The sequence below is a fragment of the Streptomyces sp. 891-h genome (assembly GCF_022760275.1).
GTDB classification, from domain to species: Bacteria; Actinomycetota; Actinomycetes; order Streptomycetales; family Streptomycetaceae; genus Streptomyces; species Streptomyces spirodelae.
Genome location: NZ_CP050693.1, coordinates 915,206 through 1,028,750, shown reverse-complemented (window position 1 = coordinate 1,028,750; position 113,545 = coordinate 915,206). Strand labels below are relative to the sequence as shown.

Below are 113,545 nucleotides of genomic sequence, written 5' to 3'. Positions count from 1 at the left end.
AACCGTCTCGCGGCCGGGCTCTACGGGCGCAAGTCCCGGCGGGGCTTCTACGCGTACGGCGAGGGAGAGGCGGGGCCCTCGCTCCCGGAACCCCTGATCGAGGGCGGCGACCCCGCGCGTGCCGTACGGGTCACGGGCTCCGAACTGGCGGCGCCGGCCACGCCGCACGAGCCCGGTGACGACGCGCTGGTCCTGGTGCCGACCTGGGGCACCTCGGTCGCGGCCGCCGTCGCCGAGCAGGGGCTGCCCGCCGAACGCACCCTGGGGGTCGACCCGCTGTCGCTGGACACCCCGCGCCGGGTGCTGGCCATCACCCCCGCGACAGGCGAGGACGCCGTACGGGACGCCGTGGCCGTGCTCGCCCGGGACGGGCACGCGGTCACCGTCGTACGGGACACCGCGGGCTCGGTCGCGCAGCGGCTGCTCGCCTCCATCGTGAACGTCGCCACCGGTATCGCCGAGCGCGGTATCGCGGAGCCGGCCGACATCGATGCAGCCGTCACCCTCGGCCTCGGCTATCCGCGCGGGCCGCTGGCCTGGGGTGACGAGGTGGGTGCCGCGCGCATGCTCAGCCTGCTGCGGGCCCTCCACACGGAGACGGGCGACCCGCGCTACCGGCCCACCCCGTGGCTCGCCCACCGCGCGTGCCTGGGCCTGCCGCTGAGCACACCGATGCCGCGCCTGCCGGAATGAGGAGCGCTTTCCGGAAGGGGAGCCGAGAAGAGGAGAGGGAGCAGATGGACCAGCGCGACTTCGGGCTCAGCGAGACCCAGCGGGACTTCCGTGCCGTGGCGCGGGACTTCACCGAGCGTGAGGTCGTCCCGTACGCCAGGGACTGGGACCGCGCGGAAGCGGTGGACCCCGCGATACCCGGGCGGCTGGGGGAGCTCGGGTTCCTCGGTCTGACGCTGCCGGAGGAGTACGGCGGCACACCCGCCGACATGCTCTCCTACACGGTGGTCACCGAGGAGCTGGGCCGCGGCGACTCCTCGGTCCGCGGCATCGTCTCCGTCTCGCTCGGGCTGGTCGCGAAGACGATCGCCGCGCACGGCACCGAGGAGCAGCAGCGTGAGTGGCTGCCGCGGCTCGCCGGCGGTGAGTCGCTGGGCTGCTTCGGGCTCACCGAGCCCGGGACCGGCTCCGACGCCGGCTCGCTCCGTACCAGGGCCCGGCGGGACGGCGGGGACTGGATTCTCGACGGCGCCAAGACGTTCATCACCAACGGCACCGTCGCCGATGTGGCCCTCACCTTCGCCCGCACGAGCGAGGACGGCATCACCGCGTTCCTGGTACCGACCGAGGCGCCGGGCTTCACCGCGACCGGCATCCACGGCAAGCTCGGCCTGCGCGGGCAGGCCACCGCCGAACTGACCTACGACGGCGTGCGGGTGCCGGACTCGGCGCGCCTCGGCGGGACAGGTAAGGGTCTCGGTATCGCGCTGGGCGCGCTCTCCCGCGGCCGGATCTCGGTGGCGGCCGGCTCGGTGGGGCTCGCGCAGGGGGCGCTCGACGCGGCCGTGCGCTATGCCACCGAGCGCGAGCAGTTCGGCAGGCCGGTCGCCTCCTTCCAGCTGGTGCAGGAGTTGCTGGCGGAGTCGGAGGTGGACATCCGCGCGGCGCGGCTGCTGACGTACCAGGTCGCGCGGATGGCGGACGCGGGCGCCACGCCGAGGCAGTACGCCACCGAGGCCTCGGTCGCCAAGTACCACGCGAGCGAGACGGCCGTGAAGGTCAGCAACAACTGTCTGCAGACCTTCGGCGGCTACGGCTTCATCGACGAGTACCCGGCGGGCAAGTACCTGCGGGACGCCCGCGTGCTCACCCTCTACGAGGGCACCAGCCAGGTGCAGAAGCTGATCATCGGCCGGGCACTGACCGGGATCGACGCCATGACCTGAGCGGTGCCGCGGTGGTCACCGGGGCTGCTGCTCGCTGTAGAGGGCCTCGATCTCCTGCGCGTACGCCTCGGCCACCGCCTTCCGCTTCACCTTCAGCGACGGCGTCAGCAGGCCGTTCTCCTCGGTGAACTCGCCGTCGACGATTCGGAAGCGGCGGATGGACTCGGCCGTCGAGACCGACTCGTTGGCGTAGTCGACGGCCCGCTGCACCGCGGCGACCAGCTCCGGGTCCTCGCACAGCTCGGCGAGCGGTGTGCCGGCGGGCCGCTTGCGCACCCGCAGCCAGTGCGCGACCGCCTCCGGGTCCAGGGTGACCAGCGCTGCCACGTACCGGCGGCCGTCGCCGACCACCATGCACTGCGCCACCGGTGGCCGGCTGCGCAGCCGGTCCTCCAGTGGCGCGGGCGAGACGTTCTTGCCGCCGCTGGTGATGAGGATGTCCTTCTTCCGGCCGACGATGGTCAGATACCCGTCCTCGTCCAGCTCTCCCAGGTCGCCGGTGGCGAACCAGCCGTCGGACAGCGCCTCGGCGCTCTCCTCGGGCCGGTTCCAGTACGAGCCGAAGACGATGCCGCCCTTGACGAGCACCTCGCCGTCGTCCGCGATCCGCACCGCCGTGCCGGGCACCGGGCGGCCGACGGTGCCGGGGCGCGGACCCAGCGGCGGGGTGACGGTGGCGGCCGCGGTGGTCTCGGTGAGCCCGTAGCCCTCGTAGATGACGACGCCCGCGGCGTAGAAGAACAGGCTGAGCCGGCGGTCCAGCGGTGAACCGCCGCTGATGGCGTAGCGCAGTCTGCCGCCCAGCTCCTTGCGGATGCGCCGGTAGACCAGCAGGTCGTACAGGGCCCAGGCCAGATACAGGCCGGGCGAGGGGCCCTTGCCGCTGCCCAGGAACTTGTGCAGATACGCCTCGCCGAACCGCACCGCGATCCGGTCGGCGCGGTCGAAGGAGGAGCCGCGCCCCAGCTTCTCCGCCGTCTCCCGGCCGGTGTCGTGGATCTTCTCGAAGAGGTAGGGCACGCCGACGACGAACGTCGGCCGGTAGGAGCGCAGTTCGGGGCGGAGCTCGTCCGGTTTGATGCTGGGGCAGTGCCCGAACTCGATCCGCGCGAAGAGGCAGGCGATCTGAATGGTGCGGCCAAGGATGTGCGCCAGGGGCAGGAAGAGCAGCGTGGACGCTGTCTGGCCGGTGACCGCCTTGAAGACCGGGTGCAGCAGCTCGACGGTGTTGGCGGCCTCGGCGTGCAGATTGCCGTGGCTCAGCACGCAGCCCTTGGGCCTGCCAGTGGTGCCGGAGGTGTAGCAGAGGGTGGCCGTCGTGTCCGGGCCGAGCCCCGCGCGGCGCCGGGTGAGCTCCTCGTCGGGTATCTCTCTCCCGTCCTCGGCGAGTTGGGAGAGCGCGGGGCTGTCGCCGTCGACCGGGTCGATACGGAACAGCCGGGGCCGCTCGGGCTGTTCGGCCAGCGCGGGTTCGGCGGCGGCCGCGTGCTCGGCCGTCTCCACGAACAGGAAGGCGGCGCCCGAGTCGCGCAGTATCCACGCGATCTGCTCGCTGGAGGAGGTGGCGTAGAGGGGTACGGTCTGGCCGCCGGCCGCCCAGACGGCGAAGTCCACCACGCACCACTCGTAGCGCGTACGGCACATCAGCCCGACCCGGCCCCCGGGCCGCAGCCCCGCCGCGATCAGCCCCTTGGCGACGCTCGCGACCTGGCGGGCGAAGTCGGCGGCGGTCACCGGGAGCCACTGGTCCCCGCACTTCCGGCGGATGACGACCGTATCGGGTGCCTCGGCGGCGTTGGTGAAGGGGAGATCGGCGAGGCTTCCTGAGGTGGTGGGCGCGACCAGGGGCGCGGCATGGGCCTCGCGAACGGTGCCGCCCTCCTTGATCACCTTTACCGGGCCGCGTGCGTCGAGGTCGCCGCGGCGCTTCGCTGTCCTGAGGTCCTTCCAGACGCCCATCGGGAGGCTCCTGTTCGCGGGTGCGGGTGTGGTGCCTGGGGTGGTGCGCTTGGTGACAGGACTGTCAACTTACTCACGCGTAAGAAGAAATCAATGCCCCGGACGCGAGCAGCCGGCGGCCCGGTGGCCTCCCGGTACCCTCACGATCCCCTCGCGGCCACCGGACGACTGCTCAGGACCGGATGAAGAACGCCGCGCCATTGCGCGGGCACAGACAACAATTTCCGTCCTTTTCCCGGCCGTCGAAGAAATCAAGAAAGGGCTGTTGCGCGCCGGGTTACCCGCCCGTAACGTTCATTTTCACCGGGGCGCCGCCATTCCGTCGGCGTCATGGCTCGCGAGTCATATCCCTGGCCGCAGTACGCGGCCCGGACCCCGTGGCCCGTCCGTGTCGGCCGCGGGGTCCACTCATGCGCGTAAGTGCGTTCCTCGACATTCAGGAGCTGATATGAGACGCACGCAGTCCGCATCCCCGCGCCCTGGAGCCGCGCGCCGCGCGAGCGTGGCCGCCGCCGCGGCGCTCGGCTGTCTGGCCCCCGTCCTGGCGGCGGGTACCGCGCACGCGGAGTCGGACGCCGCCGCGGCACCGGTCCAGCTCGACTACCCGCTCAGCGGCACCACGCACCTCGCCGGTACCGGCAGCGACCTGGCCCTGGGCCCTGGCACGCTGAAGACCTCGACGGACATGACCACCGGAGCGCTCACCGCACGCACCCAACTCCCCGACGCGCCGGGCTCGTTCACCGCGCTGGGTATCCCCGTCACCGTCACCACCGAGTTCATCGAGGAGGAGCCGACCACCGGGACTCTCGATCTGAAGACCGGCGCTGTCAGCACCACCTCGCATCTGACCCTGCGGCTGAAACACCTCAAGATCGCCGGTATCCCCACCCCGGTCGGGCCCCACTGCAAGACGAGGACGCCGGCGGTCATCGACCTCGACTCCGAGCCCGGCTTCAACGTCTTCAAGGGCGGCAAACTGAGCGGGACCTACACGATCCCCAAGTTCGAGCACTGCCTGCTGGCCACCCCCGTCATCAACAGCATGGTGCCCGGCGAGGGCAACACCCTCACCCTCACGCTGGGCCAGGCGGCGCCGCCCACCACGCCCGCATCCTCCTGAGAGCTGCGGCGCGCGGCTCCCGGTGGGGCGTCAGTTCCCCTCGTGGTCCCGCGGCAGCTCCGGCTCCCGGCCCTGCGCGTGAGCGCCGGCCGGGGGCCGTCCGCTCGCGCGGCGCCGCAGATGCAGCGCCCGCAGCGCCAGCTCGGTGGCGAACCGCTGTTCCGGGTCGCCGAGTTGACCGCCCAGCACCCGCTTCAGCGCCCGCATCCGGTACCGCACCGTCTGCGGGTGCAGATGCAGCACCTCGGCCATCTGGGTCGCCGTCCCCCTGGTGGTCAGCCAGGTCCGCAGGGTGTCGACCAGACGCTCCCGCTGGCCCGGCGTCAGCCCCGCGAGCGGCGCCAGCTGCCGTACCGCGAGGTGCTCGGCGAGCGCAGGATCGCCCATCAGCCACAGGGCGACCAGGTGGTTCTCGCAACGGGTGAGCCGGGCTTGGGGGAGGACACCGGACTCCACCAGGGAGAGCGTCTGCCGCGCCCAGCGCAGCGAATCGGCGGCGCTGCCCAGCTCGACCGTCACCCCCAGTACCGCGCGGCGGCCGCCGAGCGCGGACTCCAGCATGGCCTCGCGCGCCTCGTCCACCTCGCCCGGCACCAGCAAGTGCGGCCGCTGGTCGCCCAGTTCGCTCAGTACGTCGTCGTCGAGCCGGCCCGGCAGGCGTAACCCGTTGCGGTCGGCATCCGGGGACAGCGCCACCATGGTGACCCGCTCCGGTATCCGCCAGCCCACGCGCCGGGCCAGCTCGGCCAGCGGCGAAGGCGGTGCGGGACCCGAGCCTGGCGCCGGTCCCGAGCCGGGCGCCGCGACCGCCGTGGCCGTCGCGTCGGCGGTGCCGCGGGTGCCGTGTCTGCCGCCCAGGTCGGCGACGCCGGCCAGGATCAGCCGTAAGAGCCGTCCGCGCTGCGATTCCCACGCCTCGTCCCCGCCGCCCCTGGCCGCCACATAGCCCTCGCGGCACAGCGACTCGATCACGTCCGTATAGGCGAACACCGCGTCGGCGAAGGCGACGATCATGGAAGCGGGCAGGTTGTAGCGGGTGCCCACGGTGGTCGCGCGGCGCAGCCCCACCCTGGCGCCGATGCGCAGCGCCGACTGCAGACAGTGCAGCCCGCGCCCCTCGTGCGCCTCGAACTCCCCCAGCCGGTGGCAGAGTTGGTCGCGCTCGGCGGTCGAGGCCGTGGGGTCTGCGACCAGTTCGACGAAGCTGGTGAGGTTCTGGCGCACGCAGTGCAGCATCACCGTCCGGTACGAGCCCTCCAGCAGGGGCCGGTACTCGGGTACCGCTCGGCCGATCTCGTGCACCATCTCCTCTGCGACCGTGGGGAGTTCGGGCCACATGACCGCGGCCAGTTCCTGGGGGAGCGGGCCCGGCGGCTGGGTGCGGGCCCGGGAAGCCGCTGCTGTCTGCACCATGGACGTACCTTCCACTGTCGGCCTCGGAGCAGGACGTGAGCCAACCGGTCAAGGTGGGGGACGAGTCCGGTGTACGCGCGGCCGGTGCGGCCGGGCGGGCTCCGGCGGAACGTTCACCGCCTTCCGGAGCCGCGTGGGGGCGTCGCCCGAGCCGGTGGGGGCAGGGCATCGGCGCTCGCGCACCGCAGACCATAGACCAGCCGACGCGTGGGCGCAGCCCCCGCGGAGCGCGGAAGGCCGGGGGGTGCACGCGGGAGTCACCACGCTGCCACCGCGCGCGGCGCACGTCATCCGGCGCGGCCAGGGATGCGCACCCTGTGATGAATTCAGCGCCCCCGGCATTGCCAGGACACTCTCTTGTTGACAAGAAAACCAGTCGCGCGCAAACGCCATCCCGCTTCTTGAACCCAGGTATTGCCCCTCCGCGTTACCCATGCGTAACGTCCTTTCTGCCAGCCGCCCGACAAGGGCATACGGAAATGGCGGGCGCAGCGTCACGTGCGACGAGCAGTGGCTGTGCTGAGAATGTCGCCCCGGTGCGGAGTACAGCTCTTCAAATCCCACATCCAACGGAGGGAATGTCACGTGCGCAAATTCACCAGACGGGCCGCTCTCGCGGCCGTCGCCGCAACCGCAGCGCTCGGTTTCTCCGCCGCCTCCGCCTCCGCTACCTCAGCGGTGACGTGGACGGTCACCCCCGGCGGTTCGTTCTCGGCCCACGCCGCCAACCCCACCCTGTCCGTGCCCAACGCCGACCTCTACTGCGACTCGTCCGACGCCTCGGGCACGCTCAAGACCGGCTCGGGCAACGCGGGCGCCGGCCTGGGCAGCATCGACACCCTGACGTTCTCGGGCTGCTCCCTGGCCGGAATCAGCTTCGACGTCACCGTCTCCAGCCCGCTGAGCATCAACGCCGAGTCCGTCGACCCGAACAACCCCGATCGGGTCGTCGGCTCCATCTCCGGCATCACCGCCGACATCTCGGACCCCGACGGCCTGTGCACGGCCTCCTTCGCCGGGCCCGGCGGCGGTCCCGCCACGGTGACCGGCTACTTCGACAACACCACCCACCAGCTGGTCGTCAACGGCGGCAACCTCGAAGCCACCGAGGCCAACTGCCTCGGCCTGATCAACACCGGTGACGCCGCGACGTTCGACGCCGCCTACGACACCGACCCGGCCCAGACCATCACCGCCGACTGACGACCCACACCGACGACCGGAAACCCCCGCTCGCCGCACCCGCCCCACCCCGTGCGTCCCCCCGCCGCGGGCGGGTGCGGCCCCCTCCGAGGAGAACAGTGAAACCCAGCGCGAGAACACGTCGCCGTACCGCGCGGGGCTCCGCCGTCGGCGCGCTCGCGCTGGTGGCGGGAGTCCTGCCCGGCGTCGGCTCACAGGCGCAGGAACAGCAGGCGCGGCTCACCGTCGCCTACGACTGCGCCCTCCCCGCCGACGCCCAGCCGGCAACGCGGCGGATCGAGGCCGAGGTCTCCGGCAGGTTCCCCGGCGCCGCCACCGCCGAGGAGCCCGTGCGGATCGGCGAGATCCGCCTCGACGCCGAGATCTCCCGCGAAACGCTGGAGGAACTGCTGCCCGCACACACCGAGTCCGTCACCTCCGAGGCCGAGCTCACCGTGCGGGTCGCACAGGCCGAAAGCTCGGCCGACGCGCGCTGGGGCGGGCTGGTGGCCCCCGCCACGCCGGTGCCCCAGGACGGGGACCTCTCCCTCGCCCACCGCGGCGACGTCCCGCCCGTCACGGTCGAACGCGAAGGACAGCTGACCTTCACCGCCGGGCAGCTCGCCCTGAACCTGACCCCCACGGTGCGCGGCGAGGAGGACGCCACGGCACCACCCGCGCCGGCACCGGCCGCCCTCGACTGCCGTCCGGCCCCCGGCCAGGACCTGCGGCTGGCCACCGTACGGATCGGCGGAGCCGACCACGGGCCCGGCGCCTCGGCTTCCCCCACGCCCTCGCCGTCGCCCGGCTCCACAGGGCCGGGGAAGGACCCGGACGCGGAGGACCGCTCCGCGCGCCGGGACGGGGACATCGACGTGGGCACTGCCCAACTGCCCCCCGCCAAGCCGTGCGAGACGGAACGGCCCACGAGCGACCTGGACCGCTCCAAGCTCCCGGAGCCGCCCCCCGGCATCCCCGTACGCGTGAGTCCGATCGGCGGCATCCACTGGTGCGCGGTGCCGGTCGCTGCGGCCAATGTGCTCAAGCTGAAGGGCGCCATGGCCATCAACGACCCGCGCGACGGTGCCGCCACGGTCAATCTGCTCATCCAGAAGGAGTGGGCGGTGGGGCCCGGCTACAACCAGACGCGTCACCTGGGCGAGCTCGACCTGCCGGACGCCACCGCGACCTTCCTCGACTTCGACTTCATGCCGGTCACCGCCAAGATCGAGTTCAAGAGCTCACCCATGACCATCGTCACCGTGCAGCGCGGCTCCTCCTCGCCGAACTACGCCACCATCCACCTCAGCCAGACCCTGCGGATGCACGACGTGACGGTGAACGGGGTGCCGCTGGAGGTCGGGCCGCACTGCCGCACCTCCCGGCCCCTCGAACTCGAACTCAAGGGCAAGCAGCCCGAATACGAGGTGCTCAAGGGCGGAGTCCTGCGGGCGAAGTTCACCATCCCGCCCTTCACCGGCTGCGGAACCGGCGGCGAGGACCTCGACCCGCTCTTCACCGGCAGCATCTCCGGGAGCGGCAACTACCTCAAGCTGATCCAGGGGGCGCCCTGCCTGATGCGGCCCGGCGGACAGGGCTGTGTGGTCCCGCCCGCGGTCCCGGAGCTGCCCAAGTGAGCCCGGCGAGCAGACCACAGCGGGAGGAGGGGGCGCCGACATGGGCATCGAGGTAGCGGTGCGGGGACTGACCAAGTCCTTCGGCCGCAAGAACATCTGGCAGGACATCACGCTCACCCTGCCCGCCGGAGAGGTCAGCGTGATGCTGGGCCCCTCCGGCACCGGCAAGACCGTCTTCCTCAAGTCGCTCATCGGGCTGGTCAAGCCGGAGCGGGGCAGCGTACTGGTGGACGGCGTCGACATGGTGCGCGGACGCGAGCGGGAGATCTACGAGGCTCGCAAAACCTTCGGGCTGATGTTCCAGGACGGCGCGCTGTTCGGCTCGATGAACCTCTTCGACAACATCGCCTTCCCGCTGCGCGAGCACACCAGGAAGAAGGAGTCTCAGATCCGCCGCATCGTCATGGAGCGGCTGGAGATGGTGGGCCTGGTCGGTGACGAGGAGAAGCTGCCCGGCGAGATATCCGGCGGCATGCGCAAACGCGCGGGGCTGGCCCGCGCCCTGGTGCTCGACCCGCAGATCATCCTGTGCGACGAGCCGGACTCCGGACTCGACCCGGTCCGCACCGCCTACACCTCGCAGCTGCTGATCGACCTGAACGCGCAGATCGACGCGACGATGCTGATCGTCACCCACAATCTCGACATCGCCGCCACCGTCCCCGACAACATGGGGATGCTCTTCCGCCGCCACCTGGTCACCTTCGGCCCCCGTGAAGCGCTGCTGACCAGCGACGAACCGGTGGTCGCCCAGTTCCTCAGCGGCAGCCGCAGCGGACCCATCGGCATGTCCGAGGAGAAGGACGCGGCCACCCTCGCCCGGGAGGCCGGCTCGGCACCCCTCGGCCCGCTGAACGCCGCACCCCGGGAGTTGGTCCCGCAGCTGGAGCCCACCCCGGGACTGCCCGAGCGGCAGGCGGTACGGCGCCGCAGGGAGCGGGTGCTGGGCATGCTCGACGAACTGCCGCCCGCGGCGCGCCGCGCCATCGAGGCGAGCCTGCCGGAGAACCTCGCCCCCCTGCCCCAGCGCACCAGCACCACCCGGCAGCGGCCCCTGGAGCGGCCATGACGGCGACCGAGCACACCCCGCAGCCGGCGGGCGGGGCCGACGAGTCGAGCCCCGGCGAGCCGAGGGCAGCGGGGGCGCACGCGGAGGCGGCGCACACGGCCAGGGGCCCCGTACCGGGCCTGGGCTTCCTGCGGGAACCCGGCAAGCTGTTCATCCTGGCGCTCACCGTGCTTCGCGCGGTCTTCCGGCGGCCCTTCCAGTTCCGGGAGTTCGTCGAGCAGTTCTGGTTCATCGCGAGCGTCACCATCCTGCCCGCCGCGCTGGTCTCCATCCCGTTCGGCGCCGTCATCGCCCTCCAGGTCGGCTCGCTGGCCGGCCAGATCAGCGCCCAGTCCTTCACCGGCGCAGCCAGCGTGCTCGTCAACATCCAGCAGGCCAGCCCGCTGATCGTCGCCCTGCTGATCTCCGGAGCCGCCGGCTCGGCGATCTGCGCCGACCTGGGGTCGCGCACCATCCGGGAGGAGCTGGACGCCATGGAGGTGATGGGCGTCTCGCCCATCCAGCGGCTGGTGGTGCCGCGGGTGCTGGCCACCGTCTGCGTCGCGGTCCTCCTCAACGGCATGGTCTCCGTCGTCGGCACCCTGGGCGGCTATTTCTTCAACGTCGTCCTCCAGGACGGCACACCGGGCGCCTACCTCGCCAGCTTCTCCGCGCTGGCGCAACTGCCCGACCTGTACATCAGCGAGATCAAGGCGGTCGTCTTCGGCTTCATCGCCGGCATCGTCGCCTCCTACCGGGGCCTCAACCCGCGCGGCGGGCCCAAGGGCGTCGGGGACGCCGTCAACCAGTCCGTCGTCATCACCTTCCTCCTCCTCTTCTTCGTCAACATGGTCCTCACCGGCATCTACCTCCAGCTCGTGCCGCCGAAGGGGGTCTGAGCCATGGCCCGCGCCTTCGCCCCCGGCCGGCTCTTCGGCTGGCTCGACAAGCCCGGCGACCAACTGCTGTTCTACGTCCGCGCGCTGCTGTGGGCGCCCAAGACCCTGCTGCGCTACCTGCGCGAGGTCCAGCGGCTGCTCGCCCAGGTGGCGTTCGGCAGCGGAGGGCTCGGCGTCATCGGCGGCACCGTCGGTGTGATGACCGCGATGACCCTGTTCACCGGCACCGTCGTCGGCCTCCAGGGCTACGCCGCGCTCAACCAGATCGGCACGGAAGCCTTCACCGGCTTCATCTCCGCCTACTTCAACACCCGCGAGATCGCCCCGCTGGTCGCCGGACTCGCGCTCTCCGCCACCCTCGGCGCGGGCTTCACCGCGCAGCTCGGTGCCATGCGCATCAACGAGGAGATCGACGCACTCGACAGCATGGGCATCCGCTCCATGCCCTACCTCGTCACCACCCGCATCATCGCCGGAGTCGTCGGCATCATCCCGCTCTACGGCATCGGCCTGCTCAGCTCCTACCTCTCCTCGCGGTTCATCACCGTCTTCTACAACGGCCAGTCGGCCGGCACCTACGACCACTACTTCGGGCTGTTCCTGTCGCCCACCGACGTGCTGCTGTCGTTCCTCAAGGTCTTCGTCTTCAGCGTCATGGTGATCCTCACCCACTGCTACTACGGCTACCGCGCCACCGGCGGCCCGGCGGGTGTCGGCATCGCCGTGGGCCGCTCCGTGCGGAACGCGATCGTGCTGATCAGCGTCACCGACTTCTTCCTCAGCCTCGCCCTGTGGGGGGCCACCACCACCGTGAAGGTGGCGGGATGAGCGCCGCGCTGCGCCGCAGGTCGGCGGGGATCGTCCTGCTGCTCGTACCGGCACTGCTGATCTGGCTCTCGGTCGCCGTCTACGACAAGCGGTTCACCGACGCGGCCGAGATCACCGTGCGCACCTCGCAGGCAGGCCACGAGATGCACGTCAACACGGATGTGAAGCTGCGCGGCGTGGTCGTCGGTCAGGTGCGCGAGATCACCTCGGACGGCAAGGGAGCCCGGCTGCGGGTCGCGCTCCAGCCGGACAAGCTCGCGCACATCCCGGCCGACGTACGCGCCCAGATGCTGCCCACCACCGTCTTCGGACAGCGCTACGTCGCGCTCGTCCCGCCCAAGGACCCGGCGCCCCGACCGATCAGAGCCGGGGCCACCATCCCGCAGGACCGCAGCCGCAACGCCATCGAACTCGAACAGGTCCTGGACCACCTGCTGCCCACCCTCACCGCGGTACAGCCCCAGAAGCTCGCGGCCACCCTCACAGCTGTGGCACAGGCACTGGAGGGGCGCGGCAGCAAGCTCGGTGACAACCTCGTCGCGCTCGACGCCTACCTGGCCGAGCTCAACCCCCGGCTCCCCGCCCTCAACCGGGACATCAAGGAGCTGGTGCGGGTCAGCCACCTGTACGCCGAGACCGCGCCTGACGTGCTCAGCGCGCTGTCCGACTTCGCCACCACCAGCCGCACTCTCGTCGAGAAGGCCGACGACCTGTCCACCGCATACGGCACCACCACCGGCACGGCGCAGGAGCTGACCGCGTTCCTGCGGGAGAACCGGCAGAACATCATCCGGCTCGCCCGCGCGAGCCGCCCCACTCTGCGGCTGCTGGCCGCCCACGCCCCCGCCTTCCCCTGCACCCTGCGCACCCTCGCCACCTTCGTCCCCGTCATGGACCAGGCGCTCGGCAAGGGCACCGACCGGCCCGGCCTGCACGTCGATCTGCGGGTCACCCCCTCCCGCGGCAAGTACCTGCCCGGCAAGGACACCCCCTCCTACCGGGGCGGCGGAGGCGGACCGCGCTGCTACTCCGTCCCCTACCTCGGGCCGGCCGACGGACGGAAGGCCGGGAGGACCAGCACCGCACCGGCGGCCGAGGGCGCCACCATCGCCGACGCCGGGGGCGGCACCGGGATGCCCAACTCGCCCCAGGAGAACCAGCTGATCAACGAGGTACTGGCACCGGCGGACAAGCGGCCGGGGAAGCTGCCCGGCTGGAGCAGCGTCCTGGTCGGCCCCACCCTGCGCGGCACGGAGGTGAGACTGCGGTGAAACGCGCCTCCCTCACCGGCCCGCTCGTCAAGTCGCTGATCTTCATCGTGACGACCTCGCTGGCCACCGCCGTGCTCGCGCTGAGCATCTCCAACACCGGAGTGGGCCCCACCGACACCTACCGCGCCCGGTTCACCGATGTGACCGGACTGGTCGAGGGCGACAGCGTACGCATCGCCGGGGTGCGGGTCGGCAAGGTGGAGGAGATCCGCGTCGTCGACCGCCGCATCGCCCAGGTGCGGTTCTCCGTCGAGAAGGGCCGCACCCTCCCCGCCTCGACCCACGCCTCGGTGAAGTACCTCAACATGGTCGGCCAGCGCTATGTGGACCTCCAGCGCGGCAGCGGGCCCCTGGGACGCACCCTCCCGGCGGGCGGCACGATTCCACTCAGCCGCACCACACCGGCGCTCGACCTGACCCAGCTGTTCAACGGCTTCAAGCCGCTCTTCCAGGGGCTCTCGCCCAAGGAGACCAACCAGCTCGCCGGGGAGATCATCAGCGTCCTCCAGGGCGAGGGCGGCACCGTCACCTCGCTGGTCGGCCACATCAGCTCACTGACCAGCACACTGGCCGGCCGGGACAAGGTCATCGGCTCGGTGATCAAGAACCTCAACTCCGTGCTGAAGACGGTCAACGTCCGGGAGAAGGGCTTCAACGACCTGGTCACCAGCCTGCGCGACCTGGTGTCCGGGTTCGCCGACGACCGCGAACCGCTCGGCAGGGCCGTCACCGCCATGGGCGGCCTCGCCACCACCACGGCCGGGCTGCTGGAGGACGGCCGCGCACCGCTGAAGAAGGACATCCGCGAACTGGGCCGGCTCTCCCGGCAACTCGGCGAAGGCACCCCCCAGATCGAGGAGTTCCTGCGCACCTCCCCGGAGAAGATGCGCACCCTGGGACGGCTCGCCTCCTACGGCTCCTGGTTCAACACCTATCTGTGCGAGGCCAGAACCAACGGGCTGACCATGGCCGACGGCAGCGAACCGCCCACCGGCATCGCCATCACCCAGCCGAGGTGCCGGTCATGAGCGGCCGCAGGCGACTCAGGATGCCGCGCCCCAAGCCGATGGCCGAGCGCAACCCGATAGCGGTCTGCCTCATCGGGTTCCTCCTCCTGGCCCTGCTGGGCACCGCCGTCCACCGCGCCGACGACCTGCCGTTCCTCGGTGGCGGAACCACCTACACCGCCGAGTTCACCGAGGCGGCCGGGCTGCGGGAGGGCAACGAGGTGCGGGTCGCCGGAGTGAAGGTCGGCGAGGTCTCCCGCATCGCCCTCGACGGCGCCAAGGTCGAGGTCGACTTCGAGGTCGAGAACACCTGGGTGGGCAACGCCAGCCGGGCCGCGATCAGCATCCGCACCCTGCTCGGTGAGAAGTTCCTCGCCCTGGACCCGCTCGGCACCGGCCCTCAGGACCCCGGCCGCCCCATCCCCACCAGCCGCACCACCTCTCCCTACGACGTCACGCAGGCGTTCACCGGACTCGGCCGTACCTTCGAGGAAATCGACTCCCGGAAGCTCGCCGAGAGCTTCAAGGCCGTCTCCGACACCTTCCGCAACACACCCGCCGACGTACGCGGCGCCGCCAAGGGACTGTCCGCGCTCTCCCGCACGATCTCCTCCCGCGACACCGAGCTGGCCGAGCTGCTGCGCGGCAGCAAGAAGCTCACCCGCACGCTCAAGGAGCGGCGCGCGGACTTCAGCACCCTGCTGCGCGACGGCAATCTGCTGCTCGCCGAGGTACGCGCCCGCCGGGGGGCCATCCACCGGCTGCTGACCGGCGCCCGCGACCTGGGCACGCAACTGACCGGGCTGGTGGACGACAACAACAAGCAGCTCGGCCCCACCCTGCGCGCACTGGACCGGGTCACCGACGTACTGATGAAGAACCGCAAGCGGCTCGACGCGGCGCTCGGGGTCGCCGGCCCCTACTACCGCCTCATCGGTAACACCCTCGGCAACGGTCGCTGGCTGGACAGCTATCTGTGCGGCCTCGTCCCCAAGCGCTACCTGCCGCCCGACACACCCCCCGAGGACGACTGCCGACCGCCGAAACCGGGAGGGAAGAGCCGATGAGACCGCCCAGCGACGGCAGGCGCTTCCCCTTCCGGAAGCGCGCCACCGGCCGCGAACGCGCCCCCTTCCGCAGACGCACCCTCGTCCTGGGCGCGGTCCTCACCCTGCTGATCGGCGTCGGGGCCGGGGGAGCGACGGTGCTCGGCGGCTCCGAAGGCACCCGCGTCACCGCCTGGTTCGACCGGGCCGTCGGCGTCTACGAGGGCTCCGACCTGCGGGTACTGGGCGTACGCGTCGGCCGGGTCGAGGCGGTCGAGCCGCACGGAAGACAGGTCGAGGTCACCCTGCTCATCGACGAGGGGGTCAAGGTCCCCGCGAACGCCCGCGCCGTGGTCATCGCCCCCAGCCTCGTCTCCGACCGCTACGTCCAGCTCACCCCCGCCTACACGAAAGGCCCCCGGCTCGCCGACGCCGCGGTCCTGCCGGCGGGCCGCAACGCCGTACCGCTGGAGGTCGACCAGCTGTACGCGAGCATCACCGAACTCAGCGAAGCGCTGGGGCCCGACGGCGCCAACGCCGACGGCGCCCTCTCCGACCTCCTCGACGTGGGAGCCGAGAACCTGGACGGCAACGGGAAGGCGCTCGGTGAGTCGGTCGAGGAGTTCGGGAAGGCCGCGCGGACCCTCGACGGCTCCAGCGGCGACCTCTTCACCACCGTCGGCTACCTGCGCTCCTTCACCGCCATGCTCAAACGCAACGACAAGAAGGTGCGCACCGCCGAGCGGCAACTGGGCGAGGTCACCACCTTCCTCGCCGAGGACAAGGAGAACCTCGCCCAGGCCCTCGCCCAACTTGGCACCGCGCTGGGCAAGGTGAAGAAGTTCATCAAGGACAACCGCGGCAGCCTCAAGAAGAACGTCGACAAGCTGGCGCCCCTCACCCAGACCCTCGTCGACCAGCGGGCCTCCCTCGCCGAGGCCCTGGACACCGCGCCCCTGGCCGCCGACAACTTCCTGCGGGCCTACAACCCCCGCCGGGGCACCCTGGACAACCGCGGCAACATCAACGAACTCAGCATGGGCGGGCCCCTCACCCCGGCGCCCGGAGCGGCCGCCGCGGGCACGGCGGGCCTCGTACCCGTCACACCCCGCGAGCGCAAGGCGCTGCCGGCCCTGCCGCTGCCGCCCGTCGGCACCGTCTACGGCACCCCGGACGGGGCGGCCGGTGAGCGACCTGGCACTTCGTCAAAGGGGGCCGGCGGATGAGCCCCACCCGCGCGGCGATCCGCTCCCGAGCGGCGATCCGGTCCCGTGCAGCACGGATCGGTACCAGCGTCACGGCAGCGGCCGTCACGATCGCGCTCGGCCTCACCCTGCTGGGCGGCGGCGTCCACCTGCCGCGCTTCACCGGCCTCGCGGATCTGCCGCTGCCCGGCGGCGCCGACCTGGGCGACCACCCCTACCAGGTGACCGCCGAGTTCGCCGACGTCCTCAGCCTCGTCCCGCAGTCCGCGGTGAAGGTCAACGACGTGACCGTCGGCAAGGTCACCAGGATCGCGCTGTCCCGGAAGGGCTGGACCGCCCGGGTCACCATGCGCGTCAACGGCGAGGTGCGGCTCCCCGAGCGGCCGTACGCGCGCATCGAGCAGTCGAGCCTGCTGGGCGAGAAGTATGTGCAGCTCCTCGCCCCGCCCAAGGGCGGCGGCGCGGGCGCCGCGCGGCCTGCCGCACAGCGTTCGGCACCCGCGCCCTCGTCCGGCCCCGGCACCCACATCCCGCTCTCCCGCACCAACCGCAACCCGGAGGTCGAAGAGGTCCTCGGCGCGCTCTCCATGCTGCTCAACGGCGGCGGAGTCAGCCAGCTCAAGACCATCACCACCGAACTGAACAAGGCGCTCGACGGCAACGAGGAAGAGGTCAGATCGGTGCTCGGCCGCGTCAACAAACTGGTGGGCAGCCTCGACCGGCACAAGGGCGACATCACCCGCGCCCTGGACGGCGTCAACCGGCTCTCGGCCACCCTCGCGGCCCGCAAGAAGAGCATCGGCACCGTCCTCACCGACGTCAGCCCCGGACTGGCCGGCCTGGAGGACCAGCGCGGCCAGCTGATGACCATGCTCCGCTCGCTCGACACCCTCTCCACGGTCGCAGTGCGGACCGTGAACCGGAGCAAGGAGGACATCGTCGCCGACCTCGAGGCCCTCGCCCCCACGCTGCGCGCCCTCGCCGACTCCGGCCAGGACCTGCCCGACTCGCTCCAGGTGCTGTTCACCTACCCGTTCACCGACGAGGTGCTGCGCGGCGTCAAGGGCGACTACCTCAACCTCTACCTCGATGTGACAGCGCCGCCCGGCACCACGCTCACCCCGCCGCTGAAGGAGGAACCGATCCCCGAGGACCCCGGCGCCTCCGGCACGGGCGGCCCCGCCGCGCTCCCGCTCCCCGCCGTCACCAGTACCCCGGGCCCAGGAGGTGACCGCTGATGCCGACCCGCGCCACCGTGTGGAAGAACCTCGCCTTCCTCGCCCTGGCCGCCGTCGTCCTCGGCGTCATCGGGGTGCGGTACGCGGATGTGGGCCGGTACATCGGCATCCGCGACTACTACACCGTCCGCGTCGAACTGGCCCGCACCGGCGGCCTGTACGAGCACGCCGACGTCACCTACCGAGGCGTGTCCGTCGGCCGCGTCGGCGCCCTCGACCTCACCGACGGCGGGGTGTCGGCCGAACTGAAGATCAAGAACTCGGCGCCGCGCATCCCCACCGACCTCAAGGCCCACGTCGCCAACCTCTCCGCCGTCGGAGAGCAGTACATCGACCTGCGACCCGACACGGCACACGGCCCCTTCCTGCGCGAGGGCTCCGTCATCCGGCAGTCCAGAACCAACCTGCCAGCACCGCCCACCACGGTGCTGGCCGGCGTGGACAAGCTCGTCGCCGACCTGCCGCGCGACTCCCTGCGCACCGTCATCGACGAACTGGGCGACACCTTCCAGGGCCGCGGCGACGACCTGGAGGTCCTGCTGGAGTCCGGCAGCGCGTTCCTGGACGCCGCCGACGCCGCGGCACCCGAGACCACCGGACTCATCGTCGACGCCGAGACCGTGCTGCGAACCCAGCGCGAAGAGGGCCGCGCACTGCGCGACTTCGCCGACGGAGCCGAGGAACTCCTCGGACAGCTCAAGAAATCCGACCCCGACCTGCGCCGCCTGATCACCGCGACCCCGGGCGCCGCCACCCAGCTGACCGGGCTGCTGCGCGACCTCGACCCCGGCCTCAGCGTGCTGCTCGCCAACCTCACCACCACCTCGGAACTTGCCGTCACCCGCGAGCGCGGCGTGGCCGAGCTCCTCGTGAAACTGCCCCGCGTGGCCGCCGCCGGCTCCACGGCCATCACCCGCGAGGGTGCCTCCTTCGGCATGGCCCTCACCTTCTTCGACCCGCTCCCCTGCACGGCTGGATACGGCAAGACCCGCTACCGAGGCGGCCTGGAGACCGGCAATGCCCCGCCCTTCAACGACCGCGCGCACTGTGCCTCGCCGCCCTCCAGCGGCAAGAACGTCCGCGGCTCCGCCAACGCGCCGACCGGCGGGCCGCTGCCGGCGCCCGCCAGCCCCGGCGCGGGCGGCCTGGCGGCCGGCTCCACCGCCACCCACTCCGGGCCCGACGGCTCGTCCCCCCGCACCCTGGCCGGCCTGCTCGCACTGGAGACCGACCGATGACCACCGACGCACCGGATGAGGCAGCACGTGAACCGTCAGGGGCGCGGGGAACACGCTCCGCCGCATGGCTCGCCGCGCTGCTCGCGGCCGCGGTGCTGTTCTGCGCGTTCTCCGGCTGGCTCTGCTGGACGGCGTACTCCGACGACGACCTCGCCTACTCCCGCGCCCGCGATCAGGCCCTGGCCGCCGGCCGCACGCATCTGGCCACGCTCAACTCGATCGACGCCGCGCACATCGACGCAGGACTGCGCGAGTGGCGCCGTACCGCCACCGGGCCGCTGAGCGACGAGCTGCGCCGTACGGAGAACAAGAGCGCGAAGGCTCTGCGCGAGCGCGGTACCAGCGCCCGTGCCGAGGTCACCGACGCGGCGCTGACCAGCCTGGACGACACAGCGGGCACCGCGAGGCTGATCGCGACCCTGCGGATCAGGACCACCACCAGGGCCGGAGCGCCCGCGACCGACCGCAAGCGGATGGAAGCCGGGCTGGAGCGCACCGGTGACGGGTGGAAGCTCACCTCGGTGCGGCCGGTGCCGGTGGGGGAGGAGAGCTGAGATGCGGGCGTTACGTGTACTGCGCGGGCTGACCCGGATACGCCGGCTGCTCGCCGTGCTGGAGGGGCGCCGGGCACGCTGGTGCGCGGTGGCGCTGCTCGTGCTGGCGCTCGCCGCCGGAGCCGGCTTCCTGGTGCGGGCCGGACAGTTGACCGGCAGCGCGGCGGCCAGGAACGCGGCCCTCACGGACCGCGCGGCGACCAGCAGGGTCTCCGGTGAGGTCCAGGACGCGCTCGCGCGGATCTTCTCCTACACCCCCGAGGGCCTGGCCGGCACCGAGCGGGCGGCCGACGAGCTGCTGGCGGGCAAGGCCGCGCGGCAGTACGAGACCCTCTTCGGCCAGGTCGAACAGCGGGCCAGGGAGCAGAAGCTGACGCTCGCGACCCGGGTGGTCAGCGTGGGGGTTTCCAAGCTGCGCGGGGACCGCGCACACCTTCTGGTCTTCCTCGACCAGACCACACACCGCGCCGGTCGCGAACCGGCGAATGCCGCAGCCCAGCTCTCGGTCACCGCGCAGCGGCGGAACGGCGACTGGCGGATCGTCGGCATCACGGCGCGGTGACCAACGAGTCGGCCACGAGCGACAGGGAGAGGCGAGACGTGGCAGAGGCGACGCGAGCGGAGAGCCGGTGGGCGCGGTGGTCCCCGGCGGGCGGTCCGGTGCGGGTGGCGGCCGTGGTCCTGGCGGCCGTGGCGCTGTGCGGCGCGGTCTGGGCGGGTACCTCCTGGTACGGCGCCGCACATGACGAGTCACTCGATTACGCCGCGACGCGGGACGAGGTGCGTGCGGCGGGCGAGCAGGCGGTGCAGAACCTCAACACGCTCGACCACCGCAAGCTGGAGAGCGGGCTGGACTCCTGGGAGGAGTCGACGACCGGCGAGCTGCGCGGTCAACTGCGAAAGGGCCGCAAGGAGTTCGAGAAGCAGATCCGCCGTGCCAGGACCGTCACCTCGGCCCGGATCCTCTCCAGCGCCGTCGCGGAGCTGGACGAACGGGCCGGCCGGGCCGGAGTGCTCGTCGCCGTACGGACCACGGTCAAGGCGCCGAAGGAGAAGCCCGCGACCAAGCAGACCAGGATGCGCGGCGAACTCACCCGCACCGGCCAGGGCTGGAAGCTCAGCGCCCTGGAACAGGTGCCCGTCGGCTACACCGCCACCGAGCCGGACGAGCGTGACTGACCGGAGAGCCGGAGGAACCCCATGTCGACCACCCGCCACCTCGTCAACCGCAGACGCCGCCTCGCCGCCCGGCCCCGTACCGGAACCACCACGTCCGCCACCGGGCGCGGCCTCGCACCGGCCACTTCACCGGCGACCGGGTCCGAGCGCAAGAGGCCCGGTTCCCCGGGCCCCGAACCCGCCGCCGCGTCCGCTGCGGAGTCCGCCGCCGAGCGGGCCGGGCGGTTCTTCCGGCGCTCCCGGCGGCTGCCCGCCGTCTGCGCAGTCGCGACCCTGGTCCTCGGCGGCTTCGCCGGCTGGGCGGCGAACAAGGCCGAGGCCCTGCGCGACACCGCCTCGGCCCACAACAGCGCACTGGCGGACGCCGCCCGCACCAGCGAGGTCAAGGGCGAGATCACCAGCGCGGTCAACGCCCTGTTCTCCTACGACCACGCCGACCCGGAGAAGAACGAGCGCGCCGCGCGCCGACTGCTGACCGGACGCGCCGTCGAACAGCACCGTCAACTCCTCGCGCGGGTCCGCGCACAGGACAGCCGCCAGAAGCTCCTCCTGACAACGACGGTCACCGACAGCGCGGTCACCACGCTGGAGGGAGACCGCGCCCGGGTGCTCCTCTTCGCCGACCAGCACAGCACCCGCACAGCGGGCAGCGCCAAGGACGGCAAGGACGGCAAGGACAAGGCCAAGAGCGAAACCGAGGACAAAGCCAAGGCCAAGGGCAAGGCGAAGAGCGGCAAGCGGGCCGAGGACGACAACGCCAGCTACGCGGGCGCCATGCTCGCCGTCAACGCCGTGCGCAAGGACGGCTCCTGGCGGATCAGCGCCATCGACACCCTCACCTGAGGCACCGCCACCCACCCACCTCGCAGGCCCGCCCGGGCACTGCCCGCCGGCCGCGCACGCACCGGGAGGACAGCACATGACGCAGCACCAGGCAGGCAGACGCCGGGGCGGCAGCCACACCGCTGCCGGCGCCCGGCGCGGCCCGGCGCGCCCCGCCGGCGGCAGACGTGTCCGGCTGCGGCGCCGCACCGCGGGCACCGCGCTCGCCGCGCTGGCCATCGCCGCGCTGACCGCGTCACAGGCACCCGGCGCGGTCGGCCCCAAGGAAGCCCGCAAGCCGTGGCACTCACCCGGCGCCGGAAGCCCGTACCCGTCCGGCGGCGCGGACGACGGCTCGTACCACATCGAACTCCCGCCACTGGCCGTCGCGGACGGCGGCCGCCCGGTACGCGACCCGCACCTCAGGCTCAGCGCACCGTCCGGCATCCCCGCCACGGTGCTGCTCGCCTACAAGAACGCGGAGAAGGCGGTGCGGGCCCAGGACCCCGGCTGCCGGCTGCGCTGGGAGTTGCTGGCGGCGCTGGGGAAGGTGGAGTCGGGGCAGGCGCGCGGCGGGGACGTCGGGCCGGACGGCACCACCCGCAGCCCGATCCTGGGCCCGGTGCTCGACGGCAACGGGTTCGCCCGTATCGAGGACTCCGACGGCGGGGCCTGGGACGGTGACACCCGGTTCGACCGGGCGGTCGGGCCGATGCAGTTCATCCCCACCACCTGGCAGCGGTGGGGAGCGGACGGCAACGGCGACGGCCGCGCCGATCCGCACAACGTCCACGACGCCGCGCTCGCCGCGGGCCGCTACCTGTGCGCGGGCGACCGGGATCTGGCCGAGGCGCCGCAGCTGCGTGCGGCGATCCTCAGCTACAACCACTCCACCGCCTATCTGCGCACGGTCCTCGCCTGGTTCGACTTCTACCGCAGGGGCGCTCACGCCGTACCGGACGGCAAGGGCGTGCTGCCCACCAGCCCCGGTGCGGGAAGCGCGGGCGAGAGCGACAAGGACAGGAACGCGCACCGGGCAGGCAAGGGCCCCGGTGGCGGGGGAGGGACGAGCGGCCCTGGGAGGAAGGACAAGGCTCCCTCCCGCGGGCCCTCCGGCTCCGGCGGCACGGGCCCGGGCGGTGGCTCCCCGGGCTCCGGAGAGCCGGGCCCCCGCCCCACCGGCCCGGGCTCTCCCGACGAGGACGGCTCCAGTGGTCCGGGCGGCCCCAGCACTCCCCCCGGCTGCCCGGACGACACCGGCTCGCCGTCCCCCGGTCCGACCGGCTCCGAGTCGCCGACGCCCGTGCCGAGTCCCACTGGGAGCGACGGCCCCTGCGAGAGCGGGACGCGAACCTGAGGCGGGTCACTCCCGTGCCCCTGCTGCCGAGTGCAGGCAACGGGAGCCGGGCCGCTGATGCCGCCCGCGGACCCCCCACAGGCCGCGGGCGGCTGCCCAGCGGTGGCACAGGCCCGGGCGCCTGACGGGGAGGCGCCCGGGGACTTCCCTCAGAGTGCCCCACCGCGGCTGCCCCCAGCAGGGGCCGAACGGCCCCTCTCCGCGCGGGACCCCTCTCCGCGCCGGACCCCTCTCCGCGCGGGACCCCTCTCCGCGCGGGACCTCTCTCCGCGCCGGACCCGGCGCGGGCCGGGCCCGGCCGGCCGCCGGGCGCTGGCGTCAGTGCGGGTGCGGCCCCTCGTGGTGCACGGGGCCGTGCGGCGCCTCGCAGTGGCCCGACGAGAGGCTGGACAGCGCGTGGGCGCCGGCCGGCATCCGGTCCGCGTGGTCGATCTGGAGGGTGGTGTGGGTCAGACCGTGCCGCTCGGCCAGCATCCGGTCCAGGTCGCGGCGGACGCGGTGACAGTCGCCGCCCGGTTCGACCAGGATGTGCGCCGACAGCGCGGGCTCGCCCGAGGTGATCGTCCAGATGTGCAGGTCGTGCACCTCGGTCACGGACTCCGCCGCGGCCAGTTCGTCGCCCACCTCGTCCGGGTCGAGGCCCACCGGCGCCGCCTCCAGGAAGATGCGGCCCGAGTCGCGCAGCAGCCCGTACCCGGCCTTGAGCATCAGCCCGACGACCAGCAGCGTGGCGATGGCGTCGGCCCGCGCGTAGCCGGTGACCAGGACGACGAGACCGGCGACAGCGGTGCCGATGAAGGCGAACAGGTCGTTGAGGATGTGCTGGTAGGCGCCCTCGACGTTGAGCGAGGAGCGGTTCGCGCGCGACAGGCACCAGGTGGCCAGGAGGTTCACCACGATGCCCACCAGCGCCGTGGTGACCACCATCCAGCCGGTGACCTCGGGCGGGTCCAGCAGTCGGCGTATCGCCTCGTAGGCCAGCCAGACGGCGGCCAGTATCAGTGTGAGCCCGTTGGCGTGCGCGGAGAGGATCTCGGCGCGCTTGAGGCCGAAGGTGTAGCCGCCGCGCGCGGGCCGTGCCGACAGCCGCATCGCGACCAGGGCCAGCACGATCGAGACCGCGTCGGTGAGCATGTGCGCCGCGTCCGACAGCAGCGCCAGGGAGCCCGCCAGCACGGCGACCGCCGTCTCGACGACGATGAACACGCTGATCAGCGCGAGCGCCATCGAAAGCCAGCGGTGGTCGGCCCCCGCGGTCACCCCGTGTGTGTGCCCGGCATGGCCGTTCCCATGGCTGTGCCCCGGCTGTCCCTGCCCGTGCTCGGCTCTCGCGCCCACGGTGTTCCTCTCCCTCGGTGCCCCTCCCTCGGCGGCCGGTGGCCGCCGCCCGGCGGTGCGGGCTGAGTGCAGTGAAACCCACCGCGCCCCGGGGGTGCAAAGGCTGCACCGGTGACCGTTGTCAAAACCGATAACACGGCGCTGACCTGCGCTTTCTTTATGATTTCCGTTGTCGGTCCGGCCCTGGCCCGGCGGAGGTGAGAAGCTGGCGGCAGCCAGTGATCGACTCAGCGGGACGAGCGGTGGGAGTGGGAGATGGACCGTAGCCCCCAGGAAGCCGCCGCCGAGGCCGCGCTCGCCGAGCTGGACCTGCCGGCGAAGGTGGCGCTGCTCGGGGGCACGGACATGTGGTCGGTCGGCCCGGACGGCGCGCTGTCCCCCGCCGGGTTCGGCAGGCTCGTCCTCTCCGACGGGCCGGCCGGGGTGCGCGGCGAGAACTGGTCGCCCGAGGACCCCAGCACCGCGCTGCCGTCCCCCACCGCGATCGGCGCCACCTGGGACCCGGAGGCGGCCCGTACCGCCGGGCTGCTGCTCGCCCAGGAGGCCCGCCGCAAGGGCGCGCACGTCGTGCTGGCCCCCACCGTCAATCTGCACCGCACCCCCTACAGCGGCCGGCACTTCGAGGCGTACTCCGAGGACCCGCAGCTGACGGGGGTGCTGGGCGCCGCGCTCGTCGCCGGTCTCCAGCGGGGCGGGGTCGCGGCGACGCCCAAGCACTTCGTGGGCAACGACGCGGAGACCGACCGCTACACCGTCGATGTACGCGCCGACGGCCGGACCCTGCGCGAGCTGTACCTCGAACCCTTCGAACGCATCGTGCGCACCGCACGCCCCTGGGTCGTCATGGCGGCGTACAACAGCGTCAACGGGGTGACGATGAGCGAGCACGACGTGCTCAACAACGGGGTGCTGCGCGGCGAATGGGGCTTCGACGGGGTACTGGTCTCCGACTGGACCGGCGCCCGCTCCACCCTCGGCTGCGTACGCGGCGGCCTGGACCTGGCCATGCCGGGCCCGGACACCGTCTACGGCGAACACCTGGTCGCCGCCGTCCGCGAGGGCCGGGTGGCTCCGGAGACGGTCGATGTGCTCGCCCGCCGGGTGCTGCTGCTCGCGGCCCGCGTCGGGGTTCTGGACGGCGTGCCGCCCGCCGTGCCCGCCGCCGAGCTGCCCGCGCCGCTCGATGGCGCCGCCACCGTACGCGGCCTCGCTGCGCGGTCCTTCGTCCTGCTGCGCAACGAGCCCGCCGCCGACCCGCTGCTCCCGCTCGCCGTCGCCGGGACCGAGCCCTCCGAGGCCGAGCCCTCCGAGGCCGAGCCCTCCGAGGCGGAGCCCTCCGGTGCGGAGCTCCCCGGAGGCACCGTGCGCCGGATCGCCGTCAGCGGACTGCACGCCTCAGCGCTGCGCTTCGGGGGCGGGGGCAGCTCCCAGGTCTTCCCCGAGCGCGTCCGCACCCCGCTGGAGGCGCTGCGCGCGGCGCTGCCGCCCGGTACCGAGGTGTCCTACGAGCCGGGACCCGACCCCCGCTCCCGGCTCGCCGCCGCGACCGAGGCCGACGGCTTCCGGCTGACCGCCGTCCTGCACGGCCTGGACGACGCCGAGCTGGCCCGGGTGGAACAGCGCGACGGCAGCGTGCGCTGGATGGGCAGCCTGCCCGGCGGGGTCTCCTTCGCCGATCTGGGCCGCGTTGAGCTGCTCGGCTCCTTCACACCGGGCGAGACGGGCACCCACCGGCTCGCGGTGCGCGGCGTCGGCCACTTCCGGCTGGAGGCGGGGGACCGGGTGCTCTACGACGCGGAGCTCCAGGCCGAGAGCGACGATCCGGCAGCCGCCTTCCTCAACCCGCCCCAGCGCACCTTCCTGCTGGACGCGGAGGCGGGCGAACCGCTGCCCGTCCGCCTCCTGCACTCCGTCCCCGCGTACGGCGTGGGCGGCCTGTTCGGGCTGATCTCCTTCGAACTCGGCTACGGTGCGCCCGCCGTCTCCGAGCAGGAGCTGACCGAGCGTGCGGTGCGCGCGGCGGCCGAGGCGGACTGTGCCGTGGTGTTCGTCGGCACCACGGACGAGTCCGAGGTCGAGGGCGTCGACCGCGAGAGCCTCGCCCTGCCGGGCGGCCAGGACGAACTGGTCTCCCAGGTGGCCAGGGCCAACCCCCGCACCGTTGTGGTGGTCAACGCGGGCGCGCCCGTGCTGATGCCGTGGCGCGAGGACGTCGCCGCCGTACTGCTGTGCTGGTTCCCTGGCGAGGCGGGCGGCGAGGCGCTGGCCGATGTGCTGCTGGGCGCCGCGGAGCCCGGCGGGCGGCTGCCGACGACCTGGCCCGACGCCGAGGACGACCCGCCGGTGCGCCAGGTCGTCCCCGACAGCGACGGCCGGCTCCCGTACGCGGAGGGGCCGTACATCGGCTACCGCGCCTGGCGGCACCGCTCGGCCGGCGGCCGGGGGAGGGGCGCCGCCGCGCCCGAGCCCGCCTACTGGTTCGGGCACGGGCTGGGCTACACCCGGTGGGAGTACGAGTCGCTGAACATCACCGCGCTGGACGGCGCCCGGGGTGACGACCCGTACGCGGCCGTAGCGCGGGTCACCGTCCGGGTCCGCAACAGCGGGAAGCGCACCGGCCGCGAGGTCGTCCAGCTGTATCTCGGCCCCGAGGGCCCGGAGCGCAGGCTGGCGGCCTTCACCGTGGTCGAAGCGGCCGCGGGCGAGGTGGCCGAAGCCCGGCTGGAGGTTCCGCTGCGCGCCGTACAGACCTGGGACGACGCCCGGCTGACCTGGCATCCGGCCGAGGACCCGCACACCTTCGCGGTGGGCCGCAGCGCGGTCGACATCCGGCTGGCGGCCGAGCTGGCGCTGTGGAAGTAGCCCCGGGGCCGGCTCAGCGGGCGCGCTCTCCCGCGTCCCGCAACTCGGCGCGGAAGGCGCCGGGGGTGGTGCCGGAGCGCTGGTGGAAGAACTTGGCGAAGTTGGTGGCGTCGGCGAAGCCGAGCGCGGCGGCGATCCGCGCCGCTGAGCGGTCGGTGTGTGCCAGGAGGCGCTTGGCCTCCAGGATGACGCGGCGGTCCACGAACTCCTTGGCGCCCAGTCCGGCCGCGGCGCGGGTGGCACGGGAGAGGGTGCGCGGCGAGTAGCCCAGCGCGTGCGCGTAGTCGGCGACGCGCCGGGTGCGGGCGAAGTCCTTCTCCACAGCGGCGCGGAACCGGCGGAACGTCTCCGAAGAGGCGACCGTGTCCAGGCCCTGCTCTTCCGCCCCCGCCAGCCGTACCAGCCGCAGCAGCAGGACCCCCAGCAGATGACGCAGTACCTCCGTGTGGGCGGCGCGGGCGGCCGGGGCGCGCCCGGCGGCGAACTCGAACCGCAGATGGTCCAGCGCGATACGCACCGCGCGCGCTTCCTCGTCGTAGGGGTGCCGGGACACCGCGCCGGTGGCCTCGTCCAGTCCGACGGCCGCTGCCGTCGCCGGGTCCGGAAAGGCGGGCTGGAAGAGGATCAGCGTGCCCTCGGCTTCCGCCACGTCCTCGTACTGCTGCACCTGCCCCGGGCGCACCCACAGCCAGGCGCCGGGCCCTGTGGTGTGCCCGGAGAAGTCGACCGACTGGCGCAGCGTTCCCGACTCCACGGCGAAGAGCTGGTGGAAGCCGGGCCGCTGGGGGTCGGCGAGCCGCTGGCCGCCGCGCGCCGCACGGTCGCGCAGTTCGGACAGCGTCATCACCTCGACGCCCGTGGTCGCGACGCCCGGCGGCGGGGCATACGGGAGCTCGGGGATCGCGGCCGACGCCGGTGCGGCTGGGTGTCCGTTTCTCACCATGGCTGGTCGTGACCTTACCTCGCGGCGCCGCCGCTGCCCGGTTAGCTTCGAGGTGTCGTCCTTCCCGCGCGGAGGACGCGGCCGCGAGCGTGGCGGAACATGCCACCCGGCCGACGCCCACCCCCACCCGTACGCAGCAACAGGAGTACCGCCATGGCGAACATCGCCGTCTTCGGGGCCAACGGCAACATCGGCAGCAGGATCGTGCGCGAGGCGCTCGACCGCGGACACCAGGTGGTCGCCGTCGTCCGCGACCCCAGCGGGTTCGTCGCCTCCCGGGAGGCGGTCACGGTCACCACCGGCGATGTGCTCTCGCCCGAGTCCGTCGCGGCTGTCGGCGGGAACGCCGACGTCGTCGTCAGCGCGGTCGGCGGCAAGGACGGCCCCGGCCACCTGGCGACCATCAGGCCCGCCGCCGAGTCGCTGGTGACCGGGCTGCGGTCGCTCGGCTCCGGGGCGCCCTCGCTGGTGTTCGTCGGCGGCGCGGGGTCGCTGCGCAAGCCCGACGGCTCCCAGGTGTGGGACACCGAGGGGCTTCCCGAAAGCATCCTGCAGATCATGCACGCGCACGGGGAAGCGCTGGAGTTCCTGCGCGGCGTCCATGACGTGCGCTGGACCAACATCAGCCCCGCGGCGATGATCGAGCCCGGTGAGCGCACGGGGACGTACCGCATGGGCAAGGACGACCTCGTGGTGGGCGAGAACGGCGAGAGCCACATCTCCATGGAGGACTACGCCGTAGCCGTGCTGGACGAGATCGAGAACCCGCGGCACGTGAGGGAGCGGTTCACCGTGGGCTACTGAGCCCGCGGCGAGTTCCCCGCGCCCCTCAGGGGCGGCGGGCTACGGCAGCCGCCGGTCCATCGCTGCCCGGCCTTCCGCAGCGAGCCGTTCGCGGGCCCACTGCAGGTTCTCCTCCGACAGGTCTCGGCCGGAGGCGAGGACCAGGTCCTCGGGTGTCGGTTCGCTCTCGGGGGCGGCGTGCAGGATGGCGTCCGGCGACGTCCCCTCGTAGCGCTGGCGGAACTTCGCGATCTGGCCTTCGGAGTCCACGACTCGCGCCTTTCCGGTGTAGAACGGGTGACTCTCCGAGGAGATCTCCACATCGACGACCGGGTACGTACGCCCGTCGTCCCACTCGATCGTGGTGTCGCTGGTGGCCGTCGAACGCGTCAGGAACGCGTAACCGGCCGCCCGGTCACGGAAGACCACCTCGCGGTAGTCGGGGTGAGTATCTGACTTCACAAGTCGCTCCTTCCCCCGCTTGCAGGGCGCCCCATCCAGGTTACGTCCGTACCCCCGGTGCGGCATCCCGCCTGGTGGGCCGCCCGCCCGGCCGGTTCCGACGTGCGGACCCGGGAGGGCGGCGGGATGCTGGAGTGCGCGGTCGTCGTCCCCTTCCGGAACGAGGTACGGATGCGCACCAACGACCTGACCAACGAGGTCCTCGCCACTCTGCGGAAGCCGCGCCCCTACCCCGCGGTCACCCTGGTGCTGCCCACCCACCGCACCAAGCCGGACAAGCTGCAGGACCCGGTGCGGCTGCGCAATCTCATCGCCGAGACCGGGCGGCGGCTCGCCGAGGACCCGCTGGTCCCGGCGTCGGCGCGGGCCGATGTGATCAAGCAGCTGGAGCAGGCCGAGAACGAGCTGGATCCGACGTACGCGCTCGACACGCTCGTCGTCTTCGCGGCGCAGGGCGAGCACCAGTTCTGGCACCTGCCCCGGCGCTCGGGCGCCGAACGCATCGTCATCAACGACACCTTCCTCACCCGCAATCTGGTCGCGGCCCGCGCCCAGAACCGCCCCTACTGGGTCCTCACCTTCGACGAGGAGAAGGCCAGGCTGTTCAGCGGCGTGGGCGAACAGCTCACCGAGGAGCAGCGGTTCGGCTTCCCCGTCGAGCACGAGACCGAGCTCTCCGAGCGCGAGCGGGCCTCCCGCACCGGGGACTTCACCACCGGCTACCGGGACGAGGCGGCACTTCAGCACCTGCGGGACGTGGACGCGGGCCTCTCCAAGGTGCTGGAGACGGAACCTCGTCCCCTGCTGATCGCGGGGCTCCAGCACGGGCTGACGGCGCTGGCCGACGTCGGGACGCACGCGGCACGCAACGCGCTGGCCACCGTCCCCAAGGGCGGTCTGGCCAACGCGCGGCCCTCGGTCGTCCACGAGGCCGTCGCACCCGCGCGGGCCGAACTCCTGCGGGCCAGGGCCGACGAGGCGCTCGCCCGGCTCGGTGAGGCGATCGGCCGCAAGGAGTTCGTGGTGGGGATCGACGAGGTGTGGCGGGCCGCCAAGGAGGGGCGGCTCTCGCTGCTGGTCGTCGAGGAGCCCTACCGGCAGAAGGTGCGGCTGACCGGCGGTCACCTCTCGCCGGCCGCCGACGACGCGGTGAGCGACGAGTCGGGCGAGGTGTTCGACGACATCGTGGACGAGACGGTGGAGTGGGCGCTGTCCACCGAGGCCGAGGTGGTCTTCGTGGCCGACGGCGCGCTGGCCGAGCACGACAGGATCGCGGGCGTCGTCCGCTACACATGGGCCGGCTAGGGGCCGCTGGGTGCGCGGGGGAGCGGACGGCCTAGGGTCGGCGGCCGTGACCGAGGACAACACCGACACCGCACACGACGACGGGCCACGGCGCGCGCTCCTGTGGTACGCGGCGGCGACCTTCGTCTTCGCCGTCGGTATGGCGGGCACCACGCTGCCGACCCCGCTGTACGGGCTCTACCGGCAGGAACTCGGCTTCGGTGAGCTGATGGTGACGGTCGTCTTCGCCGTCTACGCGGTCGGCGTGATCGTCGCCCTGCTGGTGGCCGGTGACTTCTCCGACAAACTGGGACGGCGGCCCGTGCTGTTCGCGGCTCTCGCCCTCTCGGCGGCCAGTGCCGGATGCTTTCTGCTGGAGGGCGGGCTGCCGCTGCTGTTCGCGGGGCGGCTGCTGTCCGGGTTCGCGGCCGGCCTGTTCAGCGGGGCCGCGACCGCGACCGTCCTGGAGCTGGCGCCCCGCGGCAGCCGGGGCTTCGCCGCCACCGCCGCGAACATGGGCGGACTGGGCTGTGGACCGCTGTTGGCCGGCCTCCTCGCGCAGTACGCGCCCCGCCCGCTGACTCTCCCCTTCGCCGCGCATCTGGCGCTGCTGGCCGTCGCCTCGGTGCTGACCTGGGCGCTTCCCGAGACGGTCAGGGCGCCCAGCCCCCGGCCCGCGCTGCGGCCGCGCGGGATGGAGGTGCCGCGTCAGGTGCGGCCGGTCTTCCTCCCCGCCGGGCTGGCGTGCTTCACGGGCTTCGCCGTCTTCGGCCTGTTCACCGCCGTCTCGCCGGGCTTCATGAGTGGGACGTTGCACATCGCGAATCTGGCGGCCTCCGGTGCTGTCGTCTTCTCCGTCTTCTGCGCCTCGCTGCTCGGACAGTCGCTCACCGGCCGGTTCGGCGCCGCGGTGGCGCTGCCGCTGGGCTGTCTGGGACTGGTCCTGGGGATGGCGCAGGTGGGCCTTTCGCTGCTGGTGAGTTCGCTCGCTCTGCTGGTGACGGGAGCGCTCACCGGAGGCATCGGGCAGGGCCTGGCGTTCCGTTCGGCCATGGCTGCGGTCAGCGCCAGGGCACCCGAGGAGCACCGGGGCGGCACCATCTCCGCGCTGTTCGTCGTCGCGTACCTGGGCATCTCACTGCCGGTCGTCGGGGTGGGAGCGCTCAGCACCGGGCTCGGACTGCGCAACGCGGGACTGGTCTTCTCCGGCTGCGTGGTGCTGCTCGCCTCCAGTGTCGGCGCCCAGTTGTGGCGGACCAGGAAGGCGGAGGCGGCGGCGCTCGCCACGACCGGCTGAGGCGACTCGCCACGACCGGCTGAGGCGACTCGCCACGACCGGCTGAGGCGGGGGAGGCGGTCCGGCTGCTCCCCGGCCGGTCAACTCGGCTGCGCCGGCGGCGGAATGAACCCTTGTCCCGGGCCGCTGAGCGCGTGTAGCGTCCCGCCACGTCAGGACATCCCATGTCCTACGTCTGATCTTTCCGGCGGCCGAGGGGCGCTCCGCGATGGCGGGACTGACGAGACGCGACGGCAGGACGCTCTTCGCCGCCTGGCTCGGATACCTCATGGACGGCTTCGACTTCGTCCTGATCACCCTGGTGCTGACGGAAGTTGCCGACACCTTCGAGCTGTCGACCGTGACGGCGGCGACGCTCGTCTCGGCCGCCTTCATCTCCCGCTGGTTCGGCGGCCTGGCCATCGGCGCCGTGGGCGACGGGTACGGCCGCAAACCCGCGATGATCCTCAGCATCGTGCTGTACTCGGTCGGCTCCCTGGCCTGCGGACTGTCCTGGGGCTACTGGTCGATGTTCGCCGCGCGGCTGCTGCTCGGCCTCGGCATGGCCGGAGAGTACTCTGCGAGCGCCACCTACGTGATCGAGAGCTGGCCCGCCGCCGCCCGTAACCGCGCCAGTTCACTGCTGATCTCCGGGTACGCGGTCGGCGCCATCGTCGCCGGGCAGCTCTACCGCTTCGTGGTGCCCGCCTGGGGCTGGCGGGCGATGTTCTTCCTCGGCGTCATCCCCATCGCACTCGCCCTGTGGATGCGGCGCGGGCTGAGGGAGTCCACGGACTGGGAGCAGGCCCGTGCCGCCGCCACCGGCCGCGGCACGGGGAACACGGCTGCCGCGCAGCCCGACTTCGTCTCCGTGCTCTACCGCGGTCGCCACGCACTGCTCAACCACGCCGTCACCCTCGCCGTTGGGCTGAGCCTGTTCCTGCTGTTCACCGAGCGGGCCGGGCGCCTCACCTGGCCGCTGGCCGCTCTCGCCGCCGCCGGATTCGTGTTGTTCGCCGCGCAGTTCGCCGGGCGCCGTACGCCGATGATGGTGACGCTGATGATCACCGTCTTCTGCGCGTTCCTGTACTCCTGGCCCATCCAGGCGCTGCTGCCCACCTACCTCAAGAAAGACCTGGACTTCTCGCCCGGCACCGTCAGCGACATGCTCTTCTTCGCCGGATTCGGGAACGTGGCCGGATGTGTGCTGGTGGGCTTCCTCGGCGACCGGTGGGGCACCCGGCGCACCTATGTGGCCTCGCTGTGCGTGTCGATGCTCTTCGTACTGCCGGTCTTCGCCATGGACAGCGGCCAGACGGTCTGGCTGGCCCTGCTGCTGTTCTTCCAGCAGATGTTCGCGCAGGGCATCTCCGGGCTGCTGCCCAAGCTGATCGGCGGCTACTTCCGCACCCCGGAGCGGGCGGCGGGGCTCGGCTTCACCTACAACGTCGGCTCCCTCGGCGGCGCGGTGGCGCCCGTGCTGGGCGCCTCCCTGGCGGGCGGACACAGCCTGGGCCCCTCACTCGCCTGGCTGACGTTCTCCCTCACCCTGGTGGTGATCGTGCTGATCGCCGTCGACGCGCCGCTGCGGGTGCAGCAGCTCTTCCGGGCGGACACGCCGGTCGCGGCCGTCGATTCTCCGCCGGTTCCCCGCAGCCGGGCTCCCCGCCGTCGCGGCGGGAAGAATGTCGCGGCGGAAGACGATTGGTTCGCCGCCGAACACGATTGACTCGCTGCCGAGCACGACTGAGGAGACACCGACCCGATGACCGTCCGCCCGCACTCCGGTCCCGCCACTCCCGGCCGTTCGGCTCTCAGCGGGGTGATTCCCCCGCTGTGCACCCCGCTGACCGAGGCCGGGGAGCTGGATGTGGCCTCGCTCCGGCGGCTGTGCGCGTTCCTGCTCGACGCCGGGGTCGACGGCCTCTTCGTCAACGGCTCGACCGGTGAACTCGCCTACCACACCGACGAGGTGCGGCTGGCGGCGCTGCGCACCGTACGCGAGGTGGCCGGCGGCACCGTCCCCGTCCTGGCCGGCGCCGTCGACATGACGACCAACCGGGTCGTCGCGCAGGCGCGCGCCGCGCGGGACGCGGGCGCGGACGCCGTGGTGGCCACCGTGCCCTTCTACTCGCCCACCCACCCGGGGGAGATGGCCGACCACTTCCGCGCGGCGCGGGACGCGGTCGGCCTGCCGCTGTGGGCGTACGACATCCCCGGGAACGTCCAGCGCAAGCTCCCCGCCGAGGTCGCGGCCGAGCTCGCAGCCGACGGAGTGCTGGCCGGTCTCAAGGACAGCAGCGGCGATCTCGACCAGCTGCGCACCCTCCTGGGCCTCACCGAGGCCAACGGCGCACGCGCCGACGGCTTCTCGGTGCTCACCGGCTCCGAGACGATGGCCGACACCGCCCTCGCGCTGGGCGCCGACGGCATCGTGCCCGGCCTGGGCAACGTCGACCCGCACGGCTATGTCGCCCTGTACCGGGCGATGCGGCGCGGCGACACCCTGGCGGCCGCAGCCGAACAGGAGCGGCTGCGCGGGCTGTTCGGGCTGACCCGGGTGGGCGATCCCGCCCGGCTGGGCAGCTACTCGGCGGCCATCGGCGCGTTCAAGGAGGCACTGTGCCGGCGTGGGATCATCGCCACGGCCACCACTCCGCTGCCGATGCGCCCCCTGGACGGCGAGGAGCGCGCCGCGGTGGCACGCTGCCTCGCCGAGGCGGAGCTGGGGCCGGTGTGACTCCTGGGCGTCGGCCCCGGGCCGGGCCCCGTGCTGAGCCCCGGGCGTAGTTCTGGCGGGTGGTCACCGCGCCGAATAGCCGCCGTCCACCAGGTGGTAGCTGCCCTGGATGAAGGAGGCGCGCTCGGACAGCAGGAACGCGGTCAGTTCGGCCACCTCGTCGGCCGTCCCCAGGCGGCCCTGCGGGTGCAGCGCGATCAGGCGTTCCCGCGTCGCCCGGTCCGTCCCGCGCAGCAGCGGGGTGTCGATGAAGCCGGGGCCGACGGCGTTGATCCGTACCCCCTGGTCGGCGTATTCGAGGGCCGCCGTCTTGGTGAGGCCGACGACGCCGTGCTCGGCGGCCGCACACGCGGGACTGCCCGCGAAGCCGTTGCCGCCCAGGACGGACGCCACGTTGACGATCGCGCCCCGGCCCGCCGCCGACATGACCGGGAGCTGGTACCGCAGCCCGTGGAAGACTCCGCCGAGATTGGTCGCGATGATCCGGTCCCAGGCCGTGACCTCGTACTCGCCGGTGGGCATCGAGGGCCCGGCCACCCCCGCGTTGTTCACCGCGAGGTCGAGCGAGCCGAAGGCCTCGGTGGTGAACCGCACGGCCTCCCGGACGGAGTCCGGCTCGGTGACGTCGACGACCAGCGCCTCCGCGCGCGCCCCCGCGGTCTCCAGCTCACCGGCGGCGAGCTGGGCGGCGTCCTCGTCGTAGTCGGCGACGACCACCGAGGCGCCCGCGTGCGCCAGCCGACGGGCCACGGCCAGCCCGATGCCGGAGGCGGCGCCGGTGATCAGTGCGGCCCTGCCCGCGAACTCGCCGCCCATCCGCTCGACCTTCCGCTCGGTGACCGCTGCGGCCACTCTCTCTCCCCGCGCCGTGGGCCGCACCGCCGCGGGCGTCATCCGGGTGAGCGCCCCGCCGGGGCACGGCCGTGCGCCGTACGGAGGGTTCCAGCTTGCGCGGTGCGCGTGGTACGCGTGACATGGCGGTGACGGCACCGCCGCCCCGCCCTCCGCCCGCCCGCACCCAAGGACCCGGTATGACACCTCTGCAACTGGTCTCCCGCCCGCTGCTCGGCGCTTTCTTCGTCAACGCGGGATGGGGGACGCTGAGCAAGCCCGAGCCTCCGGCCGAGATGGCGGCGCCCTTCCTGGACAAGCTGCGCGAGAGGGTCCCGCTGTCGGGTGACGATGTGACGCTCGTACGGGTGAACGCCGCCGTTCAGGTCGTGGCCGGCGCACTGCTCACCGCCGGGCGCCTCCCGAGGACCTCGGCGCTGGCGCTGGCCGCGTCGCTGCTGCCCACCACCTTGGCCGGGCACCCGTTCTGGGAGGAGGACGATCCGGGACAGCGGGCGTCCCAGCGCATTCACTTCGGCAAGAACGTCGCCATCATGGGCGGGCTGCTGTCCGTTGTCAGCGACGCCAACCATCAGGCGATGGCCCACGTGCTGCGGGCCCGCGCCAAGGCGCGCAAGCGCCTGAAAGGGAGCAAGGCGCCCTTGCCCCGCTGAGGGGGTGCCCCTCAGCCCTGTGCGGCCCTCAGTACGCGGTCCGCGGCGTGGACCGAGTCCACCAGCGGGTGGAGGGCCAGAGCCCTCAACGCGGCACGCGGCGAATGGTCGACGGCCGCCTCGATGGTGCTGCGCTCGACAGCCTTGAGCTGCAGCATCAGCCCGAGCTGGTCCGGCGCCACGGGCCCGGCCGCCAACGGCCGGGCACCCCCGGCGTCGACCAGACACGGCACCTCCACCACGGCATCGCCGTCAAGACCGGGCACGGCCCCCCGGTTGCGGACATTGAGAATGAGCGTCGTGCGCTCGTTCCGCGAGATGGCCCGCATCAGCGCCAGTGCGACGCGGTCGTAGCCGCCGCCGTCCAGATCGCAGCTGTCGCGCTGCCAGCCGCCGGACGCCTCGCGGCTCTCGGCCATATAGGTCTCCTCGCGTTCCCGGCGGGTGTCCTCCCAGGTCTGGAAGGCGCTCCCGCCGCCGTCGCCGTCGGCCAGCTTCGCGTAGAAGCCCTCCTGCTGCCGGGCGAGGAACTCGCCCCTGGTGGCGTCGGCCTCGCGGATCGCGGTGAGCGCCTCGCGGTGGTGGTAGTAGTAGTGCAGATATTCGTTGGGCAGGGCGCCCAGCGCGCCCAGCCACTCGGCGCCGAAGAGCTTGCCCTCCTCGAAGGACTCCAGGGCGGGAGCGTCGGCCAGCAGCGCGGGCAGCCGGTCGGTGCCGTTCACCACGATGCGGCGCAGCCAGCCGAGGTGGTTGAGGCCCACATAGTCGAACTCGGCACGGTCGGGGTCGGCGCCGACGGCCCGCGCGGCGCGGCGGCACAGCCCCACGGGGGAGTCGCAGATCCCGATGACGCGGTCGCCCAGCACGCGGCTCATCGCCTCGGTGACCATCCCGGCGGGGTTGGTGAAGTTGATGACCCAGGCGCGCGGGGCGAGTTCGGCGACGCGTTCCGCGATATGGGTGGCCACGGGTACGGTACGCAGCCCGTAGAGCACTCCGCCCGCGCCGACGGTCTCCTGGCCCAGCAGCCCCTCGGCCAGCGGGAGTTGCTCGTCGCGCACCCGCCCGGCGAGACCGCCGACGCGGATGGCGCTGAAGACGAAGTCGGCACCGGCCAGCGCCTCGTCGAGGTCCGTCGTGGTGCGCACGGCGGGCCTCGGCCCGGTGTGCCGGGCCGCCTGCTCGGCGAGGACCGCGCTGATGGCGTTCAGCCGGCCGGGGTCGGTGTCGTGGAGGACGAGTTCGGTGCAGCGCCCGGCCGCATCCGGGCCCTGTGCGTCGTCCAGCAGCGCACGGTGGACCAGCGGTACGCGGAACCCGCCGCCGCCGAGCACGGTGAGCCGCATTCCGGGAGCGCCCTCGGCGTCCGTCATTCCCGTCATACCTGAACTACCTCCACATCGGCCTCGCGGAACGTGGCGAGGGTGGCCGGGTCGGTCTCCTGGCCGGTGATCAGCATGTCGATGTCGGCGGCCTCGCAGACGCGGGCGCTGCCGGTGCCGGGGAACTTGCGCGCGGTGGCCAGCAGCACCGCCTGGCGGGCCGAACTCAGCATGGCCCGTTTGACGGGGACCTCCACCTCGGTGGTGTCCAGCACCCGGCCGTCGGCCAGGACCCCGCTGGTGCCGAGGAAGACCCGGTCGGCGTAGATCTCGCGAAGCGCGGCCCGGGTGAGCTGGCCGACCAGGGAGCGGTAGTTGCGCCGCACCTCGCCGCCGAGCAGCACGAGGCTCACCTCCGGGTCGGAGCGCAACTCCTCGTAGACGGCGAGGTTGGAGGTGACGACGGTGATCTTCCGGCCGTGCAGCAGGCGCGCCAGTTGCAGGGTGGTGGTGCCGATGTCGAGCAGCACCGTCTCGCCGTTCCGGATCAGCTCGGCGGCCCCGGCCGCGACGGCTTCCTTGGCCGGGAGGTCGTCCACCTCCTCCTCGGCGAAGGGGCGCTCGACGGGTTCGCGGGCGATGGCGCCGCCGTAGACCCGGCGCAGCCGGCCGGCCCCGGACAGGTCGGACACGTCGCGCCGTGCGGTGGCCTCGCTGACCTGGAGCCGCCGGGCGATCTCGACGACCGGCAGCACCCCCTCCTCGCTCAGGAGCCGCAGCAGCTTCTCGTGCCGGGTTTCGCGCAACATGCTCAGCACCCTAGCGCGACTGAGCGTCTTTGCGCGACTATGACCGACCTCTTGCAAGTAGCCGCGAAAGGGTGCAAGGTATCGCTCAAATCAGTCACGGAAAAGCTGAGTTCTGGCCATAGCTGAGAGGGGCGAGTGGCCTTGAGCACCACAACTGGGAGCGCCCTCCCCCAAGTTCTCGACTCCGCTCGAACAGGGGGGACCCCCATCGCACCGACCGGGAGCCGGTTGGACCCGCTGGCCGCCCTCCGCGCGGACGGCGGTCCTGAGACCGATGTCTTCCTCACCGGCACGGTCTTTCTCGACATCGTCTTCACCGGCCTCGACCACGCTCCCGTACGGGGCACCGAGACCTGGGCCCGCGGCATGGGCTCCAGCCCCGGCGGAGTCGCCAACATGGCCACCGCGCTGCGCAGACTCGGCCTGCGCACCGCGCTGGCGGCCGCCTTCGGCGACGACATGTACGGCGACTACTGCTGGGAGGCCCTCTCCGGCAGCGAGGGCATCGACCTGGCGCCCTCGCACCGGGCGAAGGGCTGGCACTCACCGGTCACCGTCTCCATGGCGTACGAGGGCGAGCGCACCATGGTCAGCCACGGCCACGAGGCGCCCAAACCGTGCGTCAGCGTCGCCGCCCGACCGCGCTCCCGGGCCTGCGTCACCTCGCTGTCCCCCGGCCGGGTGGGGGACTGGGTACGGCAGGCACACTCCGAAGGCAGTCTCATTTTCGCCGACACCGGCTGGGACGAGACCGGCGCCTGGGACCCGGACACCCTGGCCGATCTGTCGCTGTGCCACGCGTTCCTGCCGAACGCCACCGAGGCCCTCCACTACACCCGCACCGACACCCCGGAGGCGGCCGTACGGGCGCTGGCCGAACTGGTGCCCGTAGCCGTGGTGACCAAGGGGTCCGGCGGCGCGGTGGCGGTGGACGGGACCACCGGTGAGTACGCGGACGTGCCCGCGCTGGAGGTCGAAGCGCTCGACCCCACAGGAGCCGGGGACGTGTTCATGGCCGGATTCACCACCGCAACGCTGGCCGGCTGGCCGCTCGCCGACCGGCTCGCCTTCGCCAACCTGACCGCGGCGCTGTCCGTGCAGCACTTCGGCGGCTCCCTCTCGGCACCCGGCTGGAGCGAGGTGGCCGCCTGGTGGCAGTACGCGCGGCGGATCGGCGGCCAGAGCCAGGAGGTGATGCGGCGGTATTCCTTCCTGGACGATCTGTTGCCCGGCGGCAGCGGGGAGTGGCCGCTGCTGCGGGCCACGCCCACCATCGGCTTCCGCTCATGAGGGCGCGTGCACCCCTCGGGGGCGCGGGGCTGTGCTCGTTCATGCGGTTCCGCCGCGTGGGCGCGCCAAGCCGAAACGGACCCGCGGTCTGCGACGCGCAGCCAGGGGCAGCCCCTTCCCAGCAACAAGGAGGCGTACGACGATGAAAGCGCACCGGCACCACAGGAGAGGGCAACTTCGCCGCTCGTGCATCGCGCTGGGCGCCCTGCTGCTGGCAGCCGCATGCGTGCCCGGGACCGACGGGTCCGGCGCGGCGGGCTCCCAGGGCGCTGCCGCGACTGCCATACCCGACCCCGGCAAGGCCGGAAAGGTCACCCTCACGGTGTGGGACCAGCAGACCCGCGGCGGCGCGAACGCCCAGATCGAGCGGCTCAACAAGGAGTTCGAGCACAAGTACCCCAACGTCACCATCAAGCGGGTGGCACGCAGCTTCAACGATCTGAAGAAGACCCTCAAGCTCGCCCTGAGCGGCGACAACCCGCCCGATGTCGTCCAGGCCAACCAGGGCTACTCCGACATGGTGGCCTTCGCCCGCGCAGGCATGCTCACCCCGCTGGACAGCTACGCGGGCCTCTACAGCTGGAACACCCGCTTCCCGCAGACCCTGCTCAACCTCAACCGGGTCTCGCCCGACGGCAAGCAGTTCGGCACCGGCCAGCTGTACGGGATCTCCCAGGAGGGCGAGTACATCGGCGTCTACTACAACAAGAAGGTGCTGCGGAAGGCGGGCGTCAAGCCACCGCAGACCTGGCAGGACCTCACAGGAGCGCTGCCGAAGCTGAAGAAGGCCGGACAACTTCCCATCCAGTTCGGCAACCTCGACAAATACCCCGCCATCCACACCTTCGGCGTCCTCCAGGGCCAGGCGGCAGGCAGCGCCGAGCCGGTCCGCGAGACGGTGTTCGGCCGCGGCGGCGGCTTCGACACCGAGGCGACCCGCGAGGCGGCCCGCACCCTCGCCGACTGGGCGGACAAGGGCTACTTCCCCAAGGGCGCCAACGGCAAGGGGTACGACGACGCCGCCAAGCAGTTCGCCGACGGCAAGGGCGCCTTCCTGATCACCGGCACCTGGCAACTTGCCGACCTGCGCGAACCCATGGGCGACGACCTAGGCTTCATGCCGCCGCCCCCGGCCGAGGGGCGGCAGCCGGTCACCACCGGGGGCGAGGGCCTGCCCTGGTCCATCACCTCCAAGTCCGACCACCCCGAAGTCGCTGCCGCCTACCTGGACTTCCTCACCGACGCACACGCCTCGAAGGTGATGACCGAGGAGGGCGTGCTGCCCGTCGTCCCCGGCAAGGCCGCGAAGCAGCTCGACCCGGAAAAGGCCGACGGCCAGATGTTCGCGGGCTGGCAGGAACTGAACGCCGCCGACGGACTGGTGCCCTACCTCGACTACACCACCCCCACCTTCTACGACACCCTCTCCGCCGACCTCCAGGGCGTCCTCAGCGGCAAACTCAGCCCTGGCGATCTCGCCGCGCGGATGCAGAAGGAGTACGCGGAGTTCCGCGCCCAGCAGCGCGCCGACGGCGAGGACGCGAAATGAGCAAGGCGGTCCAGGAGAGGCCGGCGGCGCTGCGCCGCATCACCGCCCGCTACCGGCGCCAGGCACCCGGCGAGCCCCGAGCAGTCGGCTATCTGTACATCCTGCCCGCGCTCGCCGTCTTCGGGGTCTTCCTGCTGTGGCCGCTCGGCCAGACCGCCTGGCTCTCCCTGCTGCACTGGGACGGGCTCACCCGCGCGAGCTGGGCCGGCCTCGACAACTACCGGAACCTGCTCACCGACCCCGAGCTGCGCGCCCCCTTCGCGCACGCCGCGGTGCTTCTGCTGTTCTACGCCGTCCTGCCGGTGGCCATCGGCCTGCTGCTCACAGCGGCGCTGACCCGCTTCCGTATCCGCGGTATGACCTTCTTCCGCACCGTGCTGTTCCTGCCGCAGGTGCTGGCCATGGTCGTGGTCGGTGTCGCCTGGCGCGCGGTGCTGGCCCCCGAGGGGCTGCTGAACGACACCCTGGGCGCCGTCGGCCTGGGCGGCCTGACCCGGTCCTGGCTGGGCGACGACACCTGGGCGCTGCCCGCCGTCGGCACCGTGGGCACCTGGGTGGAGACGGGGCTGTGCCTCGTCCTCTTCCTCGCCGGGGCGCAGCGCATCCCACGGGAGCTGTACGAGGCCGCCCGTATCGACGGCGCCGGACCGGTACGGGAGTTCTTCACCGTCACCCTTCCGGGGCTGCGCGCGGAGGTCGCCGTCGCGCTCACCCTCACCCTGGTGGCGGCGCTGCGCAACTTCGACCTGATCTACATCACCACCAGCGGCGGCCCCGGCAACGCCACCTCAGTACCCGCCTACGAGGTCTACCGCCGGGCCTTCGAGAGCGGCGAGGTCGGCTCGGCCTCGGCCATGGGCATCACGCTCACCGCCGTGATCTTCGCGCTGACCATGGTGGTCACCAGGCTCGTGGAGGGCCGCAGACGATGAACATCTCCCGCACCGAACGCGGCGTCACCTACGGCATCCTGTGCCTGTTCGCGCTGATCGCCCTCGCTCCCGTCGCCGGAATCCTCTCCACCGCGCTGGCCCGCCAGTCCTCGCTGGAGACCGGCTTCGCCCTGCCGGACGGCCTGCACTGGGGCAACTTCGTCGACGCCTGGACCCGCGGCCACTTCGGCACCTACCTGTTCAGCTCCGTGCTGGTGGCCGTCGCCGTGGTGGCCGCCACCACGGTGCTGGCCACGCTCGCCGCCTACGCCTTCGGCACCATGCGCTTCCCCGGTTCCAACTGGCTGTTCTACCTGTTCGTCCTGGGGCTCACCCTCCCGCAGGAAGCAGTGATCGTCCCCCTCTACTTCGACCTGCGGCACTGGGGCCTGACCAACACCTACTGGGGGCTGATCCTGCCGCAGACCGCGCAGTCCCTCGCCTTCGGCGTCTTCTGGATGCGCACGTACTTCCGCAACACGCCGCGCTCCCTGCTGGAGGCGGCCCGCATCGACGGGGCGACCCACTTCTCGACGCTCACCCGCATCCTGGTGCCGATGGGACGGCCCGCCTTCTCCACGCTGACCGTCATCGTCTTCATGTGGACCTGGAACGAGTTCCTGATGGCCCTGGTGATGGTGAGCGACGAGGCCCACCGGACGGTACCGCTGGGCCTCGCGTTCTTCCAGGGCCAGCACGCGTCGGACGCTGCGCTGCTGGCCGCCGCCGCCACGCTGATCGCCCTGCCGGTCGTGCTGGTGTACCTGGTGCTGCAACGCCGCTTCATCCAGGGGATGCTGAGCGGCTCCGCGAAGGAGTGACGGGCGGCGGCCTGCCTTTGGACCCCTGGCAGAGTGGGCCGCTCCCGTTCGTGCGTGGGCAAGGCGAGCGCGAAGGTGGATCACTACTCTGCACGAGTGTTCTCATACGACGAGTTGACCTCACCGGAGCGTGAGTTGTGGGACGCGTTCCCGGCGGGACGCTGCGTGGACCTGCGCACGGGTGTGCCCGAGGAGGACCGTGCCGCCGAGGGTGGGCGTTGGGGCCCTGAACGGACGGTGCGGGCCGCGGTGATGGTGGCGCTCCTCCTGGGCGCGAACACCGGGCAGCCGGGCGCCGTGGCGTGTCTGAGGCTCACCGGGGCGCGGATATCCGGTCACCTCAATCTGGCCGGCGCGCAGGTCGCTTACGCCCTCTGGCTTGAGGACTGCTGGTTCGAGGAGTCGGTTGACCTGCTCGGAGCGTCGGCACAAACCGTCGTGATCACGGGCAGCCACGTACCTGGCATCGAAGCCTATGCGGCCTGCATCGAGGGAACGCTCGACTTGCGGCGCTCCGTGGTGGAAAGCCTCGCTTCCTCACCCTTCAACCACGTGAGCACCGCCCTGTCCCTGAGCGACGCCCGGGTGACTGGCGGCATGCTCCTCAACGGGGCTGAGATCAGCGCGCCCGGCGGGTGGGCCGTGGCCGCAGGCGGCCTGGTCATGGAAGGAGGTGTGACCTGCAGGGGCGGGTTCGTCGTGCGAGGTGAGGTACGGCTGCTGGGGGCGCAGTTGCCGGGCGGACTGTTCATGAAGGGTGCACAGCTGGTGAGCCCCGGCCCGCGCGGGGTGGCGCTCGCGCTGGACAACGCCGCTGCCTCGACGCTCGACTTCTCCGACGGGTTCATGGCGAACGGTACCGTACGGCTGCGGGGCGCCCGGATCTCGAACAACCTGACCTTTGAGGGAGCCGTCCTGAACGGGCCGCCCGACGGGCGCAGCCCGTCCTTGGTCGCGCCTTTGATGCAGGCCGTCGACTTCGACTTCACCCTCGCCCGGTCTCCGTCCGGCAGCGTGGACCTGCGAGGCGCACAGGTGTCCAACCTCCACGACAGCGATCACAGCTGGCCGGACGTGGTGGAGCTGGACGGCTTCGTCTACGGCTCCATCAAGGTGGAGGAGGGCGGCGAGCGCAGGGAAGCAGTGGGGCGGCGGGACTCCGTTGCGCGACGGGTGGCGTGGATTCGGCGAAGCCCCGGCTACAGCCCGCAGCCGTACGAGCAGTTGGCGAGCTGGTACCGGAAGGCCGGCCACGACGACGACGCCCGCCGCGTTCTCCTGGCCAAACAGCGCCATCGGCGCCGAACTCTGCCCTGGGCCGCGCGCATGTGGGGGCACCTGCTCGACGCGACTGTCGGCTACGGCTACCGCCCCTGGCTGGCCGGTGTCTGGCTCCTCGCACTGACCTTGCTGGGTACGCTGTCCTTCAGCGCTCACTCCCCCAGCCCGGTCAAACCAGGTGAAGGCGCCCCGTTCCAGCCCTTCGTCTACACACTCGACCTTCTGGTCCCCATCGGCGGTCTGGGCCAGCGCACGGCCTGGTACTGGCCGAACGACGGCCTCCAGTGGCTGGCTTACCTGCTGATCGCCTTCGGCTGGGTGCTGACGACCGCCGTCATCGCCGGTGTCACCCGCGCCCTGCAGAAGAATTAGATCAGTCATTCCGAAGAGGCGAAGTCATTGATTCGGATGCTGATCCGTCAACGCTTGATTGTTTTTGACGCACAGTCAGTGAGCCGTCATTACTCTGTGGGGCCACTGCTCGGTGTCACAGTTGCGTGATCAGCGCCTGGCGCGAGGGGTGACCCTCCAGGAAGCGGCCGACCAGCTTATGAGTGTCGCCCCGGATTCGATTCTGGAACGGGTGGAGGAACCGGGCAGATCCACCGGCGTGCACAAGTGCCGGCCCGGGACAGCACGGCTGACCGTCAGCTCTGCGTTCCGCCGCTTCCCGCCGGGGGCCGCCCAGAGGCGGTCAGGTGGGTGGGTCCTCGGTGATCTGGAGTTCGTTCGTCCAGTCCTGGGCCGATGGGAGATCGGGGGCCATACCGACCGGCTGGTAGGTGAAGCCGTTCCACTCCTCCAGGATGCGGGGCTCGTTGGCCCGGAGGTGGCCGGCGCCACCGTTCAGCGGGCTCCGGCGCCGGTAGACGTCCATGGGTGGCCGGCGGCGCTTGGTGTAGGGGGCGAGAGGGTCGTCGGGATCCACGCGCGGAGCGGTGCGGGAGGATTGGTTCGGGGGGCCGGGTCGGCGGTGCTTGCCCATTTCTCGATGGTCTCAGGGTGCTGGCACGGTGCGGGATCTGCTGCCAATGACCGAGGTTCCGTTCCCCGCCTACCGTACAGAGAGTGTCTCTTCCGGCACCCTTTGCATTCTTGAGTGCTGGTCGAAGCCCGAGTAGGCATCGACGCTGCTCAGACGGGGGTTGATCGGCTTCCATGTCACCGAGCAGGGAAAGGGAGCGCATGGCGACACCGACCACTCAGACGCCGTGGGCGATGCGGCTGGTCACCGACCGATTGCCGGCCGGCCCACCGTCGTACGCCGCGGTGGTGCTGGATGAGGCCACGCAGACCGCCCGCTACACCGATGCTGCAGGGCAAATGGTGGAGATGGGCAAGCACGGGTCATCGCGGACGTCCGGCACCGCGTCGTTCTCCGGAGGCGGGGACGGTCAGACCCCTCAGCCCCAGGTCCAGGACGACAACACCACCGACTACGAGTCGGACTGATTCGATGGGCTCCACCGTCCTGGTCGTCACCGCGCTGGAAGATGTCACCGCCGACCGGGTCATCTCTGCGCTGAACAGGCGTGACGTGCACGTTGCGCGCATCGACCCGGCCGACATCGGGCATGACTTGGCTTTCGGGTTCGGCATTGGGCAGGACCGCCCTATGTGGGGCGGGCTGTTGCGCACCGGAAGCCGGGAGGTGGAGCTGGGGGAGGTGGCGGCGGTCTACTACCGCCGCCCCACCCCGTATGCCGCCCGGTTCGCGAGCATGCCGGCCCAGCAGCGGGATTTCTGCGGCGCTGAAGCACGGCATGGGCTCGGCGGCGTTCTGAACCATCTCGACGGCGCGCTGTACGTCAACCATCCGGCCGCAGTGACGGCCGCGGATTTCAAGCCCGCCCAGTTGAAGCGGTTCGCCGAGCTGGGCTTGGCGATCCCTCCGACTTTGGTCACGAACGATGTAGAGGCCGCCCGGAAGTTCGCCGCCGACCATGAGCAGGTCGTCTACAAGACCTTCCGAGGTCTGCCCCGGGATGAGGACGGCCACACAGGTGCGATCTGGGCCCAGCGCGTCGACCCGGCAGAATTCGATGACTCGCTCGCGGTGACCGCGCACCTGTTCCAGGCCGAGATCCCCAAAACCGGCGACGTGCGGGTCACCGTGGTCGGCCGACGTGTGTTCGCCCAGCAGATCGCTGCTCCGGACGACGCGCTGGACTGGCGCTGCGGCGACTGGGACAAGCTGTCCCATACGCCGATCGCTCTGCCAGCGCCCGTCGAGGCCGCCCTGCATCGCTACCTCGCATCATTCGGTTTGGTCTTCGGCTGCTTCGACTTCGCGCTGACCGGTACGGGCGAGACCCCGGAGCACTGGGTGGCAATCGAGTGCAATCCGAATGGTCAGTGGGGCTGGCTCCCTGACGCCGAGCAGATCACCGAGGCTTTCGCCGATGTCCTCAGCAGGAAGGAGGCAGGCCATGACGATGCCCGCCGACTGTGAGGCCGACGCCGCCCGGCTGCGGAAGGCCCTGGCCCAGGCCCTCGCCGAGGACGGCCTGCTTGCCGAACCGGCCTGGCGAGCGGCAGTCGAGACCGTGCCGCGGCACCAGTTCGTGCCCGGCTTCTACCTCCCAGGCGAACGCGACGAGACCGGCCTGACCGCGTGGGAGCCAGTCACCGCCGAACTCGACTACGACCGGTGGCTGACCACTGCCTACTCCGACACCACCCTGATCACGCAGTTCGACGGCGAAGAGCCAGACTGGAAGAGCCCCGCCGAACGGCACGGCGGAGCCCCCAGTTCCTCCTCCACGCTGCCCTCGCTCGTGATGCGGATGTGGGCTGACGCCGAGATCGCCGCGGGTCACACGGTGCTCGAGATCGGCACGGGAACCGGCTACTCGACGGCACTGGCCTGCGAGCGGCTCGGCTCCGCCGGCGTCACCAGCATCGAAGTCGACGCCCATCGGCTTGAGACGGCCGCCGAGGCGCTGCACGGCTGCGGGTACACGCCCACCCTGGCAGTCGCGGACGGCCTGTACGGGTACTGGCCCGAGGCAGAGTTCGACCGGATTGTGGCTGCCTGCTCCTTCCGTGCCGTCCCTCCCGCGCTCATCGCCCAGACCCGGCCCTGCGGGAAGATGCTGCTCACACTTTCGGGCTGGCTCTACGGTTACGCCCGCGTCCTGCTCACCGTGGACAGCAACGGCACCGCCGAGGGACGGCTGCTGCCCGGCACCGTGTCCTTCATGTCCGCACGGACGCATGCGGCACCGGCCTTCGGCAACCCCGCCCACTGGGCAGCCAACCTGCCAAAGACGGGCCGCACGGCCCGGCATGCCCCGGAACGGATCACGGAGGCGACCGAGGAGGCGTTCCACCTACGGTTCCTTGCCCAAAGCGCCGTCACCAACGCTCAGATGACGACCGTCGGGCAGACGATGCACCTGGTCGACGTGGTCACCGGTTCCGCCGCCACCCTCGCCCCGGACCACGATGGCTGGCAGGTGCGCGAGGGCGGTCCAGTGCGGTTGTGGGAACGGATCGAGCGTGTCCTGGACGCATACGACGCGGCCGGAGCCCCAGGCCCGGAGACGTTCACGCTGCACGTGTCCGATGACGACCAGCACCTACAGCACCCGCAGATGCCCCTCCTGCCCCTGCCCACATAGCGGTGGTGAGTTGCCCTCGTGCGTCAGGATTCTTGCTTCACGGCGCTGACGAAGGTGGTCCAGGCGGTTGTTGAGAAGCGCAGCGGTGCTCGGTCGGTGTCCTTGCTGTCACGTACGGGAACCACACCGGTTGCTGCCGAAGCGGGCATCCACTCCAGGCAGTTGCCACCCTGCCCGCCGCTGTAGGTGCTCTTGTGCCACGGTCCGTTGGTCGTGGTCATCGGGTGCGATCTCCCATCACGCTCTTGATCAAGCTGAGTGACTGAGCTGGCGACAACGCGTCCGCACGCAGCCGGTCAAACATGTCTTGTGCGGTTCTTACGTGCTCCGGAGAGTCAATCACACGGCCGATTCCCTGACCCTCCGAGTACAGGACAGGGGGATGGTCGTCAGGGAATTTCAGCAGCGTGAATGGTGACTCCGCCGGAGGTGCACCCGACGCGAACGGCAGCACCTGAACCGTGACGGCCGGGTAGTCCGCAATAGCTGCCAGGTGACGAAGCTGATCACGCATCACTGCGTCTCCGCCTACCCTGCGCCGCAGGCACGCTTCGTCGAGCACCAGCCAAAGAAGCGGTGGGCGATCGTTCTCGTGCAGCTTGCGCCGTTCCATCCGCAGATCGACTTTGGCGGCCGTCTGCTCAGGAGTGTCGAGCGGCTGTCCGGAGCGCAGCAGCGCACGTGCGTACTCCCGGATCTGTACGCCGCCGAAGATCAGGTTCGTGCTGTAGTCGCAGATTTCGGACGCTGCTTTCTCCAGCTCGACGAAGGGTGCGAACCAGTCGGGGTGGTCGACATCCATGAGCCGCCGTAACTGTTCGGCGAACAAGTCACCGGTGCCGAACGCGACGTCGCAGCCCTTTGCGAACTTCATCGACGGAGTGATGGTGCCCTTTTCGACCTTGCTGACATAGCCCTCGCTGTAACCGGTGGCGGTGCCCAAGTGCTTCTGCAGTAGTCCGCGCGCCTGCCTCACGCGCTTGACGTCTTCCCCGAACGAGGTAGGCGCCACTGGGTTCAAGTCACTGACCCGATTCCGCTTCCTTGCCACCTACGACCAGCCTCTCGGTATCCAGAACGGTCAGGCGCACGTTGTCGTTCGCTTGCGTCCTTGCGTTCAAGTAAGCCAAGAATAGCGCCGGTTGTGTTGTTCTCACCACACAGCGCAACCAAGGAGGCGGGACTGTGCCCGACGAACGAGTAAGCATGAGCACGGTGATGAACGCCGGGTGCCAGGACTGCGAGTGGTTCCGGATGATGATCAGTCGGGCCCGAGGAGCGTGCGACGACAGGAGCGCCGCAGATTTGGAGGCGTTGCAGGGTGCGCACCTGCACCTGAAGCACAACCCTGACGCCCAACTCGGGCGGCGTGGCCTTCGGAGCGTGTGACATGTGGCAGGTCGGCGACACCGCGAGGGACGTGAAGAGTGGCCGCACCGGGGAGATCGTCCAGGTGACCGGACCGGCCCCGTACATCTACCGATTGCGGGTCGTTACGGGTCCGGACGAACCCCCGATCATGCTCTACCGCTATGCCCCCGAACTTCGCCGCGAGGCAAACCCCGTCTCCCGGCGCACTTGACTCAGTCAGTTCAAGGCGCGGCGGCCGGGGAGAGGGCCAGACGCTGCACCGTCTCCGCCTCCACGCGGGGGCGGGAGTAGACGAGAGGGAACGCCCCATCCGCGGCCCAGTCCTCGAAGAGGTCCGCATAGTGGGGGGAGCGGGGGTCGCCGGACTGGCCGGGGGAGTTCATGGCGAGGGAGTTGTCCCAGGCGCCGACGTCCACCACCATCCGGAAGCTGGCCCCGGCATTCTGGCGGAAGTCGGGCAAGTAGGCAGCGGCGCCCACCGTGTCGCCGCTGCCCCCGCGCGGCAGGGGACCGAGGCCGCACCAGTCGGGCGGCTCCGTCACACCCTGGCGGGCCAGCAGCCGGGCCACCGGGTGGCGGAGTTCGGCCCGGTGCAGGGCACCCCAGGACCAGCCGTCCGGGCCCTCGCCCAGCAGCTCGGTGACAGCCGACACCGCCTCACTGAGGCTGGCAATCAGCAACTCCGCACGCTCGCCGTCCGGATCGGGCTCACCCAGCAGCCGCAGCTCCACACGCGGGTCGCCCGAGTCACCCTCCACCGGCAACACCCGCGCCAGCGCCTCGTCCAGCCGCTCCGCCGGCACCAGCCCGCTCAGCGCCCGCCGCAGCAGCGCCCGCCGCAGCAGCGCCGGCCGCAGATGCCGCCGGAACCACACCTCGAACAGCGCGGCGGCGGCCGAGTCGGCGCGCAGCTCGCCGTCCCAGTCGCGCAGCAGCGCGAGGCCGGTCCGTACGCGGGGGTCCGTGCTCTCCAACCCGGACAGCAGCGGCAGCACGCGCCGCGCGGGCAGGCTGACGTAGTCGGTCTGGAGCCGTACGCAGTCCTCGGCGGTCCAGTCGTGCCGCGCCGCGAGGGCTTCGGCGCACCGCTGGTGGCGGAAGGGCGCGTACCAGTCGTGGGTGACGGGCCGCTTGGTGTGCGGGTAGTCGGGCGGCAGATTGTGCTGGTTGGCGGTGGCGAACCAGCCCTGTTCGGGGTCGCGTTCGGCCGGCAGCTCGTCGGCGTCCAGGAAGCCGTCCCACTCGTAGCGCCCGTCGCCGGGCACCGGCAGCGTGCCGTCCCAGCCGCGCCGCCGGGGGACGCGGCCGGCCGGGCGCCAGCCGATCGTGCCGTCGGGCGCCGCGTACACCTGGTTCTCACCCGGCGCGCCCCAGCGGCGCATGGCCGCGAGGAACGCGTCCGGGCTCTCGGCGCCCATGTAGCTCGCGCTGCCCAGATACGGCGCCATCCCGGGGCCCAGCCAGGCGGCGCGCACCGCGAACGCGGCCTGCCGCTCGGGGCGTTCGCAGATGACGGGACCGTGCCGGGTGAACCACATCCGGGCCCGCACCGGCTCCGCGTCCCGGACCGGGATGTCCTCGGTCACGCACGTCATCGGCTCCCAGCCGTCCCCGTAGGCGTAGGAGTGCGGGTCCTCCGGGTCGGTGCGGTAGACGTACAGGTCCTCCTGGTCGATCGGGAAGATCGTCAGTCCGAACGCGATTCGGCCGTTGTGCCCGATGGAGATGCCTGGCAGTGCCGGTTCACCGGCGCCGATCACGTCGAGACCCGGTGCGGACAGATGGGCGAGGTAGCGCAGCGAGGGCAGGGTGACGGCCCGGTGCGGGTCGTTGGCCAGCAGCGGCCGTCCGGTGGCGGTGCGGGAGGGTGCCAGCACCCAGTTGTTGCTGCCGTCCAGGCCCTGGCGGGGCGGGGCCTGGTCGGCCCAGGGCGGGGTGGTGGCCAGGTCGTAGACGCGGAGCACGTCGTCGGGGATGACCTCCAGGTCCAGGCCCTCGGGGACGCGGAGCCGGTGGTCGGCCGGCTCGCGGGCCTTGCGCAGCTCCTCCACCTCGGGTCTGAAGTCGCGGAGCGTGCGGGCACGGGCCACCTCCTCGCGCAGGTTGTAGAAGAGGCCGTGGGTGCGGATGCGGGCCAGGTCGTCGTGGTGCCAGTACGACGGCGTATGGCCGAGCGCGGCGAACTCCGGCGGAAGGGAACCAGCCGCGAGCGTGTGGGCCACATACGCGTTGAGCCCCGCGACGAAGGAGCGCGCCATCTCCTCGGTCCCGGGGCCGTACGCGACCCACTCCTCCGCCATCTCGCCCCGGTACAGGAACAGCCGGGCCGCCCGGTCGTGTTCGACGTACTGCTCGCCGAACACCTCGGCCAGCAGCCCCAGCCCGCGCCGCCGCCACAAATCCAGCTGGAAGAGCCGCTCGCGGGCCGCGTTGAAGCCCTGCGCCAGGAAGAGGTCGGCCCGGGAGGCGGCGTACAGATGCGGTACGCCCCACCTGTCCACCAGGATCTCGACGGGCTGCTCAAGACCGGGGACCTCGTACCTGGTCACGTCCACGCTCGTGCCTCCTCGGGGATCACGCCGGTTCCTGCTCCGGCGACGGGGTCTGCCGTGCCGGTGCCGTCACAGGCGCGGACGGCCGGGCGTAGGTGAGCGCGACGGCAACCAGCAGGTTGGCGGCCAGCCCCAGCAGGCCGCCGTTGATCCCGTGCCAGGGGTCGTTGTCCGTCCACCACAGCAGCAGTACCACGCCGAGCCCGGCCAGCATGCCCGCGACCCCGGCCACCGCGGTCAGCCGCCGCCAGAACAGCGAGAGCAGCGTCAGCGGCACGAGCTGCGCCAGCCCTTCGTAGGAGAGGACCGAGAGCTGCACCAGGGTGTTCGGGAAGAAGAGGGCGCCGAGCAGGGCGACGAGCCCGGCCACGAAGCACACCAGCTGGGAGAGGCGTTTGGTCCGTAGGTCGTCGGCGTCGCCGGGGCGCGACCCCCGCACACGGCTGCTGCGCGGGTCGGAGCCGTTGCCGCCGCCCAGCAGGGTCCGGCCGCACAGGGTGCCGATGGCCAGCATGAAGACGCTCATCGGCACGATGGCCGACAGCGCGCCCGCCACACCGATCACCGCGACGACGGGGGAGGGCAGCGAGTCGGTCACCAGCTGGAACAGCGCCAGGTCCGGGTTGTCCAGCGCGGGCAGCGCGAACAGCGCGACCGCGCCGACCATCATCGGGATGAACAGCAGCAGTTGGTACCAGGGCAGCAGCAGCGCGTTGCGGCGCAGCGCGTTGGGGCTCTTGGCGCTGAGGTAACCGGCCACGGTGGTGGGGAAGATGGAGATCGTCACGGCGTTCAGCAGCAGGGTGGAGACGAACCAGGTGCCGTTCAGCCCGCCCGACTCATGGCCGGGGAAGGTCAGCCACTCCGGCTTCTCCTCGACCATCCGCGTCATGAAGTCCCCGTACCCGTCCAGGTAGTGCAGCGGCACCCACACCGCGAGGAACACCACCGCCACGATGACGAGCACGTCCTTGAGCACGCTCACCCACGCCGAGCCGCGCAGCCCGGAGACGAGGATGAACGCCTCCGCGACGACGAAGGAGATCACGGCGGCGGCATGCAGATCGACGCTGCCGTACGTCATCGCGTTCACCACCACCCCCATGCCCTGGATCTGCACCTGCACATAGGGAACGATGAAAACGGTCGCCGTGACCGCCACCAATATCCCCACCGGACGGGAGCGGAAGCGGTGTTCGGCCATGTCGGCTATGGACAGCAGCCGGTGCCGGCTCGCGTACGTCCACAGCGCGGGCCCGACCACGTACGCCACCGCGAAGCCCGTCGTCAGATAGGCGACGAGGTAGAGGATCGGCACGCCCATCGAGTACGACCAGCCGGCCGTGCCCAGGAACGAGAAGCTGGTGTAGGTCTCGCCCGCCATCAGCAGCCAGATGAACAGCACGCCGAGGCCCCGGCTGGAGACCGACCACTCGGCCATGCCCTTGTCCCGCCCCCGGGCGCTGAGCACGCCGATGGCCAGGGTCGCCACCATGGCGAGACCGAAGATCGTGGTGGCGATCGCCGCTGATCCGTTCATCGCGCGCCCTCCTGGTCGTCGACGGGAAGAGGTTCGACGGCGCCCTCTTCGAAGGCGGGGTCGAGCCGCGAGACCAGCCAGATGACGAGCGGGCTGACGACCGTGGCGGCCACGATCCAGAAGAGGAGGAACGGCAGCCCCGCGATACGGGGCTCGATCCGGTTCGCGACCACGGGCGCCGCGCAGTACAGGACGGCGGGGACGAGCAGGAGCCACAGCGCCGGGCGCCTGGCTCCGATACGGGGGAGCCCGGCGAGGGGGTCGTCGTCCCCCTGCGGCGGGCGGTGGTGCTCGGACATTGCGGGATGCTCCTCGGGGGACGGTGGGTAACGGCATGGGAGTCACAGGGCGGGGTCGTACCGGCCGTCGACGGCGGTCCACCCGCCGTCGACCGTCAGTACGCTGCCCGTCACGAACGTGGCGGCGTCGGAGATCAGATACACCACGGCTCCGGCGATCTCGTCGGCCCGCGCCCACCGCTGCAGCGCGGAGGCCCGCGCGTAGGCGTCGTACCACTCGGCGTCGGCGGCGATCTGGTCGGTGAGCGGCGTGCGCACAACGCCGGGGGCCACGGCGTTGAACCGCACGCCCTGCGGCCCCCACTCGGCGGCGGCGGTGCGCAGCAGTTGGACGAGACCGGCCTTGGCTGCCGCGTACACACCCTGGCCGGGCTCCACCTGGAAGGCCCGCATGGAGGCGAGGGAGACGACCGAGCCCCGGCCGCGCTCCGCCATCGCCGGGGCGCAGGCCCGCACCAGCGAGAAGTGCGCGCGCAGATTGAGCGCGATCACCCGCTCGAACTCGGCCACCGTGTAGTCCGCGATCCGCTTGCGCACATTGACGCCGACCGTCACCACCAGCCCGTCCAGCGGGCCCCAGTCGGCGGCGGCGCGGGTCAGCGCCTCCTCGTCCAGTACATCGAGTGGGTACGGGGAGGCGCCGGACCCCGCGAGCCGTACGGTCTCCTCGGCGCCCGCCGCGTCCCGGTCGGCGACCACGACTCGGGCGCCGTGCGCGGCGAGGGCACGCACCGCCTCACGGCCGATGCCGCTGCCGCCGCCGACCACGGCCACCCGCTTGCCGTCCAGCCGGAAGAGCCGGCTGTAGTCGACCTCGGCGCCCCGGCCGCTGTCCGCGCTCACGGCTTGATCACCGCCATCTTCGTCACCGTCAGCTCCTCGATCGCGAACCGTGGTCCCTCCCGGCCGATGCCGGAGTCCTTGACGCCGCCGTAGGGCGCGACGTCACAGCGGTAGCCGGGCACCTCGTTGATCACCACGCCGCCGACGTCCAGCTCCTCCAGCGCGCGGAACGCGACGTCGAGACGGTGGGTGAAGACCGCCGCGTGCAGTCCGTAGCGGCTCGCGTCGACGGTGGCGAAGGCGGCGTCCAGATCGGGTACGGAGCGCAGACAGACGACCGGGCCGAAGATCTCCTCGTCCCAGGCCGGTTGGCCGTCCTCCACCTCGGCCAGCAGCGTGGGCATCAGACAGCGACCGGCCCGTTCGCCGCCCGCGACCAGCCGGGCGCCCGCCGCGCGGGCCTGCTCCACCCATGCCAGCACCCGCTCGGTCGCCGCCTCGTCGATCAGCGCCGCCACCCGGGTGCTCTCCTCGCGCGGATCGCCCACCGGCACCGACGCCAGCCGCTCGGCGATCCGCCGCTCCAACTCGGCGGCGACCGGCGCCTCGGCGATGACCCGCTGTACGGCGATGCACGCCTGCCCCGAGGCGTAGTAGCCGCCGCGCACCACCGCGTCGGCGGCCGCGTCCAGGTCGGCGTCGGCGGCGACGACCAGCGCCGCGTTGGAGCCCAGCTCCAGCACCACCTTGCGGGGCGCAGCGTCCTTGGCTATGCGGTGGCCCACGGCGGCCGAGCCGGTGAACGAGACCGCGGCGACCGCCTCGTGGGTGGTGAGCGTCCTGCCCACCTCCACATCGCCGGTCACCAGCTGCACCGCGCCGGGCGGTGCGCCCCGGGCGATCAGCTGTTCGCGCACCAGGTTCACCAGCCACAGCGTCGCCAGCGGCGTCGCCGGAGCCGGCTTGACGATCACCGGGCAGCCCGCGGCCAGCGCGGGGGCGATCTTGTGAGTGGCCAGCATCATCGGATAGTTGAATCCGGCGATCCCCACGACCACTCCGACAGGCCGGCGCGTCCAGAAGCCGGTCATTCCGTCGCCCGACGGCAGCCCGTCCAGCGGCACCGTCTCACCGTGGATGTGCACCACCTCGTCGGCCGCGGCCCGCCAGGTGGCCACGGCCCGGGTCACCTCCGTACGGCAGTCGACGCGCGGCTTGCCCGTCTCCAGGACCAGTAGGTCCTCCATGCCCGCCGCCACGCTCTCCAGCGCTTCGGCGACCCCGGCGAGGACGGCACGGCGGGTGCGGGTGGGGAGGGCCCCGACCGTGCGGCGCAGCGCGGTGGCGTGTTCGACCGCCTGCCGGGCGAGCTGGGTGTCACCGACCGGGGCGTGCGCGACGGGAGTTGAGTCGTACGGGAACGAGACGACCTGGTGGTCCGGTGCCGCGACCCAGCTGTCGCCGACCGGAAGCCCGTCGGGGAACTCCTTGCCCTGCCACAGGTTCACGCGGCTGCGCCTCCCCTGCCGGCGGTGAGGAAGTGATGCGCCGCCGCCGCGTACACCCGGGCGTACTCGCCGATCTCACGCACTTCCACGAACTCGTCCTTCTGATGTGCGATCCACTTGCCGCCCGGGCCGTAGACGACGGTGGGCAGTCCGGCGTCCCGGGTGAGGATCGTGCCGTCGGTGGTGCCGGGCACCGCGCCGAACGCCGGTGCGGAGCCGTGCACCTGGGTGTGCGCGGCGACCAGCCCGCGGACCACGGGATGGTCCTCGGCGATCTCGATGGCGGGCCGGTCGTCCACGACGGTCAGCCGCACCTCCACTCCGAAGGCTGCCGCCGCCTGCTCGGCCGTGGTCCGTACCCGCTCGGTCAGCTCGGTGTGGTCGGTGCCGGGGATGGTCCGTACGTCGACGCCGACGACGCCGTGCGCGGGGATGACGTTGAGCTGGTCCGGGTCGCCGCCGAGCAGCACGGTCGGGGTCACCGTCACCTCACCGGCGTGCGGATGGCTGCCGAACCGCACGGTGGCCCACTCCTGCACCGAGCCGAGCGCCTCAACGATCCTGGCTCCCGCCGCGATCGGGCTGCGCCCTTCCTGCGGCATGGCCCCGTGCGCCATCACGCCCGTCAGATCGAGGCGCAGCCGGATGCCGCCGCGCGCCGAGGTGCACACCTCGTACCCCTCCGGCTCGCAGACGACGACGCCGTCGACCTCGGCGGCGAGCGGGGAGGCGGCGAACGCCTTGGCGCCGAGCATCATGCCCTCCTCGTCGGCCATGACGCCCAGCACCACCCGGCCGGGGAAGGGTCCTGCCTGCTGGAGGGCGCGCACGCCGTAGATCATCGCCGCCACGCCGGACTTCATGTCGGCCGTGCCCCGGCCCCACATCTTCCCGTCGCGGATCTCGGCGCCGTACGGGTCCACACTCCAGTCGGCGGGATCGCCCTCGGTCACCACGTCCGTATGGCCCTCGAACATCAGCGTCGGCCCCGGGCCGCCGCCGCCCTCGATCACGGCGACCACGTTCGGGCGCCCCGGGGCCACCTCCGTGACCGTGTGCTCCCAACCGAACCGGGTGAACAGCTCCGAGACCAGGTCGGCGGCCGGTCTCTCCACGCTCTCGGCGCCCTCGGAGTTGACGGTGCGCAGCCGCACCAGTTGCTGGGTGAAGGCGACGGCCGCCTCGGTGTCGAGCAGGGAATCCCACGGCAGAGCGCCGGGACCGGAATGCATGGCTCCTCCACGTCCCTGTCCCAGTCGTCGGCCCACACTGTTAGGGCCAGGCGACTGGTCAGACCAGTTGATCGACCGTACTCTGCTGGTGGGCTGCCGCCACGGTCAAGGGGTCAGCACAGGATCGACACACCGAAGACCATGCGAAACACAGCACGAACACGAGGAAGGGCGCCGATGTCGGCCGAGTCGCCTGTTCGAATCGGATTCCAGCCGGTGCGCCCGGTGCGCGCCTACCAGCGTGTCGCCGAGCAGATCGAGGAGCGCATCCTCGCCGGCGAACTGCCGCCGGGCTCCCGGCTGCCCGCCGAGCGGGAGTTGGTGCGCCAGTTCGACGTGGGCCGCTCGACCATCCGTGAGGCGCTGCGGGTCCTCCAGTCCTCCGGACTGATCCGCTCCCGGCCCGGCGACCCGCTGGGCGCCGAGGTGCTGGGCGTCTCACCCGACACCCTCAGCCACGCCCTCGGCCGGCTCGCCCGCTCCCACCTGTCCTCACTGGCCGAGCTGATCCAGTTCCGGATGGTGCTGGACGCCGAGAGCTACCGGCTCGCGGCTCGGCTGCACACGGAGGAGGACCTGCGCCGGCTGACGGAGTTGGCCGACACGATGGGGGTTTGCGTTTCGCGTGACCCGCACGATCCGCACGCCTTCAGTGAGGCCGACGCCCAGTTCCACCGCGTCGTTGCCGAGGCCAGCGGGAACGCGCTGCTCGCGCTGTGCGCGCGGGCGGTCCACGACGCGGTCGTGGACGCGATCGAGGGAGAGCTGGTCCGCGCGGAGCGGGACGGGGATGCGGGGGAGTGGATGCGGCGTTCGGTTGTCCATCACCGCGAGATCCTCGCCGCCCTGCGGGCCTCGGACGGGGCCCGTGCGGCACGGTTGGGGCGGGAAGCTCTGTTCGAGCACTACGCCCCGCATCTTCCGGAGCGCGACCGCGAGCGGTTGAGGGCAGCGCTGGACTGACCCGCGACCGCCTCTGGGGAGGGGCTGCCCCTTGTTGTGCGTCGCAGTCTGCGGGTGCGTTGTGGTTGCGCGCGCAGTTCCCCGCGCCCCTTATTCGCCGCCCCGCAAATTCAGGAGCTCGCCAAGGTCCGCCAGGGTGCCCGCGCTCGCGTCGGCGAGCCAGGCGGCGGGGGTCGGCCCTCCCGTGTAGCCGAGGACCGGCATGTGCGCGGCGCGCGCTGCGCGGACGCCCGCCGGGCTGTCCTCGATCACCAGGCACTCCGCCGGCGGCGTACCGCAGACGGCAGCGGCATGCAGGAACAGATCGGGCGCCGGCTTGCCCTCGCGGACGTCCTCCGCGCTGAAGATCCGTCCCGTGAAGCGCTCCCACAGGCCGGTCGCCGTCAGTGAGTGGCGTATCCGCGCATGGCTGCCGCTGCTGGCGACGCAGTACGGGACGCCCCGCGCGTCCAGCGCGTCCAGCAACTCGGGGACGCCCGGCATCGTGTGCGGGGCCGCGTCGAACGCGGCGGCGACCCGGGAGCGGTACTCCACCAGCCAGCTCTCGTCCACCGGCACCTTCGCGTGGGCGCGCACCTGCGCCAGCAGATACGGCTCCGGGGTGCCCAGGAACTTCTCCAGCACGTCGGCCGGGGTCAGCGGCCAGCCCGCCTCGGTCGCCATGGCGGCGACGACCTCGGGTCCGATCCGCTCCGTGTCGACCAGGACCCCGTCGCAGTCGAAGATGACGAGTCGTGCCGCGGCCAGGGCCTGGCCGGGCGGAGGGTGGGGCGCGCTGTGCATGCGCCCCACCCCATCACGAGGCGGCGCCGGGGCTCAGCCCGGGTCGCTCAGCCTGGGTCGGTCAGCCGGTCGGTGACCCAGGTGTGGAAGTCACCGATGTGGTGTTCGCTGGGGACCAGGACGCCGCCGTGCCGGTAGGCGCGGGAGGCCATGGCGGGCTGGGTGCGTTCGCAGGCGTCGAAGTCCTGGAGGTTGACTCGGTGGAAGAGTTCCACCGAGTGCGAGATGTCGGCGCCCGCGGCGATCACCTCGGGCGCGTACAGCCAGTCGCACTCGATCACCGTGCGGTCCTCGGCCAGCGGGAACATCCGGTGGACGATCACATGGTCCGGCACCAGGTTGACGAACACCTGCGGCCGGATGGTGATGGCGTAGTAGCGGCGGTCGTGGGTGTCCGGGACGCCGGGCAGCCGGTCGAAGCCCGCGCTGCCGTCCACCGTGAAGCCTTCCGCCTCGGCGGCGAACTCGGGTCCGTGCCCCACGTAGTACTGCGCGGCGAAGCCGTCGGCGAACTCCGGCAGCACCTCGGTCAGTTCGGGGTGGATGGTGGCGCAGTGGTAGCACTCCATGAAGTTCTCGATGACGAGCTTCCAGTTGGCCGCCACGTCGTAGGTGTGGCGTCGGCCCAGGGCCAGCGACTCGATCGCGTAGTGCCCGATCACGTCGGTGCCGCCGAGCCGGTCGGCGACGTCCCCCATCACCGTCTGCTCGAACGACGGCGGCTCGGGCGACAGGCACACCCAGGCGTAGCCCAGCCACTCGCGCAGTGCCACGGTGTGCAGCCCGTACGAGGAACGGTCCACATCCGGCATCCGCGTCAGATTCGGGGCCGCGGTCAGCTTGCCGTCCAGGTCGTAGGTCCAGGCGTGGTACGGGCACTGGAGGCTGCGCCGCACCTCACCCGACTGCTCGGTGCACAGCCGTGCGCCGCGGTGCCGGCACACGTTGAGGAAGGCCCGCAGCTCACCCCGCCGGTTGCGGGTGATCAGCACGCCTTCCCGGCCCACCTGGACGGTGCGGTAGGCGCCGGGCTTGTCGAGGTCGGCCGAGCGGACCGCGCAGAACCACTCGGTCTCGAAGATGCGCTCCTGCTCGCGCCGGAAGTTCTCCGGATCGGTGTAGCGGTCTCCTGGCAGGGTCGCCAGCAGGCTGCCGACAGCGGTCGTCATGGCGTGGGTTCTCCCTCGGGAGTGGCGAACTGGCGGTGCGGGGCCTTCAGCGGCTCCCGGAGCGGGTCGAACAGCTCGATGGGGTGCTCGGTGGCGCCGTCGAGCGCCAGGTCGGCGACGATCTCGCCGACGACGGGCACGAACTTGAAGCCGTGCCCGGAGAATCCGCAGGCCACGGTCACCGCGTCGGGGTGCTCCGGGTGCCGGGCCAGCACGAAGTGCTCGTCGGAGGTGGTGGTGTACATACAGCTGACGGCCTTGCGCAGCCGCCCGGGCAGGTCCGGGAGGCGGGTGCGCAGGTGCGCCGCCATCGCCGCGGTCTCCGCCTCGGAGACGGTGCGGTCGATGGTCTCCGGATCGCAGAGCGCACCCTTACGGAAGAAGGCGGTCTTCGCGCCGCCCTCCGGGCCCTCGATCGCCGGGAACCCGTAGAACTGCACACCGTCCGTGTCCTCCCACACGTAGACGGGCTGGTGTTCGGGGGTGAACGCTGCGGTGCCGCCGCGCGGGTGGAACCAGTACATGACCTGCCGCTCGATGGCGAAGTCGACGCCGAGGTCGGCGAGCAGACGCGGCGCCCACGCGCCGGGGCAGACCACCAGATGGCCCGCCGTGTAGACGTCGTCGACGGTGTGCACCCGTACGCCTCTGCCGCCGGGCAGCACTTGCCAGCCGGTCACCGGCTCCTCGAACCGCAGGTCGGCACCGGCCTGCTGGGCGAGCTGCACATGGGCGGTCACGGTCGCCTCGGGGCGGACGAACCCGGCGCGCTCCTCGTACAGCGCCACCTCGTCGTCCGCGGGAGCAAGGGTCGGGAAGCGGCGGCGTATCTCCGCCGCTTCCAGCATCTCGTGGGGCAGGCCCCACCGCCGGGCCGAGCGGAGGCTGCCGGAGACGGCGTGGCTGTCCGGGCGGCCCACCATGACGCCGCCGCACAGGTTGGCGAGGGTGCGGCCGGTGTCGCGTTCCAGCTTCGCGAACAGGTCGTAGGAGCGCAGGAGCAGCGGGACGTAGGCGGGGTCCTCGAAGTAGGCCTGGCGGATGATGCGGGAGCCGCCGTGGCTGGAGCCGCGGTTGTGGGCCGGGCCGAACCGCTCGAGGCCCAGCACCCGGTGGCCGCGGGCCGCCAGGTGGTAGGCGGCGGCACTGCCCATACCGCCGAGACCGATGACGATGACATCGCGGGAGTGCGACATTGCGGGCCTCCTCGGGCTCAGCGGCGGATGCGGGCCATCTCGGGGTCGAACAGGGGCTCCGCCGCGACGGTCGCCGCGACCTTCTCGCCGAAGTACTCGACGGCGACCGGGGTCCCCGGCTCGGCAGCGGCGGCCGGCACCCATGCGTAGGCGACGCACCGTCCCACGCTGTAGCCGTAGGAGGCACTGGTCACATAGCCGGCGACGACCCCGTCCACCTGCACCGGCTCGCTGCCCATGACGACCGCTGCCGGATCGTCGAGGGTGAGGCACACCAGTCTCCTGGCGGGCACCTCGCGTGCGGCCAGCGCGTCCCGCCCGACGAAGTCGCCCTTGGCGGGGCGTACGGCGAAGCCCACGCCGGCCTCCTCGGGGGTGTGCTCGGTGGTCATGTCGGCGCCCCAGGCGCGGTACCCCTTCTCCAGCCGGAGGCTGTTGAAGGCGCTGCGTCCAGCCGCGATGACGCCGAGCCGCTGTCCGGCCTCCCAGAGGGTGTCCCACAGCCGCAGCCCCACGTCCGCTTCCGTGTACAGCTCCCAGCCCAGCTCGCCGACGTAGCTCACGCGCAGCGCGGTCACCGGGATGTGGCCCACATAGGTCTCGCGCGCCTTGAAGTAGCCGAAGGCCTCGTGCGAGAAGTCGGCGGGGGTCAGCGGCTGGACCAGCTCCCTGGCCAGCGGTCCCCACACCCCGATACAGCAGGTGCCGGAGGTGATGTCCCGGACCTGTACGTCGTCCGGCGCGTGCCGCACCAGCCACTCCAGGTCTGCCGGGCTGTTGGCGCCGAGCTGCCAGTGGTCGGGGCCCAGCCGCGCCGCGGTCAGGTCGCTGCGGATGCCGCCGTTCTCGTCCAGCAGCAGCGTGTAGGTGACCGAGCCGGGGCGCTTCTTGAGGTTGTTGCTGGTCATCCGCTGGAGGAAGGCGAGCGAGCCGGGCCCGGTGACCTCCAGCCGCCGCAGCGGCGTCATGTCGTACAGCGCGACCTTCTCGCGCGTCAGCTTCGCCTCGGCGGCGGCGATCGGCGACCAGTGCCGGGCCGACCAGCTGTCCCGCTCCGGCAGCCGCAGGCCGAGCTGGTCCACCAGCGGTGCGTTCGCCTCGTACCAGTGGGGCCGCTCCCAGCCGCCCGACTCCAGGAAGTGGGCGCCCAGCTCCTGCTGCCGGGGGTAGAAGGGGCTGGTGCGCAGGGGGCGGCCGGTGCCGGGCGGCTGCAGCGGGTGGATCACGTCGTAGACCTCGACGAAGCTGCGTTCGCCCCGCTCACGTACGTACGCGGGGGAGCGCTGCGCCTTCTCGAAGCGGTGCGGATCGCACTCGTGCACGTCCACCGTGGTGCGGCCGTCCGTCATCAGCTCCGCGACGGCCCGCGCTGCGCCGGCAGAGTGGGTGACCCAGACGGCCTCGGCCAGCCAGAAGCCGCGCACCGTGCTGGACTCGCCCAGCAGCGGCATCCCGTCCGGGGTGAAGGAGAAGACGCCGTTGAAGCCCTCCTCCACCTGGGAGTCGGCCAGCGTCGGCAGCAGCCTGCCGGTCTCCGTCCAACTGGGCGCGAAGTCGTCCGCTGTGAACGGCAGCGAGGACGGCATCTTGGGGGCTTGGTCGTAGGGCAGGACGGTGTACGGGTCGACGGGCAGTGGACGGTGTGCGTAGGTGCCGATGCCGATCTGGCCGGGGCCGCCCTCCGGGTCCAGGTGTTCGCGGTAGTACAGGTCCTGGTCCTGGTGGCGCAGGATGGGCCGGACGGCCTCGGCACCGTCGGCCCCGGCCCCCGCGAGCTGCGGCACCGGCGCCGTCTTCGCGTACTGGTGCGCGAGCGGCAGCAGCGGTACGTCCACGCCCGCCATGGCGCCGACCACCGGCCCCCAGAACCCGGCCGCCGAGACCACGTGGTCGGCCGGGAAGGTGCCCCGGCCGGTGACGACCCCGGTCACCCGGCCGCCCTCGCGCTCGACACCGGTGACGGTGTGCCGGTCCAGGAAACGCGCCCCGCGCCGCGAGGCACGCTCGATCTGGGCCAGGCAGGCGGCTGTGGCACGGGCCAGACCGTCGCCGGGGGTGTGGAAGCCGCCGAGCACGGTGTCCGGGTCGAGCATCGGGAACAGCTCGGCGCACCGCGCGGGCCCGACCAGCTCGCCCTCCACGCCCCAGGAGGCGGCGAGTCCGGCCTTGCGGTGCAGATCCCGCCAGCGGGCCTCGGTGGTGGCCACCTCCAGACCGCCCACCGGCAGGAAGCACGCCTGCCCCGCGTGGCGCAGCGAGCTGAACTTCTCCACGGTGTAGCGCGCGTAGTGGGTCAGCGCCCTGGAGGGGCTGGTGCGGAAGACGAGGCCGGGGGCGTGCGAGGTGGAGCCGCCGGGCGCCGCCAGCGGCCCCTGCTCGAGGACCGTGACATCGCGCCAGCCGCGCGCCGTCAGCTCGTCGGCCAGCGAGCAGCCGACGATCCCGGCGCCGACGATGACGACACGCGAGCTGTTCGTCTGCGGCCCGGGAGCCTCAGGAGCGTCGCTCACAGGACCACCACCGATCGCAGAACCTTGCCGCGCTGCATCCGCTCGAAGGCGACCTCGACCTCGTCCAGCGCGATCGTCTCGGTGACGAAGGCCCCCAGGTCGAGCTTGCCGCTGAGATAGAGGTCGATCAGGACCGGGAAGTCCCTGCTGGGCAGGCAGTCCCCGTACCAGGACGACTTGAGGGCACCGCCCCGCGAGAACAGTTCCTGGAACGGCAGCTCGATCGTCACGTCCGGCGCCGGGACCCCGGCCTGCACCAGCACGCCCGCCAGATCCCGCATGGCGAAGCCCTGCAGATAGGTTTCCGGGCGGCCGACCGCCTCGACGACGACGTCCACGCCGTGGCCGCCGGTCAGCTCGCGTACGGCCTCGACGGGGTCGGTGCCGAGCGAGTTGACGCTGTGCGTGGCCCCGAACTGGGTGGCCACATCCAGCTTGTTGTCATCGATGTCGACGGCGATGATCCGGCGCGCACCGGCCAGCGAGGCCGCCGCGATGGCCGCGTTGCCGACGCCGCCGCAGCCGATGACGGCGACGGTGTCCCCGCGGGAGACACCCCCGGTGTGCACGGCGGCGCCCCAGCCGGCCATCACACCGCAGCCGATGAGCCCGGCCGCCTCCGGCCGTGCGGCCGGGTCGACCTTGACGGCCTGGCCCGCGTCGACCAGCGTCTTGTCGGCGAAAGCGCCGATGCCGAGCGCCGGGGTCAGCGGGGTGCCGTCCAGCAGCGTCATCGGCTGCCGGGCGTTGCGCGAGTCGAAGCAGTACCAGGGCCGCCCCTTACGGCAGGAGCGGCAGCTTCCGCACGGTGCGCGCCAGGCGAGTACGACGAAGTCGCCGGAGCGCAGGTCGGTGACGCCGGGGCCCGTCTGCTCGACGACGCCCGCGGCCTCGTGGCCCAGGAGGAACGGGAAGTCGTCGCCGACGGCGCCTTCCCGGTAGTGCAGATCGGTGTGGCAGACACCGCATGCCTGGATCGAGACGAGGACTTCGCCCGGGCCGGGGTCCGGTACCAGGACCGTCTGCACCTCGGCTGGGGCGTCTTTCTTCATCGCGATGACAGCGCGGACCTCGTGTGGCATTCCCAGACCTCGCAGTTGTTGCGTAGTGCACGACTGGTTGCGCTATGGGAGACATAGTGAGAACGCCGGGGCTCGCCCGTCAAGAGATGTGGATCAGCGGTTGGTGACGGGGAGTCAGAAAGACGCGATGCGGGTCCGGCCGAGGCCGGACCCGCAGTTATGGGAGGTCGGGGCGGTGCCGTTGCTGACGCCCCTTCAGAATTTTGTAGTTTCCGACGGCTGTTTCGAGGTCGTTTCGGGGAGGGGGTGCCCCTGCCCGCTTCTTGCGGGGCGCGCTCCCTCTCAGTAGGCGTAGCCCATGCGGCGGGAGAGGTCCTGGGCGGCGGCCATGGTGCGTTTGGCGACCTCCTGGAGGCGTTCCTCCTCCAGCCGGTAGGAGGGTCCGGAGACGCTGATCGCGCCGATGACCTTTCCGTCGTGTGCCCGCACCGGGGCCGCCACCGCGTGCAGGCCGAGTTCCAGCTCGTCCCGTGCCGTCGCGAAACCGGTCTTGACCACCGTTTTCAACTCGGCGCGCAGCTCCGCGGGGGAGACCACCGTCGACTCCGTCAGCCGTGGCAGCTTCCGGGACAGCACGCTCTCCTGCACCGACTTCGGCTGGTGCGCCAGCAGCGCCTTGCCGCTGGAGGTGGCGTGCAGCGGTGTGCGCCTGCCCAGCCAGTTCTGCGCGGTGACCGAGGAGGCACCGCGCGCCTGCATGATGTTGACCGCCGCGTCGTCGTCCAGTACCGCGATGTTCGCCGTCTCCCCGGCGTCCTCGGCCAGCTCCCGGCACACGGGTGCGCCCTCCTGGGAGATGTCCAGCCTGGAAGCCGCGGCCCCGGCCAGCCTCAGTACGCCGGGGCCCAGGTAGTACTTGCCGCGGTCCTGCTCCTGCGAGACCAGCCCCCTGGCCTCCAGTACGCCCAGCAGACGGAACGCCGTCGATTTGTGGACGCCCAGCTCCTCGGCGATCTCCGTGACTCCCGCGTCGCTGTGCCGGGCCAGGATCTCCAGCACGCTCACCGCGCGGTCGACCGACTGGACCGAGGCAGCCGCGCCCCTGGCCTGCTTGCCAGTCCCTGTGTCCTCCGCTTTTTCACTCATCTGCTCAACGTCACCGCCTGCTGGCCTTGTTGTGGTTCCCGATTGCTCGTGTGCGGCCGCGTGCCGTCCTCCTCGAAGTATCCGCTGAGGTCGTCGGCGAGTGCTTGACGTGAAGCCTCCCCGCTTGGATTCTGTTGCGCATCACGCTCCATCGTGCGCGATGCGGAACTCAGATAGTAGTGAAGTGTCTTCCCCGCACCTTCCCCGGTCACCCGGCACCGGGGCCGGCTGCCCCTGCTCACTCGAACGTGCTCGCGAGGTGAATCACAGTGATCCCTGTCTGCCGCCTTGAGGACCTGCCCGAAGGCGAGTCCGTCCGTCTCGACCTCGAACCTCCCATCGCCGTGTTCAACGCCGACGGCGAGCTCTACGCGATCGACGACACCTGCACCCACCAGGACGCGTCCTTGTCCGAAGGCTGGCTCGAGGGCTGTCTGGTCGAATGCCCACTGCACGCCGCTTCATTCGACCTGCGTACCGGCCGTCCCACCTGCCTCCCCGCTCGCAAGGCGGTACGCACCCACCGGGTGAGCGTGCTCGACGGCACCGTATGGGTACACGTCGAGGCCGACCTGGCCGCACAGGCACCGCACACCGCCGCAGCCGGACAAGGGAGCGCCGCATGAAGACCATCACCGTGATCGGCGCCTCCCTGGCCGGACTCCACGCCGCACTGGCGCTGCGCGCCGAGGGTTACGACGGCAGGCTGGTGATCGTAGGGGAGGAACACCATCGCCCCTACGACCGCCCTCCCCTCTCCAAGGAGTTCCTGACCGGCGCGCTCACCGCCGAGCGGCTCTCCCTCGCCGACGCCGAGGAGATCGCCGAGCTCGACGCCGACTGGCTGCTGGGCACCCGCGCCGAGGGCCTGGACCCGCCCTCCCGTACGGTCACGCTCACGGACGGCCGCAGGCTGTCCACCGACGGTGTCGTCCTGGCCACCGGAGCGGTGCCGCGCACCCTGCCGGGCGAGCCGCTGGCGGGGGTGCACACGCTGCGCACGCTGGACGACGCCGCCGCGCTCCGCGAGGAGCTCAGCCGTGGTCAGGTGCGGGTCGTCGTGATCGGTGCCGGCTTCATCGGCGCCGAGGTCGCCTCCTCCTGCGCCACGCTCGGCCACAGCGTCACCGTCGTCGAGGCGGCAGCCCAGCCGCTGCTGCCCCAGCTCGGCGCCCGGATGGCCGCCTTCTGCGCCGATCTGCACACCGACCACGGCGTCACCCTGCTCACCGGCACCGGGGTGCGCGCGCTGCATCCGGACACGCGCGTGGCGGACGCGCACGTGCCGGGCGCGCCCGGCGCCGGGCACCGGCGGGTCGGCTGGGTGGAGCTGGCCGACGGCCGGTTCCTGCCCGCCGACGTGGTCGTCGTCGGAATCGGGGTCAGTCCCGCGACAGGCTGGCTGGAGGGCTCCGGCATCCCCCTGGACGACGGCGTGGTCTGCGACGCGGGCGGAGTCACCTCGGTGCCCGGCGTGGTGGCCGTCGGCGATGTGGCCCGCAGCGCCGGGCACCGGGCCGAACACTGGACCAGCGCCATGGAGGCCCCGTCCGTCGCGGCGCGCAATCTGCTGGCCGGAACGACGGTCGAGACCTACACGGCGCTGCCGTACTTCTGGTCCGACCAGTACGGCGTCCGGCTCCAGCTCGCGGGCACCAGGGCGGAGACCGACACCGTACGCGTGGTGGAGGGCTCACCTGAGGACCGCAGCTTCCTCGCGGTCTACGAACGGGAGGGTGTCACCACGGCAGTGCTCGCGGCCAATCGGCCGCGCCCCTTCATGCGGGCCCGGCGCGAGCTGGCTCGCGCCGGGATGGTGGCTGCCTGACCCTGTGCGGGGCTCCCTCTCCCGGTCCGGGGAGGGGGTGCCCCTTTGTGCGGTCTGCGGGCTGCGCGCGCCCCTTACGGGGCGGGAGCCACCGCAACCACAACGTCCGGCATCAGTTGCCGGCGGTTGAAGGCTGTTTCTCGCTGGGGCGGACGATGACGAAGCCCTCGCCGTCCAGTCTGAGCTGCACCGCCTCGCCCGAGCCACCGCGGATCATCGAACCGAAGCTCTGCGAGCGGTGCAGCGAGGTCTGCAGCTGGGCACTCCAGCCCACCACCGCGTCGGTGTCCACGAACACCGGCGCCTGCTGCGAGACCGGAATGACGATCGGCGTGCCCTCGCAGATGACGGCGAGCCTGCCCTGGCCGGAGAAGACGCTGTTGAACAGCCCCCCGCCGGCCATCCCGGCGCCCTTGACGATGCCGATCTCGTAGTGCAGCCCCGCGTCGAAGACCAGCACATTGCGGCCGTTGACGGTGAGCGAGTCGCCGGGCGCTATGTCGATGAGAAAGCAGTTCTCCGCCTCGTGCGCGAACCAGGCCTCGCCCTGCCCGCTGACCGACATCAGCGCCAGCCCCTCGCCGGTTACCTGACGCTTGAGGAAGTTGCCGACCCCCTGCCCCTTCTTCTCGAACCGAAGGTTCCCCCGCCAGGCCACCATCGATCCCTGCCGCGCGTAGCACTCCCCGTTGACGGCGTACTTCACGCACTTGTCGTTCTGCAGCTCCATTCCCGCTGTGGGGCTGGGCTGCGCCATGTTCTTCGTAGCGAAGAGCTCACTCTGCATGGCTGTATGTTCCCCCGGAACCCGCCGCTCAGCCAGGTGCTTTCCCGCGAGTCGCCGCACTCGGGCCGAGCCGCGTGCGCGTCTGCGATTTGAGACTTTCCCGTCCCGGAAACCCGATGGTCAGCGCTTCCTCGGTCACAAGTCCCAAAAAGGAGTTCAGTGAAAAAATGGAAGGTGCCAGAGGGCGAGGGCCCTCGGGGCGTGTGCCCCATGGCATCGGGACAGGAGACGGGACATGAAGTTCGTGCTGGAAGTCGACACCACCGAGATGCGCGGCGAGGGCGAGGCCGCGGCCGAGCTGGGACGGGTGCTGCGGTACTGGGGCGGCAACCTGCGCCACTACGCGCTGCAGCCCGGCGACGGCTCGCCCGTCTACGACTCGCAGTACCGTGAGGTCGGCAACTGGCGTATCACCGAGTCGTCCTGAGAGTGGACGAAGCGGTCGGCTGGGAGGAGACCGGATGACGGGCGCGGGCGTGGACCCTCATCAAATCGGACGGGAACTCGACGGTGCTGTCGTCACCGTCGACCCCGGCCTGCCCCCGGCGGTGCGCGAGGGGGTGCGGGAGCTGACCGGCCGGCCGGTGGGCACCGGCGCAGCGCCGGGCGGCCGGCCCCGCGTGCATGTGGGTCCCGCCGTGCCCGAACTCGCCGCGGGCGAGCGGCTGTTGTGGCTGCACAGCACCAACGCCGGAGTCGACGCGCTGCTCAGCTCGCTCTCGCCGTGGCCGTCCGGGACGCTGCTGACCCGGACGGTCGGCAGGATGGGCGAGCGGATCGGCCAGTACGTACTCGCCTGGGCGCTGGCCGAGTTGCAGGACATTCCGGGCTTCCTGCGCCAGCAGGCGTCCAGGACCTGGAACCGGCTGGAGACCGAGCCGGCCGACGGCACCCTCGCGGTCGTCTTCGGCACCGGCGGAATCGGCGCTGGGGTCGCCGCCGCACTCGGGCGCTGCGGCATCCGCACCGTCGGTGTGGCCCGCACCCCGCGCCGCGTCCCCGGCTTCGACCACGTGCTGCGGCTGGGCAGCCCGGCCGGTCCCGACGGTCCCTCCGCCGAGCTGACCGCGGCGCTGGCCGAGGCGCGCTGGGTCGTCGACGCGCTGCCGCTCACCCCCGAGACGGAGGGGCTCTTCGGCACCGGGCTCTTCGGGGCGATGTCCGGCGCGACCTTCTTCAACGTCGGCCGCGGCGCGACCGTCCGTACCGACGCGCTCGCGCACGCGCTGGAGGAAGGCCGGGTCGCACACGCGGTGCTGGACGTCCTGCCGGAGGAGCCGGCCCCGCCCTCCTCACCGGCCTGGGACCTGCCCCGCACCACCCTCACCTCCCATTCCGCCGGCCCCACGACTGCCACCGACATCACCACCGACTTCGGCACCGCCTGGCACAGCCTGCGCGTCGGCCGACTCCCCACGCTCGCCGTCCACCCCACGGCCGGCTACTGAACGGGTACGCGCGCCGGGGGCCGGGACGGGCTCAGGTCCGCAGCCGCTGGATACGGCGGGAGAGGCGGGCGTGCGCGGTGAGCATCTCCCGGGCGTGCGGGAGGGTGAGGGCACCGTCCTCCACCAGTGGGCGGCCCTGCACGAGGGTGTGCCGGGGCCGGACGGGGCCGCAGCGCAGCCACGCCTCGACCAGGTCGGTGTGGGCCCCGGCGAAGGCGAACTCGTCCAGCTCCCATACGACGACGTCGGCCGGGGCTCCGGGGCTGAGGCGGCCCAGCCCGTCGTCCCTCCCCAGATTGGCGGCGGCGTCCACGGTGGCGGCGTGCAGGATGTCACGGGCCCTCGCCGCCGCCGCGCCGCCGCGCTCCCGCGCGGCCGTCAGCGCGGTGCGCGCCTCCAGCCACAGCGAGGCGTGATCGGTCGAGGCCGAGCCGTCGCAGCCCAGTGAGACGGTGACCCCGGCGTCGCGGAGCTCGGGAAGGCTCGCCGCCCCGGCGCCCAGCATCATCGTCGAACCGGGGCAGTGCGCCACGCCGGTGCCCCATCGAGCCAGCCTGGCCCTCTCCTCCTCCCGGGAGAAGACGAGGTGGGCGACCCATGCGCGCGGGGTGCCCCACCCCACGTGTTCGAACTGCTCGACGGGGCGCCGCCCGAAGGTCTCCAGACAGTGGCGCTCTTCGCCCGGGTCCTCCGCCAGATGGGTGTGCAGCCGCACATCGAGGCGTTCGGCCAGCTGTGCGGTCTCCACCATGAGCCGCTCGGTGACGGCGGCCTGGGTGGAAGGAGCGAGGGCGATACGCAGCATCGAGCCGGGGGAGGGGTCGTGGTAGGCGGAGACCAGGCGTTCGCTGTCGCTCAGGATGTCCTCGACGCTCTCCACCAGGCCGTCGGGCGCCGGGCCGCCGTCGCGTTCGGGCAGGTCCAGCGCTCCGCGTGCCGGATGGAACCGGAACCCGACCTGCCGCGCGGCACGGATCTGGGCGTCGACGAGGCGGGGCCTGGGGTGGGCGTAGAGCATGTCCGTCGTGGTGGTGCACCCGCCCAGCGCCAGCTCGGCAAGGCCGACCCAGGTGGAGACCTCCACGGCCTCCTCGTCCAGCGCGGTCCACAGCGGGTAGAGGGTGCGCAGCCAGTCGAACAGCTCGTAGCGGGTGGCCGGAGCGTAGGAGCGGGTGAGGTTCTGGAAGATGTGGTGGTGGGTGTTGATCAGCCCCGGGGTCACCAGAGCGCCGCGTGCGGAGAGCGTACGGCTCGCCGCGGGCTCCGCACCCGGAGGGCCTGTCCCGGTCACGGTGCCGTCCGACAGGGCGACCCAGCCGCCCGGGATCTCCTCGCCGTCCATGGTGACGACCAGTTCGGCGTCCCGTATCAGGGTGTCGTTCACAGCAGCTCCTCGTGGTCGGGCGTCCGGTGCGCCGAACGGGCGCAGTGACGCGTACCGGGGCGTATGGAGGGGAACTCGTGCGCAGTCCGCCCTTCCGGTACCGAGAGAGGGGGCGCCATGCGCTGTTACGACTGCTACAGGGAAGGTATCGAGACCTCCGCCGTCGCCGTCTGCATCGAGTGCCACGCCGGTGTGTGCCCACGCCATCTGCATCCCGAATCCGAGCCCGTGCGCCGCTCGACGAGCACGGGGCGGGTCTGGTCCGCGCGTGAATCGCGCCGGATGTACTGCTCCGTGTGTCATGCCTCGCTCCAGCAGGACGATCCCGCCGATCCCGGCGGAATGTGACGGGCTGTCGCGCGCACCCGCCGTGCCGGACCCGCGAGCGGGTCCGACACGGCGGGCGCGTGGGTGGGCGCGCGGCTCCGCTACCCGCCCTGCCGCACCCGGCGGGCCGCCGTGGCGCCCACGGCGGCGGCTGCGGCCGTGCCCACAGCCGCGAGCAGGCCGTGGTGGTGCGAGGCCCACAGCTGGTAGCTGCGCGAGGACGCCTCGTCGTCGAACTCGCCGTGTGCCCCGTAGTCGTGCCGGGAGTCCGCGGGCTTCCACAGGTTGTCCGGCTGCGCGGGGGAGCGTGCGTAGTCGGTCTGCTGGCCCTGGAAGGCGGTCCTGGCCAGATAGCGGTCCAGGAGACCGGGCGCGAACTTCTCGCCCAGCAGGGTGGCCACCGTCGAGCCGCCGACCCAGTGTTCCCTGCGCCGTGGGTGGTCGGCCGCGTACAGGATGCCGCGTGCGGCCACCTCGGGCTGGTAGACGGGCGCGACCGGACGCGGATTGCGCGGGAGCCGCGACTTGACCCAGGTGAACTGCGGGGTGTTCAGGCCGGGGAGCTGCACCATCGTGGCGCGTACGCCGCTCTTTTCGTGCAGCAGCTCGCAGCGCAGCGACTCGTGGAAGCCTTGGATGGCGTGCTTGGCCGCGCAGTACGCCGACTGGAGCGGGATGCCCCGGTAGGCGAGCGCGGAGCCGACCTGGACGATGGTCCCCGTGTCGCGCGGCTTCATGTGCCGCAGCGCGGCCAGCGTCCCGTGCACGAAGCCGAGGTAGGTGACCTCGGTCGTCCTGCGGAACTCCTCTGGCTGCACCTCGGTGACCGGCGCGAAGACGGTGGAGAACGCGGTGTTCACCCACACCGCGATCGGGCCGAGTTCCCGCTCGATGCGGTCGGCCGCCGCGTCCACCTCCGTGTGGTCGCCGACATCGACGCTCAGCGGGAGCGCCGTGCCGCCCGCCTCCCGCACCTCGTCGGCGGCGCGGGCCAGGCCCTCCTCGCCGCGTGCGAGCAGCGCGACCGTGGCGCCGCGCGCCCCGAACGCGCGGGCTGTCGCGCGGCCCACCCCGCCGCTGGCGCCGGTGACCACGACGACCTCGCCGTCGGCTCCCGCGCGACCGGACTGCTGCTGGCTCATCGCCACACCTCCGCTGTGCTGTCTGTGCGAACGCTGTCTGTGTCATCTGCTTGCGGCGTCCATCCGCTGCGGCGTCCATCCGCCTTCCGGCGCACGGCGCACGGCGATCGGGCGCGCCGCGCGGTGGGCCGTGGGACGGCCGGTCGGAGTGGTCGGGTACCCCCGGTGTCAGGAGCCCAGCAGGCAGAACAGGCCGCCGTCCGGGTCGCGAACGGTGGCGACCCTGCCGTGCGACGCGTGCTGGACAGGGGAGATCACTGTGCCGCCGGTCTTCTCCGCTGCGGCGAGTGCGGCGTCGATGTCGGTCGCGCGGAAGTACACCTCCCACCGGGTGCGCACCTGGGGGTCGGGTGCGGCCTCGACGCCGCCGCCGCGCAGCCCGGCCACGGTTTCACCGTCGACCAGGATGTGCACCTCGTCGTTCTGCTCCTCGTAGCTGACCCCGTGGCTGGGGTTCTTCGTCCAGTCGAGGACATCGCCGTAGAACAGCGCCGCCGCGAAGGCGTCGCCGGTGCGCAGCTCCAGCCAGGCGGGCGCGTGGCCCGCGCCGACCGCCCAGCCGCGCGGCAGTTCTCCCTGCCACATGCCGAACGCCGCGCCGTAGGGGTCTGCGGCCATGGCGGCGCGGCCGTCGCCCACCCGCAGCGGGCCCACCGCGACGGTGGCTCCTCTTTCGCGGACGCGCTCACATGCCAGGTCGGCGTCGTCGACGGAGAAGAACACGGTCCACCGCACGGGGAGCTGCCAGGAGACCGCGGCTTCGTTGAAGCCCGCAATCGGTTCGCCTTCCCTGGTGGCGGTGCGGAATCCGGGGCCGAGAGAGCTGTCGGCGAACGACCAGCCCAGCACGGCGCTGTAGAACTCCTCGGTGGCCCGCCGGTCGCGGACGGTGAGACTGACCCAGCATGGCACCCCGGGTACGGAATCCATCACGTCACCTCAAGCCTCCCGGTGTTCCTTTCGCAGTTGGTCGTCCGTTTTTTCCGTCCCTGCATGCCGGGGTGCCCACTGCCTGCGGAGACGAAACGAGAGTGACTGCTGGGGGGAAATGTACGGTTTTGTGGGTGTTTCCCGCTTCAGGGTGGGGTACCGGGCGGGGTGCGCCGATTCCGTGGCCGCCGCCACGGGGCCCTTCGGCGTGACCCCGCACCCGTCGAGCGCCCCGCGCCCCCGAGGAGTCCCCATGATGGCCCACCCCGACACCCTGCGAGAGCTGCTCAACCGCTACGAGGCGCTCCGTGACCGGCCCGGCGGCCGACAGGAGCTGGAGGACGTCTCGTACACGCTCTGCGTCTCCACGGGCACCCGCGACATCCGGGACGCGGTACGGGCGGCGCGGGCGCATATCGCGGGCGCCTACGCGGCCTGAGCGCCGCCGCGGGCACCGTCCCCGACCGGTTGCCGGGCGCAGGGGCGCAAGCCCACCCCGAGCCTGTCGCCCCCGGGACCACCGCGCCGGGGCCGGTCGCGGGCCGGACGCCAGGTGGTCACCAGTGCCACTGCGAGCAGGAGTTCGGCGAGGTCACCGCCGTAGTACATCAGCTCGGCCCCGCCCCTGACCTGAGGGACAGGCGCGGGGATGTCGATGAGAAAGCCCCCGTACATCGCCTGCGAGAGCACCGCGTGGCCCGCGATCGCGACACCCAGCAGCACCAGCCTGGCCGGTACCCCCGGCCGGGCAGGACCCGGGTCGGGACCGGCCACCACCCAGGCGAACAGGCAGCCGGACGCCAGGAAGTGGATGTGCAGCAGCCAGTGCCCGGCCGGATCGGCCGCGACCGTCCCGTACAGAGGCGTGCAGTAGAGCGCCGCGAGTGAGCCGGTGTTGAGCAGCAGCGCCGTCACCGGACGCGTCAGCAGGCGCATCGGGGACGAGTGCAGCAGCGCGGTGAGCCGTCGCGCCCGTGCCGCGGGCAGCGCGCGCAGCAGCAGCGTGCCCGGAGCCCCCAGCACCAGGGCGGGCGGAGCGTACATCCCGATCAGCAGGTGCTGCGCCATATGGCCCCGGAAGTCGTGGTGTGCCCACGGAGCGAGCGGCGGCAGCAGCGCGAGCGCCAGGACCCCGCAACCGGCCAGGAAACTCGCCGTACGCCATGCACTCCACTCGCGGCGCGGTGTGCGTCGCCGGGTGCGGCGCACCAGCAGCAGATAGCCGAGCGCGGGCAGCGCGGCGACAGCCGCCGGCAGCGCGAAGGCCGTCTCCCACGGATGCCCGGAGCCACCTGCCGCGAAGCCCGTCACAGCGGCTCGCCCGTCGTTCGCGTACCCCGTGGTGCGCCCAGGTCGAGAGGGCGCCCGCCGCGCTGGACCAGCCAGCCGCCGGCCAGCAGGAAGGCGCCCAGGACGAGGAAGCCGATGTCCCACCACAGTTGGTACGGGCCGCCGTGCACATGGTGGATGCCGAGGATCTGGTGGTCGAGCAGACCCTCCACCACGTTGAAGACGCCCCAGCCGACCAGAATCCACCCCCACAGCACCCGCGAGGCCCACACCCGGCGGCGGCCGTGGGTCACCCGCGCGTAGAGGACCCCCAGCCCGAGCAGCACAGCCAGCCAGCACACGGTGTGGAAGATGCCGTCCCAGACAGTGTTCATCTCCAGCCCGGAGACCGTGTGCGGCGAGTAGTACTTCACCCCGATCCGGTCCTCGTTGGTGCTGGAGAGCATGTGATGCCACTGCAGGAGCTGGTGCAGCAGGATGCCGTCGACGAAGCCGCCCAGCCCCACCCCCAGCACGATTCCCGGCAGCCGCAGGCTCACGGGGCCCGGCCCGGCGTGCGCCTCGCCCGTCGTGGTCATCGGTCTTCTCCGTCCTCACTCGACTGCGATCTTCGCGCCCGTCCGCGCAGAGCGGCGGTTTCCCGGGTTCGGCCCGGTCACTCCGGTTTTCCGCCGACCGGCCCAGCGTTTTCCGCCCGGGCCACTGGGAACCCCGGGACCCGAGCGATCACAGGCCGCCCGACGAGCGGCCGCCGATGCGAGTGAGGTGAGCGCAGTGCCGGAGCCCGGGAGCAAGAGCTACGACAAGCACCGTGCGCGGCGCCGCAAGGACTTGGAGAAGAGCGGCGCGGCAGACGCGCAGGAGGCGAACGAAGAGGCCAAGCGCGACCTGGAGCGCGACACCGGCTGGCGCCCCACCGGCCCGCGCACGGAGCGGGGCCGCGGCCCCAAGGGCGAGCGCCCCGAGGGCGAGTCGGGGAGCTGAGCAGGTGGAAGCCGCCCTCCCCTGGGGGCGGCTTCCACACCCGGTCGGAGCGCACTCCGCCGGTTCCGGTGGGCTCTCAGCCGGCGCCGTGGTCCAGTTCGTGCCCCGTCGTCGCGTCGACGTGGTCCGGGATCTCCTCGTGGCGGTCTCCCACCGTGGAGGTGCCGGTGGGCTCGAACAGCAACAGCGAGGCGCCGGTCTCCGAACCGGGCTTGTGCTCGACGCCGCGCGGGACGGTGAAGACGGACCCGGCGGGCAGCGAGACGGTGCGCTCGCCCTGCGGCTCCCGCAGCGCGATACTCAACTGGCCGTCCAGGACGAGGAAGAACTCGTCCGTGTCCTCGTGGGCGTGCCACAGGTGCTCGCCCTGGACCTTGGCGATCCGCGCGTCGTAGTCGTTGACGCGGGTGACGATTCGGGGGCTCCAGAGGGCGTCGAAGGAGGCCAGAGCCTTGTGCAGATCTACAGGTTCGGTACTCATGGGCTCATCCTCGGCCGTGACAGCGCGCCCCGCGAGTGCTAGAAATCGCATATGGCGCAAGATTCCTCGCAGGGCCGTACGGCCGGACTCCACCGCGTCGTCGTACTCGTCGACGAGAACTCCAACCCGTTCGAACTCGGCTGCGCCACCGAGGTCTTCGGCCTCCGCAGGCCCGAGCTCGGCCGCGACCTCTACGACTTCACGCTGTGCTCCCCCCAGCCGCGCACCCTGATGCGCGACGGGTTCTTCACCCTCACCGGCGTCGCGGACCTGGCGGCGGCCGACCGCGCCGACACGCTGATCGTGCCCAACCGGCCCGACGTCGAGGTGGAACGCCGCCCCGCCGTACTGGCGGCGATCCGGCGCGCCCACGCCCGCGGTGCCCGTCTGCTGGGGTTCTGCAGCGGAGCCTTCACCCTGGCCGAGGCGGGGGTGCTGGCCGGACGGCGGGCGACAGCGCACTGGCAGTGGGCCGACCAGTTCCGCGCCCGCTTCCCCGACGTACGCCTGGAGGCGGACGTGCTGTTCGTGGACGACGGCGACATCCTCACCGCAGCGGGCAGCGCCGCCGCACTCGACCTGGGGCTGCACGTGGTGCGCCGGGACCACGGCGCCGAGGTCGCCAACGCGGTGAGCCGGCGCCTGGTCTTCGCCGCGCACCGGGACGGCGGGCAGCGGCAGTTCGTCGAGCGGCCGGTGCCGCCTGCCCCCGAGGAGTCGCTGGCGCCGCTGCTGGCCTGGGCCCAGGAACGCCTGGGCGAGCCGCTGACCGTGGCCGGGCTGGCCGCCGAGGCGGCGGTCAGCCCCGCGACCCTCCACCGTCGCTTCCGCACCCAGCTCGGCACCACACCGCTGGCCTGGCTGACCGGCGAGCGGATCGCCCTGGCCTGCCGGCTGATCGAACGCGGCGAGGAACGGCTGGACGTCGTCGCCCGGAAGAGCGGCCTGGGCACCGCCGCCAACCTGCGGGCGCGGCTGCGCAGGGAGACGGGGCTGAGCCCGTCGGCGTACCGGCAGCGCTTCGGCCGCGTGGACCTCCCGGACCCGACCGCGGCGTGACGGGCGACGGAAGGCACCCTTCCGTACCCCGGCCGCCCGGCGCTTTGCGAGAGTGTCCCCATGGGTGAGAACAAGCAGCGCATGCTGGCGGGGGAGTGGTACGTCCCCGATGACGAAGAGCTGTTGGCGGACACCGTACGGCGGGCCGAGCTGTGCGCGGCCTTCAACGCCGCCGACACGGCGCCGCCGGACGAACGGCGCAAGATACTGGAGCAGTTGATCGGTCAGCTGGGCGAAGACGTCCGTATCCGCCCGCCGTTCCGCTGCGACTTCGGCACGTACATCTCGATCGGCACTGGTACGTTCGTCAACTTCGGCGCCGTCTTCCTGGACGCCGCGCCCATCACCATCGGCCGTCATGTGCAGATCGGCCCCAATGTGCAGCTGCTGACCCCCACCCACGAGCTGGACGCCGAGCGGCGCCGTGCGGGCTGGGAGAAGGGCGTGCCCATCACCATCGGTGACAACGTCTGGCTCGGCGGCGGCGTGATCGTCTGCCCGGGGGTCACGATCGGCGCCGACACGGTGGTCGGAGCGGGTGCGGTGGTCACCAAGGACCTGCCACCGGGCGTCCTGGCGGTGGGCAACCCGGCCCGGGTGGTACGCGAGCTGTAGGCGCGCACCCGGCATCCCCTCACCGGAACAGCGAGCGCCGTCGCCCCCCCCGGCGGGTCAGCGGCGGCGCCAGGAGTCGTCCGGCAGATGGGAGCCGGCCTGTGGTCCCATCCGCAGCATGCCGCCGTCCACGGCCCAGGACGCGCCGGTCACATACGTCGACTCGGGGCCGGCCAGGAAGGCGATGACGGAGGCGACCTCGCGCGCGTCCCCCGGCCGCCCCAGCGGCACACCGGGCCGGGCCGCCTCGCGCACGTCCCGGTCCTCCTGGCCCGTCATCGGGGTGGCGATCTCACCGGGCGCCACCGCGTTGACGCGGATGCCGTGCTCGGCCAGCTCCAGGGCCATCACCTGGGTGAGCAGCCCGAGGCCGCCCTTGGCCGCGCAGTAGGGCCCCGCACCCACCCGTGGCTGGTGCTCGTGCACGCTGGTCACGTTGACGACCGTGCCGCCGTCCCCCTGCTCGATCATGCGGCGCGCGGCGCGCTGGGAGCACAGGAGAGGCCCGAGCAGGTCGATGTCGAGCACATCGCGGATGGTGGGGAAGTCCAGGTCGAGGAAGGGGGTGGCGGTGCCGGTGCCGGCGTTGTTGACCAGCACGTCGACGCGGCCCAGCTCGTCACCGAGCTCGTCCACCACGTCAGCGGCCTCCGGCAGCCGGGTCAGGTCGAGGTGCCGCACCGCGGCGCGTCGGCCGGTCTCCCGCACCAGTGCCGCGGTCTCCTCGGCGCCGTCCCGGTCGGTGTGCCAGGTGATGCCGACGTCCATGCCGTCCCTGGCCAGGTGCAGCGCCGTGGCGCGGCCGATGCCCGAGTCGGAGCCGGTGACGATCGCGACCGGGGCTGCGTCGTTCTGCGTGGGCACGACGGCCTCCCTCCGCTGGTGACGGCCGGCTGACAGCAAGAGCGCGCCGGTCACAAGAGCGCGCCGGTCAGAGGGTCGGGTCACCCCTGAGGCGGGTGCGTAAACAGGGGAGTGAGGGGTACGCCGGGCCACCGGGCAGCCTCACCGGCACCCGCGGCACGCCCGAACGTGCGACCCGCACAAGTGGCGCGCATGCTGGATGAGGGTCCCGTGTTGTCACCGCTCCAGTGAGGAGAAGCACCATGCAGCACGACGAGTTCATCGGCCAGGTGCAGGCGCGGGCCCACCTCGACAGCCGTGGCGCGGCCGAGGCCGGTACCCGCGCCACCCTGGAGACGCTGGCCGAACGCATCCCCGCCTCGCTCGCCGACCACCTGGCCGCACAGCTCCCGACCGAGCTGGGAGAACACCTGCGCCGCGTCGAGTACGCGCCGGACGTCCCGCAGACCGGGGTGCGGATGTCCCGGCAGGAGTTCTTCGACCGGGTCGCGCAGCGCGCCGGAGCCGAGCCCCCCAAGGCCGTGCACGAGGCACGCACCGTGGTGGAGCTCCTGGAGGAGGCGACCCAGGGCGCGCTGACCGAGCGCATCCGGCAGTCCCTGGACGAGGAGCTGGCCTCCATCCTCTTCTCCGGCAGCACCGGTACGGCCGGCAGCAGCTGACCGCCCCAATCGCGGAAAGGCAGCGATCGGACATGGCCCACACCACTGTCGAAGAAGTCCTGGCCGCGCTGAAGGACGTGGATTTCCCGGCCGGGAAGGACGAGCTGCTCCAAGCGGCCGAGGAGTCCTCGGCTCCCCCTGAGGTCCATGTGGCGCTGCGCGGCATCCCGCCGGAGCAGTACGCCAACCGTGAGGAGGTGGCCCGCTCGGTGCGGGTCGACCCCGACTCCGACCTCGGCCACAGCCGGGCCCAGCACGCCGAACAGGCGCGGCAGGGCGGCAAGCCGGGGCAGTCGCAGTATCTGCGGGAGGCCCCCAAGCCCCCGGTCGAGGACGAACTGGACCGCCGAGGCGAGCGGTGACCGCACGCTGTACGCACGCACCCAAGGAGGTCCGACATGGTGCGCAAGAAGGTCGAAGGCGACGAGGACGAGCGGCGCAGGGAAGCGCACAAGGCGCACCACGCCGACGAACCCGCCAGCGCCCGCTACGCGACCACCGGCGCTTCGAAGCAGCGCACCCACCGTGCGGGCGGGTCCGCCGAGCAGGACACCGAGACCCCCGCCCAACGCCAGGGCAAGGTGGGGCACACCGCCACCGAGCAGGAGCGCAGGCGCCAGGGCGCCGGCCCGGCCGAGTCCCGCAGCCCCTACGAGGGCCGTGGCCGCCCCGACTACTCAGCGGAGCACGAGCAGGTCTTCCGCGCCCTGGTCACCGCCGAGCAGCAGCACGGCGGCGAGCCGGTGAGCCTCGATGAGATCTCGCGGGAAGCCCAGATGCCGCAGGAGCGCATCCAGCCGCTGGTGCACGACCTGGTGACGGTCCATCACCTCGCGACCGAACTCCAGGGCGCCGAGGCCCCGGACCTGTCCCACTACGAGACCAAGCCGCGGCACTGAGCACCCACCGGCGGGACGAGATCTGTCCCAGCCGTTGACACACCCCGGCCCCCTCCTTACTGTTCCGCCGAATCGCTTCGAAACACGCAGTCGAAACGATTCGATGATCCCGCGGAAACAGTGCCGAGGAGGGGGCGTTGGTCAAGATCACGGATGTGGCCAGACGCGCCGGCGTCTCGCCCAGTACCGTCTCCTACGTCCTCAGCGGCAAGCGCTCCATCTCGGCCGCCACCCAGCGCCGCGTCGAGGCGAGCATCCGCGAACTCGGCTACCGCCCGCACGCCGGGGCCCGGGCGCTGGCGAGCAGCAGGTCCAATGTGCTGGCCCTGGTGATGCCGCTGCGCAGCGGCATCCATCTGCCCGTACAGATGCAGTTCGCCGGAGCCGTGGCGACCACCGCACGCGGCCACGACCACGATGTCCTGCTGCTCACCCAGGAGGAGGGCGAGGACGGGTTGCGGCGGGTGGCCGACAGCGCGCTCGTGGACGCGCTGATCGTGATGGACGTCCAACTGCGCGACGCACGCGCCCCGCTGCTGCGCGCACTGCCGCTGCCCTCGGTCCTGATCGGCTTCCCCGCCGAGGCCGACGGGCTGACCTGCATCGACCTCGACTTCACCGCCACCGGTGAGACCTGCGTCAGCCACCTCGCCCAGCTCGGGCACCGGTGCGTGGCGCTGCTCGGCTCACCGCCCGAGGTGTACGCGCGGGGCACGGGCTTCGCGCAGCGCACGGCCGCGGGCTTCACCGCAGCCGCCCGCCGCTACGGCATGACCTCCACGGTGCTCCCCTGCGAGCCCACCAGGGCCGCCGCACGGGAGACGGTGGACCGACTGCTGCACGACCATCCCGACCTGACCGGGGCCGTGGTGCACAACGAACCCGCGCTGCCCCTGCTGATGGAGGCGTTCCAGCAGGCGGGGATGCGCGTCCCGGAGGATCTCTCGCTGGTGGCCGTCTGTCCGGACGAGCTGGCGGAGAACGCCGTCGTACCGGTCACCTCGGTCGCCATCCCCGCCGCCGAGGTGGGGGAGCGGGCCGTGGAACTGCTGATGGCCAAGCTGAACGGCCGGCCGGTACCGGACGCCACGCTGCTGCCCCCTGTACTGACCCGGCGCGCCAGCACCGCACCGCGCGCCTCCGCCTCATGACCACCGCACCCGCGCCACCCCGCGCCTGACCGCTTCCCACCACCCCGCTTCCCCACCCCGCTTCCCCGTCTCGTCTCCCGCCCCGAGCCGACCCCCCAACTCAACCGTCGACGCTTCCCGTTGCGCGCCACCCGTCGAAGCGCTTCGACTCGAAGGAGAGTCCCGTGCAGGAACAGGGCACCCCCAGACGCCACCTCCTCGCCCTCGGCCTGGCCGCCCCGCTGGTGGCCGCCGGTACGGGTCTTGCGGGGGCCGCGCCCGCCACAGCGCGCCCCCGCAGGTCCACCCGTGCCGGCCACCCTTTCCGTGACCCCGCGCTACCCTTCGAGAAACGCGTCGAGGACCTGCTGGGCAGGCTGACCCGCAAGGAGAAGATCTCCCTGCTGCACCAGTACCAGCCGGCCATCCCCCGGCTCGGTCTGAAGCCCTTCCGCACCGGAAGCGAAGCGCTGCACGGGATCGCCTGGCTCGGCAAGGCCACCGTCTTCCCGCAGGCGATCGGCCTGGCCAGCACCTGGAACCCGGCGCTGATCGAGCGGGTCGGCGCCGCCGTCGGGGACGAGGCGCGCGGCTTCCAGCACGAGCGCCCCAAGGGCTGGGGCCTCAACCTGTGGGCGCCGGTGGTCAATCTGCTGCGCGACCCACGCTGGGGGCGCAACGAGGAGGGCTACTCCGAGGACCCGTATCTGAGCGGGGTCATCTCCACCGCCTACGGCACCGGACTCCAGGGCGACCACCCCCAGTACCTGAAGACGGCCCCCACCATCAAGCACTACCTCGCCAACAACACCGAGAAGAACCGCTCGACCTCGGACTCCGTACTGCCCCCGCGGGCTCGCCACGAGTACTACCAGGCCGCCTTCAGGCCCGCGCTGCGCGCCGACGCCGTCACCGGTGTGATGACCTCCTACAACCTGGTCAACGGCCGCCCCGCCACCGTCGATCCCGGCCTGGACGAGACCGTGCGGAAGTGGGCGGGGAAGGACCTGTTCAACGTCACCGACGCGGACGCGCCCAACAACCTCGTCAAGGGGCAGGACTACTACCCCACCCTGGCCGAGGCCGACGCGGCAGCGCTCAAGGCGGGCATCGACAGTTTCACCTCCGACAGCGAGGACTCCTCCAAGACCGTCGAGGCCCTCACCACGGCGCTGGAGAAGGGCCTGATCACCGAGGCCGACCTGGACACCGCCGTGCGGCACATCCTCGGCATCCGCTGCCGCCTCGGCGAGTTCGACCCGGACGGCGGACCGTACGGGAAGATCCCCGCGTCGGTCGTCGACAGCCCCGAGCACCGCGCCCTGGCCCGCCGGACGGCGCGGGAGGCGATCGTGCTGCTGAAGAACGAGCCGCCGCGGGGCGGCGGCGCTGTGCTGCCGCTGAACGCCCGGAAGACCTCGAAGGTCGCCGTCGTCGGGCCGCTCGCCGACACCCTCTACACCGACTGGTACTCGGGGTCACTGCCGTACGGAGTCACCCCGCGCGAGGGCGTCGCGGCCCGGCTCGGCGCGGCGGGCAAGGTCACCGGGGGTGAGGGCGTCGACCGGATCGCGCTGAAGAACGCGGCCACCGGAGCCTGTCTGACCGCAGGCAGCGGCGAGGAAGGGGCCATCCTCACCGAGAGCGGCGACAGTTCGAGCACCAAAGCGCAGTTCGACGTCTTCGACTGGGGCGAGGGCATCGTCACCCTGCGCAGCGCCGCGAACGCCAAGTACCTCGGCTACGACGGCAAGGTCTTCCGCAACGACCAGGAACAGCCCGGCGGCTGGTTCGTCCAGCAGCAGTTCGTGCTGGAGAAGCAGGCCGACGGCGCCCGGCTGGTGCGCTACGCCGGATACGAGACGCTCACCGACTGGTTCGGCGACAAGAAGTACCTCAAGGCGGGCGAGGACGGCACCGTCACCCTGGTCACCAAGCAGAACGCCACCTCGTACGAGGTCGAGACCGTGCGCGACGGTGTCGCCGCGGCGGTCGAGGCAGCGCGCGAAGCGGACGCGGCCGTCGTCGTGGTCGGCACCATGCCCGCCATCAACGGGCGCGAGGACCACGACCGCGCGTCGATGGCGCTCGCGGAGGGGCAGGCCGCGCTGGTGAAGGCCGTCCGCCGGGCCAACCCGCGCACGGTCGTCGTGCTGGAGACCAGCTACCCGCAGACCGTCACCTGGGAGCAGGAACACATACCCGCACTCGTCTGGACCACCCACGCGGGCCAGGAGACCGGCAACGCGCTGGCGGACGTGCTCTTCGGCGACCACAACCCGGCCGGGCGGCTCACCCAGACCTGGTACCGCTCCGAGGACGACCTGCCCGACCTCCTCGAATACGACATCATCAAGGCCGACCGCACCTATCTGTACTTCCGCGGCGATCCGCTCTACCCCTTCGGACACGGCCTGTCCTACAGCACCTTCCGCTACGGCCGGCCCCGGCTCTCCTCCCACACGCTGGAGCGCGACGGCGCCGTGACCGTCTCGGTGCGGGTCACCAACACCGGCAGCCGCGACGGCGACGAGGTCGTCCAGCTCTACGTCCGCCGGCGCGGCTCGCGGGACAAGCAGCCGCTGCGGCAGCTGCGCGGCTTCGAGCGGGTCCGGCTGAAGGCGGGCCGCTCCACGACCGTACGGCTGAAGCTGCGGGCCGCGGATCTCGCCCACTGGGACGTCACCCGCGGCCGCGAGGTGGTGGAGAGCGGCGTGGTCGAGGTGCGGGTGGGAGCCTCGTCCAGCGACATCCGGGGGCGTACGACCCTGCGGGTGCGCGGCGAGAAGATCCCGCCGCGCGACCTGTCGCGGACCACGCGGGCTGCCTCTTTCGACGACTACCGCGGGGTGCGGCTGGTCGACGAGAGCAAGGAGCGGGGAGAGGCGGTCGGCGCGGAGGAGGACCGCGCATGGGTGCTGTTCCGCGATGTCGATCTGGGACGCGGCGCCGGGAAGCTGACCGCACGGGTGGCCAGGGAGGGCCGGGGCAGCGGGACTCTCACCGTACGGCTCGGCTCGCCGCGCGGGCGGGTGATCGGTTCCGCCGAGGTGCCGAGCACTGGTGACCGGTACGCCTACAAGAGCGTCACCGCACGGTTGCGGGGTGGGCGCGGACGGCACGACGTGTACCTCGTCTTCTCGGATGCGATGCGGCTGAGCACGTTTTCGCTGCGCTGAGCTTTGTCCGCCGCTGTCGCCTTCGGGCTCGGGGGGAGCTGTTGTCGGGCGGCTGCGGATTTGTTCTCGGCTGGTCGCGCAGTTCCCCGCGCCCCTGACGGGGCGCGTCCCTGACGGGGCGCGGCTCCCCCTTTCGAAATGGAGATTTCCAGCTATGCAATTGCGCCCCGTGCTCCCCGTGGTCATGGCGGGGGTGACGGTCGCGTTCGGGCTCAGTGGGTGTGCCGCCGAGCCCGAACCGGGCACCGTCACCGTGCTCAACTCGGCCACCGACACAGCGGAGCACACCAAGAACCAGAAGTTCTTCGACCGCTGCGCCGCCAAGTTCGGGCTGCGGGTGGAGCAGAACAGCGTGCCCGCCGACCAGGTGTCGTCCAAGGCGCTGCGCATGGCGTCCTCGCACTCGCTGCCCGACATCCTCGAACTCGACGGCTCCGAGCTGCCGCAGTTCGCCGAGACGGGCGGGCTGCGCAGCCTGAAGGACCTCGGGGTCCGTACCTCCGGGCTCTCGGACAGCGGCATCTCCCTCGGGACGTTCGAGGGCACCCGCTACGGGATCGCCCGCTCCGTCAACTCCCTCGCCCTCTACTACAACCCTGAGCTGCTGAAGAAGGCCGGGGTCCGCCCGCCCCGGACCTGGGACGAGCTGCGGACGACGGCGAAGAAGCTGACCGGTGACGGGACCTATGGGTTCGCCTTCAGCGCCAGCCCGAACGCGGACGGCGTCTATCAGTTCCTGCCCTTCTTCTGGTCGGCCGGCGGCAACGAGGCACGGCTGGACAACGGCAAGGGCGAGGCGGCGCTGCGGCTGTGGAAGGACCTGGTGAGGGACAAATCCGTCTCCAAGGCGGTGGTCAACTGGAATCAACAGGACGTCAACGACCAGTTCATCGCCGGCCGCACCGCCATGATGATCAACGGCCCCTGGCAGGTGCCGGTGCTGGAGGCGCAGGACAAGGTGGAGTGGGAGGTCGCCAAGTTCCCCGTCCCCGAAGCGGGCGACAAGGCGGTTCCCCCGGTCGGCGGCACCGTGATGACCGTACCCAAGAGTGACGACAGCGAGCGCGAGAAGAACGCCGCCAAGATCCTCAACTGCCTCAACACCCGGAAGAACCAGCTCGACTGGGGCGAGGCCGTCAACAACGTGCCCACCCGCGCCGCCGCCGCACGGGCCTACGCGAAGAAGAACCCCAAGCTCGCCCCGTTCGCCGACCTGGTCACCACCGCACGCTCCCGCACCGCGAAGGTCGGCACCCGCTGGCCGGCCGTGAGCGACGCGCTGGCCGGGGCCTTCCAGTCCGTACTCACCGGCGGCAGCAGCCCGGAGGCGGCCCTGCGCCGCGCCCAGCGGCAGGCCACGGCGGGGGAGTGAGGAGCCGATATGAGTACCGCCACAGCCCCTTCCGTGACCACCCCGCCCGCGGACGTGCCGAAGGCCACGCCGAGCCGGGCAGGGAGCCGCCGCACCGCACTGCTGCGCTGGCTGTTCATCGCGCCCGCGCTGCTCTACATGGCCGCGTTCTTCGGCTATCCGCTGGTGCGCAACGTGCTGATGAGTTTCCAGCACTACACGCCCACCACCTACTTCACCGGCGAGGCTCCCTTCAACGGCCTCGACAACTGGCGCGCCGTGTTCTCCGACCCGCTGTTCACCGACGCGCTGTGGCACACGGCGCTGTTCACGGCGGGCTCGCTGCTGGGCCAGTTCACCCTCGGGCTGGCGCTGGCGGTCTTCTTCTCCCGCCGCTTCCGCCTCTCCCGCTTCGTACGGGCGGTGCTGCTGCTGCCGTGGCTGGTGCCGATGGTGGTGGCCGCCGTGGTGTGGCGGCGCATCCTCGACCAGGAGCACGGCGTCCTCAACGCGGCCCTGAAGACACTGGGGCTGACCGACGGCGGTGTGCCCTGGCTGAGCAGCCCGAGCGTGGCGCTGCTGTCGGCGGTACTGGTCAACATCTGGATCGGCATCCCGTTCAACATGGTGATCCTCTACGGGGGTCTGCAGGAGATACCCCGCGATCTGTACGAGGCGGCCTCGCTGGACGGCGCCGGGCCCTGGCGGGTCTTCCGCTCCGTCACGCTGCCGATGCTGCGGCCGGTGATCACCGTCGTCCTCGTGCTGGGCTTCATGTCGACGGTGAAGATCCTCGACCTGATCCTCGCCCTCACCTCGGGCGGCCCCGCCGACGCCACCCAGACGCTGGGCACCGTCACCTACCAGCTGTCGTTCCTGCGCCTCGACTTCGGCCAGGGCGCCGTGGTCGGCAACGTCCTGATCCTGATCAGCGCGGTCTTCGCGGTCCTCTACCTGCGCGCCAACCGCACCGACTTCGGCAACGGGAAGTGAGCACCATGACCCCGACCACCGCAGCCCGCACGGCACCGGGAACCGGCACGGCACCCGCAACCGGCCGCGGCACCGCTCCGGCAACCGTCCGCAAGGCGCGCGGCGCCTGGAACACCGCCGCCGCGCTGCTGATCCTCGCCGTGCTGCTCTTCCCCGTCTACTGGATGCTGGTCACCGCGCTCCAGCCGTCCTCCGGTATCGACGTGGACTGGTTCCCAACCGACCCCGGGCTCGACAGCTTCCGCAAGGCGCTGGACAGCCAGGGCGGTTCGCTGCTCACCAGCCTCGGCGTCGCGCTGGGCGCCGTCGCGGTCTGCCTGGCGCTGGCGGCTCCCGCCGCCTACGGGCTCGCGCAGTTCTCGCTGCGCGGCGGACAGGCCGTCGTCTTCACCACGCTCATCACCCAGATGGTGCCGGGCATCGTCATCGCCAACGCGCTCTACAGCGCCTACGCCGAGCTGCGCCTGGTCAACTCCTACCTCGGACTGATCCTGGCCGACGCCTCGCTCGGGCTGCCGTTCTCCATCGTGCTGCTGCGCGCCTTCATGGTGTCCATCCCCGGCGAAGTGGTGGAGGCGGCGCTGGTGGACGGCGCGAACAGATTCACCGCGTTCGTACGCGTCGTCCTGCCGATGAGCCGCAACGCGCTGATCACGGCGGGCCTGTTCACGTTCCTGTTCGCTTGGTCGGACTTCATGTTCGCCCTCACCCTCAACACCACCGACGACGTCAAGCCGGTCACGCTCGGCATCTACCAGTTCGTGGGCGCCCACGTCAGCGACTGGGGAGCCGTCATGGCCACCGCCGGGCTGTCCGCGGTCCCGGCGGCGGTGCTGCTGGTCGTCGCGCAGAAGTACATCGCCGCCGGGATCACCGGTGGGTCCGTCAAGTAGGCCCCAGGCCACCGGGTCGTAGCCGCGAGTCGCTGTCGCTGCCCCCGCACTCAGAGCAAGTGAGGCTGTTCATCCTGATGAGTTCCCCTGCCCCGGGCCGCCGTGCGCCCGATCCGCCCCTGCCGGACCTCCCGGAGGACTTCGTCTTCGGTACCGCCACCGCCGCCTACCAGATCGAGGGGGCGCACGACGAGGACGGACGCGGCCCCTCCATCTGGGACACCTACTGCCGTGAGCCCGGCCGGATCGAGGGCGGCGCCACCGGCGATGTGGCCTGCGACCACTACCACCGCTACCGGGAGGACATCGCGCTCCTGCGGGAGCTGGGCGTGGACAGTTACCGCTTCTCCGTGGCCTGGCCGCGCGTGCAGCCCACCGGAGACGGCCCCGCCGACCGGCGTGGCATGGACTTCTACGACCGGCTCACCGACGAATTGCTCGCAGCGGGCGTCTCTCCCGCCGCCACGCTCTACCACTGGGACCTGCCGCAGGCGCTGGAGGACCGGGGCGGCTGGCGGATACGGGAGACGGCCGAGCGGTTCGCCGAGTACACCGCGCTGGTCGCCGCCCGGCTCGGCGACCGGATACCCCGCTGGATCACCCTCAACGAGCCGTTCTGCAGCGCCTTCCTGGGCTACGCCACCGGCCGGCACGCACCCGGCGCGCGGGAGGGGCGTGGAGCGCTGGCCGCGGCGCACCACCTCCTGGTCGGACACGGTCTCGCCGTACGCGCCCTGCGCGCGGCAGGCGTCCAGCAGGCGGGCATCACCCTCAACCCCGACCGGCTGCTGCCCGCCACCGGCTCCGCCGCCGACGCGGCCGCCGTACGCCGGGCCGAGACGCTGCACAACGAGACCTGGCTCGATCCGCTGTTCGCCGGACGCTACCCGCGCGGCGAGGCGGAGACGTGGGGGCCGCAGGCCGACGGATCCTGGCGGCGGGACGGCGATCTGGAGCTGATCGGGGCACAGCTGGACTTCCTCGGCGTCAACTACTACCGCCCGATCACCGTCACCGACGCTCCCTACCGCGACCCGGACCCCCTCACCCGTACCGCCACCGACATCCGCGTCGCCGAGTGCCCACGCGACGACGTACGCCACACCACCATGGGCTGGCCCGTCGACCCGCCCGCCTTCACCGCTCTGCTGACGGACCTCGCGGCCCGCTACCCGGCGCTGCCGCCGCTGCTGATCACCGAGAACGGTTCGGCCGAGGCCGACAGCGTCGCCCCTGACGGGCGGGTGCACGACACCGACCGCATCGACTACCTGCGCGCCCATCTGGCCGCCGTCGCCGAGGCGATCCGGGCAGGCGTGGACGTGCGCGGCTACTACGTGTGGTCGCTGCTGGACAACTTCGAATGGGCCCGAGGCTACGGGCAGCGCTTCGGCCTGATCCGCGTCGACTACCCGACCCAGCAGCGCCTCCCCAAGGACAGCTTCCACTGGTACCGCGACCTGATCGCCGCTCACCGCGCGCAGCACACACCGACCGCACCAGTTGAAGAAAATGGAGGGCAGGCCGCCCGATGAAGTTCACCGACGGCTACTGGCTGATGCGCGACGGCGTCCAGGCGTCGTACGCCACCGAGATCGCCGACACCCGCATCAGCGACGACCGTTTCACCCTCTACGCTCCCGTACGGCACATCCGGCACCGGGGCGACACCCTCAACGGCCCCCTGCTGACCGTGGAGTGCTTCGCACCGGCCGAAGGGGTGATCGGCGTCCGCGTCACCCACCACGCCGGAACCCCCGACCGGGGCCCGCACTTCGCGCTGCGGCACGGGCAGGACGACACCGCGGCCGGCAAGGTCACCCGCGACGGCAGCCTGCTCGAGATGACCAGCGGCGGACTGGCGCTGCGGGTCGACACGGCGGGCCCGTACCGGCTGGACTTCACCGCCGACGGCCGCACCCTCACCTCCGTCGAGGCGCGCGGCACCGGCTACGCCACCACACCCGACGGCACCCACCACTCCCTCGCCCAGCTCTCACTGGGCGTCGGCGAACTCGTCTACGGACTCGGGGAACGCTTCACCCCGTTCGTCCGCAACGGGCAGAGCGTCGACATCTGGCAGGCGGACGGCGGCACCGCCAGCGAACAGGCGTACAAGAACGTCCCGTTCCACCTCACAAACCGGGGCTACGGCGTCTTCGTCAACCACCCCGGCAAGGTCTCCTACGAGGTCGGCTCGGAGGCCGTCGGCCAGGTGCAGTTCAGCGTCGAGGACCAGACGTTGGAGTACTACGTCATCCACGGCCCCACACCCAAGGAGATCCTCGCCCGCTACACGGCCCTCACCGGCCGCCCGCCGCTGCCCCCGGCCTGGTCCTTCGGACTGTGGCTGTCCACCTCCTTCACCACCGCCTACGACGAGGAGACCGTCAGCGGCTTCGTGCGCGGCATGGCCGAACGCGACATCCCGCTGGGAGTCTTCCACTTCGACTGCTTCTGGATGCGCGCCTACCAGTGGTGCGACTTCACCTGGGACCCGGAGGTCTTCCCCGACCCGGAGGGCATGCTGCGCCGGCTCAAGGACGAGCAGGAGCTGCGGATCTGCGTATGGATCAACCCCTACATCGCCCAGAAGTCCCCGCTGTTCGACGAGGCGGCCCGGCTCGGCTACCTCGTGCGGCGGCCGGACGGCAGCGTATGGCAGTGGGACCTGTGGCAGGCGGGCATGGGCCTGGTCGACTTCACCCACCCCGAGGCGCGCGCCTGGTACGCGGACAAGCTGCGCGGGCTGCTCGGGCAGGGCGTCGACTGCTTCAAGACCGACTTCGGCGAACGGGTGCCCACCGATGTCGTCTGGCACGACGGCTCCGACCCGGAGCGGATGCACAACTACTACACCCAGCTGTACAACCGCACCGTCTTCGAGACCCTCACCGAGGAGCGCGGCGAGGGCGAGGCCGTGCTCTTCGCGCGCTCCGCCACGGCGGGCGGCCAGCAGTACCCCGTCCACTGGGGCGGCGACTGCGAGTCCACCTTCGGCGCCATGGCCGAGTCGCTGCGCGGCGGCCTCTCGCTCGGCCTGTCCGGATTCGGCTTCTGGAGCCACGACATCGGCGGCTTCGAAGGGGACCCCGATCCGGCGCTGTTCAAGCGCTGGGTGCAGTTCGGGCTGCTCTCCTCGCACAGCCGGCTGCACGGCAGCACGTCCTACCGGGTGCCGTGGGCCTACGACGAGGAAGCCGTCACCGTCACCCGCGACTTCACGCGCCTCAAGCACCGCCTGATGCCGTACCTCTACGCCGCGGCACGGCAGGCCGCCGAGGCGGGCACACCCGTGATGCGGGCCATGCTGCTGGACTTTCCCGACGATCCCGCGTGCCAGACCCTCGACCGGCAGTACATGCTCGGCGACGACCTGCTGGTGGCCCCCGTCTTCACCGCCGACGGCACCGTGGAGTACTACGTACCCGACGGCGAGTGGACCCACCTGCTGTCCGGCGAGCGGGTCCGGGGCCCCGGCTGGCGGCAGGAGCGCCACGGCTTCGACAGCCTGCCGCTGCTGGTGCGGCCCGGGGCCGTGCTCCCCTGGGGCGAACGGGACGGGTGCGCCGACTACGACTGGGCGCACGGGGTGACGCTGCGCGTTCCTGGGCTCGCCGATGGTTGTACGGTCACCACGCGGGTGCCGCGCCCTGGCGGAGCCGACGCCGTGTTCCGTACGACACGTGAGGGCTCCCGCATCACGGTTGAGGCCACGGGGGCCCCGGGCCCCTGGCACCTCCGCACCGGCGAGGGCCCCCTGGTGACAGCCCCCGCCGGCACCAGGACCCTCACGACACAGCTCCCATAACGCGTACCCGGCATGGTGGGGGCAGCCCCTACGCCGGGGCACCCCCTCACCGCCCGGCTCTCACCTCGCGGGGCACCGACTCGGCGGCGGCAGCCCGCGGCACGCGAACCCGCGCGGGCTGCTGCCGCACAGGCTGGGCCACCCCGGCACTCCGGGCTGTCACATGCCGAAGGACCCCCTCGACCAGGCGCGGCGCCGTGAAGCCGGCGCCGTGCACAAAGCGCATCGCCGGGCCGAACGAAGGCGCCGTCAGCAGCCCGGCGAAGAACAGCCCGGGGTGCGAGGACTCGAAGTCCTGTCCCACCCAGGGCGCTCCGCTGTTGCCGACCCGGCGCAGTGTCTCCCGCAGGGTGGAGTCCAGCAGCCCGAGCCGGAACAGGTCCGGGACGAAACCGGTCGCCGCCACCACGTGGGCGGTCTCCAGGGTCCGCGCCGTACCGTCCGAGCCCTTCAGCCACAGCCGCACCCGCTCGGCGGGACCGTCGCCGACCTTCCCGACACCGCCACCCGTGCGGTCCGCCGCTGTGATGGTGTGGCCCAGCAGCGTCCGCACGGCCGGCTCGAACCGCTCCCGCAGCCACCACGCGCCCGCCGGGCCGAGGGCGTGCCGGGCGATGTGCAGCCGTACCGCAGGCGGCAGCCGCCGTACCGTGCCGGGCTTCCGCGACCACACCCAGGTCGGCCAGCCGGTGCCGAGCGCGCTGTGCGGGTCGACCAGTGCGGCGATCCGGTTGCGCTCCAGCGGCTTCGGCGTCGCGTTCCAGTGGAGGCGGGGCGCGCGGGCCACCAGCCGGGGCTCGGCCCCCTCCTCGGCCAGCAGCGTCGCCGTCTCCAGCGCCGCCTGCCCGGCGCCGACCACGGTGACGTCCTTGCCCCGGAACCGGCTCAGATCGCGGTGGTCGGTGCTGTGCGAGACCAGCTCGCGGGGGAGGCCGCGCAGGGCGGCCGGCCGGTGTGCGAACGGCAGTACGCCGATGGCCAGCGCGACGGTCCGGGTCGTGAGCTGCTCACCCTGTGCCGTGCGGATCCGGAAGCCGGAGGAGTGCGGAATGATCTGCGTGACCGTCAGCTCCTCCGCCGGGGGCGCCGCGTGTCTGCCGAACCAGGTGCCGTACTCGGTGAAGGTGTCCAGCGGCAGCGGCCGGCCGTGCCCCACCTCGACACCACGGTCGGCGCAGTAGGCGGTGAGCGTGTGGGCGCCCTCCGGATCGGAGAGGGCCGAGGCGCTCGGCTCGGACTTGAGGAACATTCCGCGTGGCATGTGGTCCCGCCAGGAGGCCATCGGCCTGCCGAGCACCCGCAGGCGCAGACCCGCCGCCGCGGCGTGCGAGGCGATGGACAGTCCGTAGGGACCGGCTCCCACCACTACGAGGTCGTACATGGGTTCCTTCTCTCTGCGTGCTGTGAGGGTTCGTGGTGTCGTACGTGCGGGGTCTGCGCACCGGACACGGGCTGCGCGCCTGACACGTCCCGCGCACCGGGTGGTACGGCCCTCGCCTGCATCCCGGCGGCCCTGGCCGGACTCGTGGCGCGCAGCGCCTGGCCGAGGCAGCGCCCCAGCCAGCCCGCGACCATCGCGGCGAAGGGCAGCGGGTCGTCGGCGGCGAACCAGGCACGCTCCACAGGAGCGCGCCCCGGCTGCCCTGCTGCCGGGCCGGGCGGGCGCGGGCCCAGCAGCGTGGCGAGCAGCGCGTAGTTCTCCACCACGAAGACCCGGCCGGGCCCGCCGCGCGGCTCTGCGGGACGCGGGCCGGAGACTGCCCCCGGTACGGCACGCCCGGTCAGGTGCAGATGCTGGGCGCGCACCACATCCAGGCCCCACTCGTCCGTGAAGAGCCGGAACTGCGCGCCGGGCCGCGGGTTGAAGTCCACCAGGTGGTGGACGCCCGTCGCCGGGTCGAGCCGGAAGTCGAGGTCGAGGATGCCGCGGTAGTCCAGGGCCGCGGTCAGGCGCTCCGCCGCCTCTTCGACGGCCGGGCTGGGCAGCCAGCGGCCCACGGCTGTCAGACCGGTGTGCGGCGGCCAGGCCCGCTCCTTGCGCCCGGCGCCGCCGATCAGGAACCTGCCACCGCCCACCGCGTACCCGTGGAAGAACCAGTCGGCTCCCGGTGCGTGGGGCAGCCGCCGCTGGAACAGCAGGGCGCTGCCCGCCTCTTCGGTTCGCTCGAACAGCCGCACCGCCTCCGCCCGCGTACGGACCAGCGAGGTACTGCGCAGGCCGGGCGGCAGCAGCCAGGGGCGGCTCCACTTGGCCACCACCGGCAGTCCCAGCGCGACGGCCTCGCGACCCGCCTCCCCTGCACTGCCGGGCAGCACGGTGGCGGGGTGCGCGATTCCGGCGCGGGCGCAGACAGCGGCCAGCTCCGCCTTGTCCGCGAGCCGGGCGGGCAGCGACGGCTCGACGGCGGGCAGCAGATAGCGTCCGGCGAGCCGGGGTGCCAGCCGCGCTGCGGCGATCGCCCCGTGGTCGTCCAGCGGCAGCAGCACGGCGGGCCTGCCGAGTTCGGCGGAGATCTCGGTCAGTGCGCTCTCCAGCTGCGCGTCGGACACCGTTCCCGCCGGACCGTAGCGGGCCGGGCCGCCGGTGCGGCCGGTGCGGTCGGTTCCGGTGAGCGGCAGGCTGCGCGCCCGGAAGCGCGGCAGGCTGTGCACACGGCGCAGGAAGCGCGTTGTGCCCACTGGGCCGCGCACGGAGCCGAGCAGGGCGTGCACCTCGATCCCCGCGCGTCCCAGTGACCGTGCGGCGCCCAGGGTGCCGTGATGGTACGGGTTCGGATCGAGGCGCAGCAGCAGGGCGGGAACATCCGTGGCGAACGACGGCATGGGCATGTCCTTCAGGCGTGGAACGGACAGGCGGAGCGACAATCCTGATGACCTGTCATCAGTATTTCTGCTGACAAGTCATCGGAAAACCGGACCAATGGCCGCCCGGAGCCGGAACCCCGGACGGGGCCGCAGCCCCGGGACGAGCCGGGACCCCGGAACGGGCGACGGCACGGGAACGATCAGGAGGAGCCATGCGGACCCACCGACACGAGCGGATCAGGGCGGCCCTGTGCGCGGGAGCCGTCGCCACGGGACTGCTGGCCTCCTGCACCGTCCTGCCGGTCGGCGCACCCGGCTCCGCAACCGGAACCGGCCCCCGCCCCGCGACCGGACCGGATGAGCGCCCCGCTCGGCCCCCGACGCCCTCCGCGTCGACTCCCGCGCCCTCCGCCTCCGCCTCTCCCGCCTCCCCTTCCGCACCGGTCCCCGCCGAAGACCCCCTGGTGGGCGCCTTCCTCGGCTCCGGCCCCGAGGGGGTGCACCGCATCCGCGGCATGGAGCACTGGCTCGGCGGCACCCGGCTGCGCGCGGGGCGCACCTACCTGCCCGGGCGCCTGTGGACCGACATCGAGGGCCGGCCCGACTTCCTGGCACCGTGGGCGCGCTGGCGGCACGCGGCTCCCGGCCGGCTGCTGGTGCTCAACGTGCCGATGGCCGACCACAATGAGCCCGGACTGCCCGATCGGCGGGTACGGGCACTGCTGCGCGCGGGCGCTGCCGGGCGCTTCGACCGCCACTACCGCACCCTGGCGAATCGGCTGGTGCACCAGCGGCTCGAGGACACCGTCCTGGTGCTGGGCTGGGAGATGAACGGCACCACCTACACGCACCGCTGCGGGCCCGACCCCGTGGCATGGAAGGCGTACTGGCGCCGGATCGTCACCACCATGCGCTCCGTGCCGGGGCAGCGGTTCCGTTTCGACTTCGCACCCAGCCGCGGCCGGGACGCGATCCCCTGGACCCGCTGCTACCCGGGCGACGACGTGGTCGACGTGCTCGGAATGGACGCCTACGACCAGCCGGCCGGCATGTCCTTCTACCAGCAGGTGCGCGAACCGTACGGACTCCAGGCGCACGTCGACTTCGCGGCCCGGCACCGCAAACCCGTCTCGTACCCGGAGTGGGGGCTGTTCCGCAACGGGGACAACGCCGAGTACGTCCGAGGGATGCTCGCCTGGATGGACCGGTACCGGCCGCTCTACCAGACGGTCAGCGACTACTGCCCGCACGGCGTGTGGCGCTGCCGGGACAACCCGGCCTCCTCGGCGGCGTACCGGGCGGAGCTGTCCTCCAGGCCGCCGCACTGGTGGGAGCGCTGCTGGCGCTTGGGTGACTACTGCGTACGGCTCGACTGGCTGCGCGCTCTGCCTGGACAGCCTGCGTCGGACCCGGCCCGGGCGCCGCGCCGCCGTCACCGGCGGCCCAGCGCGGCACGGACCGCGGCGACCCCCGGCCGCTCGCGCAGCGCACCCGCCGCCAGCTCGCGGACAGCCACCTGGGATGCGAGCAGCGCCAGCGCGGGGGCCAGCTCCCTGCGCGCCAGCAGATAGCGCCGGTTGGCGGCGGTCACCGGGTGCCAGCGCAGCTTGTACGGCTCGGTGCCGCGCAGCAGGCTCAGCGTGCCCCGCCCGGTGGCGGCCGCGTACTGCGCGTCGTGCCGCAGCAGCATCGTCGCGATGTCCACCCGCTGTTCCCGCAGCTGGGGATCAGCCCCGTACAGATACCCGCACACCAGATCAGGGGAGGTGAAGGCGACGTCGCAGGCGGCCACTCGGCCGTCGATCCGGTACTCGGTCACGGCCGCGTCCCCGCCCTCGACCAAGGTCGCCGTGGCACGCACCAGATGGGACCCGAAGCGGGCCCGCAGATGCTCGGGAGTGACACCCTTGCCGCGCCACTGCCGCTCGTGCAGCCGGAGCATGGTGCGCACCGCCTCGGGCACGCGCTCGCCCGTCACGTCGTGCGCCTCGATGCCGAGCTGGTCGATACGGCGCAGCTTGCGCCGGGTGCGCTTGGCGCTGGCGGGCGCCAGCCGGCGCAGCATCTCCGCCATGGGGACGCCGGGCAGTTCGAGGCAGACCGAGTCGGCCAGGCATCTGCTCACCCCTGGCCAGGCCGCGTACAGCCGCTCGGCGGCACCGCCGGGGCGCACCTCCCGCAGATCCACAACGGCACTGCGGAAGGCCGTGTGGAGGGCTCGTGCCAGCGCTCCGGCAGCGCGCGGACAGCTGTCGTCCAGCAGCACGTCCTGGTAGTCGGAGATGCTGCCGCCGAGGGTGACCAGTACGGGCAGCGGCCGGTGCACGAGCATCAGCGGAGCGGCCGCGACCAGTCGGCCGTTCTCCCGGACCAGGACGACGCGCAGCCTGCCCCGGCGCCCGTAGGACCGCCACCACGACCACAGCCAGGCGTGGCTCTGGAACGGCGTCGCCGACCGGTTGCGGGAGCGCAGCGCCTCCCAGTCGGCCGCCAGCGCGGCGAACTGCTCCTCGGACCGGCACAGCGTCGCCGTCAGCCGGACGGGCGGCTGCCCGGAAGCGTCACCCCGCCCGCCGCGCCACGGCGACAGCACGGGACCGGCCAGCCTGCGGCGGGTGGGCGGCGCCGGCGGGGAGGTCATCGGGAGCCCTCCAACTCGGCGGCCGGCCGCGCGGTGGTGCCGCCGCTGCCGCTGCCGGCGCCGGCCTGGGCGGGCCCCGGCACCGTGGCCGCCCCAGCGGGTTCGCGGCGCTGCGGGCGCGCCAGCAGCGCCAGCCCGCCCAGCAGCCCGCCCGCACTCACCCCTACCGACAGGGCGATCGGCACCGAGGGCGAGACCGGACCGGCGGACGGGGCGGCCTTCGAGACGACGGTCAGCCGGACGCCGGTCTTCTCGGCCGACTTCTTCGCCGTACCGGTCAGGGCGCGGGCCACCGCGTCGGCGTATCGGGCCGCCTCGCCCGGCCGGGGGGCGCTCCCGGTGATCCGCACCATCGGAGCGTCCGGCGAGGCGCCCGCGCGCACCCGGGAGCGCAGCGCCCCGCGCGGCAGCCCCGAGCGGGCCTCGGCCGCGCCCAGCACGAAGGCGTCCGTGGCGATCTTCCCGTACGCCTGCGCGTAGCCGAGCGCCGACGCGGCCTCGGCATGCGGGCCGGGCGAGACAAGGACATAGCTGGTGGCCTCGTACGCCGGCTCAGCGCCGGTCGCGTATCCGGCACCGCCGAGCGCGCCCAGCGCCACACACACCGGTAGCGGCCACCACCTGGGCACCCGGCGTCGCCGGGTGCGCCGCCGGGGCGCCTCCACCGCGTCCGGCGCGGCCTCCGGTGCGGCGCTGTCGGGCTGCGCGGCGGTCGCGGGCTGCACGGCGCTGTGGGGCTCGGCTGCGCTCTCGGAGGCCGGTGCCGCCTTTCCGGGTGCGGCCTTGGACATGGAACTCACCTCGTCGTCAGGGGACTGTCGTGGCTGTCGTGGCAGACACGGCCGGCGTGGCTGCTGTCGCGGCCGACGTGGTCGACGTGGCCGGCACGGTCGGCGTGGCTGCCATGGGGGCGCAGGGGCGGCCGAGCGCCGCGCGGTAGACCTGTGCGAGACGCTCCGCGCAGTGCGCGACGTCGTAGTGGCGCACCGCGTCCGGCACCGGCAGCCGCACCGGTCCGGCCGTCCGCATCGCGTACAGCTCCCTCGCCAGTCCGCCCGGGGAAGCCGGGAACCGCCGCGCTCCCGGTGCCTGACCCGGCGGCAGGTCCTCGACCGCTGGGCAGGCGGCGTACAGCACCGGCAGCCCGGCCGCGAGCGCTTCGACCACCGCCAGCCCGAAGGACTCCTCGGGGGACGGCGAGACGAACACATCGGCGGCCGCGAGCACTCCGGGCACGTCCGGCGCCCCGGGAGCCGGGCCGCCGTGCTCGGCCGGTCCCGGCACCGCGCCCAGTCCGCCCGCGCACGCTCCCGGCAGCAGCACCCGGTCGGCGGCACCGGCCGCCTCGGCGCGCGCCCGCAGGGCCGCGCGCTCCGGGCCCTCCCCGGCCAGCACCAGCCGGGCACCGGGTACCGCGGCAACAGCGTCGACCAGCGCATCGAAGCGCTTGCCCGGCACCAGGCGGCCGACCCCGGCCACCACGAAGTCGTCGTCGGCCAGGCCCAGTCGGCGCCGGACGGTGGCGCGGACCGCCGGATCGAAGCGGAAGCGGGCGGCGTCGACGCCGTTGGGCACGGTGTGCAGTCGCGCCGCCGGAACACCCCAGCTGCGCAGCCGTGCGGCGACGGTGCCGGAGACGGCGACGGTGGCGCTGCCGAGCCGTTCGGTGGCCAGATAGAGAGCCCGCACCGCGGGGGTGAGGCGACGGCCCTCCAGCAGGTGCTCGCCCAGCGAGTGCTCGGTGGCCACCACGTGGCGCACCCCGGCCAGCCGCGCCGCGATCCTGCCGTAGACACAGGCCCGGTACAGATGGGTGTGCACCAGGTCGTGGTTTCCGGAGCGCACCAGCCGCACCAGCCGGGGCAGGGCCCCCAGGTCACGGTTGCCCGCCATGCCCAGGTGGGTCACGCGGGTGCCGTCGGCGCTGATGCCCCGCGCCACGGCGCCCGGTGCGGTGAGCGTGACGACCTCGCTGTGCACGGAGTGCCCCGGCAGGTGGCGCAGCAGCAGCCGCAACTGCTCCTCGGCGCCGCCGATGTCGAGCCCGGTGATGATGTGCAGCACTCTCATCCGCGCACACCCTCCCGGCCCGCGGCGTCCCCGGGCGCCCAGGCTGCGGGCAGCGCCCTGCGGCGCAGCGGGTGCAGCACCTTCTTCAGATACAGCCGCACGGAGGTGTCCCGGGAGCCGACGTAGGCGCGGGGCAGCGCGTGGACACCGGTGAGCGGACCCGGGTCGATGGCGCACGCGTAGCTGTAGCCGGCGGCCCGCACCGCTCCGACGGCCCTGCTGTCGAGCCTCCCGTACGGGTAGCAGAAGCCGGCCGGTGCCGTTCCGGTGAGCTCGGTCAGCAGGCTGCGGCTGTGTGCCGTCTCGCGCTCCAGGGTGGTGGCTTCCGCCGTCGTCAGATCGGTGTGGGTCAGCCCGTGCGAGCCGATCTCCATCCCCGCGGCGGCGACGGCGCGGATGCCGGCCGCGTCCAGCAGCGGCTTGCGCGGGCCGAGCCCGTCCCAGTCGTTGGCGCCGCCGAGCCGCCCCGGCAGGACGAACGCGGTCGCTGTGCACTCGTACCGCAGCAGCAGGGGCACTGCGGCGGTCAGGAAGTCGGCGTAGCCGTCGTCGAAGGTGAGGCCCACCAGACCGGCGCCCCGCCCTGCCGCGCTCTCCCGCAGCAGCCGCCCGACGCTCACCCCACGCAGCCCGCGGTCGCGCAGCCAGCGCAGCTGCCGCTCCAGCCGCGCCGGTGAGACGGTGATGCCGTACGGGTCCTCGGGGCACTCGGCGACCGAGTGGTACATCAGCAGCCAGGGCGCTCGTGTCGTGGTGTCAGCGGGCATGGGCGATCCTCCGTTTGACGATGGCGAACAGCCGCGGCAGCTCCGGCGCTCCCACCAGCAGCCCGACGGCCACGAAGACGGCCAGGACGACGCCGCCGCCCACGAACGCTCCGGCGAGCGGCATGTGCGACGACCCGGTGGCGGCCCACCCGGCGGCGGCCCACCCGGCGGCGGTGGCAGCGCCGGCGGCGACCAGCAGCCGCAGCAGCCCGGCCGTCACCCGGGGCACGTCGATGGCCACCACCCGGGCACCGAGCCCGTGCAGCAGCAGGGCCGCACTGACGGTGATGCCCAGCGCGTTGGCCGCGGCGATGCCCAGGACGCCCCAGCCGGCGGCGGCCGGCACTCCGGCGCCGACGGTCACCGCCAGCCCGGCGCCCATCGCGGCGGCCGGGTACCAGGGCGGGCGGCGGCCGGAGAAGAACGGCCGCACCAGCGCGCCGACCATGCTGTGCCCCAGCAGTCCGCAGGCGTACACCCGCATCACGGCGGCGGTGGCGGCGGTGTCCCGCCCGTCGAAGGCGCCGCGCTCGAAGAGCAGCGCGACGAGCTGCGGTGCGCAGGCGATCACATAGGCGGCGCCCAGCAGCACCACGATCCCCGCCAGCGTCAGGTCGCGCTCCACCCGGCGCCGGGCCGCCTCGGCGTCGCCGTCGGCCATGGCACGCGCCACCACGGGGAACGTGACGGTGCACACCATCAAGGAGAGCACCATCGGCAGTTGGGCCACCTTCTGCGCGTAGTTGAGGTGCGAGATGGCTCCCGAGGGCAGGCCGGAGGCGACGAACCGTTCGAAGAGGACCTGCGACTGCCGGCTCACCGTGAACGTGACGATCGGAGCGAGCACACCGAGACCGACGAACGCACCGGTGCGTGCGGCCTCCGGCATCCCCGCCCCGCCCCGCCCCGGATTCCTGGCGCGGCTCTTGGCGCGGCTCTTGGCGCGGTTCTCGGCGCGGTTCCCGGTGCGGCTCTTGGCGTCGGCGGGCAACCGGCCCAGGAAGGCGGGAAGCTGGATGAGCACCATCAGTGCCCCGCCGACGGCGACCCCCAGCGCGGCGGCCCGCACCCCCCACAGCCCGTGCCCGGCGAACATCACCGCGATGATCCCGGCGTTGTAGGCGAGGTAGATGGCGGCGGGCGCCACGAAGTGCCGGTGGGCCCGCAGCGCCGCACTGAAGTACCCGGCGAGGCCGAAGGTCAGCACCGTGAGCGCCGTCAGCCGGAGGCAGTCGACCGCGGTGCCGGTATCGGGCAGACCGGGCGCCAGCACCTGTACGGCCCACGGGGCGGTCAGCACCAGGAAGCCCGCGACGCAGGCGAGCAGGAGCGAGAGCCGGGGCAGGGTGCCCGCCACCAACGCGCGCACCGGGTCCGCGTGCACGGGCTCCATCGCTTCCGGGCCAGGCACCTGCCGGGCCGCCCGGCGGGAGAGAGCGAGGCTGAAGGCGGGGACGAGGACGAGCGCCATGGCGTCCTCGATCAGCAAGGTGGCGGCCAGTTCGGGCACGGTCCAGGCGACGAGGAAGGCGTCCGTGCCGGCGTCGGCGCCGAAGAGCCGCGCGATGGCCTGGTCCCGCAGCAGCCCGCACAGCGACCCGGCGGCGGTGAGCCCGGCGGTCACGGCCGCGGCCCGGGCCAGGAACCGCCCGAGCCGCGGCGACTGCGCACCGGAGCCGGCCGACCGCCCCGCCCCGGGCTCCCCGTCCGCCGCCGACGTCTTGGCTGCTGGCGACGTCTTGGCCGCCGCCGATGCCCCCGCCGGCGGCGAAGTCGCCGGCTTCGACGATGTCCCGGCTGCCGGGGGAGTGCCGGTCATGTGCGCGCCGGCCGGGGCCGGAGGAGCGGGAAGGCGGCGGGTCATCGTGGGCCCCCGTCCGCCTTCGGCGCGCGGCCCCGGTGCCACCAGGCAGCCGTCCGGGCAGCCGTCCCGTCAGCCGCCCGTTCAACCGTCCCGTCACTCGTGCCGTCAGCGGTCTGCTCGACCGCCGGTGACAGCGCCCACCAGGTGGCCGACCCCAGCACCAGGGCCGTGAGTACCGTCGAGGGGCCGCCGATGTCTCCGTAGAGGAAGTCCACGCTCTGCCACACCAGCAGTCCGGCGGCCACCGCTCCGCAGTCGGTCGCGCGGCAGCCGGGACCGCCGCGCCGGGCATCGACCAGGCGCCGTCCACCGCGGACCAGCAGCACCCCCCAGGAGCCCATGAGCGCCACGGTGCCCACCAGGCCCTGCTCGCTGAGCACCAGCAGATACATGTTGTGCGGTGACAGCAGCGGTTCCCGCTGGAAAGGCACTCCCGCGCCAGCCGTGTCGCTGCCGGATGACAGTTCCAACGCGGCGTGCGCATCCCGGTGTTCGGGGAACTCCTTGGGGCCGACGCCGGTGACGGGGGCCTCCCGCCAGATGTCCAGGGCCGCACCCCACAGGGTGTACCGGTCCGTCACCGAGCGGTCGGGCGAGTCCGAGACCTCGGTGATGCTGCGGGCCCGCTGGGACAGCTCCTGGGTGGCCAGCCCGAAGCCGCCGACCAGCACCATGCCGGTGGCGGCGACGGCGGCCAGCACGCACACCGTCGTACGCACCCCGCGCAGCGCGAGCAGCAGCAGGACCGCCGAAGCCGTCGCGATCCAGGCACCCCGGCTGTAGGAGAGGGCGAGCGGTACGACGAGCGCGGCGGCGCTGCCCAGCGCGCAGGGGCGCAGCCACCGTGGCGCGCCGGCCGGCGGATGGAGCCCGCACGCCAGGGCCGTCACCAGTCCGTACGAGACGGCGGTGGCCATGCCCATCACATCCAGCGGGCCGAAGGTGCCCACAGCGCGCACGTTCTCGCCCTGGTAGGAGGCGCCGTTGCCGGTGAGGGCCTGTACGACGCCGACCCCGCCCTCGACCAGTGCCAGCAGCACCACCGCAGCGCACATCAGCCGCACGTCCCGGGCGTCCCGCAGCGACAGCAGCACCGCGCCCGGCACCAGGACGAAGAGCTGGAGGTAGCGCACGAAGCCGGGCAGGCTCGCCGCCGGGTCCGCCGAGGCGATCGTCGTCACGGCGAACGCCGCGGCGGGTACGCCCAGTACGACCGCGGCGAGCGGTGTCAGCGCACGCGGCCCGACCCGCCCGGCCGTCCGGTGCGCCGGTGGGCGCAGCAGCCCGAGCGCGCACCACAGCACCAGTACGCCCGAGCACAGGTCCGCGAGCGTCACACCGCCGTGCCCGGCCGCCCCGGCGCCGCCGGCCGGGGCGCACAGCAGCAGCACCGTCACAAGGACCGGCACCACCGGTCCGCGCGGCAGCGCCCAGTAGCTGCCAGGGCCGCCGCCGGGGGTGCCGCGGCCGCGCGTGCCGCCGTGCGGCTGCGCTCGGACCGCCGCGCCCCGGCGGGCCGGCGTCAACAGGGCTGCGCTGCCGGCGGGCCCGCTCACCGGCCCTCCAGCCGGAAGAAGGAGGTTGCCGTACGGCAGATGATCCGCACGTCCTGCCACAGCGACCAGGTCTCGATGTAGTGGTTGTCGAACCTGGCACGGTCCGCGATGGAGGTGTCGCCGCGCAGCCCGTGCACCTGTGCCAGGCCGGTGATGCCGACAGGCGCGCGGTGCCGCTGCGCGTAACCGGGGTACCTGTCGCTGAACTTCCCGACGAAGTAGGGGCGTTCAGGGCGGGGTCCCACCAGGCTCATATCACCCCGCAGCACGTTCCACAGCTGCGGCAGCTCATCCAGCGAGGTGCGGCGCAGCAGCCTGCCGACGTGGCTGGTGCGCGCGTCCCCCGCGACGGTCCACCGGGTCGCCGCCTCGTGCTCGTCGCTGTGCCGCACGGTGCGGAACTTCAGCAGCGCGAACGGGCGTCCGTCCTGTCCGATTCGCTCCTGCCTGAAGAGCACACCGGGACCGTCCAGCAGCCGTACCGCCAGGGCGCAGCCCGCCATCACCGGTGCCGCCAGCAGCAGCGCGGGCGCAGCCAGTGCGATGTCCAGCAGCCGTTTGCGGCGGCCGGTGCGGGGGCGGGGGCACTCCAGAGCCAGCCGGTGGCAGGAGAAGCCCCACAGATGGGTCTGGAGGGAGCGCTCGCCAACCGCGAGGGCGTGCCCGCCGTGCGCTCCCAGCGCGCAGCCGGGACGTACCAGCCAGCCGGTCACCCCGTTCGCACCCAGCAGCGCGGCCAGCCCGGCGGTGTGCGGGTCCTCCCAGGGGGACCGGACGAAGACGGCGTCCCGTACGGCACTGCCGGTCACCGTGCGCGCCACCTCGTCCAGAGCGGTGACGACCGGTAGCGGAGACCGCCCAGCCGGGGCCCCGCCGTCCGGCACCACCAGCGCCACGGGCCGCAGCCCGTATCTGCGCTGCTGTGCGAGCGCGGCGGTCACGGCATACGCCGGCTCCCCCTGGCCGACGATCAGCGCGGCGCGCGGCCTGCTGCGTCCCCGGCGGCGGCGGAGCCCGTGCACCAGGGCGCGGCCCGTGCAGGCCAGTACCGCACTGGCGGCGATTCCCGCCAGCAGGCCGGTCAGGCTCAGCGTTCCGGTGCGGTCGCAGGCGGCCAGCACCGTGACGCCGACGCACCAGGCGATCGCCACCCGCCTGCTGAGCGCCGGGAGTTCGTCCAGCGCCTGCGGGTCCAGCCGGGGACGGTAGAGGCCCGCCCGCGCACACAGCGCCGTGAGGCTCGCGCAGACCGGTGCCAGCAGCAGCGCCGCACCGTCCGGCTCCGCACAGGCCAGGGCGGCCACCGCGGTCCCCGCCACATCGGCGGCGACCAGTGGCAGCGCCGGGCCCGGGCGGCGCCGGGCAGCGGCCGGGGGCGCCGTCCCGGGCACCGGCCCGCGAGCCGAAGGTACCGAAGGGGCCGTCACCTCCCGTGCGCCCTCGGCCTGCTCCTGCGCCGCGTGGTCCGTACCGGCCCCCGGGCGGGGCAGCAGGGAAGCGATGTGTGCCGTGCTCTCGGCGGCCGTCCGGTCCGGTTCGGCGACGCTCCGCGGGTTCGGGGCGCTGTCCGCGCTCTGCGTGGTCATCGGGCACCGGCCCGCTCCGCAGCCGGAACGTCCACCAGGGAGCCCCGTTGCCGTAGCACCTCCCGGTACAGCTCCAGCACGGCGGCCGTCGTGGTGTGTACGTCGAATCCGGCCCGTACGTGTGCGCAGGCGGCGGCGGCCAGTTCGGCGCGCAGGCTCTCGTCGAGAGCCAGCCGCACCACGGCGTCCGCGAGCGCGACCGGGTCGCCGGGTGGCACCAGGCAACTGGTCTCCTGGCCGGGGGGCAGCAGTTCGCGTGACCCGGCCACATCACTGACGAGCACCGGACGGGCGCAGGCCATCGCCTCCAGCGGGGTGAGGGCCATGCCCTCCCACAGCGAGGGCAGCACCACCAGGTCGGCGGCGGCGTACCAGTCGGCCACCGCGTCGGTGGCGCCCGCGAAAACCACCCCGGGCGGTGCCGTGCGGCGCAGCGCCTCCCGGTCGGGGCCGTCACCGACCAGGACGAGCCGCGCGTGCGGCACTCGAGCCGTGACGCGCGGCCAGGCGGCCAACAGGGTGCGCTGGCCCTTCTGTTCGCACAGCCGCCCGACACACACCACCAGCACCGTCCGGCCGTCGGGCCGCAAGGCGGGACAGCCGTCCGGCTGCCGGGCGCCGCGCGGGGTGAAGTGCGAGGCGTCGACGCCGTTGCGCACCACGGCCCAGCGGGCGCGGACGCCGGCTGCCGTGCCGGTGTCCCGTTCGGCCTCGCTCACACACAGCACCCGGTCCGCCCACCGGGCCGCGTACCGCTCCCAGGCACGGGCCAGCCGTGCGGTGCGCCCCGTCGCGGCCTCGAAGGACCAGGCGTGCGGCTGGTAGACGGTGGGCACTCTGCCGCGCAGTGCGAGCCTCGCGGCCAGCCCGGCCTTGGCGCTGTGCGCGTGCACCAGGTCGGGACGTACGGCCCGGACCAGGCGTCGTACGCCGTACACCTCGGCGACCACCCCCACCCCGGGCTCGCGTACCGCCGGCCAGTGAGCGGTCCTGGCTCCGGCCGCCGATGCCGCGCGCGTGAGCCGGCCGCCCTCGGGGCAGCCGACGACGACGTGCAGTCCCGCCCGGGCCTGGGCCCTCGCGAGGTCGGTGACCACCTGGGCCACGCCACCTTCGACGGGCTGGGCCAGGTGCAGAACGGTCATCAGCGCCCGCGACTCGCTGCCGAACGGTGGGGTGCGCTGTGCCGGGAATTCAGGCATGGACGACTCCGCCTCCCGAGATGAAGCAGAGTGACCTTGACAAAATCCGACTGTCGAACATGAGGCGACGCGCCGGTTATCGTCCGGTTTTCACCGAGTGGTCGCACGTCTGGCGGGCGCGGCCGCCGGGGGCCTTCGCCGTGGCTACCACCCGATGTCCTTACCGGTCGACTTCCCTACCGACCGATCTGCGTACCTGCCGATATTCAGCTTTACCTATCGTCATCCCTCCCGGGGTGGCGCTACTTCCCCCGGCGGCCGAAGCGCAGTGCCCTGGCCAGCACGTCCAGCGCCTCGTCGGCCCAGCCGATGGCGTGCAGGCCCGAGGTGACATTGGCGGGCGGGCGGTTGATGAGGGTGTCGCGGCGCATCAGCCGGGTGAAGTTCACCCGCACAGGGCCGGTGCGCGGCTGTCCGCCGTACGGCGTGCGGAACTCCACGCCGGCTCGCCGCATCACCTCGATCAGCTCCTGGGCGAGGATGCCGTAGGCCACCGTCGTGGGGTGGACGCCGTCCAGCGAGAACAGCCCGCCGTCGCTGCGCCGGTCACCGTCGCTCAGCAGGAACCGCGAGTTGGGCACCGGGTCGAGGCCCGCCAGCTCGCGGGGGAGCGGGTAGGGAGTCCACCAGCGCGGCCGCGCCTCCTCGTCCTCGTAGTAGCGGCGGCAGGCCAGCCGGTCCAGCAGCCCGGCGGCATCCAGCAGATACCAGTCGCGACCGCCGCGCCGCGCCCCGCGCACCACCTCGGCCATCGCGTCGTTGTACTGGTCGATCGCCTCGTCCACCGCGCGGGCCTGCTCCCCGGTCAGATGCGGGTCGCACTCCGGATCGAAGGCGCTGTCGGCGATCCAGGGACGGGTGTAGTACGGGAAGTAGCGGGAGCCCCGCTCGGCCTTGCCGTGCACACCGCGTGCGATCGGGGCGATGGTGACATGCGGAACGGTGCACCAGATCACGTGCCGCGCCCTGATCCGCCCCACCGCGTCGGCCAGTTGCCGCAGCTCCGACGCGAAGTGCTCGGGCCGCCAGACCGTGAACCGCGCCTTGGTCCGCAGGTCGTCGTAGCCCTCCCCGCTCCAGACGACCTTCAGCTCGACGACGGAGGAGAGCGCGTTGTTGGCGCCCAGGAAGACGATCAGCGTCTCGATGCCGTGGTCCGGGTCGGCCTCGCGCTCGCCGTCCTCGGTCGCCTCGCCGTGCCGGCTGCCGCCGGTCTGCTCGCCCAGCTCGGCGGCAGCCGTCACCTGGGTGAGCGCCCCCGCGGCCGGTGGCCTGGTGGGGAGCGTGCGCAGCGCGGCACGCTCCCCCGGATTGCCAACCACCTGGAGCACCAGGTCGTCGCTGGGAGTGCCGATCATCTTGCGGCACACGTCCGCCGACTTGTCCAGCGCGTCCCGCAGGTCCCAGCCGAAGACGGCCAGGTTGTGGTTGATGGCGGTGTTCGAGACCGGGGCGCACCCGGCGCCGCGCTCCCAGTAGTCCTCCACCTTGTCCATGAAGCGGCGCGCCCTGAACAGCGCCGAGGGCGTGTCCCACCAGTCGATGGCCGGGCCGCAGTGGTCCTCGATGTCGCGCAGCAGCATCTCCAGATTGAGCGGGAGCCCGCCGCAGCCGTCGAAGGAGGGGTGGCGGAAGTGCTCGGCCCAGCCGAGCTCGTGCGCGATGATCGCCGGGTACGACAGCTCCGTCTGGAAGGCGGCGCAGCTCTGGAAGCCCTGGGTGAGGGAGTCCCCGATGGTCACCAGCCGGTTGCGGGGCTCGCCGCGCCAGGAGGTGGTCACGGGGATGCCCAGAGTGGGGTCGGTGTAGGGCGCCCCAGGCTCGGCGCGCCCCGAGGCGGTCGCCGCTGCCGCGGCGGAGGGTGGTGCCGTGGCGGTGGACGGTGTGGGGGAGGGTTCGGGTGCGGGGGTCGGTTCGGGTGCGGAGGGGGGTTCCGGTGCCGTCATGTCACGCCCCGATCTGCCGCTGCCGGGGCTGCCGGTCTGGCTGCGCACTCCGGTGCGGCTGTGTCCGGTGAGTACGGTTCCCACCAGCAGAGCGCGGCATTGGACGGCAGACCAGAGGCGGAACGCCGAACTACGCGGCATCTACGTACGGTCTACGTCAACTGAGCCTGTACTGTGGCCGGTTGGAGGCCGGGGCGGCGGAGCCCGGGCCGTTCCGGAATGGGAGGCCGGTAGCGGGCCGGGAGCGGAGGTCGCCGTGGCGCGGTACGGCACCAGGCGTCACCATGAGGGCGCGGAACACCAGCGGTCGCTCGAGTCAACTCGCTTCCCTGGGGCCCGACTCTGCGGGATCATCGCTCGCGGCAGTCAGGACTAGACCACTACCGCACTTCGGCGAAGTGGCCTTACACGGGGATTGGGTGAACGCATGACCGAGATCAAGGAACAGCCGGACACCAGCGGTCGCACCGGGACCCGGCTGGCCGTCGCCGTCCATGTCGAGGCGGAACTCCTCAGATTCGGGCTCCAGGCCATGCTGCCGGGCCTGGCGGCCGTCGAGCGTGCGGAAACGTTCACTCACCTGGGCGCGCTGGAACGGGCCCTGGCCCGGGACAGATTCCACGTACTCGTCCTCTCCAGCTCCAACAGCGCGTCCGGCTCCCTCGGACGCCTGCGCCACACCCCGCAGGGGCTGCGCACCCTCATGCTCCTCGACCCCGTCGACGCCGAGTCCGACTCGGCGCTCGCCCGGCTCCCGGCCGACGGCTACCTGCTGCGCGAGGAGCTGACCGCCGCGGCCCTGGACCGGGCGCTGCGGCAGCTCGCGGCCGACGAGATGCCGATGCCGCTGCACCTCGGACGGCAACTCCTCAGCCACGCCGGGGAGTCGGCCCCGCTGCTGCCCGCCCGCCGGGTCCGGCTGACGGCCCGCGAGCACGAGGTCCTGGCACACCTGGTGGCCGGGCTCAGCAACAAGCAGATCGCCCGCCATCTGCGGATCTCAGAGCACGGGGTGAAGCGGCTGGTGAGCAGCGTGCTGCTGAAGCTCGGCGCGGCCAACCGGACGGCGGCCGTCGTCACCGCGATCAAACTGGGGCTCATCGACTGACACGGCGCCGCCGCGCGGGAGCTCGGCTCCACGGGCGGCTGCCACCACGTGCCGCCGTTCCCGTACGTCGGCCTCGTCTGCCGTCTGGCGCCTGCCAGCTGCGCCCCGGCCGGCGTGAACGGTGTGAACGGAACCGGAATCCGTCCGGCCGGGCGGGCGCCCGACGGCCCTGCCCGGCCGTTCGGCATGCCCTGCCCCGACCACCGGGGCTACCCGATCGGCTACCCCCGTCCGCACTGCTCCGGGCGGGCGGTCGTCAGGGGCTGTCGGCGGTCCGAAGCGGAGAGCAGGATGTGCCTCGCGGCTCGGCTGAGCACCAGGTCACGGCCGTCGAAGACCGCTGATCCCGCGCTCTCGCGTGGCACGCCTCGCCAGCCTTCGGCAGGGAGGCGCGCCTTGCGCGCGGAACCCCGCCACCCCCGCCGAGAGGACAGCGCCGATGAGCTGGAGGCACCAGGAGCCCGCCACCCTCGCGGATGCCGCCGTCAGCAGTGTGGCCCTGGTCGCCGACCCGTTCGCGCAGTCGGCGGCCCCCGGCTTCTGGGTCTGGTCCCGTAAGGCGCACCACGCCGTCACCGAGGCGGTCTCGGCCGTCCCCGGCGAGGACATCCGCGCCCTGGCCGGGGCCGTCGGCAAGGACCCCGCCGACAGCGCCGCCTGCCGCCGGCTGACCGCGCTGCTGGCGGACCGGTTCGCGTACGCGGCCGACCACCCGGGGGCCGAGCCGCGGACCGAACGCCTGGCGGCCCTCGTATGGGAGGCGGAGACCTGCTCGAGGCTGCGGATGCAGACCGGCACCGAGCGGCCCGCCGGGCTCGGCGCACCCGACGCGACGCGCATCCTGAGTACGGCGCGGCCACCGGCCAGGCATGAGGGCCCGGTGGACGCCGCGCTGGTCATCCCGTTCCGCGAGCGCGGCGAGGAGGGGGACCGCACCCGCAATCTGGCCGCCGTACTGCACGCGCTCAACGACCAGAGCCACCCGCGCGACCGCTACCGGGTCGTTGTGGTGGAGGCCGACTCCAGCCCGCGCTGGGAGAGCGTGTACGCGCCCTGGTGCGACACCTACCTCTTCGCCGAGAACCACGGCCCGTTCAACTACTCGTGGACCATCAACGCCGGAGTGGTGCACGGCGCACGCCCCGCCGAGCTGATCTGTGTGCTGGAAGCCGACATCCTGGTCGACCACGGCTTCGTGCAGCGTGCCGTCGAACGGTTCCGGGCACCGGGCACCCAGGCGCACTGGCCGTTCGAGGACATGCTGTACCTGGACGCGGCCTCCAGCCACCAGGCGGTCACCGAGCGCTGCCTGGAAGGGCGCCCGGAGGTGGACAGGGACGCGCTGCGCGGGGTCTTCCTGCGCCGCACGCCCGGTGCCTGCGTATGGCTGCGCGAGAGCCTCTTCACCCGGATCGGCGGCTACGACGAGCGCTTCACCGCCGGCTGGGGCGGCGCGGACAACGACTTCGCCTGGCGGGCCGACCTGCACGGCGGCCTCGACAGGCACCGTGACCGCATGGTCCACCTGCACCACCCGCGGGCCACCGACTGGTTCGACGCCGAAGGCGCGGGAGCCGGCGCATACGAGACGTTCCCCTGGTGCACCTGGCCGCCGGACTCCGAGATCGGCGACCTGAGCAAGTTCCACACCCGGCAGCCGCGTTGAGCGGGCCACCCCGCGCCGTAAGCGGCGGGCCCCGGGAGACGCCGAGCACGACAACCCTCGAGAAACAGGGGAAGACACCCATGGAACCTGTGGTCGGCATCGGCCCGGTCTCACGCTGTACCGTCGACGCGGCCCTCACCGTGGCCAGGCGGAGGCGCACGCCGCTCATGCTCATCCCCAGCCGCCGCCAGGTGGACGCCGAGGAGTTCGGCGGCGGCTATCTGGGCTGGACCACCGAGGAGTTCGCGGACCACGTCAAGGAGCGGGACCCGGACGGACTGCTGCTGCTGTGCCGTGACCACGGCGGCCCGTGGATGCACACATCCGAGGCGGACATCACCGAACCCGCCGAGGCGCTGGAGTCGTGTGTGCGCTCCTTCACCGCCGACCTCGACGCCGGTTTCGGCCTGCTGCACATCGACACCTCCGAAGGACGCCCCGGCACCGGCCCCGTCCCGGCGCAGACCGCGGCCGCCCGGCTCGTGGAGCTGTACGCGCGCTGCCACGAGGCGGCCCGGGAGCGTGGCGTCGAGGTGGCCTACGAGATCGGCTTCGAACCGCAGGACGTGTCCACCAACGACCCCGACGAGTTCAAGGCGGCCCTCAGGCTGGTGCTGGAGGGCATCGAAGCGGCAGGTGCGCCCCGCCCCCGCTACGTCGTCGCACAGACCGGCACCAAGGTCGCCGAACTGCGCAACGTCGGCCGCTTCCACGAGCCGCACGCCCGCGACGAGACGCTGCGCCAGGTCTCCACCCTGGCCGCCACCTGTCACCAGGAGGGCGTCCTGCTCAAGGCGCACAACTGCGACTACCTCACCACCGAGGAGACGGCGCTGCTGCTGCGTGCCGGAGTCGACGCCTTCAACGTCGCACCCGAGTACGGCGTGGCCGAGACCCGTGCCCTGCTGCGCGTGCTGGACGAGATGGAACTGACCCGCGCCAAGGAGGACTTCCTGCGGCTGGCCCACGACAGCGGCAAGTGGCGCAAGTGGATGCTGGAGCCCACAACGGCGACCGATGTCGAGCGCGCCGTCATCGCCGGGCACTACGTCTTCCGCACCGAGGAAGGGCTGCGCATCCGGGAGGAGGCCGCGCTGGCCCTCGCCGGGCGCGGCAGGCCACCGCTGGAGACGGTGCTCCAGGACGCGGTGGCCGAGCGCATCGAGTCCGCGCTGCGCGCCGTGGACCGGACCGGCGGGCGGGCCGCCGAGGCGGTACGGTGAGCGCCCCCGTGACCGAGGTCCACGCACCCGACACGCTCCAGGAAGCCGTCGACCGCGTCCTGCGGGTCCCCGACCGGCACCGTACGTTCGCCAAGGACGCCGCTTTCGCGCAGCAGACCTGGGCGATCGGCCCCGCCCTGCTGGAAGCCCTCCTCGACCACGGGCTGCCGCACCGGGGCGAGGGGGAAGGGCGCCGCTTCGAGCGCACCGACCTGCACAACATCAGCACCTATCTGAACCTGCCCTCGCCCTACTTCCAGGCCCTCACCCGCAAGGCGCAGGCCCTGGACGAGGTGGCGCGCAAGAGCGAGCGGCACATCCACGAGCTCCAACTGCGCGCGGAGTGCGCCGAGACGGGGCACCCCGGGGAGTGCGTCTTCACGCCGATCGCCGGGCTCGACCGGTACAGCGAGCCGGGCAGCCTGCGCGAGACCTCGCCCGGCGTCTTCACCGTGCGGGCCCAGCTTCCCTCCAACCGCCTGCTGTTCGACGAGGACCGCTCCGACCTGCTGTCCCTGGTCGCCGACTGGGAGCTGTACGTCCTGCCCGACGGAGTGATCGAGGACGAGGGCTTCTCGCGGGAGACCCGGCTGGCCAACTGCCTCATCCCCACCCGGCTGCTGCTGCGGGAGGCCGAGCGGCACGGCATCAGGGCCCGGCACGGTGCCGGCCTGCTGGTGGCGCCGCCGTTCACCACCCTGCACCACTGGGTGGAGTTCGAGCTGGACGGCGACTGGGTGCCGGCCGACCCCGTGCTGCTGACCGCCTTCGCGCGCTGGGGCATGACCGACCCCGCCGACTGGCCCTACAACCGCTCGGTCGCGGGCATCGTCTGGCACCTGCTGACCTGGCCGCCGGAGGTCTTCTTCCCCGTCGTCCGCGACCGCGGCGGCCAGGCGCCGGTGCACATCGCTTCGCGCTGAGCCGCATCCTCTCCCCTCCCGCAAGCCACGATCCCGTCATGGAAGGACCGCACATGGGCAGCCCCGCGACCGACGCCGGCTTCTCCGCCATCAGCGAGCCCGAGGGCGACACCGGGGCCCACGAGGCACGCCCGGCCCGCGAAGTGGCCCCGGGTGTGCGGGTCATCGAGTTCGCCGACACCAAGAAGGTCGTCAAGCTGTGGGGCCAGGAGCGCTGGCTGCACGAGGAGGAGCCGGACGGCCCGTACGGCTTCAAGTTCATCCGTATCAAGGCGGGCCACCGCACCTCCCTCCAGTACCACGAGCACAAGCGGGAGAGCTACTTCATCCTGG

General features: G+C 72.3%; 101 protein-coding genes and 2 pseudogenes (2 of these 103 cut by a window edge). 61 read left to right on the top strand and 42 right to left on the bottom strand.

The annotated features are described in order from the left end of the window. Both HC362_RS04615 and HC362_RS04610 read left to right on the top strand, forming a co-directional pair. Window positions 1-693: the 3' portion of a 3-hydroxyacyl-CoA dehydrogenase gene (locus HC362_RS04615; protein ID WP_243082492.1), read on the top strand. The gene continues 807 nt to the left of window position 1, outside the view; only the last 693 of its 1,500 coding nucleotides appear in the window; its start codon lies beyond the left edge, outside the window; it ends in the stop codon at window positions 691-693. A gap of 44 nt (window positions 694-737) precedes the next feature. Continuing rightward, entirely contained in the window at window positions 738-1,898 is a 1,161-nt protein-coding gene (locus HC362_RS04610) for an acyl-CoA dehydrogenase family protein (RefSeq protein ID WP_243082490.1), read from the top strand. Window positions 1,899-1,913: 15 nt separating this feature from the next. On the opposite strand, the gene HC362_RS04605 is transcribed toward HC362_RS04610, so the two are convergent. Next, the gene (locus tag HC362_RS04605) at window positions 1,914-3,857 is read right to left on the bottom strand and encodes an AMP-dependent synthetase/ligase (RefSeq protein WP_243082488.1); all 1,944 of its coding nucleotides are present in this window, start codon (window positions 3,855-3,857) and stop codon (window positions 1,914-1,916) included. 448 nt (window positions 3,858-4,305) lie between these two features. Between HC362_RS04605 and HC362_RS04600 the strand changes: the two genes are divergently transcribed. Then, on the top strand, window positions 4,306-4,980 hold the full coding sequence (locus HC362_RS04600) for a hypothetical protein (protein WP_243082486.1): 675 nt from the start codon (window positions 4,306-4,308) through the stop codon (window positions 4,978-4,980). Between the two features lie 30 nt (window positions 4,981-5,010). Here the strand turns inward: HC362_RS04600 and HC362_RS04595 are convergent, their stop codons facing one another. Further along, the gene (locus tag HC362_RS04595; protein ID WP_243082485.1) at window positions 5,011-6,393 is read right to left on the bottom strand and encodes a PucR family transcriptional regulator; all 1,383 of its coding nucleotides are present in this window, start codon (window positions 6,391-6,393) and stop codon (window positions 5,011-5,013) included. A gap of 585 nt (window positions 6,394-6,978) precedes the next feature. On the opposite strand from HC362_RS04595, the gene HC362_RS04590 reads away from it, so the two are divergent. The 16 genes from HC362_RS04590 to HC362_RS04515 all read left to right on the top strand — a co-directional run bounded on the left by HC362_RS04590 (window position 6,979) and on the right by HC362_RS04515 (window position 22,904). After that, window positions 6,979-7,596 (top strand): hypothetical protein, encoded by a 618-nt coding sequence (locus HC362_RS04590; protein ID WP_243082484.1) that lies wholly within the window; start codon window positions 6,979-6,981, stop codon window positions 7,594-7,596. A gap of 98 nt (window positions 7,597-7,694) precedes the next feature. Then, the gene (locus tag HC362_RS04585) at window positions 7,695-9,212 is read left to right on the top strand and encodes a DUF6801 domain-containing protein (RefSeq protein ID WP_243082483.1); all 1,518 of its coding nucleotides are present in this window, start codon (window positions 7,695-7,697) and stop codon (window positions 9,210-9,212) included. A gap of 40 nt (window positions 9,213-9,252) precedes the next feature. Then, window positions 9,253-10,281, top strand: a complete 1,029-nt coding sequence (locus tag HC362_RS04580) for an ATP-binding cassette domain-containing protein (protein WP_243082482.1) — start codon at window positions 9,253-9,255, stop codon at window positions 10,279-10,281. Next, entirely contained in the window at window positions 10,278-11,159 is an 882-nt protein-coding gene (locus HC362_RS04575; RefSeq protein ID WP_243082481.1) for an ABC transporter permease, read from the top strand. Before HC362_RS04580 ends, HC362_RS04575 begins: the two co-directional genes overlap by 4 nt. 3 nt (window positions 11,160-11,162) lie before the next feature. Further along, window positions 11,163-11,987: an ABC transporter permease gene (locus HC362_RS04570; RefSeq protein ID WP_243082480.1), complete on the top strand. Its 825-nt coding sequence runs from the start codon at window positions 11,163-11,165 to the stop codon at window positions 11,985-11,987. Further along, window positions 11,984-13,258, top strand: a complete 1,275-nt coding sequence (locus tag HC362_RS04565; RefSeq protein WP_243082479.1) for an MCE family protein — start codon at window positions 11,984-11,986, stop codon at window positions 13,256-13,258. Before HC362_RS04570 ends, HC362_RS04565 begins: the two co-directional genes overlap by 4 nt. Continuing rightward, window positions 13,255-14,286: an MCE family protein gene (locus HC362_RS04560; protein WP_243082478.1), complete on the top strand. Its 1,032-nt coding sequence runs from the start codon at window positions 13,255-13,257 to the stop codon at window positions 14,284-14,286. The genes HC362_RS04565 and HC362_RS04560 overlap by 4 nt, the downstream gene beginning before the upstream one ends. Beyond that, complete coding sequence (locus HC362_RS04555; RefSeq protein ID WP_243082477.1) at window positions 14,283-15,332, top strand: MCE family protein; 1,050 nt, start codon at window positions 14,283-14,285, stop codon at window positions 15,330-15,332. Before HC362_RS04560 ends, HC362_RS04555 begins: the two co-directional genes overlap by 4 nt. After that, window positions 15,329-16,537 carry an MCE family protein gene (locus HC362_RS04550; protein WP_243082476.1) on the top strand — a complete coding sequence of 403 codons (1,209 nt, stop codon included), beginning with the start codon at window positions 15,329-15,331 and terminating at the stop codon, window positions 16,535-16,537. The genes HC362_RS04555 and HC362_RS04550 overlap by 4 nt, the downstream gene beginning before the upstream one ends. After that, window positions 16,534-17,754 (top strand): MCE family protein, encoded by a 1,221-nt coding sequence (locus tag HC362_RS04545; protein ID WP_243082475.1) that lies wholly within the window; start codon window positions 16,534-16,536, stop codon window positions 17,752-17,754. The genes HC362_RS04550 and HC362_RS04545 overlap by 4 nt, the downstream gene beginning before the upstream one ends. Next, a complete protein-coding gene (locus HC362_RS04540; RefSeq protein WP_243082474.1) occupies window positions 17,754-18,992 on the top strand; it encodes an MlaD family protein in 1,239 nt (412 codons plus the stop codon). Before HC362_RS04545 ends, HC362_RS04540 begins: the two co-directional genes overlap by 1 nt. Further along, the gene (locus HC362_RS04535; RefSeq protein ID WP_243082473.1) at window positions 18,989-19,546 is read left to right on the top strand and encodes a hypothetical protein; all 558 of its coding nucleotides are present in this window, start codon (window positions 18,989-18,991) and stop codon (window positions 19,544-19,546) included. The genes HC362_RS04540 and HC362_RS04535 overlap by 4 nt, the downstream gene beginning before the upstream one ends. A 1-nt stretch (window position 19,547) precedes the next feature. Next, the gene (locus HC362_RS04530) at window positions 19,548-20,108 is read left to right on the top strand and encodes a hypothetical protein (protein ID WP_243082472.1); all 561 of its coding nucleotides are present in this window, start codon (window positions 19,548-19,550) and stop codon (window positions 20,106-20,108) included. A 38-nt stretch (window positions 20,109-20,146) separates the two neighbouring features. Beyond that, window positions 20,147-20,725: a hypothetical protein gene (locus tag HC362_RS04525; RefSeq protein ID WP_243082471.1), complete on the top strand. Its 579-nt coding sequence runs from the start codon at window positions 20,147-20,149 to the stop codon at window positions 20,723-20,725. A 21-nt stretch (window positions 20,726-20,746) separates the two neighbouring features. After that, window positions 20,747-21,568, top strand: coding sequence for a hypothetical protein (locus HC362_RS04520; RefSeq protein WP_243082470.1), 822 nt, complete (start codon window positions 20,747-20,749; stop codon window positions 21,566-21,568). 76 nt (window positions 21,569-21,644) lie between these two features. After that, on the top strand, window positions 21,645-22,904 hold the full coding sequence (locus HC362_RS04515; protein ID WP_243082469.1) for a lytic transglycosylase domain-containing protein: 1,260 nt from the start codon (window positions 21,645-21,647) through the stop codon (window positions 22,902-22,904). Between the two features lie 318 nt (window positions 22,905-23,222). Here the strand turns inward: HC362_RS04515 and HC362_RS04510 are convergent, their stop codons facing one another. After that, on the bottom strand, window positions 23,223-24,242 hold the full coding sequence (locus HC362_RS04510; protein ID WP_243082468.1) for a cation diffusion facilitator family transporter: 1,020 nt from the start codon (window positions 24,240-24,242) through the stop codon (window positions 23,223-23,225). A gap of 255 nt (window positions 24,243-24,497) precedes the next feature. On the opposite strand from HC362_RS04510, the gene HC362_RS04505 reads away from it, so the two are divergent. Next, entirely contained in the window at window positions 24,498-27,104 is a 2,607-nt protein-coding gene (locus HC362_RS04505; RefSeq protein ID WP_243082467.1) for a glycoside hydrolase family 3 C-terminal domain-containing protein, read from the top strand. 13 nt (window positions 27,105-27,117) lie between these two features. On the opposite strand, the gene HC362_RS04500 is transcribed toward HC362_RS04505, so the two are convergent. Next, on the bottom strand, window positions 27,118-28,047 hold the full coding sequence (locus tag HC362_RS04500) for a helix-turn-helix transcriptional regulator (protein WP_243082466.1): 930 nt from the start codon (window positions 28,045-28,047) through the stop codon (window positions 27,118-27,120). A gap of 153 nt (window positions 28,048-28,200) precedes the next feature. Here HC362_RS04500 and HC362_RS04495 point away from each other — a divergent pair, with 153 nt between their 5' ends. Then, entirely contained in the window at window positions 28,201-28,851 is a 651-nt protein-coding gene (locus HC362_RS04495; RefSeq protein WP_243082465.1) for an NAD(P)H-binding protein, read from the top strand. 207 nt (window positions 28,852-29,058) lie between these two features. Here HC362_RS04495 and HC362_RS04490 read toward each other — a convergent pair. Further along, a pseudogene (locus tag HC362_RS04490) lies at window positions 29,059-29,292 on the bottom strand (type B 50S ribosomal protein L31); the annotation flags it as partial. A gap of 102 nt (window positions 29,293-29,394) precedes the next feature. On the opposite strand from HC362_RS04490, the gene HC362_RS04485 reads away from it, so the two are divergent. The 4 genes from HC362_RS04485 (at window position 29,395) to HC362_RS04470 (ending at window position 34,592) form a co-directional block, all read left to right on the top strand. Beyond that, window positions 29,395-30,597, top strand: a complete 1,203-nt coding sequence (locus tag HC362_RS04485) for a hypothetical protein (RefSeq protein ID WP_243082464.1) — start codon at window positions 29,395-29,397, stop codon at window positions 30,595-30,597. Between the two features lie 100 nt (window positions 30,598-30,697). Beyond that, on the top strand, window positions 30,698-31,873 hold the full coding sequence (locus tag HC362_RS04480) for an MFS transporter (RefSeq protein WP_279240174.1): 1,176 nt from the start codon (window positions 30,698-30,700) through the stop codon (window positions 31,871-31,873). 208 nt (window positions 31,874-32,081) lie between these two features. Continuing rightward, a complete protein-coding gene (locus HC362_RS04475; protein ID WP_279240066.1) occupies window positions 32,082-33,581 on the top strand; it encodes a sialate:H+ symport family MFS transporter in 1,500 nt (499 codons plus the stop codon). Window positions 33,582-33,617: 36 nt separating this feature from the next. Continuing rightward, a complete protein-coding gene (locus HC362_RS04470) occupies window positions 33,618-34,592 on the top strand; it encodes a dihydrodipicolinate synthase family protein (protein ID WP_243082463.1) in 975 nt (324 codons plus the stop codon). 63 nt (window positions 34,593-34,655) lie between these two features. Here HC362_RS04470 and HC362_RS04465 read toward each other — a convergent pair whose 3' ends face one another. Further along, on the bottom strand, window positions 34,656-35,408 hold the full coding sequence (locus tag HC362_RS04465; protein ID WP_243088352.1) for an SDR family NAD(P)-dependent oxidoreductase: 753 nt from the start codon (window positions 35,406-35,408) through the stop codon (window positions 34,656-34,658). A 215-nt stretch (window positions 35,409-35,623) separates the two neighbouring features. Between HC362_RS04465 and HC362_RS04460 the strand changes: the two genes are divergently transcribed. Further along, on the top strand, window positions 35,624-36,097 hold the full coding sequence (locus HC362_RS04460) for a DoxX family protein (RefSeq protein WP_243082462.1): 474 nt from the start codon (window positions 35,624-35,626) through the stop codon (window positions 36,095-36,097). 11 nt (window positions 36,098-36,108) lie between these two features. On the opposite strand, the gene HC362_RS04455 is transcribed toward HC362_RS04460, so the two are convergent. Together HC362_RS04455 and HC362_RS04450 are read right to left on the bottom strand one after the other, a co-directional pair. Next, window positions 36,109-37,443: a 6-phospho-beta-glucosidase gene (locus tag HC362_RS04455; protein WP_243088351.1), complete on the bottom strand. Its 1,335-nt coding sequence runs from the start codon at window positions 37,441-37,443 to the stop codon at window positions 36,109-36,111. Window positions 37,444-37,475: 32 nt separating this feature from the next. Continuing rightward, a complete protein-coding gene (locus HC362_RS04450; protein ID WP_243082461.1) occupies window positions 37,476-38,228 on the bottom strand; it encodes a DeoR/GlpR family DNA-binding transcription regulator in 753 nt (250 codons plus the stop codon). Window positions 38,229-38,456: 228 nt separating this feature from the next. On the opposite strand from HC362_RS04450, the gene HC362_RS04445 reads away from it, so the two are divergent. The 5 genes from HC362_RS04445 (at window position 38,457) to HC362_RS04425 (ending at window position 44,473) form a co-directional block, all read left to right on the top strand. Then, window positions 38,457-39,518, top strand: coding sequence for a PfkB family carbohydrate kinase (locus HC362_RS04445; RefSeq protein WP_243082460.1), 1,062 nt, complete (start codon window positions 38,457-38,459; stop codon window positions 39,516-39,518). 142 nt (window positions 39,519-39,660) lie between these two features. Continuing rightward, a complete protein-coding gene (locus tag HC362_RS04440; protein WP_243082459.1) occupies window positions 39,661-41,067 on the top strand; it encodes an extracellular solute-binding protein in 1,407 nt (468 codons plus the stop codon). Continuing rightward, window positions 41,064-41,999, top strand: a complete 936-nt coding sequence (locus HC362_RS04435; RefSeq protein WP_243082458.1) for a sugar ABC transporter permease — start codon at window positions 41,064-41,066, stop codon at window positions 41,997-41,999. The genes HC362_RS04440 and HC362_RS04435 overlap by 4 nt, the downstream gene beginning before the upstream one ends. Continuing rightward, window positions 41,996-42,820 (top strand): carbohydrate ABC transporter permease, encoded by an 825-nt coding sequence (locus HC362_RS04430; RefSeq protein ID WP_243082457.1) that lies wholly within the window; start codon window positions 41,996-41,998, stop codon window positions 42,818-42,820. The genes HC362_RS04435 and HC362_RS04430 overlap by 4 nt, the downstream gene beginning before the upstream one ends. A 96-nt stretch (window positions 42,821-42,916) precedes the next feature. Further along, window positions 42,917-44,473 (top strand): oxidoreductase, encoded by a 1,557-nt coding sequence (locus HC362_RS04425; protein ID WP_243082456.1) that lies wholly within the window; start codon window positions 42,917-42,919, stop codon window positions 44,471-44,473. Window positions 44,474-44,795: 322 nt separating this feature from the next. Here the strand turns inward: HC362_RS04425 and HC362_RS04420 are convergent, their stop codons facing one another. Continuing rightward, complete coding sequence (locus HC362_RS04420; RefSeq protein WP_243082455.1) at window positions 44,796-45,029, bottom strand: DUF6087 family protein; 234 nt, start codon at window positions 45,027-45,029, stop codon at window positions 44,796-44,798. Window positions 45,030-45,319: 290 nt separating this feature from the next. Between HC362_RS04420 and HC362_RS04415 the strand changes: the two genes are divergently transcribed. Genes HC362_RS04415 through tgmC form a run of 3 tightly spaced genes read left to right on the top strand, consistent with a single transcriptional unit; the run spans window position 45,320 to window position 47,724 of the window. Next, window positions 45,320-45,553, top strand: a complete 234-nt coding sequence (locus HC362_RS04415; RefSeq protein WP_243088350.1) for a putative ATP-grasp-modified RiPP — start codon at window positions 45,320-45,322, stop codon at window positions 45,551-45,553. A gap of 4 nt (window positions 45,554-45,557) precedes the next feature. Next, window positions 45,558-46,553 (top strand): ATP-grasp ribosomal peptide maturase, encoded by a 996-nt coding sequence (tgmB, locus tag HC362_RS04410; protein ID WP_243082454.1) that lies wholly within the window; start codon window positions 45,558-45,560, stop codon window positions 46,551-46,553. Next, window positions 46,531-47,724, top strand: coding sequence for an ATP-grasp peptide maturase system methyltransferase (gene tgmC / locus HC362_RS04405; RefSeq protein ID WP_243082453.1), 1,194 nt, complete (start codon window positions 46,531-46,533; stop codon window positions 47,722-47,724). Before tgmB ends, tgmC begins: the two co-directional genes overlap by 23 nt. 23 nt (window positions 47,725-47,747) lie before the next feature. On the opposite strand, the gene HC362_RS04400 is transcribed toward tgmC, so the two are convergent. Both HC362_RS04400 and HC362_RS04395 read right to left on the bottom strand, forming a co-directional pair. Further along, window positions 47,748-47,945, bottom strand: coding sequence for a DUF397 domain-containing protein (locus tag HC362_RS04400; RefSeq protein WP_243082452.1), 198 nt, complete (start codon window positions 47,943-47,945; stop codon window positions 47,748-47,750). Then, window positions 47,942-48,736: a helix-turn-helix transcriptional regulator gene (locus tag HC362_RS04395; RefSeq protein ID WP_279240173.1), complete on the bottom strand. Its 795-nt coding sequence runs from the start codon at window positions 48,734-48,736 to the stop codon at window positions 47,942-47,944. Before HC362_RS04395 ends, HC362_RS04400 begins: the two co-directional genes overlap by 4 nt. Before the next feature lie 378 nt (window positions 48,737-49,114). Between HC362_RS04395 and HC362_RS04390 the strand changes: the two genes are divergently transcribed. Continuing rightward, complete coding sequence (locus tag HC362_RS04390) at window positions 49,115-49,306, top strand: hypothetical protein (protein WP_243082450.1); 192 nt, start codon at window positions 49,115-49,117, stop codon at window positions 49,304-49,306. Between the two features lie 10 nt (window positions 49,307-49,316). Here HC362_RS04390 and HC362_RS04385 read toward each other — a convergent pair whose 3' ends face one another. From HC362_RS04385 to HC362_RS04360, 6 genes are read right to left on the bottom strand one after another with little or no spacing between them, the layout of a single operon-like run. Beyond that, the gene (locus tag HC362_RS04385; protein WP_243082449.1) at window positions 49,317-51,650 is read right to left on the bottom strand and encodes a penicillin acylase family protein; all 2,334 of its coding nucleotides are present in this window, start codon (window positions 51,648-51,650) and stop codon (window positions 49,317-49,319) included. A gap of 19 nt (window positions 51,651-51,669) precedes the next feature. After that, on the bottom strand, window positions 51,670-53,187 hold the full coding sequence (locus HC362_RS04380; protein ID WP_243082448.1) for a sodium:solute symporter family protein: 1,518 nt from the start codon (window positions 53,185-53,187) through the stop codon (window positions 51,670-51,672). After that, on the bottom strand, window positions 53,184-53,486 hold the full coding sequence (locus HC362_RS04375) for a DUF3311 domain-containing protein (RefSeq protein ID WP_243082447.1): 303 nt from the start codon (window positions 53,484-53,486) through the stop codon (window positions 53,184-53,186). The genes HC362_RS04380 and HC362_RS04375 overlap by 4 nt, the downstream gene beginning before the upstream one ends. A gap of 42 nt (window positions 53,487-53,528) precedes the next feature. Continuing rightward, window positions 53,529-54,329: an SDR family oxidoreductase gene (locus HC362_RS04370; RefSeq protein WP_243082446.1), complete on the bottom strand. Its 801-nt coding sequence runs from the start codon at window positions 54,327-54,329 to the stop codon at window positions 53,529-53,531. Then, a complete protein-coding gene (locus tag HC362_RS04365) occupies window positions 54,326-55,777 on the bottom strand; it encodes an aldehyde dehydrogenase family protein (protein WP_243082445.1) in 1,452 nt (483 codons plus the stop codon). Before HC362_RS04365 ends, HC362_RS04370 begins: the two co-directional genes overlap by 4 nt. After that, on the bottom strand, window positions 55,774-57,009 hold the full coding sequence (locus HC362_RS04360) for a M20 family metallopeptidase (RefSeq protein WP_243082444.1): 1,236 nt from the start codon (window positions 57,007-57,009) through the stop codon (window positions 55,774-55,776). The genes HC362_RS04365 and HC362_RS04360 overlap by 4 nt, the downstream gene beginning before the upstream one ends. A gap of 177 nt (window positions 57,010-57,186) precedes the next feature. Here HC362_RS04360 and HC362_RS04355 point away from each other — a divergent pair, with 177 nt between their 5' ends. Further along, complete coding sequence (locus HC362_RS04355; protein ID WP_243082443.1) at window positions 57,187-57,972, top strand: FadR/GntR family transcriptional regulator; 786 nt, start codon at window positions 57,187-57,189, stop codon at window positions 57,970-57,972. A 90-nt stretch (window positions 57,973-58,062) separates the two neighbouring features. Here the strand turns inward: HC362_RS04355 and HC362_RS04350 are convergent, their stop codons facing one another. From HC362_RS04350 to HC362_RS04325, 6 genes are all read right to left on the bottom strand, one after another. Then, complete coding sequence (locus HC362_RS04350; RefSeq protein ID WP_243082442.1) at window positions 58,063-58,755, bottom strand: HAD family hydrolase; 693 nt, start codon at window positions 58,753-58,755, stop codon at window positions 58,063-58,065. Window positions 58,756-58,802: 47 nt separating this feature from the next. After that, on the bottom strand, window positions 58,803-59,924 hold the full coding sequence (locus HC362_RS04345) for an aromatic ring-hydroxylating dioxygenase subunit alpha (RefSeq protein WP_243082441.1): 1,122 nt from the start codon (window positions 59,922-59,924) through the stop codon (window positions 58,803-58,805). Then, window positions 59,921-61,120 (bottom strand): N-methyl-L-tryptophan oxidase, encoded by a 1,200-nt coding sequence (solA, locus tag HC362_RS04340; RefSeq protein ID WP_243082440.1) that lies wholly within the window; start codon window positions 61,118-61,120, stop codon window positions 59,921-59,923. The genes HC362_RS04345 and solA overlap by 4 nt, the downstream gene beginning before the upstream one ends. Before the next feature lie 17 nt (window positions 61,121-61,137). Beyond that, window positions 61,138-63,630 carry an FAD-dependent oxidoreductase gene (locus HC362_RS04335; protein ID WP_243082439.1) on the bottom strand — a complete coding sequence of 831 codons (2,493 nt, stop codon included), beginning with the start codon at window positions 63,628-63,630 and terminating at the stop codon, window positions 61,138-61,140. Then, window positions 63,627-64,712 carry an S-(hydroxymethyl)mycothiol dehydrogenase gene (locus HC362_RS04330; RefSeq protein ID WP_209265047.1) on the bottom strand — a complete coding sequence of 362 codons (1,086 nt, stop codon included), beginning with the start codon at window positions 64,710-64,712 and terminating at the stop codon, window positions 63,627-63,629. The genes HC362_RS04335 and HC362_RS04330 overlap by 4 nt, the downstream gene beginning before the upstream one ends. A gap of 282 nt (window positions 64,713-64,994) precedes the next feature. Further along, the gene (locus HC362_RS04325; protein ID WP_243082438.1) at window positions 64,995-65,798 is read right to left on the bottom strand and encodes an IclR family transcriptional regulator; all 804 of its coding nucleotides are present in this window, start codon (window positions 65,796-65,798) and stop codon (window positions 64,995-64,997) included. A 269-nt stretch (window positions 65,799-66,067) separates the two neighbouring features. On the opposite strand from HC362_RS04325, the gene HC362_RS04320 reads away from it, so the two are divergent. Both HC362_RS04320 and HC362_RS04315 read left to right on the top strand, forming a co-directional pair. Next, window positions 66,068-66,424, top strand: coding sequence for a bifunctional 3-phenylpropionate/cinnamic acid dioxygenase ferredoxin subunit (locus tag HC362_RS04320; RefSeq protein WP_243082437.1), 357 nt, complete (start codon window positions 66,068-66,070; stop codon window positions 66,422-66,424). Then, window positions 66,421-67,626: an FAD/NAD(P)-binding oxidoreductase gene (locus HC362_RS04315; protein WP_243082436.1), complete on the top strand. Its 1,206-nt coding sequence runs from the start codon at window positions 66,421-66,423 to the stop codon at window positions 67,624-67,626. Before HC362_RS04320 ends, HC362_RS04315 begins: the two co-directional genes overlap by 4 nt. 112 nt (window positions 67,627-67,738) lie before the next feature. On the opposite strand, the gene HC362_RS04310 is transcribed toward HC362_RS04315, so the two are convergent. After that, window positions 67,739-68,413 carry an AIM24 family protein gene (locus HC362_RS04310; protein ID WP_209265054.1) on the bottom strand — a complete coding sequence of 225 codons (675 nt, stop codon included), beginning with the start codon at window positions 68,411-68,413 and terminating at the stop codon, window positions 67,739-67,741. Window positions 68,414-68,648: 235 nt separating this feature from the next. Here HC362_RS04310 and HC362_RS04305 point away from each other — a divergent pair, with 235 nt between their 5' ends. Both HC362_RS04305 and HC362_RS04300 read left to right on the top strand, forming a co-directional pair. Further along, entirely contained in the window at window positions 68,649-68,840 is a 192-nt protein-coding gene (locus HC362_RS04305) for a hypothetical protein (RefSeq protein WP_243082435.1), read from the top strand. 34 nt (window positions 68,841-68,874) lie between these two features. Further along, entirely contained in the window at window positions 68,875-69,861 is a 987-nt protein-coding gene (locus HC362_RS04300; RefSeq protein ID WP_243082434.1) for an NAD(P)-dependent oxidoreductase, read from the top strand. Between the two features lie 31 nt (window positions 69,862-69,892). Here HC362_RS04300 and HC362_RS04295 read toward each other — a convergent pair whose 3' ends face one another. Then, window positions 69,893-71,245 carry an amidohydrolase family protein gene (locus tag HC362_RS04295; protein ID WP_243082433.1) on the bottom strand — a complete coding sequence of 451 codons (1,353 nt, stop codon included), beginning with the start codon at window positions 71,243-71,245 and terminating at the stop codon, window positions 69,893-69,895. Window positions 71,246-71,308: 63 nt separating this feature from the next. On the opposite strand from HC362_RS04295, the gene HC362_RS04290 reads away from it, so the two are divergent. Then, on the top strand, window positions 71,309-71,593 hold the full coding sequence (locus HC362_RS04290; RefSeq protein WP_347568417.1) for a DUF2180 family protein: 285 nt from the start codon (window positions 71,309-71,311) through the stop codon (window positions 71,591-71,593). Between the two features lie 80 nt (window positions 71,594-71,673). Here HC362_RS04290 and HC362_RS04285 read toward each other — a convergent pair whose 3' ends face one another. Next, the gene (locus tag HC362_RS04285) at window positions 71,674-72,714 is read right to left on the bottom strand and encodes an SDR family oxidoreductase (protein ID WP_243082431.1); all 1,041 of its coding nucleotides are present in this window, start codon (window positions 72,712-72,714) and stop codon (window positions 71,674-71,676) included. A gap of 168 nt (window positions 72,715-72,882) precedes the next feature. Beyond that, on the bottom strand, window positions 72,883-73,644 hold the full coding sequence (locus HC362_RS04280) for a VOC family protein (RefSeq protein ID WP_243082430.1): 762 nt from the start codon (window positions 73,642-73,644) through the stop codon (window positions 72,883-72,885). Between the two features lie 253 nt (window positions 73,645-73,897). Between HC362_RS04280 and HC362_RS04275 the strand changes: the two genes are divergently transcribed. After that, entirely contained in the window at window positions 73,898-74,083 is a 186-nt protein-coding gene (locus HC362_RS04275; RefSeq protein ID WP_229375809.1) for a DUF5133 domain-containing protein, read from the top strand. Here the strand turns inward: HC362_RS04275 and HC362_RS04270 are convergent. Both HC362_RS04270 and HC362_RS04265 read right to left on the bottom strand, forming a co-directional pair. Continuing rightward, a complete protein-coding gene (locus tag HC362_RS04270) occupies window positions 74,071-74,901 on the bottom strand; it encodes a cytochrome c oxidase assembly protein (RefSeq protein ID WP_243088349.1) in 831 nt (276 codons plus the stop codon). The genes HC362_RS04275 and HC362_RS04270 overlap by 13 nt on opposite strands. Window positions 74,902-74,951: 50 nt before the next feature. Further along, on the bottom strand, window positions 74,952-75,512 hold the full coding sequence (locus HC362_RS04265; RefSeq protein ID WP_243082429.1) for a DUF2243 domain-containing protein: 561 nt from the start codon (window positions 75,510-75,512) through the stop codon (window positions 74,952-74,954). A gap of 196 nt (window positions 75,513-75,708) precedes the next feature. Between HC362_RS04265 and HC362_RS04260 the strand changes: the two genes are divergently transcribed. After that, window positions 75,709-75,918 carry a hypothetical protein gene (locus HC362_RS04260; protein ID WP_243082428.1) on the top strand — a complete coding sequence of 70 codons (210 nt, stop codon included), beginning with the start codon at window positions 75,709-75,711 and terminating at the stop codon, window positions 75,916-75,918. 76 nt (window positions 75,919-75,994) lie between these two features. Here the strand turns inward: HC362_RS04260 and HC362_RS04255 are convergent, their stop codons facing one another. Next, the gene (locus HC362_RS04255; RefSeq protein WP_243082427.1) at window positions 75,995-76,399 is read right to left on the bottom strand and encodes a cupin domain-containing protein; all 405 of its coding nucleotides are present in this window, start codon (window positions 76,397-76,399) and stop codon (window positions 75,995-75,997) included. Between the two features lie 51 nt (window positions 76,400-76,450). Here HC362_RS04255 and HC362_RS04250 point away from each other — a divergent pair, with 51 nt between their 5' ends. Both HC362_RS04250 and HC362_RS04245 read left to right on the top strand, forming a co-directional pair. Continuing rightward, entirely contained in the window at window positions 76,451-77,458 is a 1,008-nt protein-coding gene (locus HC362_RS04250; protein ID WP_243082426.1) for a helix-turn-helix domain-containing protein, read from the top strand. 60 nt (window positions 77,459-77,518) lie between these two features. After that, window positions 77,519-78,073, top strand: a complete 555-nt coding sequence (locus tag HC362_RS04245; RefSeq protein ID WP_243082425.1) for a sugar O-acetyltransferase — start codon at window positions 77,519-77,521, stop codon at window positions 78,071-78,073. Window positions 78,074-78,130: 57 nt separating this feature from the next. Here HC362_RS04245 and HC362_RS04240 read toward each other — a convergent pair whose 3' ends face one another. Beyond that, window positions 78,131-78,937, bottom strand: coding sequence for an SDR family oxidoreductase (locus HC362_RS04240; RefSeq protein WP_243082424.1), 807 nt, complete (start codon window positions 78,935-78,937; stop codon window positions 78,131-78,133). 242 nt (window positions 78,938-79,179) lie between these two features. On the opposite strand from HC362_RS04240, the gene HC362_RS04235 reads away from it, so the two are divergent. The 10 genes from HC362_RS04235 to yicI all read left to right on the top strand — a co-directional run bounded on the left by HC362_RS04235 (window position 79,180) and on the right by yicI (window position 91,855). After that, a complete protein-coding gene (locus HC362_RS04235; protein ID WP_243082423.1) occupies window positions 79,180-79,599 on the top strand; it encodes a DUF2267 domain-containing protein in 420 nt (139 codons plus the stop codon). A 32-nt stretch (window positions 79,600-79,631) separates the two neighbouring features. Next, entirely contained in the window at window positions 79,632-79,961 is a 330-nt protein-coding gene (locus HC362_RS04230; RefSeq protein ID WP_243082422.1) for a DUF2795 domain-containing protein, read from the top strand. Between the two features lie 36 nt (window positions 79,962-79,997). Then, complete coding sequence (locus HC362_RS04225) at window positions 79,998-80,498, top strand: hypothetical protein (protein ID WP_243082421.1); 501 nt, start codon at window positions 79,998-80,000, stop codon at window positions 80,496-80,498. Window positions 80,499-80,635: 137 nt separating this feature from the next. Beyond that, window positions 80,636-81,649: a LacI family DNA-binding transcriptional regulator gene (locus HC362_RS04220; RefSeq protein WP_243082420.1), complete on the top strand. Its 1,014-nt coding sequence runs from the start codon at window positions 80,636-80,638 to the stop codon at window positions 81,647-81,649. 164 nt (window positions 81,650-81,813) lie between these two features. Continuing rightward, the gene (locus HC362_RS04215; RefSeq protein ID WP_243082419.1) at window positions 81,814-84,807 is read left to right on the top strand and encodes a glycoside hydrolase family 3 protein; all 2,994 of its coding nucleotides are present in this window, start codon (window positions 81,814-81,816) and stop codon (window positions 84,805-84,807) included. A gap of 154 nt (window positions 84,808-84,961) precedes the next feature. Beyond that, entirely contained in the window at window positions 84,962-86,179 is a 1,218-nt protein-coding gene (locus tag HC362_RS04210; RefSeq protein WP_243082418.1) for a sugar ABC transporter substrate-binding protein, read from the top strand. A 9-nt stretch (window positions 86,180-86,188) separates the two neighbouring features. Continuing rightward, window positions 86,189-87,151 (top strand): sugar ABC transporter permease, encoded by a 963-nt coding sequence (locus HC362_RS04205; protein ID WP_243082417.1) that lies wholly within the window; start codon window positions 86,189-86,191, stop codon window positions 87,149-87,151. A 164-nt stretch (window positions 87,152-87,315) separates the two neighbouring features. Beyond that, window positions 87,316-88,044, top strand: a complete 729-nt coding sequence (locus HC362_RS04200; protein ID WP_243088348.1) for a carbohydrate ABC transporter permease — start codon at window positions 87,316-87,318, stop codon at window positions 88,042-88,044. A gap of 77 nt (window positions 88,045-88,121) precedes the next feature. After that, window positions 88,122-89,579 carry a GH1 family beta-glucosidase gene (locus HC362_RS04195; protein ID WP_243082416.1) on the top strand — a complete coding sequence of 486 codons (1,458 nt, stop codon included), beginning with the start codon at window positions 88,122-88,124 and terminating at the stop codon, window positions 89,577-89,579. Further along, window positions 89,576-91,855, top strand: coding sequence for an alpha-xylosidase (yicI, locus tag HC362_RS04190; protein ID WP_243082415.1), 2,280 nt, complete (start codon window positions 89,576-89,578; stop codon window positions 91,853-91,855). Before HC362_RS04195 ends, yicI begins: the two co-directional genes overlap by 4 nt. A 46-nt stretch (window positions 91,856-91,901) precedes the next feature. Here the strand turns inward: yicI and HC362_RS04185 are convergent, their stop codons facing one another. Then, complete coding sequence (locus HC362_RS04185; RefSeq protein ID WP_243082414.1) at window positions 91,902-93,236, bottom strand: NAD(P)-binding domain-containing protein; 1,335 nt, start codon at window positions 93,234-93,236, stop codon at window positions 91,902-91,904. Then, window positions 93,221-94,678: an ATP-grasp domain-containing protein gene (locus HC362_RS04180; protein WP_243082413.1), complete on the bottom strand. Its 1,458-nt coding sequence runs from the start codon at window positions 94,676-94,678 to the stop codon at window positions 93,221-93,223. Before HC362_RS04180 ends, HC362_RS04185 begins: the two co-directional genes overlap by 16 nt. A 194-nt stretch (window positions 94,679-94,872) precedes the next feature. Here HC362_RS04180 and HC362_RS04175 point away from each other — a divergent pair, with 194 nt between their 5' ends. Continuing rightward, window positions 94,873-96,231 (top strand): glycosyl hydrolase, encoded by a 1,359-nt coding sequence (locus HC362_RS04175; RefSeq protein WP_243082412.1) that lies wholly within the window; start codon window positions 94,873-94,875, stop codon window positions 96,229-96,231. A gap of 47 nt (window positions 96,232-96,278) precedes the next feature. On the opposite strand, the pseudogene HC362_RS35025 reads toward HC362_RS04175, so the two are convergent. The 9 genes and pseudogenes from HC362_RS35025 to HC362_RS04130 form a co-directional block, all read right to left on the bottom strand. Beyond that, window positions 96,279-96,725, bottom strand: a pseudogene (locus HC362_RS35025) (GNAT family N-acetyltransferase); the annotation flags it as partial. A gap of 572 nt (window positions 96,726-97,297) precedes the next feature. Continuing rightward, entirely contained in the window at window positions 97,298-98,092 is a 795-nt protein-coding gene (locus HC362_RS04165) for a hypothetical protein (protein WP_243082411.1), read from the bottom strand. Window positions 98,093-98,108: 16 nt separating this feature from the next. Further along, window positions 98,109-99,371: a glycosyltransferase gene (locus tag HC362_RS04160; RefSeq protein WP_243082410.1), complete on the bottom strand. Its 1,263-nt coding sequence runs from the start codon at window positions 99,369-99,371 to the stop codon at window positions 98,109-98,111. Further along, entirely contained in the window at window positions 99,368-100,138 is a 771-nt protein-coding gene (locus tag HC362_RS04155) for a polysaccharide deacetylase family protein (protein ID WP_243082409.1), read from the bottom strand. Before HC362_RS04155 ends, HC362_RS04160 begins: the two co-directional genes overlap by 4 nt. Further along, window positions 100,128-101,957, bottom strand: coding sequence for a lipid II flippase MurJ (locus HC362_RS04150; protein ID WP_243082408.1), 1,830 nt, complete (start codon window positions 101,955-101,957; stop codon window positions 100,128-100,130). The genes HC362_RS04155 and HC362_RS04150 overlap by 11 nt, the downstream gene beginning before the upstream one ends. A 41-nt stretch (window positions 101,958-101,998) precedes the next feature. Continuing rightward, window positions 101,999-103,558, bottom strand: coding sequence for an O-antigen ligase family protein (locus tag HC362_RS04145; RefSeq protein ID WP_347568416.1), 1,560 nt, complete (start codon window positions 103,556-103,558; stop codon window positions 101,999-102,001). After that, window positions 103,555-105,144, bottom strand: coding sequence for an exopolysaccharide biosynthesis polyprenyl glycosylphosphotransferase (locus tag HC362_RS04140; RefSeq protein ID WP_243082407.1), 1,590 nt, complete (start codon window positions 105,142-105,144; stop codon window positions 103,555-103,557). The genes HC362_RS04145 and HC362_RS04140 overlap by 4 nt, the downstream gene beginning before the upstream one ends. After that, window positions 105,141-106,346, bottom strand: coding sequence for a glycosyltransferase (locus HC362_RS04135; RefSeq protein ID WP_243082406.1), 1,206 nt, complete (start codon window positions 106,344-106,346; stop codon window positions 105,141-105,143). The genes HC362_RS04140 and HC362_RS04135 overlap by 4 nt, the downstream gene beginning before the upstream one ends. Before the next feature lie 242 nt (window positions 106,347-106,588). After that, entirely contained in the window at window positions 106,589-108,433 is a 1,845-nt protein-coding gene (locus HC362_RS04130) for a hypothetical protein (RefSeq protein ID WP_243082405.1), read from the bottom strand. Window positions 108,434-108,719: 286 nt separating this feature from the next. Between HC362_RS04130 and HC362_RS04125 the strand changes: the two genes are divergently transcribed. The 5 genes from HC362_RS04125 to HC362_RS04105 form a co-directional block, all read left to right on the top strand. Continuing rightward, window positions 108,720-109,400 (top strand): LuxR C-terminal-related transcriptional regulator, encoded by a 681-nt coding sequence (locus HC362_RS04125; protein WP_243082404.1) that lies wholly within the window; start codon window positions 108,720-108,722, stop codon window positions 109,398-109,400. A 439-nt stretch (window positions 109,401-109,839) separates the two neighbouring features. Then, entirely contained in the window at window positions 109,840-111,066 is a 1,227-nt protein-coding gene (locus HC362_RS04120) for a galactosyltransferase-related protein (RefSeq protein WP_243082403.1), read from the top strand. Window positions 111,067-111,146: 80 nt separating this feature from the next. Continuing rightward, window positions 111,147-112,289, top strand: coding sequence for a class II D-tagatose-bisphosphate aldolase, non-catalytic subunit (locus HC362_RS04115; protein WP_243082402.1), 1,143 nt, complete (start codon window positions 111,147-111,149; stop codon window positions 112,287-112,289). A gap of 8 nt (window positions 112,290-112,297) precedes the next feature. Continuing rightward, window positions 112,298-113,212, top strand: a complete 915-nt coding sequence (locus HC362_RS04110) for a hypothetical protein (RefSeq protein ID WP_243082401.1) — start codon at window positions 112,298-112,300, stop codon at window positions 113,210-113,212. 38 nt (window positions 113,213-113,250) lie between these two features. Next, window positions 113,251-113,545 carry the 5' portion of a cupin domain-containing protein gene (locus HC362_RS04105; RefSeq protein ID WP_243082400.1) on the top strand. 272 nt of this gene lie beyond the right edge of the window, so the window shows 295 of its 567 coding nt (coding positions 1-295); the start codon lies at window positions 113,251-113,253; the stop codon falls past the right edge of the window.

Excerpts from the sequence above, each read along its gene's own strand:
- HC362_RS04610 (WP_243082490.1), top strand. The coding sequence starts at position 738 with ATGGACCAGCGCGACTTCGGGCTCAGCGAGACCCAGCGGGACTTCCGT.
- HC362_RS04605 (WP_243082488.1), bottom strand. The coding sequence starts at position 3,857 with ATGGGCGTCTGGAAGGACCTCAGGACAGCGAAGCGCCGCGGCGACCTC.
- HC362_RS04600 (WP_243082486.1), top strand. The coding sequence starts at position 4,306 with ATGAGACGCACGCAGTCCGCATCCCCGCGCCCTGGAGCCGCGCGCCGC.
- HC362_RS04595 (WP_243082485.1), bottom strand. The coding sequence starts at position 6,393 with ATGGTGCAGACAGCAGCGGCTTCCCGGGCCCGCACCCAGCCGCCGGGC.
- HC362_RS04580 (WP_243082482.1), top strand. The coding sequence starts at position 9,253 with ATGGGCATCGAGGTAGCGGTGCGGGGACTGACCAAGTCCTTCGGCCGC.
- HC362_RS04575 (WP_243082481.1), top strand. The coding sequence starts at position 10,278 with ATGACGGCGACCGAGCACACCCCGCAGCCGGCGGGCGGGGCCGACGAG.
- HC362_RS04570 (WP_243082480.1), top strand. The coding sequence starts at position 11,163 with ATGGCCCGCGCCTTCGCCCCCGGCCGGCTCTTCGGCTGGCTCGACAAG.
- HC362_RS04565 (WP_243082479.1), top strand. The coding sequence starts at position 11,984 with ATGAGCGCCGCGCTGCGCCGCAGGTCGGCGGGGATCGTCCTGCTGCTC.
- HC362_RS04555 (WP_243082477.1), top strand. The coding sequence starts at position 14,283 with ATGAGCGGCCGCAGGCGACTCAGGATGCCGCGCCCCAAGCCGATGGCC.
- HC362_RS04550 (WP_243082476.1), top strand. The coding sequence starts at position 15,329 with ATGAGACCGCCCAGCGACGGCAGGCGCTTCCCCTTCCGGAAGCGCGCC.
- HC362_RS04545 (WP_243082475.1), top strand. The coding sequence starts at position 16,534 with ATGAGCCCCACCCGCGCGGCGATCCGCTCCCGAGCGGCGATCCGGTCC.
- HC362_RS04540 (WP_243082474.1), top strand. The coding sequence starts at position 17,754 with ATGCCGACCCGCGCCACCGTGTGGAAGAACCTCGCCTTCCTCGCCCTG.
- HC362_RS04535 (WP_243082473.1), top strand. The coding sequence starts at position 18,989 with ATGACCACCGACGCACCGGATGAGGCAGCACGTGAACCGTCAGGGGCG.
- HC362_RS04530 (WP_243082472.1), top strand. The coding sequence starts at position 19,548 with ATGCGGGCGTTACGTGTACTGCGCGGGCTGACCCGGATACGCCGGCTG.
- HC362_RS04520 (WP_243082470.1), top strand. The coding sequence starts at position 20,747 with ATGTCGACCACCCGCCACCTCGTCAACCGCAGACGCCGCCTCGCCGCC.
- HC362_RS04515 (WP_243082469.1), top strand. The coding sequence starts at position 21,645 with ATGACGCAGCACCAGGCAGGCAGACGCCGGGGCGGCAGCCACACCGCT.
- HC362_RS04505 (WP_243082467.1), top strand. The coding sequence starts at position 24,498 with ATGGACCGTAGCCCCCAGGAAGCCGCCGCCGAGGCCGCGCTCGCCGAG.
- HC362_RS04500 (WP_243082466.1), bottom strand. The coding sequence starts at position 28,047 with ATGGTGAGAAACGGACACCCAGCCGCACCGGCGTCGGCCGCGATCCCC.
- HC362_RS04495 (WP_243082465.1), top strand. The coding sequence starts at position 28,201 with ATGGCGAACATCGCCGTCTTCGGGGCCAACGGCAACATCGGCAGCAGG.
- HC362_RS04475 (WP_279240066.1), top strand. The coding sequence starts at position 32,082 with ATGGCGGGACTGACGAGACGCGACGGCAGGACGCTCTTCGCCGCCTGG.
- HC362_RS04470 (WP_243082463.1), top strand. The coding sequence starts at position 33,618 with ATGACCGTCCGCCCGCACTCCGGTCCCGCCACTCCCGGCCGTTCGGCT.
- HC362_RS04465 (WP_243088352.1), bottom strand. The coding sequence starts at position 35,408 with ATGGGCGGCGAGTTCGCGGGCAGGGCCGCACTGATCACCGGCGCCGCC.
- HC362_RS04460 (WP_243082462.1), top strand. The coding sequence starts at position 35,624 with ATGACACCTCTGCAACTGGTCTCCCGCCCGCTGCTCGGCGCTTTCTTC.
- HC362_RS04455 (WP_243088351.1), bottom strand. The coding sequence starts at position 37,443 with ATGCGGCTCACCGTGCTCGGCGGCGGCGGGTTCCGCGTACCGCTGGTC.
- HC362_RS04450 (WP_243082461.1), bottom strand. The coding sequence starts at position 38,228 with ATGTTGCGCGAAACCCGGCACGAGAAGCTGCTGCGGCTCCTGAGCGAG.
- HC362_RS04440 (WP_243082459.1), top strand. The coding sequence starts at position 39,661 with ATGAAAGCGCACCGGCACCACAGGAGAGGGCAACTTCGCCGCTCGTGC.
- HC362_RS04435 (WP_243082458.1), top strand. The coding sequence starts at position 41,064 with ATGAGCAAGGCGGTCCAGGAGAGGCCGGCGGCGCTGCGCCGCATCACC.
- HC362_RS04430 (WP_243082457.1), top strand. The coding sequence starts at position 41,996 with ATGAACATCTCCCGCACCGAACGCGGCGTCACCTACGGCATCCTGTGC.
- HC362_RS04415 (WP_243088350.1), top strand. The coding sequence starts at position 45,320 with ATGCGGCTGGTCACCGACCGATTGCCGGCCGGCCCACCGTCGTACGCC.
- tgmB (WP_243082454.1), top strand. The coding sequence starts at position 45,558 with ATGGGCTCCACCGTCCTGGTCGTCACCGCGCTGGAAGATGTCACCGCC.
- tgmC (WP_243082453.1), top strand. The coding sequence starts at position 46,531 with ATGACGATGCCCGCCGACTGTGAGGCCGACGCCGCCCGGCTGCGGAAG.
- HC362_RS04400 (WP_243082452.1), bottom strand. The coding sequence starts at position 47,945 with ATGACCACGACCAACGGACCGTGGCACAAGAGCACCTACAGCGGCGGG.
- HC362_RS04390 (WP_243082450.1), top strand. The coding sequence starts at position 49,115 with ATGTGGCAGGTCGGCGACACCGCGAGGGACGTGAAGAGTGGCCGCACC.
- HC362_RS04380 (WP_243082448.1), bottom strand. The coding sequence starts at position 53,187 with ATGAACGGATCAGCGGCGATCGCCACCACGATCTTCGGTCTCGCCATG.
- HC362_RS04375 (WP_243082447.1), bottom strand. The coding sequence starts at position 53,486 with ATGTCCGAGCACCACCGCCCGCCGCAGGGGGACGACGACCCCCTCGCC.
- HC362_RS04360 (WP_243082444.1), bottom strand. The coding sequence starts at position 57,009 with ATGCATTCCGGTCCCGGCGCTCTGCCGTGGGATTCCCTGCTCGACACC.
- HC362_RS04355 (WP_243082443.1), top strand. The coding sequence starts at position 57,187 with ATGTCGGCCGAGTCGCCTGTTCGAATCGGATTCCAGCCGGTGCGCCCG.
- HC362_RS04350 (WP_243082442.1), bottom strand. The coding sequence starts at position 58,755 with ATGCACAGCGCGCCCCACCCTCCGCCCGGCCAGGCCCTGGCCGCGGCA.
- HC362_RS04345 (WP_243082441.1), bottom strand. The coding sequence starts at position 59,924 with ATGACGACCGCTGTCGGCAGCCTGCTGGCGACCCTGCCAGGAGACCGC.
- solA (WP_243082440.1), bottom strand. The coding sequence starts at position 61,120 with ATGTCGCACTCCCGCGATGTCATCGTCATCGGTCTCGGCGGTATGGGC.
- HC362_RS04330 (WP_209265047.1), bottom strand. The coding sequence starts at position 64,712 with ATGCCACACGAGGTCCGCGCTGTCATCGCGATGAAGAAAGACGCCCCA.
- HC362_RS04325 (WP_243082438.1), bottom strand. The coding sequence starts at position 65,798 with ATGAGTGAAAAAGCGGAGGACACAGGGACTGGCAAGCAGGCCAGGGGC.
- HC362_RS04315 (WP_243082436.1), top strand. The coding sequence starts at position 66,421 with ATGAAGACCATCACCGTGATCGGCGCCTCCCTGGCCGGACTCCACGCC.
- HC362_RS04310 (WP_209265054.1), bottom strand. The coding sequence starts at position 68,413 with ATGCAGAGTGAGCTCTTCGCTACGAAGAACATGGCGCAGCCCAGCCCC.
- HC362_RS04305 (WP_243082435.1), top strand. The coding sequence starts at position 68,649 with ATGAAGTTCGTGCTGGAAGTCGACACCACCGAGATGCGCGGCGAGGGC.
- HC362_RS04300 (WP_243082434.1), top strand. The coding sequence starts at position 68,875 with ATGACGGGCGCGGGCGTGGACCCTCATCAAATCGGACGGGAACTCGAC.
- HC362_RS04290 (WP_347568417.1), top strand. The coding sequence starts at position 71,309 with ATGGAGGGGAACTCGTGCGCAGTCCGCCCTTCCGGTACCGAGAGAGGG.
- HC362_RS04285 (WP_243082431.1), bottom strand. The coding sequence starts at position 72,714 with ATGAGCCAGCAGCAGTCCGGTCGCGCGGGAGCCGACGGCGAGGTCGTC.
- HC362_RS04280 (WP_243082430.1), bottom strand. The coding sequence starts at position 73,644 with ATGGATTCCGTACCCGGGGTGCCATGCTGGGTCAGTCTCACCGTCCGC.
- HC362_RS04275 (WP_229375809.1), top strand. The coding sequence starts at position 73,898 with ATGATGGCCCACCCCGACACCCTGCGAGAGCTGCTCAACCGCTACGAG.
- HC362_RS04265 (WP_243082429.1), bottom strand. The coding sequence starts at position 75,512 with ATGACCACGACGGGCGAGGCGCACGCCGGGCCGGGCCCCGTGAGCCTG.
- HC362_RS04255 (WP_243082427.1), bottom strand. The coding sequence starts at position 76,399 with ATGAGTACCGAACCTGTAGATCTGCACAAGGCTCTGGCCTCCTTCGAC.
- HC362_RS04250 (WP_243082426.1), top strand. The coding sequence starts at position 76,451 with ATGGCGCAAGATTCCTCGCAGGGCCGTACGGCCGGACTCCACCGCGTC.
- HC362_RS04245 (WP_243082425.1), top strand. The coding sequence starts at position 77,519 with ATGGGTGAGAACAAGCAGCGCATGCTGGCGGGGGAGTGGTACGTCCCC.
- HC362_RS04235 (WP_243082423.1), top strand. The coding sequence starts at position 79,180 with ATGCAGCACGACGAGTTCATCGGCCAGGTGCAGGCGCGGGCCCACCTC.
- HC362_RS04230 (WP_243082422.1), top strand. The coding sequence starts at position 79,632 with ATGGCCCACACCACTGTCGAAGAAGTCCTGGCCGCGCTGAAGGACGTG.
- HC362_RS04225 (WP_243082421.1), top strand. The coding sequence starts at position 79,998 with ATGGTGCGCAAGAAGGTCGAAGGCGACGAGGACGAGCGGCGCAGGGAA.
- HC362_RS04210 (WP_243082418.1), top strand. The coding sequence starts at position 84,962 with ATGCAATTGCGCCCCGTGCTCCCCGTGGTCATGGCGGGGGTGACGGTC.
- HC362_RS04205 (WP_243082417.1), top strand. The coding sequence starts at position 86,189 with ATGAGTACCGCCACAGCCCCTTCCGTGACCACCCCGCCCGCGGACGTG.
- HC362_RS04200 (WP_243088348.1), top strand. The coding sequence starts at position 87,316 with ATGCTGGTCACCGCGCTCCAGCCGTCCTCCGGTATCGACGTGGACTGG.
- HC362_RS04195 (WP_243082416.1), top strand. The coding sequence starts at position 88,122 with ATGAGTTCCCCTGCCCCGGGCCGCCGTGCGCCCGATCCGCCCCTGCCG.
- yicI (WP_243082415.1), top strand. The coding sequence starts at position 89,576 with ATGAAGTTCACCGACGGCTACTGGCTGATGCGCGACGGCGTCCAGGCG.
- HC362_RS04185 (WP_243082414.1), bottom strand. The coding sequence starts at position 93,236 with ATGTACGACCTCGTAGTGGTGGGAGCCGGTCCCTACGGACTGTCCATC.
- HC362_RS04180 (WP_243082413.1), bottom strand. The coding sequence starts at position 94,678 with ATGCCGTCGTTCGCCACGGATGTTCCCGCCCTGCTGCTGCGCCTCGAT.
- HC362_RS04175 (WP_243082412.1), top strand. The coding sequence starts at position 94,873 with ATGCGGACCCACCGACACGAGCGGATCAGGGCGGCCCTGTGCGCGGGA.
- HC362_RS04165 (WP_243082411.1), bottom strand. The coding sequence starts at position 98,092 with ATGTCCAAGGCCGCACCCGGAAAGGCGGCACCGGCCTCCGAGAGCGCA.
- HC362_RS04160 (WP_243082410.1), bottom strand. The coding sequence starts at position 99,371 with ATGAGAGTGCTGCACATCATCACCGGGCTCGACATCGGCGGCGCCGAG.
- HC362_RS04155 (WP_243082409.1), bottom strand. The coding sequence starts at position 100,138 with ATGCCCGCTGACACCACGACACGAGCGCCCTGGCTGCTGATGTACCAC.
- HC362_RS04150 (WP_243082408.1), bottom strand. The coding sequence starts at position 101,957 with ATGACCGGCACTCCCCCGGCAGCCGGGACATCGTCGAAGCCGGCGACT.
- HC362_RS04140 (WP_243082407.1), bottom strand. The coding sequence starts at position 105,144 with ATGACCACGCAGAGCGCGGACAGCGCCCCGAACCCGCGGAGCGTCGCC.
- HC362_RS04135 (WP_243082406.1), bottom strand. The coding sequence starts at position 106,346 with ATGCCTGAATTCCCGGCACAGCGCACCCCACCGTTCGGCAGCGAGTCG.
- HC362_RS04130 (WP_243082405.1), bottom strand. The coding sequence starts at position 108,433 with ATGCCGCGTAGTTCGGCGTTCCGCCTCTGGTCTGCCGTCCAATGCCGC.
- HC362_RS04125 (WP_243082404.1), top strand. The coding sequence starts at position 108,720 with ATGACCGAGATCAAGGAACAGCCGGACACCAGCGGTCGCACCGGGACC.
- HC362_RS04120 (WP_243082403.1), top strand. The coding sequence starts at position 109,840 with ATGAGCTGGAGGCACCAGGAGCCCGCCACCCTCGCGGATGCCGCCGTC.
- HC362_RS04115 (WP_243082402.1), top strand. The coding sequence starts at position 111,147 with ATGGAACCTGTGGTCGGCATCGGCCCGGTCTCACGCTGTACCGTCGAC.